Here is an 84,490-nt window from a genome sequence, read left to right as displayed (position 1 = left end):
GGCGGAAAGTGTTTCTGGATGAGGGCGACTTTGGCTTGCAGCGCACTCACCCCCTCCGATGTGGCTTGCGCATCCCTGATGACCCGCTGCATGACGATGATTCCTGAAAAAGTGCAGGCATCCATCGGGATGCGTGCGGGATGAAAAGTTACTCTTCGTAGCCGAGGCTGAATTGCAGCTGATTGACCTTCTTCTGCAATGTTTTCAGCTCTTGCTGCTTGGCCGCCAGTGCTGCGGGTGTTGATTTGGTCACTGGCGCCGCTTGCGAAGCCTTGAGCTGCTTCTCGAGGTCGGCAATCTGCTTCTGCACCTGGGCTTCATTGCCACGCCGGGCCTTGAGCGAGGTCAGCAGTTGTGCCAGCGATTGATTCAGTGCCGCCTGGGATTTCTGCTGGCTGGCCAGATCGGCCTTGGTGCTGAGCTGCTGGGCCTGAATGTTCTCGTACACCTGACGGAACATTGCGTTTTGCTTTCGGGACTCGCTCAGGGCCAGTTCCTTCTGCTTGACCTGGTCGCTGTAACCACCGGAGTAGTCGCAGTTCATCTTGGTCAGCATGCTGCTGTCGCGATTGGTTGCATCGCATTCGCCGGACTGGGTCGCGCAACCGCTCAGGGCCAGGACGGCAGTGATGACCAACAGTTGTCTTGGTGTCATGTGCTTAACCCAGGGTGATTGCGGAGCGTTGGCTGTACAGAGCGTCGACTTCCTTTTGCAGGCTGACGACTTTCTGGTTCATTCTCTGAATGTTCATCTCCACTTGCCTGATCTCGGCGCTGGAGCCTTGTGAGCGCTCGGCATCTGCCACTTTGCGGTACTCGTTGACTTTGGTACGCATGTTGGCAAGGTCTTTACGCAGGCGCGCGATGTCCGAATCGATCCCGGCGATTTGCGCCTGAGCCCTGTTCCTGTCGACTCTCTTGTTGGCGATGTCCTTTTTGATCTGGGCAATTTGTGCATGGTCATCATTGATCACTTGCTGAGCGGTCGCGGTACGGGCGATCACGTTCTGCGTGTCTTGCTGGACGTCGCTGTTCATCTTCGCCAAGCGGGTGCTGGTGTCGGCGTATTCGGCGCGACGTTGATCCAGGTAATAGTTCGCGCCCATGGCCACGCCACACGCGGTAATACCGGCAGCGATGACGCACACGGTTTTGTTGTTGCTGTTGGACAGTGCGCAAGCGAGGATGCCGACACCGGCGCCGACGGCACAGGCCTGGTATCCGGACTTGCTGAAGAACTCTGCGTCATTGCCCTGGGTCAGGCGCGGGTCGGCACCGTCGCCTTCGCCTTCGCCCAGCATGGAGCTGCCGGTGTTGGCGCAACCGGTCATTAGCAGGCTGCTGGCGACTACGAAAGCGATCTGTAGCTTGAAGCGAGTCCAAAGGCTGCGCGACATGGTGAAACTCCTGGGTAACGGTGTTGACGCGTTGTTATTGAGTGACGGTTTTGCAGCTGGTCAGCCAGGCTTCAGTGTCGATTTTCTGCTTTTGCAGGAACGCCTTCTGATTGGCCCAGTGGGTGCGCAAGTAAGGTTTGAGGTCTTGCAGCTGTTTGTTGCGGGTGATGATTTCTTCCATCACCGGGACTTGCGTTTCAAGCAGTGGCTGGCCGTACAAGGTCGCCGATTCCACCAGGCTGCTGGCGTAGTAACGGCTGAGTTTGTGCAGGCGATCCTTTTGCTCCTCGAGCTTGCCTTTACGCATGTCGCAACTGGCATCTTTGTCTGCGCTTTCGCAGTTGAGCTTGTAGTTCTTTTGCAGGAAGTCCACGTACTGGCCGTCGTCGAGCATCTTGGTGCACAGGAACGCACCCAGGTTAAGGCTGGCGCGGATCGCCTGATCGCGGGTTTCTTCCTGCTGCTGGTTGCTGGCGCGCAGCTGGTTCTCCAGGGCCTGGAGCTTTTCCTTGAGCGCTTTGTCTTCGACGCCTGAGGCGAGGTTGTTCAGGGATTGCACGGTGCCTTTGTCGGCGGATTCGGTTTCCTTGCTGCCGGTGCCGAGTTTCTTCCAGCTGCTTTCGATGCTGGCGACCCGTTCGCGAGAGGTGAGGGTCGGGGAGACCAGCACCAGTCGCAGGCCGGTGGTCTTGTTTTTCACCTGGCCTTCGGCGTTGTAATACGGCTCTTCCTTACGCAATGCCGTACGCAGGTCGGCCTGTGCGGTCAGGTAGTTGCCGCCGCGGACGACGTAGCCGCCGGCCTGACCGTGCTGGCGGTCGAGTTTGTTCAGGCGAAACGGCTCGAACATCATTTCGTCGACGTTACCGAGCATGTCATGCAGGCCCAGCGGGTTGGGCTTTTGCAGACCGGTCAATTGCACTTTGCCGTTGGACGATTGCGCCCCGGCGAACCACTCGTAGGCGTTGATGCCTTCTGGCATCGGGTAGTGCGTGTCGCGGAATTCTGCGGCACCAACCTCCAGCCCGCCGCGCGCGGCGAACTCCCATTCGACTTCGGTTGGCAGGCGCAGAAAGCCTTGCGCGCCGTCTTCCTTGGGCAGCTTGCCGGCGGCGTTTTTGCGCAGCCACAGGTTGTACTTGTCGGCGGCTTCGACGGCTTGCACCCAGCTCACCGCGGTTTGCGGCAAGCGCATCCTGGTGGCGGCGGTGGGGCAGGTTGCTTCGGTCAGCGCGGCGTATTGCAGTTGACTCATCTCGTACTTGGCCATCAGGTAGTAGCGGGACTTGTCGTTCTTGGCCCCGGTAAAACTGCCGGCGATAAAGGTCGGACGGGTCTGCTCGACATAGCCGTATTCCGCGCCGTCCTGACCGATGTTGATCGGGTAGTCATCCAAGGGACCTGCGACCGGAATGAACACCTTGCGAAACGCCATCGAGCCTTCGCAGGGCATCGGCAGCACGACGTCGCCAGCCTCGGGCATCGGGTTGTAATACTTCTCTTCCCAGCCCGCCGCCGAGGCGTCGAGCAAGTAGCCGAGGCTCAGGGGCAACAGCAAGCCAAAACGTTTATAGCTCACGCAGACTCTCCGCAGGTTGGATGTTGATGGCTCGCAGGGCGCCGATCATGGCCACCAATGCAGCGACCAAAAAGGTCAGGAGCAGGGCGGCCAGGCCATGCCAAACAGTGATGTGGCAAACGAAGGTGCCGGTGGCCTGGCTGCTGCCGAGCAGGTAGTCGAACAAATGACTGCCTACGGCATAAAACCCCAGCCCGCCAACGTAGCCGGCCAAGCTCAGCGCCAGCGCTTGCAGGACCACGAAACCGCCGACGGACCTGCGTTTGAAACCCAACAGACGCAGGACCGCCAGGCTTTTGCGTTTACGGTCGATGTTGGCCAGGAACGCGCCGACCATGGACGCCACGCAGCCGATCAGCGCCGCCATGGCGATCACACCGAAGATCAACCCCAGCACATGGTTGATGGCTTTGACGTTGTCGATGTCGGCCAGTCGGCTCGACGTTTCGATGTGTTGTTCGTTGAGCCAGTGTTCCAGCGGCGCGACCTGATCGATGTCGCGCGCATAGACGCGGGCGCGGGCATACAGCGGTTGTAGATTATCCTGAGGCTTGCCGGTGACAACGCCGAAGCCACTGACCTGATAACCATCGCGAAAGCGCTCCAGATCCAGCAGCAGCGGTGGGGCGACAAACCCGGCAGCGCGACCGAAGCGGGCACCGTCGAGCACCGCCAGTACCGTCAGCGTCATTTCACCGCGTTCATTGACACCTTCCAGACGACGCAACGCCCGCAACTGCACGCTGTCGCCGGCCTTGGCCTGCAAGCGCTGCGCTGCGCTGGCGCTGAGGATCACTTGATTGCCGACGGGGTTGAGTGGCGCCAGGTTCAGTTGTGGGTCGCCCGACTCGGTGGCGATGATTTCCGCACCTTCGACAAACCGTTGCATGCCGATCAGCAGGTCAGCCTGGGTATTGAGCGAGCGGGTCTGGCCGAGGGCAAAACCGGTCTCGGGGCGCTGGCGCAAACGCTCGATCCAGGCCGTGTCGTAGTTGCCGTTGCTGAGCATCTTCACTTCAAGGTTGCGCGGGTCGCGCAGCAGTTCGTCCTGCAGCTGGCTGACTACCCCGTGCTTGAGCCCGAACAGCAACAACAACGGCGCGATCACCGCCACCAGGGAGGCGGCGATGCACAGCGAGACCTTGCGGTCGTGCCAGAGGTCTTGCAGCGCCAGTGAGCCCAGCAGGCGCAAGCGATCAGTCCATCGGTTCAAACAGAGTCTCTCCCTGATGGCTGATAGCGCCGAGTCGCGGCAAGCCAAAATCTTTCAGCAAGGCCCAGTCATGGGACACAACGAGCGCACTCAGGCCCATGCTCGACACCAGGCTCAGGAGTAACTCGAACAAACGCCGGGCACTGTGAGGGTCGAGCGCGGCGGTCGGCTCGTCGGCCAACAGCAGCAGCGGTTCATGGGCAATTGCCCGAACGCAGGCAACGCGCTGGCGTTCGCCAATCGACAAGGCCTGAGGTTGTTTATCCAGCAACCCTTGTAGGCGCAACACGTCAACGGCGTGGTCGATGTGATCGCTCTTTGCCGGCATCCCGAGCAAACGGCGCGGCAGGCTGATGTTGTCGCGCACGCTCAGGAACGGCAGCAAGCCACCGCTCTGCAAAATGAATCCCAAGTGCCGTGAACGCACCGCTGCAAGAGCTGGCTGGTCGTCAGTGGCCAGCAGTTGGGCGATATCCTGGGCGTGCGCCGGACCCAGCCGAAAGCGCTCGAGTTCCACCGGCGCGAGCAACAGGCCGATGGCTTCGAGTAACGTGCTTTTGCCGCTGCCGCTCTCACCGGTAATGGCGAGGATTTCCCCGGCGCGGACCTGCAAGTGCGGCAGTCGCACATGATGAGCCTGTGCGCCTTCACCACGGCGCACCAGCAGGTTCTTGATATCGAGCATCGGCGTCTCGTTAAGGCATCATTTCCAGCGGTACGGGGTAGACGTTATCCCGCGCATCGCTGTCTTTGGCTAAAGCTACCCAACGGTCGACATCGGCGTTGTAACGCTGGTAATGCCGCAGTTTGGTGTTCAGCGTGCGGATGAATTTTTCCTGTGCCAGGCCATCCCAGCTCTTCCAGGTCTCTTCATCCAGGTTCAACACTTCACTCTGATAGGGCAGGTCTTCGAGGTATTCACCGAGGACGCCCATGTCCGCCAGTTTGGCATTGCTGTTCTGTTTGAGCTGATTGGGATCGGCGCCCATGGTCGCCGCCACCGAGCGCAGGCGATTGAACATGTCCGTCGGCGAAATCAGGCCTTCGTTGGCGGCATCGAGAATCTGCTTCATCACGTCGCTCAAGTCGCTGAGCTGTGACTTGGTCAGCAGCACCCGCACGTCGGTGGTCGGGATGTTCTGCTTGATCAGGTCGCGGTCGGTGATCCATGCCTTGAACACTGGTGGGGCTTTGCTGTTGGTCTTCTCGCCGAGATAGGCCAGTTGCATGGCGTGGCCGATCAGCGCAGCGTCTTCGAGCATTTTTTTATCGGCCGGGTCCTGCTTGGCGTTCGCCGCGCTGCCGATGGCGTCTTCGCCCATGTAGGCGGCTTTGACTTGTGTAGTGATCGCTGCGGCCAGTGCGTCGACCTTGCGCCCGAATTCCTGCACATCGCCAGCGTTCACCGGGTAGTACAGCGAAGTATTGGTGCCCGGGTAGGTCGACAGGTCCTTGTATTGCGCCTCGGCCTTCGCGTGGTCCTTGGCTCCGGCCGGGGTTTTCAGGTGCAGGGTGTAAATCGCCACGCCCGGGTTGGCGGCTTCGATACGCACCTGCGCAGCGCTCAAGCCGGTCTTCGACAGCTTGTCGTCGCCTTCGATGGCGCCTGCATCGGTGATCAGCACCACGTAGCGTGCGCCGAACTGGTTCCAGTCGACCTTGTCGATGCTCTCCATGACGCCGGCAAACGAGTCTTCATCGAAGCTGCTGCTCGACACGGTGGCCTGTTTGAGGTCTGCAATCTTGGCGAAAAAGTCGGCGCTGTCTTTCACCTTGGTAGGGTCGGCGTACATCTTGGTGGTGTATTCCAGCCCTGGCACCGCCTGGGTGTTGGAGCGGAAAGCCACCAGGCCGAACTTGACCTGTTTGCCGAGATTCTGCGCTTCGATCTTCTGGTAAACCTTGCGGATCGCCTCGCGGGTGCGGTCGATGTAGGGGTCCATCGAGATCGTCGAGTCGATGACAAATACCACGGCCGCACTGAATTCCTTCAGCTGGTTGGCCTTTTTCTCTTCGGCTTCCTTGCTGCCGGCAGCGCCACCTGCAGCGCCGCCTTTGGCGTTCTTGTCATCCGGCTTGCTGACGGAAGCGACGTTGAGCAGGCGCGTGCGGAAACCGCTTTCGGTCATGACTTCTTCGCCACTGAGCACCGGCAACAGGTAGAACTGCTTTTGCAGGTCGACGAAGTATTCAGGTTCTTCAGCCAGTACGCCCGGTGCTTGCTGGCCCTTTTTCAGCGTGGCCCGCAGCGGCGCGACTTTGCTGACCGGGTCCGGTGCATCAAGAATGCCTTCGACGGTGGCGCGGTCCTTGAAGAACAGCAACCGGTCGCGGTTAGCCGGGTTGGTGAAGGCCAGCGTCAGCTGCATCTTCCAGTCGGTGGTGCAGCTGGCAGGCAGCCAGCCAATGGTTTTGCCGTAGCTGTCGGGGCCGACTTTCAGCCACTCGGTGTTGTTTGCCTGGGCGCGCTCGTACACATAAAAGCGGCTGAAGACCGGTTGTGCTTCGCCTGCCGCACCGCCCGCCGTCGGGCTGATTTTGCAGCCCGGCGTGGTCAGCACGCGTTGGAACAGGGTCTTTTTACCGGCCTGGATCAGCGGTTTGTCATCGGCCTGGGACAGCGGGCTGATGCACAGCGCCAGTAATGCGGCGCTGCTCAGCAGGAATCGACTCATGGGCGAACGCATCACTTCTGCAACTCCTCGAAACGCTGCTTGGCTTCGGCGTTGTTCGGGTCCTGGGTGAGGATGGTTTCATACCAGTAGGCGGCAGTGGCGTTGTCCGCGGCCGGGAAGCACTCGCTGGCCTTCAGGTATTTAGGGTCGTATTCGCGGGCATAGGCGTTGGCGATCAGCGCGTCACCGGCCTGGGCACGGTTGGCGTACAGGCGCTGGGCGACGCCGCAGTGTTTGCCGGCCTTGGCCTGGTTGATGATCTCCAGCAACCTGGCACTGTCGGGTGCCGCTTTGATGCAGGTCTGGACGAAGGTCAACTCGGGCAGGCTGTTCATGCTGTCGAGGGTGCAGGCTTGAGCGTCGGCGCCGGCGGGTGCGGCGGCAGTGGCTGCAACCGCAGGGGCCGGGGTGCGTTTGTAGAACCAGAATCCGGCGCCCGCCGCCAGCAGCAACACCACAATCAACAGACCGATCAGGCCTTTGTTGCTTTTCTTCACCGGTGCGGGAGGCGGCGTAAAGGCGGGCTCGGTGAGTACCGATTCCAATTCCACTTCTGGCTCGATGGTGGACAGGGTCAATTCAGGCAGCTCCGGGATCTCCAGGATCTCCGGTGCAGGTACGCTTGGCGCCGTCAGTTCGGCACCGCCGTAAGTCGAGCGCGTCTGGCCGCCGGCCGTGGACGGTAGCAAGCCGACGCCTGGCCGAACCACACCTTTGTCGGCGTGGCCTTGGCTCTGTTCGCGCAGTTCGATCTGGAATTGCGAGTTGGCGACGCCTTCCAGCAGCGGGTCGACCACGTCCGGGCCGACCTGCGTTTCCATAGCTTCGCCGTTGGCCGTGAGGTTGAAGCGCGAGACCTTGAACCAGAATGGATTGTTGCTCCAGGCCTTGTGGTCCTGAAGGTAAAAACCGTCCTGGTTGCGCTGAATGGAAAACTCCAGCTGTTGCTCGCCACCCTGCCATTTCTTCACAGTGAGGCGGGCCTGGCCAGGCACATTGGGCTCTAACGCGAGCAGGTCGACACGAATTGGCATTGCTTATCTCGCTGCGAAGGCTGCGAGCACTTGGCCCAGCCGTTCGTTCTGTTCAGGGGTGATTTCACGTCCGGCACCATGGCCGGCATTGTCCTGTGTGATGTAGGCCAGGCCCGAGAGCCAGTCGCCCAGGTACCGTTGCGCCTGATTGGACGGTTGCGCCGGCAGTTCGGGCACTTGTCCCGGGCTAATGTCGGTGTAGAACGAAAACAAAGGCGCCTTGGCACCGGCGCGGCTGTTCGGGCGCTCGCTCACCGGCTTCTGGAGGTAGCCGAACCAGGACACGAAATCGCGCAGCACACGCTGCACTTCCAATACCTGGCGTTCGACCAGTTGATCGCGCCGCGCGCCACTTTGTGCGCGCTTGAGGACGGCGCGGCTCAGTTGCCCCGGCAAGTCCTGGCGATAGCCGGCGGTGATCAGTTCATCGACCACCGCTTCCAGCAAGGCCTTTTCCAGCCCCAGCAGGTTGAGCAGGCTTTGCCGGGTGGTCAGTTCACGCAGGTGTGCGATCCAGGCCTTGAACGCCGCTTTGGCGAAACGGTGTTCGTTGCTTTGCAGCTCAGGTGCCGAGGTGCCGGTATTACTGCTGACCGGCGCGTCTTGGCTCAGGTCGTCACCGAAATCGAAATTGAAACCGGCGTCGTTGCCGTACAGACTCTGGCTCGGTGTCGGGGTGACCGGTTCGTCGTTCACGGCCGGCTCGTGATCGGTTTCGTACACGCCGCTGAGGTACAGGTCGCGCACCTCTTCGCTCGGCATGTCGAGTTGATCGATCAATTCGCCAAGTACCGCCGGGCGACGGCCCAGGCCCGTCAGAATCATTTGCGCCTTGGCTTTCTTGGCGGCTGCGGCGCCGTCGTCGTCAGCGTGGTACCAGGTGCTCAGGCCGTGAGTGGTCAGGCCTTCGAGGCACTCGCTCAATTGCTCGCGGATACGCTGCAATTTGAATTCGATATTGGCCACGCCTTTGAAGCTGCCACTGAAGTGGCTGATGCCACCGTCATCGTTGCGCAGCATTTCTGTCCAGGCGTTGGCCGGGTTCTTGATGTGCTTGCACACCAGAGCGTTACTGGCGAAGCTGGTGCCCAGCGCGCTGACACGTTCCTGATAGATGGCATTGAGGCCGGTTTCCGCACCGGTCGCGTCTTGCCCGATGAACGCCGCGTCCATACGCGGTTTGCGCACCAGGTAGGTGTTCTGAAACGGTGTGCCGGCCCAGTCGTTCATCCAGCTCAGGCTGCCGAAACGCTCCAGCATGGTCAGCTTGACCATGCCGTTCCAGCTCTCATCGTACTGATCAGGTGTCAGGCTCAGGGAATTGGTAATGCGCAGGTCGAGCATGGTCAGCGCCCAGATCAGGCCGGTATCGCGCTTGCTGCGAGCGGCCGAGTCGGCGCCCTGGGTTTTTTCGATCCAGCGGGTCAGCACCGGGCCCACGTCGTTGACGTCGCTCTGCTTGGTCGAACTGGTGCAGACCACCAGTGCGTTCATTTCCTGGTTGTCGGTGTAGCGTTCGAACAGGTAGGCGACCTTGCCGCGCAGGATCAGCTGGGAAACAGAATTGTCCTTGGTGGTGGATTGCGGGTCGTTGGAATCGGCGATCTCGTGCAGTTTCTGGCGCCCGCGATAACCGGGGAAGTCCAGCAGGTCGACCTGATTGACGATGTCATCCACCGGCGCTTCGATCAGGCGGAAGGTCATTTCGGCGGTCAGTGCCGCCAGTTGCGCGACCGCAATTGCCTGACTGTTTTGCAGGCGATCGCCAACCAGCGGTCGAACATCGATCGGCAAGTCCAGCGGGCTGCCGAAGCGTTCGAGGATGTCGACGTTCATGATGCTGTCGCGCTGGCTGTAGGTGTCGTTTTCGAAACTCACCAAGGCCTTCAACGGTGCGAACACGGTCTCGGGCAGGCCCAGCTTGTGCAGCGCGCCGGCCAGTTTCTGGTACACGCGCGTCAACTCGCTTTGCTCGCCCCAGAGGATCGAAAACAGCTCGGCCCGTTCCTGGAAATTCAGGCGTGGCGCCAATTGCAACGCTTTGGGCCAGTACAGGTGCTCAAGCTTCTTCACCGAGTTGCGGAAGTTGTCGCGCAGGTAATCCCACAGCGACACCAGATCGTCAGCATTGACCCCCGTTTGCAGCGGGCCGGTTTCGCGGCCTTCGAACGGTTTGAGCACGCGCTGGATGCGCTCTTCGTCGATCTCGTAGGAAATCCTCTCAAGGTCGAAATCCTTGAACCAGGCGTTGGCGAGAATCTTCGCCAGCTCGATTTCCTTGAACAACGTAAGTTCTACCGGGAAGTCCTTGTCCTGACTTTCCGTCGCCCGACGGCTGAAGCGCGTTACCAGGCCGGTGGCTTCCTTGCCACCCCCCACCGGGTTGATGTGCTTGATGAAGTCCAGGTGCTGGCCGCCGAAATCGGTTTCCAGTTTGCCGTTCTGACCGGCGGCGAGGGCCGAAATCAGGTAGGACTTGCCGGCCTGGGACAAGCCGAAAAAGCCAATGGTCATCGGCGTGCAGGCCACACGACCGAGGCTTTGAGCCAGGTTGCGGGCGCGGTGCAGGCGGATGTTCAGGTTGTCGGCTTCGCTGTCCAGACGCGGCGCATTGCCGCGCGTCTGGCCAATCCAGTCCAGCGCCTGACCGGCGCCTTCATAAACAGCGGCCCAACTGGCAGAGAGCTGAGTTTGATCGGGGGTCAGGTCTTTCATTTGCGTTTCACACTTCCACTGTCGAGCCAGTACTTGGTCTCGCTCAGGCCGGCGTCGAGCATGGTGTTGAGTTCCAGCTCGAGGTCGCTGCGCGGGTTGAAGTTGACGTTGTTGCTGTTGGATTCGATGTCGCGGACCGAGAGGCGGTCGCTGACCAGATCCTGCTTGCGCGTGTATTTGTCCGCCGGTTTGACCTCGAACCGCACCTTGAGCAGCGGCGCGCTGCCATTTTCACCGATTGCCCGGGAAAATTTCTCCCGACCCGTCTTGGTGAACCGCAAGGTGTACAACGGAGAGGCGGCCCAGCGGTCAGCGGCCAACTGGCGGAAACCGAGGCGCAGATCGCCGCGCATTTCCAGCTGCGGCGTGTCGGCGGCGTCGCCGACGCCAATTTCAGGCAGCTTGATTTTGTAGTCTTCGGATTGGATGTCGCGGTACAGCACGTCGGCATCCTTGATCACGTTGTTCAGATCGATGACGCCGATGTGCTTGACCGTCGAATACGGCTTGAGCGCCGATGCCCGGAAGTAGAAATTCGGTACGCTGTGGTTGGCGCACAACAGGCAGAGCATGGCACCGACCGAGGCGGTGCTTTTCGGGTCGTCGATCCGGCCGCTCTTGTGAAACGGATACCAACCGCCGGTACGGTAGTTTTGCAGCGCCAGAATGCGCCCCGGCGGCAGCGGCAACACCTTGCGAATGAACGCCTGGATGCCGGGCAGGCGCGAAGGGCGGCCGGTCAGCAGCAAGACATCGCACGGGTAATGCGCGACCACTTCACACAGCGCACCAAGGATCTTGGTGATGTTGATCTGGTCGTTGAGGAACGCGGCGTGGAGCTTTTGCAGGTCGAAGCTGATCGGCGCGGCATACAGGTCGAAACCGCTCTGACCTCCGACATCGCGGCGTACGGCAGCGTTGACGTAGTCGAGCACGGTCTTGCTGATCGCGTTGTCACCGAGTAATTGGCGGTAACTTTGCGGGGTGACTTCTTGCGGGACCTGCGGATCGTAATGCTCGTACGCCTTGAGCAGCGCCAGGCCCAGTGGGGCGAACACCTGAAGGTTCAATTGCTGACGCAGGATCATGTCCTGGGCACTGACCGACTCATCGCCACACAGCCGTGACATCAGTGAATTCGGGGCTTTCACGCCGGCGTTCTGCAAGGCTTTTTCGAAGCTCGGCAGGACGAAGTCCTGAATCACGTCCAGCAGGATGTCGTCGCCGGCCACTTTGAAGCCATCGCGAAAACGCTGTTCGGGCACGATGTGCACGTTGCTGCCGCTGCCGGTATTACCCGCGCGGTCGAGGCGATAGTCGGTGATCACCAGGTCGGTGGTGCCGCCGCCGATGTCGATGGTCGCGAGGGTGATGCGTTGGCGGTCGGCCTTGTCCGGCCGGGCGATGGTGTCAAAAAACTCTTCCGGGTGACCGGCGAAGTTCTCGTTGACCTCGGTGTACAGGTACACCAACTGGCCGCAGGACGCTTCGTCCCATTCCACGCGGATACTCGGGATCGGCGTGCGCGGGCTGACGGCCTGATCCTGATGTGGATCTTCCTCGCCGGCATGCCAGCCGAGGCTTTTCCACACCAGGCCGATGGCTTGCAGCATGCGTTCGTTGAGGATGCTGCGCTCTGCCTGCGGCATGCCCGGCGGCACGGTCAGGGTGATGCTGTTGAGTTGGCGCGGCACGCGGGTGTGACCCTGGCGAGAACGCTGGGCCGGGCTGTTGATTTGCGACAGCGCCTGGGCCAGTACTTCGGCGAGCATGAACGTCATTAGCGAGCTGCGTGAATAACGCGGCATGAACACTGGCAGACGATCGTCTTCTTCGAGGCTGTATAGCGCCTCGCCGGTTTCGTTGATCAGGTGCGAGAACGGCGCGGCGGTGGCGTACGGCTCGTTATCGGTCTTGATGTACGAGCAGTTGAAGCGCCAGCCGTGGCCATAGGCGTTTTCGTCCCACAGATAGCGTTTCGGGCTGGACAGGCCAGTGGAGCCTTCGGTGCCGCGACGACGACTGGCCAGACGGCTGGCTTCATTGCCGACGCGGGCAATCGTCGCCCATTGGAACGCATCGTGACGGCCGCTCTTGACCGAGCAGTGGTCCTTGCCGAAGTAGGCCTGGGCGAATTCCACGCGGCTTTCGAATGGCAGGTTGTAGGTGTGTTCGGGGGTGATCAGGTCGCGCAGTTCCAGCACGTAGTTCTGCTTCAGCCCGGAGCCGGCCTGACCGTGATTTTCGATCAGGATGCCGCAGGTGCGCGAGTTGCCGACGTCCAGCACCAGGTCCACCGGAATCGGTTTGACCAAGCCATTGCTGTCGTTGGCGACCACTTTCAGCTCGGGGATTTCAACTTTCGCCCGGGCCTTCGACTCCTGGGCGGCTGACGGTTTGCTCAACAGGCTGAGCAGGTTGAGGTAGTGCGCCAGGTGATGGTTGGCGCGGATATCGATGTCCAACTCTGCGCGGGAACGGTGGGCATTGCCCTCATTGAACACTTCCAGCAGCCACTCGTTGACCCACGGCTGCGCCAGAAACCAGCGGGTTTCGCTAGCCTTGGTCGCCAGTTTGAAAGACACGCCGGAGCTGATGTCTTCTTCGTTTGGCGCCAGATAGGCAGTGCCGTCACGCTTGGGCATCACCCGGCTGTCGAACGCCATCGTCAGGCGGTGGGTATTACCGTCGATGTCGGGAGTCGCCAATTTCACCAGGCGCATGCGCGACCAGTTGCTCGGACCTTCGTCGAAGCGATGCGGCGGCATGAAGCGGAAAAACGGGATCGGCAGCCAGATACCGTCGAGCAAATCGAGGCTGCTTTTCATGTCGACGCTGAACGCAGGTTTGGCTTTTTCGACTTTTTCCGGTTCGGGCTCGTAGAAAAAGAAGTCTTTTTCTTCGTTGTACGCCAGGCGGCAGATCAGCCCGCTGATCATTGGTGCGAACTCACCCGCCGGTTCCTTGCGGGGATCCAGGCGCAGGGCGAAATCCATGAACTGGATGCCGGTGTCGCTGACCAGCGTGACGGTGTCTTCGAATTGAGTGACTTCAGGCAACATGTCGGGTTATTCCGTTTTATTCGGCCACTTGCCGCATGGACATGGGGAATTGTTCTTTTCCGTAACCACCGGTGCAGTCCGCGATCGTGGTCGCCCCGTTGCGGCAGTTGACCTTGGGCATGTCGTAAGTGCTGCCATCGGCGCAAACGGCCTGGCCCTGGCTGTCGATGGCCAGGCTGCCACCCTTCATAGTAGCGCTCACCGGCCCGCTGCATTTCGAGCCGTCGGCCTGGTGGACGGTGACTTGGCCCTTACCGTCCTTGAGTTGGTATTCCAGGCGCAGCGGTTTGCCGGTTCGGCGGTCCTGTATCCCGGCGCCTGCACTGTACTGACCATCGAGGAACTTGGCGGCACCGTCGGCGGCGTCTGGCGGGATGCTCAGGGGCGGGCCAGGTTTTGCGGCGGCGGATTTTTCTGCTTCGGGCGATGTGATATCCGGCGGCGCGGTTTTGTTTTCTGGTGGCGCAGTTTTGTTTTCAGCTGCCGGGTCTATGGCCGGGTCTTTGGTCAAGTCGGCGGGCGCCATGTCAGCCTCGTTACCCTCGACGGCCGGCGTTTCCACACCCTGCGTTCCGGTCACGGCGGTGCCGGTTCCAGTGGTTGAGCCTATAACGGTGCCTGTCACCGGGACGCCATTCAGCGTCGTGACATTGCCGGTCAGTGGCGGCTCTTCCAGTTGTTTTTCCACCGGTACAACGCCCTTAGGCAGCAAATCTACCGCCACCAACGGAATCGGGACGCACCCTCGCAGGCCGAGCAACAGCCACAAAAGCAGCAGCAGGAGCGGCAGCAGCAACAGCCACCACCAGCGACGCCACCACGGACGAGCAGCCACCGGCACAACGGGCGCAACAACAGGCGCTTCGGCCACGGGTGGCAGCGTGAACGCGGGCGGGACCTGATAGAGGCAGTGCAGGGGATCGCTATTGCCGGTACCGGCATGCTCGAAACCCCAGAAGGTCAGCACCGGTTTGCCTTGCACCAGGTAAACGAAGTTTTCGTCCGGGAAATGAATCACGCGCTTGAGTAGCTTGCCGAACACGGCTTTGTCGCCTTGCTGCTGTTCGGCGGAGTCAGTACCCAGGAAACGCTGGCTCAATTCTTCGAGCGCGGTCTTCAGGGCTTCAAGCTGGCGGCGGGCAGGGGCACGTTCTTCTTCGGTCGCGCTGCTCCACGGGATCACATCGCCGTCGAGGCCGCTGTACCAATCGATCTGGTTGCCGAGTTCATCGCTTTGAGGGATGGCCAGATGATCGACCAAATCGGGGTTCTTGCGGCGAATGGCTTCGCGCAATTGCAGGGCTGCCCGGTAGACCGGTTGACCTGTTTCGCCGAGGGCAGTGAATGACCCGCTCTTACCGCTGCGTAATAGTGCCCCGCGCATTCAAACTCCATACGATCCGTTGCGCAAAAATGACAGACAAATGTGTCCGTACTTGCTCCTGCATTTAACGGGCGACCTTGATGTCATCATGATATCGCCGTCAATCTGCCGGAGGTTCAAACCTTATGAGACTAACGTAAGCGTGCGGAGGTTGCATAAGGTCAATATTAATTGGCTTGGGAAGGCTCGATCGTAAGCTTTTTTAAGCTTGCTGAATCGTTTCATCAGCGCTATAAAAAATGCACAACTCCAAGAAAGGCTTTCCCCATGACCTCGCTCAAACTCCTCGTTGTCCTTGGCGCGCTGTCCGCCTCCCACGCCATGGCCTGGGATTACGTCCTGCTCGACAGCGACAAAGCTGCGCAAAACTGGCAGATCACCAGCCAGCAACTCGGTGTGAAAACCGACCAACCCTTTTCCGTGACCCTTCGTACCTTGCACGGCGGTCGGCAAGAGGGCGTCAGCATCGTCGACATCGATAACGGCACGATGAAACTCTCGGTGGTGCCGACTCGCGGGATGAACGTGCTGCAGGCGTCGGTCGGTAATGTGCGCATGGGCTGGGATTCGCCGGTCAAGGATGTGGTCAATCCGTCCTTCATCGAGCTCAACGGTCGTGGCGGCCTGGGTTGGCTCGAAGGCTTCAACGAGCTGGTGGCCCGCTGCGGCTACGAATGGGTCGGCCATCCTGGCATGGACCACGGCGAACTGCTGACTCTGCATGGCCGCGCCGCCAACATCCCGGCCAGCAAAGTTACCCTGCATATAGATGAAAAACCGCCTTACGCGATCAGCCTGCGCGGCGAACTCAAAGAGCAGGCGTTCAAGAAAGTCGACTTCTCAGTGATGACTGAACTGGTCACTGAGCCCGGCAGCGTCGCGTTCGCCCTCAATGACACCCTGACCAACAACGGTGATTATCCGAAGGAATACCAGGCGCTTTATCACAGTAACTTCAGTTCGCCGTTCCTTGAACAGGGCGCCCGATTTGTTGCGCCGGTCAAACAGGTGTCGCCGTTCAACGACAAGGCCAAAGGGGATCTGGCGGATTGGCAGACCTATCGCGCGCCGACCAAGGACTATGACGAAACGGTTTACAACATTGTGCCTTATGGCGATGCCAAAGGTGACACGTTGACCGTGCTGCATAACAAGGCAGGCAGCCTTGGGGTGTCGGTTGGGTTTAATACTCAGCAGTTGCCTGTGTTCTCGTTGTGGAAGAACACCGATACGCAAGGGCAGGGGTATGTGACCGGGTTGGAGCCAGGGACGAGCTTTTCTTATAACCGCCGGTATCAGCGGCCGATCGGTTTGGTGCCGACAATTGGAGTTAAAGAGCAGAGGCAGTTTCAGATCAAGTACAGCTTGCTGGCCGATAAGGGGGCTGTGGATAAGGCGTTGCATCGGGTGAGCGAGATTCAGGGCGCTCGGGAAACCGAGGTACGACAAACGCCGTTGGTTGATCTCTCCAAGGAGTAATTCTGGTCAGTTTGTGCTCGGCCGGTACTGCAGCGCCTCAGCCAGATGATCGCGGGTGATGCCATCGACTTGCTCAAGGTCCGCCAGGGTGCGTGAGACTTTAAGCAGTCGATGGGCCGCTCGCAGCGACAGGGTCAATCGCTCACACGCCGTTTCCAGCCAGGCTTCGTCGGTTGTGGATAACTTGCAGTGTTCGCGCAGGCCCGGCAGATCAAGGAAAGCGTTTGCGCAGCCCTGGCGTTTTTGTTGTCGCTCTCGGGCGTCGGCAACCAGCACTGCGGCGGTAGCGGTGTCATCACCGGGTTTCAGCGCAGGGTTCAACGCCGTGGCTTCCCGAGCGACGGTCAGGTGCAGGTCGATTCGGTCCAGCAACGGCCCCGACAGTTTGTTGCGGTAACGCTGGACCATGTCCGGTGTACAACTGCATTTGCCGCTGGGTTCGCCAAGATATCCACAGGGGCACGGGTTCATCGCGGCGACCAATTGGAAACGGGCCGGGAAGCGGACACGATCCTTGGCGCGGGAGATTACGATGTGACCGGACTCAAGCGGCTCCCTTAACACTTCCAACACCTTGCGATCGAATTCCGGAAGCTCGTCGAGAAATAGAACGCCATGATGGGCGAGGGTTATTTCACCGGGTTGCGGTTTCGAGCCGCCGCCGACCAATGCCGGCCCGGAAGCGGAGTGGTGGGGTTGGCGGAATGGTCTTTGCGGCCAGTGGCTCAATGGCACGCAACTGGTAACGGATTGAATGGCTGCGACTTCAAGAGCTTCATTTTCGGCTAGCGGTGGAAGCAAACCCGGTAAACGACTCGCCAACAGCGTTTTCCCCGTCCCCGGTGGCCCGCTGAACAGGAGGTTGTGAGCCCCCGCCGCCGCAATCAGCAAAGCGCGCTTGGCCGAGAGTTGGCCCTGCACTTCATTCAAGTCGGGATAGGGTTTGCTGGCGTAGAGCAAGCCGTTGGAGACATAAGGCTCGATTGGTGTATGCCCATTGAAGTGCGCAACAGCCTCAAGCAGATGATCCACCGCAATCACTTTCAGTCCCGAGGCCAGACACGCTTCCTCGGCGTTCGCTCGCGGCACCATCAACCAGCGCCCGGCCTTGCGCGCCGCCAGCGCCGCCGGCAAAACCCCACGAACCGCCCGCACGGCACCTGATAGCGCCAACTCCCCAAGGCATTCCGCATCATCGAGTGTCAACGTAGGCACCTGCACACTGGCCGAGAGAATCCCCAGGGCAATCGCCAGATCGAACCGTCCGCCATCCTTGGGTAAGTCCGCCGGCGCCAGATTCAACGTGATCCGCCGCGCCGGAAATTGCAGCCCCGAATTGATGATCGCACTGCGCACCCGATCCTTGCTTTCCTTCACCGCCGCCTCCGGCAGGCCGACCATGGTCAGCGACGGCAAACCATTGGCCAGGTGGACTTCAACGGTGACAGCGGGGGCATCCACGCCAATCTGGGCGCGGCTGTGGACGATGGAGAGGGACATGGTCGTTCCTTGAGATGACGGAAAGCCGCTTCCTGCGGGTTTTTGAAGGGTAGTCGGGGGAGGAGAATCTGGTGGGGTCGGTGAGGGGGATAAACTTTCGCAGGATGTTGCCGAGACGGAGTGACCCGGGCAAATGCCACATGTAGGAGCGAGCATGCTCGCGAAAAACCCAAATGCGCTGCTGGTCATCTGGCTTTACGCGCTATCGTTCACGACCTTCGCGAGCAAGCTCGCTCCTACAGTGGGATGGGTTCCACAGTGAGCATTTACGGTGTTATTCGGCTGGTGGGTTCAGTTTCGCTTCCAGCTCGGCGACTTTCGCTTCGAGGCTTTCGAGGCGGGCGCGGGTGCGCGCCAGCACGACCATCTGACTGTCGAATTCTTCGCGACTCACCAAGTCCAGTTTGCTGAAACCGCTTTGCAGCAACATCTTGAACTGGCTTTCGATTTCAGCTTTCGGCAGAGGCGTGTCGCCGCTGAAGAGGCGGGAGGCGGTGCCGGTCAGGGCGTCGAGGAAGTCTTTTGGCGCGAGCATGGTCAATGTCCTGGAAACAATGACGGGCAGTGTATCACGCAGTGTCTATAGTCAAATCCGCGGGCAAGGGATGCACGCTTTTCGCGCATGCGGATAGATGGCGTCGCACCGTTGTTGTGCGTAACACGTCGGGTGTTGTTGCGAAGTCGCTGCCATCCGCGGGCAAAGGCTTGAAAACAGTGAAATTTCCAGAGATGGCAAGCTTTCTGCTTAGTCCCTCATGACCCATGCACTGATGCAGTCGCTGTGACGAATGCAGTGCGCCAAGCGGAACGCGGGGGAGTGTTTCGTGAGGAGTGGTTAGCTGGCGTCGGACGGGCAGGTAAGGCCGACGATGCGTTACAAAGCCAGGCACTGCGCTTAGACTTGAGACGGGTTTGTTTTCCTGGGGCAAGTCCACCAATTCGGGAGAGAGTTTTCATGAAGCTAGTCACTGCCATCATCAAGCCGTTCAAGCTGGACGACGTACGCGAGTCGCTGTCCGAGATCGGCGTGCAGGGCATTACCGTCACTGAAGTCAAAGGCTTTGGTCGGCAGAAGGGTCACACCGAGCTGTATCGCGGCGCGGAATACGTGGTCGATTTCCTGCCCAAGGTGAAGATCGATGTCGCCATCGACGACAAGGATCTGGACCGGGTAATCGAGGCCATCACCAAGGCTGCCAACACCGGCAAGATCGGTGACGGCAAGATCTTCGTGGTCAATCTGGAACAGGCGATTCGCATCCGTACCGGCGAAACCGATACCGACGCAATCTAAGCCGCCACAAACCCAACGCCCCAGGAGAAAACAATATGACTCTGCGTAAAATCGCAGGGCTAGGAGCCCTGTTGTCCATCGTAATGCCCAGCCTTGCTTTGGCGGCAGACGAAGTGGCGGCCCCGGTCCTCAACTCCGGCGACACCGCCTGGATGTTGACCTCTACAGCCCTGGTGCTGTTCATGACCATTCCCGGCCTCGCGCTGTTCTACGGCGGCATGGTTCGCTCGAAAAACATTCTTTCCGTGATGATGCAGTGCTTCGCCATTACCGGTCTGATCAGCGTCCTGTGGGTCATTTATGGCTACAGCATCGCGTTCGACACCACGGGCATGGAGCAGGGCGTCGTCAACTTCAACTCGTTCGTCGGCGGCATGGGCAAGGCGTTCCTCGCCGGCATCACACCAGCCAGCCTGACCGGGCCTGCGGCGCTGTTCCCTGAGGCGGTGTTCGTCACCTTCCAGATGACTTTCGCCATCATTACCCCGGCGTTGATCGTCGGCGCCTTCGCCGAGCGGATGAAGTTCTCCGCGATGCTGGTGTTCATGGGCGTGTGGTTCACCCTGGTTTACGCGCCGATTGCGCACATGGTTTGGTCCGGTAACGGCGGCCTGTTGTGGGACTGGGGCGTTCTGGACTTCGCCGGCGGCACCGTGGTGCACATCAACGCCGGTGTGGCCGGTCTGGTTGCCTGCCTGGTGCTGGGCAAGCGCAAAGGCTTCCCGACCACGCCGATGGCGCCGCACAACCTCGGTTACACCCTGATGGGCGCGGCCATGCTGTGGGTCGGCTGGTTCGGTTTCAACGCCGGTTCCGCCGCTGCGGCCAACGGCACCGCCGGCATGGCGATGCTGGTGACGCAAATCGCTACCGCCGCTGCGGCACTGGGCTGGATGTTTGCCGAGTGGATCACCCACGGCAAACCTAGCGCACTGGGTATCGCTTCGGGCGTGGTTGCCGGTCTGGTGGCAATCACCCCGGCTGCCGGCACCGTTGGCCCGATGGGCGCGCTGGTAATCGGTCTGGCGGCTGGCGTGGTGTGCTTCTTCTGCGCCACCACCCTGAAGCGCAAGCTCGGCTATGACGACTCCCTGGATGCCTTCGGCGTGCACGGTATCGGCGGTATCCTCGGCGCAATCCTGACCGGTGTGTTCGCCGCGCCGTCCCTGGGTGGCTTCGGCACCGTGACCGACATCGCCGCACAAGTGTGGATTCAATGCAAAGGCGTGGGCTTCACGGTGATCTACACCGCGATCGCCACTTTCATCATCCTCAAGGTGCTGGATGCGGTCATGGGCCTGCGTATCAATGAAGAAGAAGAAGCGGTCGGCATCGATCTGGCGCTTCACAACGAACGCGGCTACAACTTGTAAGTACGCGTGTAAAAAACTTGCCCGGCTTGCCGGGCATTTTTTTGTCTGAAATTTGTCATTGAAGAGCGCGCTGAAAGGTTTTTTCCTACAGGTTTTACGATGTTTGCGTCGGGTGTTTTTGTGCAGTCGAAGGCTTACAGGAATGAAGGAATATTAGGGCCTTTGTTTTTTCCCAGAGCGCGCTAGAATGCGCCCCGAACGTGCGGAGAACTGTATGTGGCAACAGACTCTGATTACCTTGCGGGCGAGGCCCCGGGGCTTTCATCTGGTAACGGACGAGTTACTCGCCGGCCTGCCTGAACTCAAGGCGTGTCGGGTCGGTCTGTTGCATTTGTGGCTGCAGCATACCTCGGCGTCGTTGACCATCAACGAGAACGCCGATCCGGCGGTACGTCGCGACTTCGAACGGTTTTTCAATCGTCTGATCCCACAAGGAACAGACGGCTATGAGCATAACGACGAAGGCCTGGACGACCTCCCGGCGCACTTCAAGGCTAGCGTGCTTGGCTGTCAGCTCAGTTTGCCGATCTCGGCAGGCCGGCTGGCGTTGGGGACCTGGCAAGGCGTTTACCTGGGCGAGCACCGTGATCATGGCGGTGCCCGCAAAGTCCTCGCCACCGTGCACGGTGAAGAGGCATAACCGCTGGTCAGCAGCGGCTGTTGATTTTTTTCCGGCAGCCTTCGACAGAGGGCAAAGCTGGGCTATAACTAATCTGCTTTTCGCAAGTCATGAGGTAGAACATGAGCGACGATGATCTGGAAAACGACGACCTCGAAGTAGGCGACGACGACGAAACCGAAGAAGGTCTGGAAGCAGCGGCAGAAGACGTCGCTGAAGACGACGGCGGTGATGCGCCGGTTCCGACCGCCAAAGGCAAGGCCAAGGCAGCGGTATCGGTCGATGAGCTGCCGAGTGTCGAAGCCAAGAACAAGGAACGCGACGCCCTGGCCAAGGCCATGGAAGAGTTCCTGGCCCGTGGTGGCAAGGTGCAGGAAGTGGAGGCCAATGTGGTCGCAGATCCTCCCAAGAAGCCTGACAACAAGTACGGCAGCCGGCCTATCTGAGCCTGCTACCCGCTTGCTGAAAAAGCCCGCCGTCGCTGCGGGCTTTTTCATGCCTGAAACAAATCGTGCGCAACCCCTGTAGGAGCCGGCTTGCCGGCGAAGGGGTCCTTGAATCTTGTGCAATCCTTGAAGCCGCCTTCGCTGGCAAGCCAGCTCCTACAGATTCGGGTCAGGCCGCTCCGACGTTCCACCGCGCCAACAACGCCGGCAGCTCGGTCAGGCTGCGAATTTCGGCATCTGGCAAGCGTTCGGCCTCCCATATTTTTTCCGCCGGGTTGAACCAGATTGCCCGCAATCCTGCCTGCTGCGCCCCGGCAATGTCATCGCCTGGGTGATCGCCGATGTGCACCGCGGTTTCGGCGGTTGCACCACCACGTTGCAAGGCTTCATGGAACAGTCGTGCATCAGGTTTGGCGATGCCAATGTCTTCGGCGCACAACGCAAACTTGAAGTAGTCCGCCAGCCCCAGCCGACGCACATCGGCATTGCCGTTGGTGACCACACCGAGGGTGTAATGGTTGGCCAATACTTCCAGGGTCGGTTGCACTTCCGGGAAGATTTCCAGCTGATGTCGGGCATGCAAAAACACTTCGAAACTCTGATCGGCCAGGTCGGACGCTTCTTTGTGGGGGTAACCGGCCTCTTCCAGCGCCTGGAACAATACGCGGCGACGCAGGGCACTGATGCGGTGCTTGAGGTTTGGTTCGATGCTCAGGATGCGTTCGCGAATGGCCCACAAATGATCCACCGGCACCGCGCCCAGATCAGGTGCGTGCTCAGCCAGCCATTCACGCAATATGGCTTCGGCGCTGACGATGACGGGGGCTGTGTCCCACAGGGTGTCGTCGAGGTCGAAGGTGATCAACTGAATACTCATGAATCGTCGCCTTTCATGCGTTTGGCCCGTGGGTGGGCGCTGTCGTAGACCGCTGCCAGATGCTGGAAGTCCAGGTGGGTGTAGATCTGCGTGGTCTTGATGTCCGAGTGGCCGAGCAACTCCTGCACCGCGCGCAGGTCCTGGGAGGACTCCAGCAAGTGGCTGGCGAAGGAGTGCCGCAGCATGTGCGGGTGCAGGTTCTGCCCCAGTTCGCGCTCGCCGGCCGCCTTGACCCGCACCTGGATCGCCCGTGGGCCCAGTCGCCGGCCTTGCTGGCTGACAAACACCGCATCGTCCGCCGGGTTGGCCATGGCTCGCAGGGGCAACCACTGTTCCAGCGCCTCGCGGGCCTTTTTGCCTACCGGCAGCAGGCGGGTCTTGCTGCCTTTGCCGAGCACCTGGACCATGCCATCTGCCAGGTCGAGCTGATCGAGATTGAGCCCCGTCAGCTCCGAAAGCCGCAGCCCGGAGGAGTAGAACAACTCCAGGATCGCCTGGTCCCGACGTGCCAGAAAGTCATCTTCAACCCCGCCTTCAAGCAGTTGCAGGGCTCGGTCGGTATCGAGGGTTTTCGGCAGGCGGCGTTCGCCTTTGGGCGGTGCCAAACCATTGGCCGGATCGTGGTCGCACAGGCCTTCGCGGTTCAGGTAGTGATAAAGCCCGCGAACGGCCGACAGCAGTCGCGCCAGGCTGCGCGATGATTGACCCTGAGCGTGCAGGCGGGCAATCAGGCTGCGCAGGCGCTGGATGTCCAGTGCCGCCCAACTGCCAATGTTCTGTTTGACGCACCAGCCCAGCACTTTATCGAGGTCGCGGCGATAGGCCGACAGCGTGTGCGGCGACACCTGCCGCTCACTGCGCAGGTGTTCGCAGTAAGCGTCCAGTTGCCGTTCCATGCTCAGCGTACCGAGCGCAGGGAGTTGTTGACCCGTGGCAGCACGCGACCCATGACTTCAGCGATGTAGCTCAGGAACAGGGTGCCTACCGAGCTTTTGTAGTGCTGCGGATCGCGGCTGGCGATGGCCAGGATGCCGTGGATGCCCTGGTGGCTGATGGCAACGACCGCGGTGGAGCCGATCTGCTTGCGCTGTTCTTCGCCGAACAGGAAGTCCAGTTCATGTTCGCGCAGGCTGCCGCTGACGCTTTTTTCTTCCGAGAGCAAGCCGCCGATGGCCACTTGTGCTTCGGCGTGAGTGACCCAGCGGCCGACCGGCATGGCGTTGTCACCAAGCAGGATGAGGCTGACGAAGGGCACCTGGAATTCCTGGCGCAGGCTGTCTTCGACGCACATCACCACGTCTTCCAGGCTGGCAGCATCCATCAATGCCAGGATCAGGCGACGGGTCTTGTCGAAGAGGCGGTCGTTGTCGCGGGCGACGTCCATCAGGTGCGACAGGCGATGACGCAACTCGATGTTGCGCTCGCGCAGGATGGTCATCTGACGCTCCACCAGCGACACGGTATCGCCGCGCCGATGGGGGATGCGCAGGGACGGGAGCAGTTCTTCGTGCTCGACGAAGAAGTCCGGATGAGCCTCCAGGTACGCGGCTACAGCCGCCTCCAGGCTTTCAGACGGTGATTCGTCAGCTTGTCGTGCGGGTACCTGGGGCTTGTCGGTCATGGGTTTCGCTCACTCAAAGACGCACTTGTCCTTCATATACGCGCACTGCCGGGCCGGTCATCATCACCGGTTGGCCAGGGCCCGCCCATTCGATGGACAGGCGCCCGCCAGGCAGGTCGATCAATAGCGGCGAATCCATCCACCCCTGGCTGATCGCAGCCACTGCGGCAGCACAGGCGCCGGTGCCGCAAGCCTGGGTTTCCCCGGCCCCGCGTTCCCAGACGCGCAACTGCGCGCGGCTCCGGTCGATGACCTGGAGAAAGCCGACATTGACCCGTGCCGGGAAGCGCGGGTGATGTTCGATTTTCGGGCCCAGTTCATGCACCGGCGCGTTGTTGATGTCGCTGACCCGTACCACCGCATGGGGATTGCCCATGGACACGGCAGCCAGATCGACCGGGGTGCCGTCGACGTCGACCTGATAACTCTTGGCCTGCTCCGGCGCCTGGAACGGAATATCCGCTGGCACCAGGCGCGGAGCGCCCATGTTGACGCTGATCTGGCCGTCGTTACGCACGTCCAGCTCAATGATGCCGCTTTTGGTCTCGACGCGAATCACACGTTTTGCGGTCAAGCGCTTGTCGAGCACGAAACGGGCGAAGCAGCGCGCACCGTTGCCGCACTGCTCCACTTCGGAACCGTCGGAGTTGAAGATCCGATAGCGGAAGTCCACGTCCGGGTTGCTCGGCGCCTCGACGATCAGCAACTGGTCGAAACCGATGCCGGTGTGCCGGTCGCCCCATTGCTTGGCATGCTTGGGCAGAATGTGCGCGTGCTGGCTGACCAGGTCGAGGACCATGAAGTCGTTGCCCAGGCCGTGCATCTTGGTAAAACGCAGCAGCATGGTTTTACTCCGGCAGCAGGCTTTCGCCAGCAAACAACTCGGCTACCGTCTCGCGGCGACGCACTTCGAATGCCTGATCACCGTCCACCAACACTTCAGCGGTACGACCGCGGGTGTTGTAGTTGGAACTCATGACAAACCCGTAGGCACCGGCCGAATGCACGGCCAGCAGGTCGCCTTCTTCCAGGGCCAGCTGACGATCCTTGGCCAGGAAGTCGCCGGTCTCGCAGATCGGGCCGACGATGTCGTAGGCGCGGGCAGCGGTAGTGCGTGGGCGCACGGCGGTGACGTCCATCCAGGCCTGGTACAGCGCCGGGCGGATCAGGTCGTTCATGGCCGCGTCGACGATGGCGAAGTCTTTGTGTTCGGTGTGCTTGAGGTACTCGACCTGAGTCAGCAGCACGCCGGCGTTGGCCACGATGAAGCGGCCCGGCTCGAACACCAGCGCCAGGTCGCGACCATCGAGGCGTTCACGCACGGCCTTGATGTAGTCGGCGGCCAATGGCGGCTCTTCGTCGCGATAACGCACACCCAGACCGCCACCTAGATCGATGTGGCGCAGGTAGATGCCGCAATCGCCGAGCCGGTCGACCAGGCCCAGCAGGCGGTCGAGGGCGTCGATGAACGGTGGCAGGGTGGTCAGTTGCGAGCCGATGTGGCAATCGACGCCGACCACTTCCAGGTTCGGCAGCTGCGCGGCACGCACGTACACGTCTTCGGCGTCGGCGATGGCGATGCCGAACTTGTTCTCTTTGAGACCGGTGGAAATGTACGGGTGGGTGCCGGCATCGACGTCCGGGTTGACGCGCAGCGAAATCGGCGCGCGAACGCCCAGTTCGGCGGCGACCACTTGCAGGCGTTCCAGCTCGTCGGTGGATTCGACGTTGAAGCAGTGCACGCCGACTTCCAGGGCGCGACGCATGTCGTCACGGGTCTTGCCGACGCCGGAGAACACGATCTTGTCGGCGCTGCCTCCAGCGGCCAGTACGCGCTCCAGCTCGCCACGGGAGACGATGTCGAAACCGGCGCCCAGACGCGCCAGGACATTCAGGACACCCAGGTTGGAGTTGGCCTTGACCGCATAGCACACCAGGTGCGGCGTGCCGACCAGCGCATCGGCATAAGCCAGGTATTGGGCTTCGATGTGTGCACGGGAGTAAACGTAGGTGGGTGTACCAAAGCGCTCGGCGATGGCAGACAGGGCAACACCTTCCGCGAACAGTTCACCGTCACGGTAGTTAAAAGCGTCCATGAGGTTCCCTTATTGGTAGACGTCGTGCTTGTGTGCTTTCGAGGCAGGCTGCTGTTGCGACGACTTGGCCTGTTCGACAGGGTCCTGGTCTTCGTCAGGCAGGTAGAGCGGGCCTTTTTGACCGCAGGCCGACACAAGGCAGGCGACCGCGAGGAGCGCAGCAAGGGAAGAGATCAGGCGCTTCATGGCGAAATCCTTGAAAATGCATTAATTGCGCCGGAGTATACCGGCCACCCGGCGGCTTGCCTATGCAACGGACCGCCCGTCCGGCGGGGCTTGGGCGATGCCGCAGTCCTGTGCAGTCCTTGTGGGAGCGGGCTTGCCCGCGATGAGGCCGGCACATTCAACATCGTTGCAGGCTGAACCAACGCTATCGCGGGCAAGCCCGCTCCCACAGGTACTGCGTTTGATGTACCTATATCGGTGCTTGGTCGTTATCCTTTGCAATCGACGGAGCTCGGTCGTATCTTGCGGCGCTTGAGCCTGATCAGACACTTTTTGAGGTTGCCGTAATGAGTTTGTCCGAAGCGCGTTTCCATGACCTGGTCGATGCCACCCAGCAAACCCTGGAGGACATCTTTGACGAGAGCGACCTGGATATCGACCTCGAAAGCTCGGCCGGTGTGCTGACCGTCAAGTTCGAAAACGGCACTCAGTTGATCTTCAGTCGCCAGGAGCCACTGCGCCAATTGTGGCTGGCGGCGATATCCGGTGGTTTCCACTTCGACTACGACGAAGAGAGCGAGCGCTGGATGTGCGACAAGAGCGAAGAGCAGTTGGGTGAAATGCTCGAGCGTATCGTCAAGCAACAGGCTGACGTCGAGCTCGATTTCGAAGGCTTGTGAGATCGTGACCCAGCCTGCGCCTGTCCGTCCGCCCAAGCCGCTCTACAGCAACGTCAGCCCGGCGGTGCCGTCGCCATGCAGCGGTGTGTGTCGGCTGGACGAGCAGAAAGTCTGCCTGGGCTGCTTCCGCCATGTCGAAGACATCCGCGAATGGCGCTCGGCCGATGACGAGCGTCGGCGGGTCATCTGTGCTCAGGCCCTGAAACGCCGACTTCTGTAGGAGCTGGCTTGCCAGCGATGGTGGTCTGAAGGTCATCGCGCAATTCAAAATCCCATCGCCGGCAAGCCGGCTCCTACAGGGCTTGCACGCTGTCCGGTTCTGGCTTGTATATTTTTTGAGCTGTGATAGTGTCCAGAAACGCCTCAACCCATCGAGGCTTGTGAAAACCCCGCCTTTTTCTGGCGGGGTTTTGCTTTTTTCGTGCAGAAGAAAGGAGTCTGCCCAGATCATGACCGCACCTTCCATCACCCTTACCCGTCTGGACGTCCAGCGTCTGGAGCGTCTGATCGACAGCCTGGACGAAACGCTGCCGGGCGTTATTGCGCTGCAAACCGAACTGGACCGCGCCGATACCCTGGTCGGTCACGATGAAGTGCCGGCGGATGTCGTGACCATGAATTCCCGTGTGCATTGCCGAGAAGAAGGCAGTGGCAAGGACTACCACCTGACCCTGGTGTACCCCAAGGATGCGAATGCCGACGAAGGCAAGATCTCGATCCTGGCGCCGGTGGGCAGCGCGCTGCTCGGCCTGAAGGTTGGCCAGCATATCGATTGGCCGGCTCCGGGTGGCAAGACCCTGAAACTGACCTTGCTGGAAGTCGAATCGCAGCCAGCCAACGGTGGCGACTACAACGTTTGACCCCACCCTCAGACCTGCCCGAGCGCCTCGTTCAATGCACGCTCCAGGTCGGCCTTGTAGCGCAGGTACAGATGGGTGGAACTTTGCCCTTCGCCGAGCAGGCCTGACAGGTCCAGGTCGGTGATGTAGCAGCGGTAGCGTTCGGTTTCCCGGCGCTGCCCGACGATTTCCCGGGCGACCACGCTGAACAGCTGGTCGCCATACTCCAGTTCGGAAAACTCCCGTTGATTGCAATACAACGTCACCTGCACCTGACCCGGTGCGGCTTTGCCGACGATCGCCTGCACGTCGTAGAACGGTTTGTTCACTGGCGTCTGTGGTACCGGCCGGGCTTCGATGCGGCGCGCCCGGCCAGGGCCTGACGGCAGCAACTGGCAATACAGGGTGTCGAGGTTCAGCGGGTGGGCTGCGTCCATCGGCAACAAGGCATCGCGACGGTACTGGATCGATTGCAGGAAGCGCTGCAGCGGCACCAGCAGGCTTTGCTCGTCGTGCCAGGGCAGGCGCTGCTGCCACAGGGCATTGAACTCATCGAGCACGTACAGATCGGCCTGATCTTCGTTGACCCGGTAGAACACTTGAATGCAGCCCGGCTGGCCCGTGGGCAGGAACAGCGCAAGGTCGTGGTCTTCCAGTGCCTTTGGGTCCAGGTGAAGCGGGCTGTAGCTCGCCATTTCCTCACCCAGGTAACCGATCAGCGCCGGCAGCGTGGCCAGTGCGATGTGCTGGACCTGGCCCGGCACGAGCTCCAGCACGTGGTAGTGCTGCTGGACCTGGATCACGTAGCGATGATTGAGTCGGCTCAGCAGCAGGTTCTGCGCGGTATCGAGGATTTCTTCTACCCGTTGGGCGATGAACTGCGCACGGTTATGGCAGAAGCAACGCACCCGCAACTTCGGTTGTTGCGGCCCGGCCGGCAGGTTGTTGAGGTAGTCGCGAATGCAGTCGAGCAGGGCGTGTGGGCCGTCGTAGCGACCGACCAGCACTTCGTTCCAGCTATTGAGCGTGATTTGGTCCAGGGTCAGCACCAGATTTTCCCGGACACCGGCATAGCTCAATGAGTCGGTGCGCTCGGTGGTCATCAGGATATTCAGGTCGCGATGGTGTTTGAGCGGATCGATGCCGACGTTGACCAGAATCAGCACTTCACTCGGCACGCTGGCGCGCAACAGAGGTTCTTCGGCGACGGTGGGCAAGGGCAGGGCGATGGTCTGTTGCAGGCTGCCGAGCAGGTTGAACAGTTCGAATTCGCTCAAGTCGCTGGTGCCGGGATGCAGGGCCAGGCGGGTACTGCTGTCGATCACGCCATTGCGGTGGCACCAGGTCAGCAGTTCCAGCAAGTGACGGCTGCGTTTGATCGGTGCGAAGTGTTCCCACTCCAGCGCCGTCAGGCTGCCGTTGTACAAGCCCCACTGGCCTTGTCCCGGTTCTTTTTTGTTCGGCGCGTGCACCAGCGTCAGGGTGTCTTCGGCCAGGTCCGGGGCGATGCCGGGGTTGATGAACTCGACTTTGCCGGCCTTGCGCTCGAAAGCGGCGTACAAGCGCCGGCCGAGGACACTCAGGTCGCGCTTGTTGATGCGACTGACCGTTTGTTCGTGACGGGCAAACTGGGTGAGGAAGCGATAGCTGTAGTTCAGCTCGTTGACCAGCGCCCGTCTCTCGGAGCTGACCTGGCGGACTTTCCACTGGCTGCGGCTGTCGAGCAGGGCCAGTTGCCGCTGGTCCCAGTGCCATTCATGGGCCAGGCGCTCAAGCAATGAACGTTGCCAGCTCTGGGTGCGGCGGCTGCCGGTCAGTTTGCGATTGACCTTCAGGTACAGCGCGCGACGTACCAGTTCCAGGCGCTCGGGTTCGTTGCGGGCGAGCAAGTATTCTTCGATACGCCGGTACACCACGACGTACGGATCCAGTTCGTCGAGGTCGAGGCGATTGGCGAACACCGCTTGCTTGAAGCGCAGGCTCAGGCAATGGACCCTGGGGTGTTCGCTGGCATAAACCTCGGTCAGCAACAGCTTGAGTACCGACTTGTAGGGCGACTCGATGCCCTTGAACAACTGCCAGAGCCCGGCACCGATGAATTCGCCGGGCGGGATGAAGGCCAGGTTGCCGAGGTCGAGGGTTTCATCGGCGCGGATAAAGCGTTTGGAGATCAAGGTATGGGTGTAGCGGTCGTAGCTCGACTCTTCATAGACCGGCACCAGCCACCAGATCGGCGTACGCCCGGCCAGCCAGATCGCAGTGCGGTAAAACTCGTCCAGCAACAGGTAGTGCTGGGTGGTGCCGCAATCCTCGGAACTCAGCTGGGTATCGCGCTCGCCACGGACGAAGCGGGTCGGGTCGATCAGGAAAAAGTGCGCTTCGGCGCCCTGGCTGGCGGCCCAGGCTTCCAGCAGCTGGCATTTTTTGCGCAGTTCGGCGAGCTCGCTCTCGGTCAGGTCCGGCCCATGGCAGACCCACACATCCATGTCGCTCTGGTCGGCTTGCGCCAGGGTGCCGAGGCTGCCCATCAGGAACAGTCCGTGAATCGGCCGGGGCGGGTTGCTGCCGTGGCGCGGCTTGTAGGAAAACGAGCGGGTCAGGCGCTGGGCTTCAGCGAGGACATTGGCATCCGGCTCGAAATTCGACAGCCCGGCCGGTGTACTGCCGGAAACGTAGCCGGGCAGCAGCGGATGATTAACGTGGAAAAACAGCGGCAGCAAGGTCAGGACCCCTTGCTGGCGGGTCGATAACCCTTCCATGGCGCGAGCCATGCGTCCTGCATTGAGTTTCAGAAAGCGTGCGCGCAACTGGCTGAGAACCTTGCGGTCGATTCCCTCGTCCAGATCAGGGCGGATTTCATGGGTGCGCGTCATGTCAGCTCAAACCGGCTCGCAGGGCTCGGACGTGGGAGTCTCAGGTGTGGGGCAGTTTAGCGCCTCGGCTGCGGGACTTTTAAGCTGATTTTGTATTTCTGGCGTCAGATTTCTATCGCGTGGCGAAAACGGGCAACAAAGTGCGCCCGCGGAAATCCTTCAGCAGGGGTTTCCGTGGGCGATATGGGGGAATTCAGGCTGTTTCTTCGGATTTCAGAATGGTGAGCACGGTTTGCACATTTTGCGCGGCGTCACGGCCCAGGCTGGTCAGATAACCACCATCGGGCTGGTCGATCAGATCTTTTTCAAATAGACGTTTGGCAGCGGCAATGGCTTTCGGGGCAGCGGACTGATGAATTTTCAAACCTTCCTGGGAACTGTCCAGGTTGAAGAGTGCGAGGATTTCCAGTTCGGCAACCAACTCAGGGGTAAGCGACATAAGGACTCCAGACTTTCTAGGAATTGGACGACAGCGCCCCTAAGGTGAACCCGCTTGTCTGGCATGTCCAGTGCTCGCGACAGGGTTTTTTTGGTTGGGGTGGAAATTGACTTGTAGGAGCGAGCTTGCTCGCGATGGTCGTGAACGATAACGCGTAAAACCAGATGCCCAGCGGCGCTCTCGGGTTTTTCGCGAGCGAGCTCGCTCCTACAGGGGGGGCTTACTGCTTTTCCGGTGGCAACTCGGGCAGTGCACGCAGTGCAGCTTCGTACCATTCGGTATTGAACGCGCGGTCTTCTTCGAGGATCGCGTCGATTTCTACCGCCAGAACGTGGGCCATCAAGTTGAGGATCTCTTCCCGCTCGTAACCCACCAGCGTCAACTTGTTGAAGGTCGCCTTGGCCGCTGGCGGGTTGTCGCTTTCGATTTGATTCTCGATGGCTTCGATCAGCGTGTTCTCGGCGAACTCTTCTTCGTCGATGTCGTCTTGGTTGGTATCGGGGGTCGGCTCGCTCATGGCAGGCTCCTCAGGGAAAGGTGGCCAGTTTACCCGCATTCAGCCGCGTGATGCTGCTGGCAAGAATCCCGGCAGCGTTCTATAAACAGGCACTGCCCACCCCGCATGGCCTGGAGGCTTTGTGATGATCAAGCTTTATGGATTCTCCGTCAGTAACTACTACAACATGGTCAAACTGGCGTTGCTGGAAAAAGGACTGCCCTTCGAAGAAGTACCGTTTTACGGTGGCACCAGCCCCGAAGCACTGGCCATCAGCCCGCGTGGAAAGGTCCCGGTGCTGTGCGTGGAACAGGGCTTCGTCAATGAAACCAGCGTGATCCTCGAATACATCGAGCAAAGTCAGAAAGGCAAACCGCTGTTGCCGAGCGATCCGTTCGAGCGCGCGCAGGTGTTGGCACTGGCCAGGGAAATCGAGCTGTACATCGAATTGCCGGCGCGAGCCTGCTTCGCCGAAGCGTTTTTTGGCATGACCGTGCCGGAAGCGATCAAGGAAAAAACCAAGGCCGAACTGTTGCTGGGGATGGCAGCGCTAGGCCGCCATGGCAAATTCAGCCCTTACGTGGCTGGCGACAGCTTGAGCGTGGCGGATCTGTATTTCCTGTTCAGCGTGCCGCTGGCGTGTGGGGTCGCCAAGAAGTTGTTTGACATCGATCTATTGGCCGAGATGCCAAAGGCCAAGGCGCTGCTGGAGTTTTTGGGAGGTAATCCGAATGTGCAGCGTGTGGCGGCTGATCGGGAAGCGGCGATGCCGGCGTTCATGGCGATGATTGCTACCAAAAAGTAGTTCTGTGGCGCTCTGAAGTCAGTCATCGCGGGCAAGCCCGCTCCCACACTGGATTGTGTTTGCACACCAAACCTGTGGGGGCGGGCTTGCTCCGGGCGGCGATCCGACGAAGCTTTTAGCGGCTGGCGAGGAGTGCCTGACCGCGCGCCACAGCAGCCTTCACCTGCGCCGGCGCAGTGCCGCCGATGTGGTTACGGGCATTGACCGAGCCTTCGAGGGTCAGTACGGCGAATACGTCCTGATCGATCTGGTCGCTGAACTTGCGCAGTTCTTCCAGGCTCATTTCCGCCAGGTCCTTGCCGCTGTCCACGCCGTACTTCACGGCATGACCGACGATTTCGTGGCAATCACGGAATGGCAGGCCGCGACGCACCAGGTAGTCGGCCAGGTCGGTGGCGGTGGAGAAGCCGCGCAGGGCCGCTTCGCGCATCATCGCGTGCTTGGGCTTGATCGCCGGAACCATGTCGGCAAAGGCCCGCAGCGAGTCGCGCAGGGTGTCGGCGGCGTCGAACAGTGGTTCCTTGTCTTCCTGGTTGTCCTTGTTGTAGGCCAGAGGCTGGCCTTTCATCAGGGTCAGCAGGCCCATCAGCGCGCCGAATACACGGCCGGTCTTGCCGCGCACGAGCTCCGGCACGTCCGGGTTTTTCTTTTGCGGCATGATCGAGCTGCCGGTGCAGAAACGGTCGGGCAGATCGATGAACTGGAATTGCGCGCTGGTCCACAGCACCAGCTCTTCGGAGAAGCGCGACAGGTGCATCATCGCGATACTGGCGGCGGAACAGAATTCGATGGCGAAATCGCGATCGGAGACATTATCCAGCGAATTGCCGCCAACCGCGTCGAAACCCAGCAATTGTGCGGTGTATTCACGATCGATCGGGTAGGTGGTGCCGGCCAGCGCCGCGCTACCCAGCGGCATGCGGTTGGTGCGCTTGCGGCAGTCGACCAGACGTTCGTAGTCGCGGCTGAGCATTTCGAACCAGGCCAGCATGTGGTGCCCGAACGTCACCGGCTGTGCAGTCTGCAAGTGGGTGAATCCCGGCATGATGCTGGCGGCTTCGCGCTCGGCCTGTTCCAGCAGGCCTTTTTGCAAGCGGGTGATTTCTGCCAGGATCAGGTCGATTTCGTCACGCAGCCACAGACGGATGTCGGTGGCGACCTGATCGTTACGGCTGCGGCCGGTGTGCAGCTTTTTACCGGTCACGCCGATGCGGTCGGTCAGGCGCGCCTCGATGTTCATGTGGACGTCTTCGAGGTCGATGCGCCAGTCGAACTGGCCGGCCTCGATTTCACCCTGGATGGTCTTCAGGCCATCGATGATGCTGTCGCGCTCGGCATCGGTCAGCACGCCGACCTTGGCCAGCATGGTGGCGTGGGCGATCGAGCCCATGATGTCGTGGCGATACAGGCGCTGGTCGAAGGTGACGGAGGCGGTGAAGCGGGCGACGAAGGCGTCGACGGGTTCACTGAAGCGGCCGCCCCAGGACTGATTGGTCTTGTCAGTGCTCATGAATTCGCTCGTATCGGCTTGATGAAAGAAGGCGTGGAACGCTGGCACGGATAATAACAGGGTTGCCAATCCTGTCGCTGACACTGGACGACACGTTTTTTGTGTAGGAGCGAGCTCGCTCGCGATGGGCGTCAACGATTACGCGTGCTTCCTGGATAAACGCGTCGACGCCAGGTTCATCGCGAGCAAGCTCGCTCCTACATTAGCGATCAGCGCAACGATATTTTTCAATTGGGCAATAACGTCCCGGCAACCGTCTACAGTTGGACAATAGGATCAGCGCATTTCTCGGTGCAGTCGCTGGCTATAAAAAGAGTGGGGTGTTCATATTGCGTATCAGCAAACCCTGTGGCGATGTGTCGCCAATGCTGGCCTGGGCCGCCAGTCGCCTGGCAGATGAAAATTTAGCTGCCCGACCAGCGGCACTTTTTGACGCTCGGGCTAGTCTTAGCGTGGATCGCGGTGACAGACGTCACTTCACCTGTCTACGCTATCCTTGTGCGAGACTCACGCAGGAATCCAGCGCAATATGAATGTCCTGATCGTTGATGACGAACCCTTGGCCCGCGAGCGCCTGAGCCGAATGGTTGGCGAACTCGAGGGATACAGTGTCCTGGAGCCTAGTGCCACGAATGGCGAAGAGGCGTTGGCACTGATCGACAGCCATAAGCCGGATATCGTATTGCTTGATATCCGCATGCCCGGCCTCGATGGCCTGCAAGTGGCTGCGCGGTTGTGCGAACGCGAAACTCCGCCCGCCGTGGTGTTCTGCGCCGGGCCCGATGAATTTGCCGTGGAAGCCTTACAGGCCAGCGCCGTAGGCTATCTGGTGAAACCTGTGAGAACTGAACAACTACATGACGCATTAAAGAGAGCCGAGCGCCCCAGTCGTGCCCAGCTCGCCGCCCTGACCCGCCCTGCTGCCGAAAGCGGCAACGGCCCGCGCAGCCATATCAGTGCCAGAACCCGTAAAGGGATCGAGTTGATTCCGCTGGATCAGGTGGTGTACTTCATTGCCGACCACAAATACGTGACCTTGCGCCACGAAGGCGGTGAGGTGCTGCTCGATGAGCCGCTCAAGGCCCTCGAGGACGAATTCGGTGACCGCTTCGTGCGTATCCATCGCAATGCACTGGTCGCCCGCGAGCGCATCGAACGATTGCAACGCACACCCCTGGGGCATTTTCAGCTGTTCCTCAAAGGCCTCAACGGTGATGCGCTGATCGTCAGCCGGCGCCATGTGGCTGGCGTGCGCAAGATGATGCAACAGCTTTAAACAGCTGTCCGCAGGTGAGTTTCACACCCGATTGCCGGACATCCGGGGCCAGGGAGGCCGAGTAGTATCTGATACAAGTCAAAGTGGATTTGGCTGAGCTGTTATTATCTGCCGTATCTATTCAGTACGGATTGATCCATGTCCTCTCGCCAGATCCGCATCGCCACCCGCAAAAGCGCACTCGCCCTGTGGCAGGCCGAATACGTCAAAGCCCGCCTTGAAGCGGCTCATCCGGGCCTGCTGGTGACCCTCGTCCCCATGGTCAGTCGTGGCGACAAGCTGCTCGACTCACCGTTGTCGAAAATCGGCGGCAAGGGCCTGTTCGTCAAGGAACTCGAAACCGCGCTGTTGGACAATGAAGCCGACATCGCCGTGCACTCCATGAAGGACGTGCCGATGGACTTCCCCGAAGGCCTCGGCCTGTTCTGCATCTGCGAACGTGAAGACCCGCGCGACGCCTTCGTTTCCAACACCTACACCAGCCTGGACGAGTTGCCCCGGGGCAGCATCGTCGGCACCTCCAGCCTGCGCCGCCAAGCTCAATTGCTGACCCGTCGCCCGGACCTGGAAATCCGCTTCCTGCGCGGCAACGTCAACACCCGCCTGGCCAAGCTCGATGCCGGCGAATACGACGCCATCATCCTCGCCGCTGCCGGCCTGATCCGTCTGGGCTTTGAGGATCGCATCACATCGGCCATCAGTGTCGACGACAGCCTTCCAGCCGGTGGCCAGGGTGCGGTGGGGATCGAATGCCGCAGCGCCGACAGTGAAATTCACGCGTTGCTGGCGCCCCTGCATCACCAGGACACCGCCACCCGTGTGACCGCCGAACGTGCCCTGAACAAGCATCTCAATGGCGGTTGCCAGGTGCCGATTGCCTGCTACGCCGTGCTGGAAGGTGAGCAGATCTGGTTGCGCGGGCTGGTCGGTGATCCGAGTGGTGGCCGGCTGCTCAGTGCCCAGGCTCGTGCGCCGCGTGGCGATGCCGAGGCGCTTGGTGTGCAAGTGGCCGAAGACCTTTTGAGCCAGGGCGCCGACGAGATTCTGAAAGCGGTCTATGGCGAGGCTGGTCACGAGTGACTGGCTGGCGCTTGCTGCTGACGCGTCCCGCCGATGAGTCGGCGGCGCTGAGCAGTTTTTTGGCCGAGCAGGGGATATTCAGTAACAGTCTGCCGCTTTTGGACATCGTGCCCCTTGCGACCACTGACACAATGCGCCAAGTGATTCAGGCGCTGGATCAGTTCTGCGCCGTCATCGTGGTCAGCAAGCCGGCCGCCCGGATCGGCGTCGAGCTGCTTGAGCGGTTTTCGCCAACGCCGGCTGGTGTGAAGTGGTTCAGTGTCGGCGCCGCGACTGCGCAGATCCTCGAGGATCACGGATTGGACGTGAGTTTTCCGGCAGAAGGCGATGACAGTGAAGCCTTGCTCGAACTTTCCCGACTGCGCGAGGCTATCGCACAACCCGATGCGCGAGTGCTGATCCTGCGCGGGGAGGGCGGGCGCGAGTTGCTGGCTGAGCGTTTGCGCGAGCTTGGTGCTAGTGTCGAGTATCTGGAATTGTACCGCCGGGCATTGCCGATTTACCCGCCGACAGCGCTGCCGGAACGGATCCAGGCGGAACGCCTGAACGGGCTGGTGGTCAGCAGTGGACAAGGTTTTGAGCACCTGCATCAGTTGGCTGGCGACGCCTGGCCGCAATTGGCGCGGTTGCCGTTGTTTGTACCAAGCCCCAGGGTTGCCGAGCTGGCGCGTGCCGCCGGGGCCAAAACAGTTGTGGATTGTCGCGGTGCCAGTGCCGCGGCCTTGCTGACGGCGTTACGGGAGCATCCCGTGCCCGTTTTCTAATGCAAAGGATGGATACGTGAGCGAAACAGCCTTGCCGAAAAATGACTCGCGACCGGTGCTTGATACACCTGTTGATGCTCCTGTTGATGAAATGCCGCCGCCACCTGTTGCCGTGCAGCGTCGAGGCAATGGTCTGGCTATCGTCGCGCTGCTGCTGGGCGCGGCCGGTGTTGCGGTGGGCGGTTGGGGCGTCTGGCAGGTGCGTCACCTGCAGGCCAATAATCAGCAGCAACTGAGCCAGGTTCAGGCGTTGAATGACCAGGCGCAGAGCCTCAAGCTCAATGAGGAGCGCTTGAGCGCACGCCTGGCGCAATTGCCTCCTGCTGATGAACTGGAAGCACGCAGTCGCCTGGTGATCCAGCTGCAAGGTGATCAGCAGCGTTTGAACCAGCGACTGGAAACCATACTCGGTGCCAGTCGCAAGGACTGGCGTCTGGCCGAGGCCGAGCATCTGTTGCGTCTTGCCAGCCTGCGACTGTCTGCCTTGCAGGACATCAGCAGCGCCCAGGCACTGGTTCAGGGTGCCGACGAGATACTGCGCGAGCAGAACGATCCAGGTGCCTTTGCCGCTCGCGAGCAAGTGGCCAAGACCCTGATTGCCTTGCGCAGTACCGAGCAACCGGATCGCACCGGGCTGTTTCTGCGTCTGGGCGCGTTGCGCGATCAAGTGGCCAGCCTCACCGAGCTGGCGCCGGAGTACAAGGACCGTGGCGATTCGTTGCTGGGCCTGACTGCCGATGGCGACGGTGCCAGTCGCTGGGCGCAATGGTGGGATCAGATTTCGCGCTACATCCGTATCGATTTCAATGCCGATAAAAACGTTCGCCCATTGCTGGCCGGCCAGAGCCTGATTCAGGTGCGCCTGGCCCTGAGCCTGGCGCTGGAGCAAGCACAGTGGGCTGCACTCAATGGTCAGGCTGCGGTTTATTCCCAAGTGCTGGACGAAGCGCGGGACATCCTCAAGGGCAACTTCAACCCGGACAACGCGCAAAGCAAAGTCATGCTTGAGCAGGTGGCTGAGTTGAGCAAGCAACCCGTTACCGTCGTCACGCCGGATATGACCAGCACCCTGAGCGCGGTGCAGGGGTATCTGGAGCGGCGCAACGTCAACGCCGAAGATTCGGTCAAGCCACTGGCCAGGCCTGCCGCGCACACTGCGCCGGAGGCCACGCCATGAGACGCCTCTATGTGATCGTGTTCCTCGTGATCGCCGCTGCCGCTGCGCTGGGGCTGGCGATTGCAGAACATTCCGGTTACGTGCTGATCGCCTACAAGACCTTCCGCTATGAGTCGAGCCTGTGGGCTACTTTGGCGCTGGTGGCTGTGCTCTGGCTGGTGATCTGGGGCATCAAGTCGCTGGTCGAACTGGTGATGGCCTCCAGTGGCGTGGTCAATCCGTGGTCGCGACGTAACCGCAGCCGTCGGGTGCAGGTGGCGATCGAACACGGTCAACTCGACCTGGCCGAAGGTCGCTGGGCCAGCGCGCAGCGTCACTTGCATCGGGCTGCCGAAGCCGAGCGCCAACCGCTGCTTTACTACCTCGGTGCGGCCCGTGCCGCAAACGAACAAGGTAATTACGAAGAAAGCGACAACTTGCTGGAGCGTGCCCTGGAGCGCCAGCCTCGGGCCGAGTTGGCGATCGCTTTGAGCCACGCCCAGTTGCAGACCGACCGCGGTGATACCGACGGCGCCCTCGCCACCCTGCAAGCCATGCGTGATCGCCACCCTCATAACGCACAGACCCTGCGTCAGTTGCAGCGCCTGCTTCAGCAGCGTGGTGACTGGTCGGCAGTGATTCGCCTGCTGCCGGAGCTGCGCAAGGACAAAATCCTGCCGGCGGCCGAACTCGCCGAACTGGAGCGTCGGGCCTGGGGGGCGAACCTGTCTCTGGCGGCGCAACGGGAAGAAGACGGGACGGTGGGGCAGCAATCGCTCGAACGTGCCTGGCAACAACTGACCTCAGCACAGCGTCAGGAGCCGCAACTGGTGCTCGCGTATGCCGAACAACTGCGTCAGCTGGGGGCTCAGGTCGAAGCCGAAGAAGTGCTGCGCAGCGCTCTCAAGCGCAGCTACGACAGTCACCTGGCACGGCTCTACGGACTGGTTCGCGGCAATGATCCGGCCCGCCAGCTGCAGGCTGCCGAAGGCTGGCTCAAGGAGCATCCGGCCGATCCGGGCCTACTGCTGACACTGGGTCGTCTATGCCTGCAAAACAGTTTGTGGGGCAAGGCCCGGGACTACCTGGAAAGCAGCCTGCGTGTACAACGCAATCCGGAAGCCTGTGCGGAACTGGCGAGGTTGTTGGCGCAAATGGGTGATACCGAGCGCAGCAACCAGTTGTTTCAGGAGGGCCTGGGTTTGTTGGATGAGCGCTTGCTCGCGGCCCCTCTGCCAGTGCCGGTTCGCGCTTGAGCCATTCGCTGGCGCCAGGTTCAAGCACCTGAGCAATGACCTGCGGCGAGGCAGAAATCTTCCTCGCCGCAGTACGATGATTGACTGAAATTCCGTAGTCAAATTTCGTCGCAGATAAAGTCCTACAGAGGGCTACGTATTATCCTCTCGCCTGCGTCGGGGTTTCCCTACACCTTTGCTGAAGTCTCTGTGGGCGCTTGCCTTGAAAGGCCGTCGCGCTTTCCTCTACCGTAACGGTCTGTCACTACTTTTACGGAAAAGCCATGTCATTGGCCTACTCACGCTCCTTGTTTTTCATGGCTTTCGTTGCGGGTGCCCTGGCGATGGGCGTTTCCTATTATCTGGAATATGCAGTCGGCCTGCGGCCTTGCGGCTTGTGTCTTGTGCAACGGTTTTGTCTGGCGCTCTTTACCGGTGTCTGCCTGATGGCTTCGGTCCATGGCCCCGGTCGCATCGGAAACGTTCTGTATTGGCTGCTCGGTCTTGGTTGCAGCCTGGCCGGCACTGTCACGGCGTGGCGACAGGTCCTGCTGCAAAGCCTTCCGGCGGAACAGGCAGCGGCGTGCTCGACCCATCTGGCGGAACTGTTGGCCAGTTCGCCATGGCTATCCGTAGTACGGCAAATGTTCAAGGGCGCAGCCGATTGTGTGGAAATTTCCTGGACGCTGTTCGATCTGAGTCTCACAGAGTGGAGCCTGCTGTTCTTCGTCGCGATGTTGATTCTGGCCGCTTACCAGTCGTTGCGACTGGTCTGGATCAGCTTTCGGCGACCACTCGGCGGCGAGTCGTCGCACCGGGCCTTTGCGGGCGATTAAACACTTGTATGAACATTATCGTCTGCGTACCTTGAAGCCAGTGTCGTGCGGGCATAATCTGGCCCGCACGTGTCATTGGAATTATGTTGCTCGATGACGCTCTGCCTGACCGCCCACTGACGTAACAAGAGGCGAACGGGCATAGAGCAGCTGACCCACAAGGGAAGAGAGATCACCATGCTCGAAAGTTGTCAGAATGCTCAGGAACGCTGGGGTGGAGTGCACCTGCTTATTGACCGCTGGTTGCAGGAGCGCAAAGAGCTGATCGATGCCTACGACAAGCTTGGCGCAAAGCCTGAGGCGCTAGGCGAGGATCGTAAACCCTTGCAGGAGTTCTGCGGTGTGCTGGTGGATTATGTGTCTGCCGGGCATTTCGAGATCTACGAACAGCTAACGGGGGAGGCGAAGGCCTTCAACGACAAGCGTGGCCTGGAGCTCGCCGAGACGATCTACCCGCGGATCGACGTCATCACCGAAAAGCTACTCGCGTTCAATGACCTGTGTGATGCAGGAAAGTGTGTCGCCGAAGAGTTCAAGACACTCGGCGGACTACTGCATGAACGCTTTGAGCTGGAAGACTGCCTGATCGAAGTACTGCACACTGCCCACAAGGAAGCCGATTCGGTTCAGGCCTGAAGCGCTTCCTGCAAGATCCCGAAACGGCGTGCCAAGGCACGCCGTTTTCGTTTGTGTCTTCAGCCGGTAGCACCGCGCAATTCGACTTCGAACACCAGTGGAGTGAAGGGGGCGATCACGTCGCCGGCACCGTCGGCACCATAGGCCTGGGCCGATGGAATCACCAGTCGCCATTTCGCCCCGACCGGCATGTTTTGCAATGCACTGCGCCATCCGGCGATCACGCTGTCGAGACTGAACCATTGTGGCTGACTGTTCTGATCGAACACCGTGCCGTCGGGCAGGCGTCCGATGTACAGCACCTGCACCTTGCCGTTCGGTCCGGCCTTGGCGCCAGTGCCCGGCGTCAACTCGGTCAGCAGCACACCGTCAGCCAATTCGCGCACGCCGGGTCTGGCTTTCTCGGCGGCGAGAAAGCGCTGTTCTTTTTCCAGTGCCATTTCGCTTTGCGGCTCGGCTGACTGCATGGCAATCCGGGCTTCATGCTCGGTCAATATCTGCTGGATCTGTTCGTCCTTCAGCGCCAGCGGCTTGCCCTGATAGGCCTGCTGCAATCCTTCGACCAGTGCCTGGAGTTGCAGGTCGGGAGCCTCCTGGCGCAAGCGTTCGCCAAGGCTCGCACCCAGGCTGTAAGCGAGATCGTGGGCTTCATTTTCCTGTGTTGTCGCGGCGGCCTGGGCCACCGAAAAAAACGCGCACAGCGATAAAAAAAGGTAGCGCGACATGGGCACTCTCCGACCTGAATTGCGGGCGATTATGCCAGCGAGAATATGCGCAACGGTGAACTGCTTTTGCTGCGACGCAGAAGTTTTTCAGTCCTTTGCAACACAACGCTTTCGATAGTGTCAACATGCCCTAGCGGCGGTTGCAGCAGAGGTCTAGTATGAGCCGCACTCACTTCAGCCAGGAGGTAAACCATGTCGGCCACCAAGAAGCCAGTAAACACTCCATTGCACCTGCTCCAACAACTCTCGAGCAGCCTGCTCGAGCACCTGGAAACCGCTTGTTCCGAAGCCTTGGCTGATGCTGAAAAACTGCTCGCCAAACTGGAAAAGCAGCGCGGAAAAGCGCAAGAAAAACTGCACAAGTCCCGCACCAAATTGCAGGACGCTGCGGCGGCCGGAAAAGCCAAGGCACAAGCCAAGGCCAAGGACGCAGTGGCCGATCTTGAAGAGCTGCTCGATGCCCTCAAGAATCGTCAATCGGAAACCCGCGGCTACATTCTGCAACTCAAGCGCGATGCTCAGGAAAGCCTGAAACTGGCTCAGGGCGTCGGTCGTGTACAAGAGGCTGTCGGCAAGGCGTTGTCCCTGCGCGCGGCCAAACCTGCTGCGGCACCTGCGAAGAAAACCGCTGCCAAACCGGCTGCTGCAAAAGCACCGGCCAAGCCTGCTGCTGCAAAACCGGCAACTGCCAAGCCAGTAGCCAAAACTGCCGCCGCCAAACCGGCTGCAAAACCGGCAGCGAGAAAACCGGCTGCTGCCAGCGCTGCAAAACCTGCGGCTAAAACCACGGCTGCCAAACCAGCCGCTGCACGACCAGCCGCTGTAAAAACCGCCGCTGCCAAACCGGCCGTGGCTAAAACCACCGCCGCTAAACCGGCAGCTAAACCAGCGGCAAAACCGGCCGCTAAACCAGCCACCCGGACCGCTGCGGCGAAACCTGCTGCCAAGCCGGCTGCAAAACCTGTCGCTGCAAAACCGGCAGCCAAACCAGCAGCTAAGCCAGCGGCAAAACCTGCCGTAAAAGCGGCTGCCAAACCTGCCGCTAAACCAGCTGCAGCGAAACCAGCCGTTGCCGCCAAGCCAACCGCTGCCAAGCCAATTGCCGCCAAACCGGCTGCTACAAAACCTGCTGCAAAACCAGCAGCCAAACCTGCAGTGAAAAAGCCGGTTGCCGCCAAGCCAGCCACCGCACCAGTTGCCAAACCAGCCAACCCGGCTCCGGCAGCAACGTCTGCTTTAGCAGCAGCCACCTCGACAGCCACGCCAGCGCCAACGCCGGCCGCCGCATCGATCGCAGCAACCACCCCAACCAGCGCTTCCTAAGTGCCGGTTACCGCGACGCGCAGCTGATGCAGCGCGTCGCGGTGCAGGTGGGCGGCCTCAGCCGCCGCACCTTCCAGCCAGGCCGCCAGATCGGTCTCGGCACCTTGCGGCCAACTCTGCGCCGCTCTCTCCAGCCGCAACAACAGATGCCGTTCGGCTTCCAGTTCGAGTGCCTTCACTTGTTCACGCAGGCTATGCAAATCGGCGTCTTCCGTAGCCTCGGCCTTCCATTGTGTGCGCAAGGCGCGTAACGGTCCCACGACATCGGCGTCCCAGGCGACGGCCACACTGCGCAGTTGCTGCAAACGTTGCTCATCGCAGGCCACGCCCCGTTGTCCCAACCACGCACCACACAGCAACAGACACACATTGACTCCCGCCGACTGCAATTGCAGGCACGCCTGCTCAACGCCTGGATGGGCATAAGTGGTCAGGGAAAAGCTCCACAGGTCAGAGGACATAGTGCTACTCGCGCCAGTTGCGAGCGAAGCTGGTAGACTCCGCCGCCATTATGATTCGACTTCAGAACCTGACTTTACAGCGTGGCCCGCAACGTCTGCTAGAAGACGCCGAGCTGACCCTGCACGCCGGCCAGAAAGCCGGCCTCATCGGTGCCAACGGCGCCGGCAAATCGAGCCTGTTCGCCTTGCTTCGGGGCGAGCTGCACCCGGACTCGGGTGATTGCTTGCTGCCGGCCGACTGGCGTATCGCCCACATGCGCCAGGAGGTCGACACTCTCGAGCGCCTGGCGGTCGACTACGTGCTCGATGGCGACCTGCGCCTGCGCCAGGTGCAACGTGACCTGGCGGCAGCCGAAGCGGCCCATGACGGTGCCGCACAGGCCCGCCTGCACTCGGAACTCGACAGCGCCGACGGTTACACCGCCGACGCCCGGGCGCGCAAGTTGCTGGCCGGTCTTGGGTTCACCAACGAGCAGATGGATCGTCAGGTCGGGGATTTCTCCGGTGGCTGGCGGATGCGTCTGAACCTGGCGCAGGCGTTGATGTGCCCATCGGACCTGCTGCTGCTCGACGAACCGACCAACCACCTGGACCTCGACGCCATCATCTGGCTCGAAGAGTGGCTCAAGAGCTATCCCGGCACCCTGATGCTGATTTCCCACGACCGGGACTTCCTCGATGCCGTGGTCGATCACGTGGCCCACGTCGATCAGCGCAAGATCACCCTGTACCGCGGTGGCTACAGCGCTTTCGAGCGCGCCCGTGCCGAACGCCTGGCTCAGCAACAGCAGGCCTACGAGAAGCAGCAGGCGCAACGTGCGCACATGGAAAGCTACATCGCCCGCTTCAAGGCCCAAGCCACCAAGGCCCGTCAGGCCCAGAGCCGGATCAAGGCACTGGAGCGGATGGAAGAGCTGACCGCCGCCCACGTCGACTCACCGTTCGACTTTGTCTTCCGTGAGTCGCAGAAAATTTCCAGTCCGCTGATCGACTTGTCAGATGCCCGCCTGGGTTACGGCGAGAAGGCCGTGCTGGAGAAGGTCAAGCTGCAACTGACCCCGGGGGCGCGAATCGGTCTGCTCGGACCTAACGGCGCCGGTAAATCGACCCTGATCAAGAACCTTGCCGGTGAGCTCTCGCCATTGGCTGGCCGCTTGACCCGTGGCGAGAACACCGTGGTCGGTTACTTCGCCCAGCATCAACTCGATTCTCTGGACTCCAAGGCCAGCCCGTTGCTGCACTTGCAGCGCCTGGCGCCGACCGAGCGCGAACAGACCCTGCGCGACTTCCTCGGTGGTTTTGACTTCCGTGGTGCGCGAATCGACGAGCCGGTACTGAATTTCTCCGGTGGCGAGAAAGCACGCCTGGCATTGGCCTTGATCGCCTGGGATCGGCCGAACCTGTTGCTGCTCGACGAACCGACCAACCACCTGGACCTGGAAATGCGCCTGGCACTGACCATGGCCCTGCAGGAATTCAGTGGGGCGGTACTGGTGGTCTCCCACGACCGTCACTTGCTCAAAAGCACCACCGATAACTTCTACCTGGTGGCGGACGGCAAGGTCGAGGAGTTCGACGGCGACCTGGAGGACTACACCCGCTGGCTGGTGGAGTATCGCCAGCGCAATGCCCCGGTCAGCAACACACCGGTCAACCCGGACAAGACCGACAAGAAAGCCCAGCGTCAGGCCGCCGCTGCGTTGCGCCAGCAACTGGCGCCGCACAAGCGCGAAGCTGACAAGCTTGAAGCCGAGTTGGGCAAGCTGCACGAAAAGCTGGCGAAAATCGATGCCAGCCTCGGCGACAGCGATATCTACGAGCCGGCGCGCAAGAACGAATTGCGTGATCTGCTGGCCGAACAGGCCAAGCTGAAGGTGCGTGAGGCACAGCTGGAAGAAGCGTGGATGGAAGCCCTGGAATTGCTGGAAAGCATGCAGGCGGAGCTGGAGGCACTGTCCTGATGGACGCCTTCAAACTGCCGTTGCCGGCGGTGTGGGCCGAGCCGATCTGGCTCGGCGTGCAAATCCTGCTGATCCTGTTAGCCGGCTACTTCGCCCAGCGCTTCGTCGCCAAATGCCTGACCCGTCTTGGTGAGCGCTATCCGTTCCCGCCGCAACTGCTGATGCCGCTGCGGGGCGGTTTGCGCTGGCTGATCATGGGCAGTGCGTTGATTTTCGTCCTGGAGCGACTCGGCGTATCGGCCACGGTGCTCTGGACCGCATTGTCCGGTTTCGTCGCGGTCGCGGCAGTGGCTTTTTTCGCCATGTGGAGCGTGCTGTCGAACCTGCTGTGCGCGATCCTGATTTTCACCGTCGGCCCGTTTCGCCTGGGCGACGTGGTCGAGTTGGTGGACACCACTGACAAGCCCGGCGTCAAAGGCCGGGTGGTGGCGATCAATCTGCTGTACACCACGCTGGTCGAGGCCGAAGAGCTCGGGACCGGCAGCGCCATGGTGCAAGTGCCCAACAGTTTGTTCTTCCAGCGCTCGGTGCGGCGCTGGCGCGGGACGGATGTTTTCCCTTCCAGCGGGTTTGAAAAGTAAGGCTTCTGTTGACTGCTACACCGTCTTCGCGCCAGAGAGCCCCTTGTAGGAGCGAGCTTGCTCGCGATGGGGCCCTCAAGCCCTAAGCGCTGGTCGGCATCCGCAACATCCCGCAAAAAATCGGTAGTCATCCACCCAAAGCCGCATTAGCTTAGACGTCTGTCACGAGTCTGAGTCGAGGTGTGCAATGGAGCTTCAAACATGGCTGGCGTTTTTTGCCGCCTGCTGGGTGATCAGCCTGTCTCCCGGTGCCGGCGCCATTGCGTCGATGTCCAGCGGTCTGCAGTACGGTTTCTGGCGCGGTTACTGGAACGCCCTGGGCCTGCAACTGGGCCTGGCTTTGCAGATCGCCATCGTCGGTGCCGGTGTCGGCGCCATTCTCACGGCTTCGGCCACGGCCTTCTACGCCATCAAATGGTTTGGCGTGGCGTATCTGGTTTACCTCGCGATCAAGCAATGGCGTGCACTGCCCAGTGATATGAGCGATGACGCAGCGGTGCGCCAGATCGGCAAGCCGATGGCCCTGGTGTTCCGGGGTTTTCTGGTGAACATCAGTAACCCCAAGGCCCTGGTGTTCATGCTGGCGGTGTTGCCGCAGTTCATCGACCCCCATGCTCCACTGTTGATTCAGTATCTGGTGATCGGTGTAACGATGATCTGCGTCGATCTGATCGTCATGGCCGGCTACACCGGTTTGGCGTCCAAGGTGCTGCGTCTGCTGCGCACGCCGAAACAGCAAAAGCGCATGAACCGGACCTTTGCCGGGCTGTTCATCGGTGCGGCAGCGTTCATGGCGACGCTGCGCAGAGCTGCGGTCTGAATCGACAGAACACCGAAAAGGCGACCCATGCGGTCGCCTTTTTTATTGGCATATCAGTATCTTGGAGAACCCTCGATTTCGCAGGAAGTCCCAACAAAGCTTGAGCGAAACCCATCGGGCGTTAACAATATGTAACTTCGTTTTTCAAATTGAGATTCATTCATGATTGCCCCCTCCCGTTTCCTGGCCTGGCTGTTGCTGCCGCTGTTCGCGGCGTGCAGCGTTCAGTTGCTGGCCGCCCCCGTCGAAGGTGCGCCGCAGGCGCTGCACTTGCTCGATTACATCGGCGCGGATTACCCGGACACGGTGCAGGCGGGCAGCATCATGGATCAGGCCGGATTTCGCGCGCAGCAAGAGTCGGTCAAGACGCTGGGAAGTTTGATCACGGCCATGCCGGCCAAACCGGAAAAAGTTGCGCTGGAGCAAAGCCTGACCGCGCTGGGAAGTTCCATCAGCGCCCGTCAGGACGGTGCTGACGTCGCACGCCAGGCCCGGCAACTGGGGGCGAAGCTGGCCGTGGCCTATGAAGTCAGCCAGGCCCCGGTCATCACGCCGGATCCGGCGCGTGGCGCGCCGCTGTACGCTCAGCATTGCTCGGTCTGCCATGGCGATACAGGCGCCGGCGACGGCCCGGCAGGTGTCGGCATGACGCCACCGCCATCCAATCTGCGCGATAGCACACGACTGGATCGACTGAGCCTCTACGCGATCTACAGCACCTTGGGTCTGGGCGTTGAAGGGACCGACATGTCGGCCTTTGCCGATCAACTGGATGATCGCCAGCGTTGGGACCTGGCTACCTATATCGCCAGCTTCAGTGCCGACCTTGCGACAGCCAATGCTGACAAAACCTACAACATCGCCGACCTGGCCCGTCAGACCCCGGCCGAAGTGCAGGCCGCCGAAGGCCCGCAAGCCGCCGCGACGTTCCGTGCTCAGCGGGCTCAACCGCCGCAGGTCAAGCGTGGCCCGGCACAATTGCTCGACTACACCGCTGCCACTCTGGACAAGAGCGTCGCGGCGTATCGTGCCGGTGAGCATGACCAGGCCTACGACTTATCGGTAGCGGCATACCTGGAAGGCTTCGAGCTGGTTGAAAGCTCGCTGGACAACATTGACGCCAACGTGCGTAAAGACACTGAAAAATCCCTGATGGCTTATCGTCAGTCGTTGCAGGACGGCTTGCCGGTGAGCGAGGTCGAGCAGCGCCTGGAAGTGGCCAAGGACAAGTTGAAGGCCTCGGCCGGCCTGCTGGGCAACAATGGTTTGAGCTGGTCGCTGAGTTACATTTCCGGCTTGCTGATTCTGCTGCGCGAAGGTCTGGAAGCGATTCTGGTGCTGGCGGCGATCCTGGCTTTCCTGCGTAACACGGGGCAGCAGGCAGCGGTGCGCAGCGTCAACGCCGGTTGGGGCCTGGCGTTTGTGGCGGGGCTGGGCACCTGGGCGCTGGCAGCCTATGTGATTGATGTCAGCGGTTCGCAGCGCGAATTGCTGGAGGGCGCGACGGCGTTGTTTGCCAGCGTCATGGTGCTGTGGCTGGGGGTGTGGATGCATGATCGTCGCCACGCGGCGGCCTGGCAGGATTACATCAAGACCAGCCTGGTCGGTGGCGGTGGGCGTTTCGGTTTTGCGACCCTGGCGTTTTTCTCGGTGTATCGCGAATTGTTCGAAGTGATTCTGTTCTACGAAACCCTGTGGTTGCAGGCCGGTCCCGCGGGGCACAACGCGGTGTTGGCCGGTGGAGCCACGGCGCTGGTGCTGCTGATCGGCCTGGCCTGGGTGATTTTGCGCGGTTCGGCGAAGTTGCCACTGGCGCTGTTCTTCAGCATCAACGCTGGTCTTTTGTGCGCCTTGTCGGTGGTGTTTGCAGGGCATGGCGTGAAAGCGCTGCAGGAGGCCGGGATCTTCGGTACGCGCCCAGTGCCGTTCTTTGAGTTCGACTGGCTGGGGATTCATGCCGATGCGTATTCGTTGAGTGCGCAAGCGGTGGCGATCATTGCGATTGTCGTGTTGTATGGCCGTAGCCGGGTGGTTGAGAAACAGCGGGTGCAGGTTTCTTAAACAGCATTCGCTGCGCTCAAATTCGTCGGTGCGCCGCCCGGGGCAAGCCCGCTCCCACATGGACGATGTGTATTCTGTGGGAGCGGGCTTGCCCGCGATGCTTTTCAATAGAGGAAAAACCCAATGCGTGTCTGGATCGATGCCGACGCCTGCCCTCGGGCAGCGAAGGATCTGGTGGTGAAGTTCGCCCTCAAGCGCCAGTTCGAAGTGGTGCTGGTGGCCGGGCAGCCGCAGATCAAGCCAGGTCTGGCGCTGGTCAAGCTGATCGTGGTGCCGAGCGGCCCGGATGCGGCCGATGATTACCTGGTGGAGCACGCAGTTCCCGGTGAATTGGTGATTTGCAGCGATGTGCCGTTGGCCGACCGTCTGGTGAAGAAGGGCGTGGCCGCGCTGGACCCGCGCGGGAAGGAGTTCGATGCGCAGAACATGGGTGATCGGCTGGCTGTGCGCAACCTGTTCACCGATTTGCGCGAACAGGGGCAAATGGGCGGAGGGCCTGCGCCGTTCGGCGACCGTGAGAAGCAGGCGTTTGCCAATGCGCTGGATCGGATACTCACACGGCTGACACGCAAAACCTGACCCTTGCAATGAACCCCGTAGGAGCTGGCAAGCCAGCTCCTACAATAAATCGTGTCAGGCGTCGTTTTCGTGGGTCAGTTCGAGCACGCGGTCTACCAGTTTGTTGATCCCCGATGCCGCTTCACTGATCGATTGCGCCAGCATGTAAGCCGGGGTACTCACCAGTTTGCGCGCCTTGTCCTCGACGATGTCGCTGACCGCGCAATCGGTATGGGTTGCGCCCATCTTGTTCATCGCGGCGGCGGTGTCGGTATCGTTGCCGATGGTGCAGGTGACGCCGGGGCCGTAGATCTTGGCCGCCAGGGCCGGGGAAATGCACATCAGCCCCACCGGTTTACCGGCCTCGGCAAAGGCTTCGGTCAGTGCCAGGACATCCGGCTGAACGGAGCAGCCGGCGCCTTCAATGGCGAAGCTGGAGAGGTTCTTGGCCGAACCGAAGCCGCCGGGCACGATCAGCGCATCGAAGTCATCGACGTTCGCGTCACGGATATCCTTGACGTTACCCCGGGCAATTCGCGCCGACTCCACCAGCACGTTGCGCGATTCGGGCATTTCTTCGCCGGTCAGGTGATTGATGACATGCAACTGCGCGATGTTCGGTGCGAAACACTGCACCTGGGCACCGCGTTGGTCCAGACGCAGCAGGGTGATGACGCTCTCGTGGAGTTCGGCGCCGTCGTACACGCCACAACCGGAAAGGATCACTGCAACTTTTTTGCTCATGGGCTTTTCTCCAGATTCATGACGTTAAATGTCCACTAATTTGTCACGCGTTGCCATAGGGTTAATTCACGGTTACACATAGCATCGGTCCTCAAGATTCCGGTCAGGGCGCGTCATGGACTTCATTCTGTATGCGGTACCGTTTTTCTTTGTCCTGATCGCCGTCGAGCTGCTGGCCGACCGTTGGCGCGGGGTGAGCAATTATCGGGTGGCGGACGCGATCAACAGTCTCAGCACCGGCGTGCTGTCGACCACCACGGGGCTGCTGACCAAAGGCGTGGGGCTGCTGACCTACGGCTTTGCCCTCAAGCATCTGGCGCTGTTCGAGTTATCGGCCGACAGCGTCTGGACCTGGGTGTTCGCCTTTGTCTTCTATGACTTGTGCTACTACTGGCTGCATCGCATGGGCCACGAGCGCAACATCCTCTGGGCCGCCCATTCGGTGCATCACCAGAGCGAGGACTACAACCTGTCCACGGCGTTGCGCCAGACCAGTACCGGTTTCCTGCTGAGCTGGATCTTCTATCTGCCGCTGGCGGTGTTCGGCGTGCCGCTGCTGGTGTTCGTCAGCGTCGCCGCGCTGAACCTGCTGTACCAGTTCTGGGTGCACACCCGGCACATTCCCAAGCTCGGCTGGTTCGAATGGTTTTTTGTCACGCCATCCAATCATCGGGCTCACCATGCACAGAACGCTCTGTACATGGATCGCAATTACGGTGGCGTGTTCATTATTTGGGACCGACTGTTCGGCTCGTTCCAGGAAGAAGACGACAACGAGCCGGTGATCTTCGGCGTGACCACGCCGCTGGCGAGCTGGAACCCCGTATGGGCGAACGTGCAGTTCTACGCGCAGTTGTGGGCCGATGCACGGCGTGCCGAAAGCACCTGGGACAAGCTGCGGATCTGGTTCATGCGCACCGGCTGGTGCCCGGCGGACGTGGCGGCAAAATACCCGATAGGCAAGCCGGACCTGGCCCGGTTCCGCAAATTCGAAGTGCCGCTGGACGGGCGCCAGCAGCTCTACATCCTGTTGCAGTTCTGCGTGTACATCGCGCTGGGCAGCTATTTGATGAGTCTTGAAACGACGGTGCCAGTCGCCGCCCTGGTGTTGGGCTGGGGAGCGGTGGCGTTCGGTCTGTTTGTGCTGGGCGTGGCCCTGGAGAATCGCCCTTGGGCGTTTAAGCTGGAGCTGGTGCGGCTGGCGTCGAATCTGCTTTTGGTATGGCTGGCCCCGATGGTGGGGCTGTGGCCGGCCAGCGTGGCAGGCTGGTGCGGCCTGCTCAGTTACAGTCTGTTGAGCGGCATCGGTCTCTACTGTTGCAGAAACCGCATCACTCGACTGGCGTCGTAGGGCCTTCGGTCTTGGTTCTTTCGGCTTTCAGGGCTTGTTCGTCGGCGTAGACCTGCTTGGCCAGGCGGGCATTCTTGAAGCGCCGACGTAGCCATAGCACGAAGCCCAGGACCAGCAGGGCGCCGAGCACCCAGAGTTCGTACTTCTTCACACTGCCGAGCATGCCTTCGAGCACTGCGCCGAAATGGTACGCGGCCGCCGCCAGGGCTGCGGCCCAGATCGCCGCGCCAATGCCGTTGAGCAACAGGTAGCGGCCCGGCGGATAGCCTGACAGCCCGATGGCCACCGGCATGACCGTACGCAAACCGTAAACGAAGCGGAAGCTCAGTACCCAGATGTCCGGATGCTTGCGAATGTGTTCCAGCGCCCGGTCACCCATCATCTGCCAGCGCGGTTTGCGCGCCAGCAGCTTGCGGCCGTGCTTGCGGCCCAGGAAATACCACAGTTGGTCGCCGGCATAGCTGCCGAAGAAGGCCACGACCACCACCAGGTTGATGTCCATGTATCCACGGAACGCGAGGAAGCCCGCGAGTACCAGAATGGTTTCGCCTTCGAAGAACGTGCCTAGAAAAAGGGCAAAGTAGCCAAAGTCATGCAGAAATTGTTGGAGCATTGTCTGGGTGCTGGCGAAATGAACGCGCAGCCTAACCCTTCGGACACATTCAGGAAAGTGTCCAAATGTGTCTCGACGTGAACATTTCCTACAACGACAATGGAATGCGGCTACCTGTCACAGGGGTGCACACAACTGTAATACGTTCGTCATAATGGCCGCTTATAACTGTCACGCTCGCCCGTAAGCGCGGGCTCAGGAGTCTGCCGTGAGCTTTACCCCCGCCAACCGTTTGTTCCCCGCAACCCGCCTGCGCCGCAACCGTCGTGACGACTTCTCGCGTCGTCTGGTCCGTGAAAACGTCCTGACCGTCGATGACCTGATCCTGCCGGTGTTCGTACTGGACGGTGAAAACCGTCGCGAAGCAGTGGCCTCGATGCCGGGTGTCGAACGCCTGACCATCGACCTGTTGCTGGAAGAGGCGGCCAAGTGGGTCGAGCTGGGGATTCCAGCGCTGGCGCTGTTCCCGGTGACGCCAGCGGAGCTCAAGTCCCTGGACGCCGCCGAAGCGTGGAACCCTGAAGGCATTGCCCAGCGCGCGACCCGTGCGCTGCGTGCGCAATTCCCTGAGTTGGGCGTGATCACCGACGTCGCCCTGGACCCGTTCACCACCCACGGTCAGGACGGCATCCTCGACGAAGAAGGCTACGTGCAGAACGACATCACCGTCGACGCACTGGTCAGGCAAGCCCTGTCCCACGCCGAAGCCGGCGCTCAGGTCGTGGCACCATCGGACATGATGGACGGTCGCATCCAGGCGATCCGCGAAGCCCTGGAAGTGGCCGGTCACGTCAATGTACGGATCATGGCCTACTCGGCCAAGTACGCCAGTGCCTATTACGGCCCGTTCCGCGATGCGGTCGGTTCGGCGCTGAACCTGGGCAAGGCCAACAAGGCCTCCTATCAGATGGACCCGGCCAACAGCAACGAAGCCCTGCACGAAGTGGCGGCGGACTTGTCAGAAGGTGCAGACATGGTCATGGTCAAGCCAGGCATGCCGTACCTGGACATCCTGTGCCGGGTAAAAGAAGAATTCAAAGTGCCGACGTTTGTGTATCAAGTCAGCGGCGAATACGCCATGCACATGGCGGCGATCCAGAATGGCTGGCTGAGCGAAGGGGTTATCCTCGAGTCCCTGACCGCTTTCAAACGTGCAGGGGCTGATGGCATCCTGACGTACTTTGCCGTTCGTGCCGCTCAATTGTTACGAGAGCAAAAATAGCCCTCCCAGGAACATTCGATGAATACCGAAGTACTCACTGAAGTTGCCGTAAAAGACGCTCAACCTGTGATGGAGCAAGTCGACGAGACCCCGCCGGAGCTGGAGCCAGCTCCGCCCGCGGCGGTCGTCGAAACCACGGCGACCGTGCCAGCGGTGGCCATTCCCGGCCTGGATGACAGCAGCCTGTACATCCACCGCGAGCTCTCGCAACTGCAGTTCAACATCCGCGTGCTGGAACAGGCGCTGGACGAGTCCTACCCATTGCTGGAGCGGCTGAAGTTTCTGTTGATCTTCTCCAGCAACCTGGATGAGTTCTTCGAAATTCGTGTCGCCGGCCTGAAGAAGCAGATCACCTTCGCCCGTGAACAGGCGGGCGCCGATGGTCTGCAACCGCACCAGGCACTGGCCCGCATCAGCGAACTGGTGCACGGTCACGTCGACCGCCAGTACGCGATCCTCAACGACATTCTGTTGCCGGAGCTGGAAAAGCATCAGGTCCGTTTCATCCGTCGCCGTCACTGGACCACCAAGCTCAAAACCTGGGTCCGCCGCTATTTCCGCGACGAGATCGCCCCGATCATCACTCCGATCGGCCTCGACCCGACGCACCCGTTCCCGTTGCTGGTGAACAAGAGCCTGAACTTCATCGTCGAACTGGAAGGTATCGACGCCTTCGGTCGCGATTCCGGTCTGGCGATCATCCCGGCACCGCGTTTGCTGCCGCGCATCATCAAGGTGCCGGAAGAGGTGGGCGGCGCTGGCGACAACTATGTGTTCCTGTCGTCGATGATCCACGCGCACGCCGATGACCTGTTCCAGGGCATGAAGGTAAAAGGCTGCTACCAGTTCCGCCTGACCCGAAATGCCGACCTGGCGCTGGATTCCGAAGACGTCGAAGACTTGGCCCGTGCTCTGCGCGGCGAGTTGTTCTCCCGTCGCTATGGCGATGCGGTGCGACTGGAAGTGGCCGACACGTGCCCGAAACACCTGTCCGACTACCTGCTCAAGCAGTTCAACCTGGGCGAGACCGAGTTGTATCAGGTCAACGGTCCGGTGAACCTGACACGGCTGTTCAGCATCACCGGCCTGGACAGCCAGCGTGAGCTGCAATACCTGCCGTTCACCCCGCAGATCCCGAAACTGCTGCAGAACAGCGAAAACATTTTCAGCGTGATCAGCAAGCAGGACATCCTGCTGCTGCACCCGTTCGAGTCGTTCACCCCGGTGGTCGACCTGCTGCGCCAGGCCGCCAAGGACCCACACGTGCTGGCGGTGCGCCAGACTCTGTACCGGTCCGGCGCCAACTCGGAAATCGTCGATGCGCTGGTGGATGCTGCGCGTAACGGCAAGGAAGTCACCGCGGTGATCGAACTGCGTGCGCGGTTCGACGAAGAGTCCAACCTGCAACTGGCCAGCCGACTGCAAGCGGCCGGTGCGGTGGTGATTTACGGTGTGGTCGGCTTCAAGACCCACGCCAAGATGATGCTGATCTTGCGCCGCGAGGCCGGTGAGATCGTGCGTTACGCGCACCTCGGTACGGGTAACTACCATGCCGGCAACGCCCGCCTGTACACCGACTACAGCTTGCTGACCTCCGACGATGCCTTGTGCGAAGACGTCGGCAAACTGTTCAGCCAGTTGATCGGCATGGGTAAGACGCTGCGCATGAAGAAATTGCTGCACGCGCCGTTCACCCTGAAAAAGGGCATGCTCGACATGATTGCCCGCGAAACCCAGTTCGCCCTCGACGGCAAACCGGCGCACATCATCGCCAAGTTCAACTCGCTGACCGATCCGAAGATCATCCGTGCGTTGTACAAGGCCAGCCAATCAGGTGTGCGTATCGATCTGGTGGTGCGTGGCATGTGCTGCCTGCGGCCGGGCATCGCCGGGGTTTCCCACAACATCCACGTGCGCTCGATCATCGGTCGTTTCCTGGAACACACCCGGGTCTTCTACTTCCTCAATGGCGGCGAAGAACAGATGTTCCTCTCCAGTGCCGACTGGATGGAGCGCAACCTCGACAAGCGCGTCGAGACCTGCTTCCCGGTGGAAGGCAAGAAGCTGATCATGCGGGTCAAGAAAGAGCTGGAGCTGTATCTCACCGATAACACCCACAGCTGGAGCCTGCAGTCGGACGGTCGTTACATCCGCAACACGCCGACCGGCAACCAGAACCCGCGCAGCGCCCAGGCGACATTGCTGGAGCGTTTGGGCAGCCCGATTCTGGCTGTTCGGTAACACGGGCGAGGTATAAAAAATGGCGATCCCTGCGGATCGCCATTTTTGTTTACATCGCCGCCCCCTGTAGGCGCGAGCTCGCTCCGGGCGGCGATCCGACGATGGGCGTGAACGATAACGCGTGCTGCCTGGAAAAAAGCGTCGCCTGCAGGTTTTTCGCGAGCAGGCTCGCTCCTACAGGGGCGGGGGTCAGCGAGCGTTCAGCACGATATCTACGCGAGTCAGCCATTCCGCTTCGATGGCGAAGTCGGCCTGGGTCAGCTGGTTTTCATCCAGCCAGTTTTCCGGGAAAACCACTTCCAGGTGGTTGTCATAGGCGTTCAGTTCCACCTGGGGCATTTGCTGGGTGCCACGGATGTGGTGGAACAGAATCGCAAAGCGCAGCAACACGCACAGGCGAATCAGCTTGGTGCCGTCGTCGCCGAACTCGGCGAACTTGTCCTTGGGAATGTTGCGTCGGTGGCCGCGTACCAGCAGCGCGAGCATCAACTGGTCTTCGCGGGAGAACCCGGCGAGGTCCGAGTGCTCGATCAGGTAGGCGCCGTGCTTGTGGTACTGGTAGTGAGCGATGTCCAGGCCCACTTCATGGACCTTGGCCGCCCAGCCGAGCAGTTCGCGCCAGACGCCGTCTTCCAGATCCCAGTCCGCGGCCACCTGGTCGAACGCATGCAGTGCCTTGCGCTCGACCCGTACTGCCTGTTCCTGATCGACGTGGTAGCGCTCCATCAGCGAAGTGAGGGTGCGTTCGCGTACGTCTTCGTGATGATGGCGGCCCAGCAGGTCATAGAGCACGCCTTCGCGCAGGGCGCCTTCGCAGTGATCCATGCGTTGCAGTTCGAGGGAGTCGAAGATCGCTTCGAGGATCGCCAGGCCCGCCGGGAAAATCGCCCGGCGATCCGGTTTGATGCCCTCGAAATCGATTTTCTCGACGTCGCCCAGCTTGATCAGTTTGCGCTTGAGCCAGGCCAGGCCTTCGGCGTTGACCTCGCCGGTGCTGTGGCCGCCAGCCTTCAGCGCCAGGCCGATGGCGCGGATGGTGCCCGAGGAGCCGATGGCTTCATCCCAGGTCAGGCGGTGCAGGGCGTGCTCGATGCTCATAATCTCCAGCCGCGCCGCGGTGTACGCCTGGGCGTAACGGGCCGGGGTGATCTTGCCGTCCTTGAAATAGCGTTGGGTGTAGCTGACGCAACCCATCTGCAGGCTCTCGCGCAGCAGTGGTTCGAAGCGCTGGCCAATGATGAATTCGGTACTGCCGCCGCCGATGTCGGCCACCAGGCGTTTGCCCGGGGTGTCGGCGAGGGTGTGGGACACGCCGAGATAGATCAGGCGCGCTTCTTCACGGCCGGAAATGACTTCCACCGGGTGGCCGAGGATTTCTTCGGCGCGGTGAATGAATTCGGCGCGGTTACGGGCTTCCCGCAGGGCGTTGGTGCCAACGATGCGCACGGCACCGGTGGGCATACCGCTGATCAGTTGGGCGAAGCGCTTGAGGCAGTCGAGCCCGCGCTGCATCGATTCTTCGCTTAGATGACGCTCTTCGTCGATGCCGGCGGCCAGCTGAACCTTCTCCCCGAGACGCTCGAGAATGCGGATTTCACCGTTCTGGGCCTTGGCCACGACCATGTGAAAACTGTTGGAGCCCAGGTCGATTGCGGCGATCAGGGACAGATTCTTGGCTTGGGATTGCGGCATGGTCTGGGGTCTCGGTCGATAACCTCGACATCGTGCCACGATCAAAGGCTGCCGCCAACGCGCAGTGTTCAAAGCCTTGATCCAGTGCATGCAAACGGGTGACCGCTGCACGGTCAATCGCGGGCAAGCCCGCTCCCACAGGTTTTTGCGTCGAACACACAATCCTGTTCCAACATAGAACCCTGTGGGAGCGGGCTTGCCCGCGATGAGGCCATCACAGGCCCTCAAGAGCTTTCAGACTGTCGCTTCCACAGTACCAATGAAATTCGCGAGCTCAGCCGTCTGCGGATTGGCGAACAACACCTTCGGGTCACCTGTTTCATGCACCTTGCCCAAGTGCATGAACACCAGTTTGTCCCCAACCTCCCGGGCAAAACGCATTTCGTGGGTGACCATGATCAGCGTCATGCCTTCCCTGGCCAGTTGCCGGACCACGCTCAGTACTTCGTTGACCAGTTCCGGGTCCAGGGCCGAGGTGATTTCATCGCACAGCAACACTTTCGGCGACATCGCCAGGGCGCGGGCAATCGCCACCCGTTGTTGCTGGCCGCCGGACAGTCGATCCGGAAAGGCATCGAACTTTTCGCCGAGCCCGACCCGTTCCAGCATCTGCCGCGCCAGTTCGGCGGCCTTGGCCTTGGGCACTTTTTGCACCACTTGCGGCGCGAGCATCACGTTTTCGCCAACCGTCAGGTGCGGGAACAGGTTGAACTGCTGGAACACCATGCCGACTTTCTGCCGCAGGCTGCGCAGGTCGGCGCGGGCGGCGTCGAGGTACTCGCCGTCGACTTCGATTACGCCATCGTTGATCGACTCCAGGCCGTTGAGGGTGCGCAGCAGGGTGGACTTACCCGAGCCGCTGCGCCCGATGATCGCCACCACCTGGCCTTCCTCGACGCTCAGGTCGATGCCTTTGAGCACATGGTGATCGCCGTAGTATTTATGCAGGGCGGAAATTCTAAGCAGAGGCATGCAGTCTCCTTTCCAGATAGCGCGCACTGAGGGACAGGGGGTAGCAGAGCAGGAAATAGCCGAGGGCGACGAGGCCGTAGACCATGAAGGGTTCGAAGGTGGCGTTGGCGAGCATGCCGCCGGTCTTGGTCAGTTCGGTGAGGCCGATGATCGACGTGACGGCGGTGCCTTTGACCACTTGCACCGAGAAGCCCACGGTCGGCGCCACGGCAATGCGCAGGGCCTGCGGCAGGATCACGTAGCGCAGTTGCTCCAGCGGATTGAGCGCCAGGCTTGATGAGGCTTCCCACTGGCCGTTGGGGATCGATTCGACGCAACCGCGCCAGATCTCCGCCAGATAAGCGCTGGTGAACAGCGTCAACGCGATCGCCGCCGCCATCCACGGCGAAATCTCCAACCCGGCGAGCGCCACACCAAAAAACACCAGGAACAGCTGCATCAACAGTGGTGTGCCCTGGAACAGTTCGATGTAAGTGCGCGCAAAGCTGCGTGGCAGGGATTTATCCGAGATGCGCATGACCATGATCAGCAAACCGATCAGCCCGCCGCCAATGAACGCCACCAATGACAGCGCCAGCGTCCATTGCAGGCCGGTGAGCAGGTTGCGCACGATGTCCCAGAAGGTGAAATCACTCATCGGCCACTCCTTGCGATGAACCGCTGGCCGATCCAGTTCAGGAATTGGCGGATCAGTAGCGCCATGCACAGGTACAGCAACGTGGTCAGGGCGTAGGTTTCAAAAGCGCGGAAGTTGCGCGATTGAATGAAGTTGGCAGCGAAACTCAGCTCTTCGGTGGCGATCTGTGAACACACCGCCGAGCCGAGCATGACGATGATGATCTGGCTACTCAGGGCTGGCCAGACTTTGCCCAGCGCCGGCAGCAACACAACATGGCGGAATGCTTCGAGGCGCGTCATCGCCAGTGCCGCCGCGGCTTCCAGCTGACCCTGGGGAATCGCCTGGATACCGGCACGGATGATCTCGGTCGAATAGGCGCCGAGGTTGATCACCATCGCCAGCACCGCTGCCTGCCATTCGGAGATCTGCACGCCCAGTGACGGCAAGCCGAAGAAGATGAAAAACAGCTGCACCAGAAATGGCGTGTTGCGGATCAACTCGACATAGACCGCGAAAATCCCCGCGAAAGGCCGGATGTTCCACGCCCGCACCAGCGCCCCGACGATGCCAAGGCCCACGCCGAGCACAGCGCCGATAGCTGTCAGCTCAAGGGTGAACAACGCACCGCGCAGCAACAGATCGGTGTTGTGCACCACCGGCAAGAAATCGAACTGATAAGCCATAAAACGTCTCCAGTGCGCCGAATCAGAGATCGGCCGGCAGCGGTTCTTTCAGCCAGGTCAGGGCGTTCTTTTCCAGCGCGCCGTCGCTCCTGGCGGTCACGAGGATCTGGTTGACCTTATCCAGCAGCTGCGGCTCGTTCTTGTTCACGCCCACGTAGACAGGCGAATCCTTGAGCTTCACTTTCAGGGCCGGCACGCGTTTCGGGTTCTTCTCGCTGATCGCGACCATCACTACGTTGCCGCTGGCGATCAGGTCGACTTGCCCGGCCAGGTACGCGGCGATGGTCGAGTTGTTGTCTTCGAAGCGCTTGATGGTCACGCCTTCGGGAGCGACCTTGGTCAGCTCGATGTCTTCGATGGCGCCACGGGTGACGCTGATGGTCTTGCCCTTGAGATCGTCCAGACCCTTGATGTCGGCGTCTGGCGGACCGAACACCGCGAGGTAGAAGGGCGCATAGGCACGGGAGAAGTCGATGACCTTCTCGCGCTCCGGGTTTTTGCCGAGGCTGGAAATCACCAGGTCGACCTTGCCGGTGGTGAGGAACGGGATGCGGTTGGTGCTGTTGACCGGCGTCAGTTCGAGTTTGACCTTGAGCTGGTCGGCCAGCAGTTTCGCGGTGTCGATATCCAGGCCGCGGGGCTTCATGTCCGGGCCGACCGAGCCGAAGGGCGGGAAGTCCTGGGGCACGGCAACCTTGAGGACGCCGCGCTTGACCACGTCTTCCAGGCCGTCGGCGTGGGCGGGTGCCTGGCTCAGCATCAGGCTGGCAAACAGGGCTGCGAGGAGGACGCTGTAACGCTGGGTCATGGCAAATCTCCGAATCGGCAAGAAGTGATTTCTGCGGATCGACAGAGCACGGGGCATGCCAACTTGGGGGGTGGGGGCGCCAGAGTGCGGTTTTGCTGGTGTCGAATGGTCTTACTGGTCTGAACAGTCGCGTTGCGTTTCGCACCCCGATAGCGCAGCCGGGAATATTGCCGAACCCCCATGGGGCACGACTTGCCGGGAGCCGTGAATAGCTTTACAACTGAGCGCACTTTGGCCTGGTTCGTCTGGAAAACCATGAATTCGATCTCCCGCGCCGTACCCGAAGTGGCGCTGCAAGCCATCCGCAAACTGATTACCGAGCAGGGCTTCGGGCCGGGGGATGCCTTGCCCTCGCAACGGGACCTGGCGCTGCAACTGGGCGTAAGCCGGGCTTCTTTGCGCGAGGCGTTGTCGTCCCTGAGTGCGCTGGGCGTCGTCAGCATCCAGCCGGGCAAAGGTGTGTTCGTGCAGGCGCCGGTGGAACTGCCGCGCAGCGAAGCGGCGCCGGGCTGGCCGTTCGCGGCACAGGCTTCGCCGCTGGATATCTTCCAGTTGCGTTATGCGCTGGAGGGGTTTGCCGCGGGGCTGGCGGCCGTGACCTTGAGCACCGACGAACTCGATGCGCTGGAGGACAATGTCGCCGCCATGCGCAACGAACTGAAAGCTGCTGATTTCGAAGCGGCGGCGCGCCTGGACTTCGAATTCCACCGGCGCATCCTGCTGGCCAGCGGCAATCAGGCAATGCTGAGTATCCTCACCGCCAGCGCCGATATCTTCCTGGAAAGCCAGAAACTACCGTTCATCCGGGCCGAACGGGCCATGGAAACCTGGCAGGAACACCGCAAGATCCTTCGCGCGCTGGCTCGCCGAGCCTCTGGCGCTGCGCAAAAGGCCATGCAAGAGCATGTGCGCAACGCGGCGTTGCGCACCGGAATCGCCTTCGTCGCTCCCGCCTCGGCGTAACCCGGGCTATACCCAAACTCATGGAACACCATAGCGAGACTCAATCAACTGCACCTTCCTGAACGAGGGAAGGGCGGCTATGATGGGCCACGTTTTTTTGCTTACAACCCTGGAGAATTCCATGAGCAGCGATCTTATCAAACACGTTAGCGACGCTAGCTTCGAGGCCGACGTACTCAAGGCTGAAGGCGCTGTACTGGTCGATTACTGGGCTGAGTGGTGCGGCCCTTGCAAAATGATCGCTCCTGTCCTGGACGAGATTGCCGAGACCTACAAAGGCAAGCTGACCGTTGCCAAGCTGAACATCGACGAAAACCAGGAAACCCCGGCCAAGCATGGCGTGCGCGGTATCCCGACCCTGATGCTGTTCAAGAACGGCAACGTTGAAGCGACCAAGGTCGGCGCACTGTCGAAGTCGCAACTGGCTGCTTTCCTCGACGCCAACATCTAAGCGTCGCTGTAGAGTGTCCTGAAAAAAGCCCCGCAAATAGCGGGGCTTTTTGCGTATTCAGGGCTAGACGCTCCTGATACTCAGGTGGTACATTCGGCCCCGCACTGGTTTCTCCATTGCCCCCTGCTAGCCGTCGCCGACGCACTCCTTTTCGAATAAGTACGCGATCCTGTCGCCTTCTCAGCGGCGCGGCCTCATTAAGCCAAAAGCTTAATTTCCCCCCTCCATAAATGATTACGTCATTCCTATATGAATCTGACTGAACTCAAGCAAAAGCCGATTACCGAACTGCTCGAATTGGCCGAACAGATGGGCATAGAAAATATGGCCCGTTCGCGCAAGCAGGACGTGATTTTCTCCCTGCTCAAGAAGCACGCGAAAAGCGGTGAGGAAATCTCCGGTGATGGCGTGCTGGAGATTCTCCAGGACGGCTTCGGCTTCCTGCGCTCCGCTGACGCTTCCTATCTCGCAGGTCCAGACGATATCTACGTCTCGCCGAGCCAGATCCGTCGTTTCAACTTGCGCACCGGTGACACCATCGTTGGCAAGATCCGCCCTCCAAAGGAAGGCGAGCGTTATTTCGCGCTGCTCAAGGTCGACACGATCAACTTTGACCGTCCGGAAAACGCGAAAAACAAGATTCTCTTCGAGAACCTGACCCCGCTGTTCCCGACCGTGCGCATGAAGATGGAAGCGGGTAACGGTTCCACCGAAGACCTGACCGGTCGTGTCATCGACCTGTGCGCCCCGATCGGTAAAGGCCAGCGCGGTCTGATCGTTGCTCCGCCGAAAGCCGGCAAGACGATCATGCTGCAGAACATTGCCGCGAACATCGCACGTAACAATCCTGAAGTTCACCTGATCGTGCTGCTGATCGACGAACGTCCGGAAGAAGTAACCGAAATGCAGCGCACCGTGCGCGGCGAAGTGGTTGCCTCGACGTTCGACGAGCCGCCAACCCGCCACGTGCAGGTTGCCGAAATGGTGATCGAGAAGGCCAAGCGCCTGGTCGAACACAAGAAAGACGTGGTGATCCTGCTCGACTCCATCACCCGTCTGGCGCGTGCCTACAACACCGTGATCCCGAGCTCCGGCAAGGTACTGACCGGTGGTGTCGATGCCCACGCCCTGGAGAAACCGAAGCGTTTCTTCGGCGCCGCGCGGAACATCGAAGAAGGCGGCTCGCTGACCATCATTGCCACCGCGCTGGTTGAAACCGGCTCGAAGATGGACGAAGTGATCTACGAGGAGTTCAAAGGTACCGGCAACATGGAACTGCCGCTGGATCGCCGTATCGCTGAAAAGCGCGTCTTCCCGGCCATCAATATCAACCGTTCCGGCACCCGCCGCGAAGAGTTGCTGACCGCCGACGACGAGCTGCAGCGCATGTGGATCCTGCGCAAGCTGCTGCACCCGATGGATGAAGTTGCTGCCATCGAGTTCCTGGTCGACAAGCTGAAAACGACCAAGACCAACGATGAGTTCTTCCTGTCGATGAAACGCAAGTAAGTCGAACAGGCACAAGAAGCCGGGGAAACCCGGCTTTTTGCTATCTGATTTTTGATCAAATGCCAGTTCGTGGTTCTGAATAGAGGGCTTCGGCGCTAAACTGCCTGCCCCCGAACGCCACGGCCAACACGAGGCTCACGCATGCAGTATCGCGACTTGCGCGACTTTATCAGCGGCCTGGAAAAGCGCGGCGAACTCAAGCGCATCCAGGTTCCGGTGTCCCCAGTGCTCGAAATGACCGAGGTCTGCGACCGCACCTTGCGCGCCAAGGGCCCGGCCCTGCTTTTCGAAAACCCTACCGGTTATGACATTCCCGTGCTCGGCAACCTGTTCGGCACCCCCGAGCGCGTCGCGCTGGGCATGGGCGCCGAAGCGGTCAGCGAGCTGCGCGAGATCGGCAAGCTGCTGGCGTTCCTCAAGGAACCCGAGCCGCCGAAAGGCCTGAAGGATGCCTGGTCCAAGCTGCCGATCTTCCGCAAGATCATTTCGATGGCGCCGAAAGTCGTCAAGGACGCTGTGTGCCAGGAAGTGGTCATCGAAGGCGACGACGTCGACCTGGCCATGTTGCCGGTGCAAACCTGCTGGCCGGGCGATGTCGGTCCGCTGATCACCTGGGGCCTGACCGTCACCAAAGGTCCGAACAAGGATCGCCAGAACCTCGGTATCTATCGTCAGCAAGTGATCGGCCGCAACAAGGTCATCATGCGCTGGCTGAGCCACCGTGGCGGCGCGCTGGATTTTCGCGAGTGGTGCGAGAAGCATCCCGGTCAACCGTTCCCGGTATCGGTCGCCCTGGGCGCCGACCCGGCGACCATCCTCGGTGCCGTGACCCCGGTGCCCGACAGCCTCTCCGAATACGCCTTCGCCGGCCTGTTGCGCGGTAACCGCACTGAGCTGGTGAAGTGCCGCGGCAACGACCTGCAAGTACCGGCCACCGCCGAAATCATCCTCGAAGGCGTGATCCATCCGGGCGAGATGGCCGATGAAGGCCCGTACGGCGACCACACCGGTTACTACAACGAAGTCGACAGCTTCCCGGTATTCACTGTCGAGCGCATCACCCACCGGATCAAACCGATCTATCACAGCACCTACACCGGTCGTCCACCGGATGAGCCGGCGATCCTTGGCGTGGCATTGAACGAAGTGTTCGTGCCGATCCTGCAGAAGCAGTTCCCGGAGATCACCGATTTCTATCTGCCGCCCGAAGGTTGCTCGTACCGCATGGCCGTCGTGACCATGAAAAAGTCGTATCCCGGTCATGCCAAGCGGGTAATGCTCGGTGTCTGGTCGTTTTTGCGACAGTTCATGTACACCAAGTTCGTTATCGTCACCGACGACGATATCAACGCCCGGGACTGGAACGACGTGATCTGGGCCATCACCACGCGCATGGACCCCAAGCGCGACACGGTGATGATCGACAACACGCCGATCGACTACCTGGACTTCGCTTCGCCGGTGTCCGGCCTGGGTTCGAAAATGGGCCTCGATGCGACACATAAATGGCCGGGCGAAACCACCCGCGAGTGGGGCCGGGTCATCGTCAAGGACGATGCCGTGACCCAGCGGATCGATGCCATCTGGAATCAGTTAGGAATAGATTGATGCGTGTAACCTTGCAGCCCTCCGGAGCAGTGCTTGAGATATTGCCCGGCGAGCGGATTCTCGATGGCGCGCGACGATTGGGCTACGAATGCCCGCAAAGTTGCCGCAACGGCAATTGCCACGTATGCGCGGCGCTGCTGGTGGAAGGGCGAGTCGAGCAGGCCGGCGATGTGCGCGACCATGGCGAGTTCTACACTTGCATAGCGGAGCCGCTGGAAGACTGCATCGTGCTGTGGGATGGCGTGCTCGCGCTGGGAGAACTACCGGTGCGCAGCTTGTCGTGTCAGGTCATTGAGTGCAGGGACGTGGGCGGCGACACCTGGCGCGTGCGTCTGCGGGCTCCGGCCGGCAAACCGCCGCGCTACCACGCCGGTCAGTACCTGATGATCGAACGCGAGAATGGCGAAAAGTCCGCGTTCTCCCTCGCCTCGGCACCGCATGCGGGGCGTGACCTGGAAATCCATGTACTGGCGCGTGAATCCAGTGCGCTGAGCCTGATCGAACAGCTTCAGCGCAACGGCATGGTGCGGGTCGAGTTGCCGTTCGGCGATACCCACCTGGCTGAGTTGCCGGACGGTCCGCTGGTGCTGATCGCCGCCGGCACCGGCATGGGCCAGATCCACGGCCTGATCGAACATTGCCGGGCCTCGGGTTTCAAGCATCCGGTGCACCTGTATTGGGGCGTGCGTCGTCCTGAAGACTTTTATCAAGTCGAACATTGGGATGAGTGGCTGAAATTGTCCAACCTGTTCCTGCACAAGGTCGTCAGCGATCAATGCGGCTGGAAGGGGCGTTGCGGCATGTTGCATGAAGCGGTGTGTGAAGACTTCCCTGATCTCAAACCGCTGCACGTGTACGCCAGTGGTTCTCCGGCCATGGTCTACGGCACGCTGGATGCGCTGGTGGAAGCGGGAATGGACGCGCATCAGATGCGTGCCGACGTATTTGCGTATGCGCCGCGCTCGTAGGTCTGCGTGGGATCAGAAGTGCACGCCAGTGGTCACCATGGCGGCGTTGAAGCCGAGCAACACCAGCTCGGCTGCCACCGGACCGTATTGTGTGCCCAGTGAGGGGATGATCACCGGTGCGACCCCGAAGCGATTCAGGGGAATCTTGTCCTTATGTTTGCCGCGGTAGCCTTCCAGCAGGCCGCCCGTAAATTTGATATACACGGGATAGAAGGCGCTTTCGTAGCGTTTACCCGCGTAGACATAATGTGAGCGCTGGCTGTACGAATTGCGAAAAGTGGCGGCGCCAAGCAGCCAGTCCGACTCGTTGATACGTTCAAGACCAATAAGATCCTGATTGTTGTTGTGCCTGGGGTCGGGTGAATAATGCGTCGTATAAACACTGGTCTGCAAATACCAGGAGCCAGCGTCCTTTGAGCTTGCATGCTGTGCCAACGCCAATGGCGACAAGGCCATCAACAGCGCTGCGTAAAACCATGGTTTTTTCATCGGCGGCCCCCTGTGAGGCAGTCTGGCTTGCGCCTGTGTGACCGTTATACGCGACGCCCGATGGAGGCCGGAAGGCGGCAAATCTGGAGGGGGAGTAGGACGTTTCTGATAGGTGGCTTTATTCCCGGAAGGGCTCAATGCTTATGCATATTTCATTCTGGTATTTAAGATATTTACAGAATGACCTTAGGGTATATAAACAGTCAGGCAAACGTCCTTTATCACTTTTCGTTTTACCTTTACTGCTATATGTTCTATTACATTAATAGTGCTTACATTTTGTAATGCTTGCGGGGCCGAACAACTGTTGCCATGAGCGCCATCGAATCTGCTTTTTTGAATCTGGCTTACCCTCCGCGGCTCGATCTGGGGCCGCAGCTCACTCACGAACAATTGCTCAGCTCGATGCAATCGACCATGGCCCGCCATAAGGGGGGGGCGGTTTGGCTGTTTGCCTACGGGTCGCTGATCTGGCGGCCAGAATGCACGGCGGTTGAACGGGTTCGTGGCCGGGTGCATGGCTACCACCGCGGTTTGTACCTGTGGTCCCACGAACATCGCGGCACGCCGGAAATGCCAGGCCTGGTGTTTGGCCTGGATCGCGGCGGTTCTTGCAGCGGTTTCGCCTATCGCTTGCCCGAAGAGCAACTCGAAGCGTCGCTGTACGCACTTTGGCAGCGCGAGATGCCATTTCCGTCCTACCGCCCGCACTGGCTTAACTGCCGTCTCGAAAATGGCAGCCAGGTACAGGCCTTGGGTTTTGTGCTGGAGCGACACCTGCCCAGCTATGCCGGTAACTTGCCGGATCATGTGCTGAGCCATGTGTTCGAAAACGCTTGCGGGCGCTACGGCACCACTCGCGATTATGTCGAGCAAACCGCCCATGCCCTGCGCAGCCACGCCATGCCAGACCGGAATCTGGAGGCGCGGCTCAAGCGCTGTAAATCAAAGGCCGATCAAGCGAGCGCTTCGCGGCCCTGACTGGCGATTTGTTTGTGCCCTAGCGTCGGGGCCAGGAAGGCCATTGCCAGCAGGCAGGCGCCGACCAGCAGCACGAAGCCGCCGTCCCAACCGAAATGGTCAACGGTGTAGCCCATCGCTGCACTGGCCGCGACCGAGCCGCCCAGGTAACCGAACAGACCGGTAAAGCCCGCCGCCGTACCCGCAGCTTTCTTCGGTGCCAGTTCCAGCGCCTGCAGGCCGATCAGCATGACCGGGCCGTAGATCAGGAAGCCAATGGAAAGCAATGCAATCATGTCGACCATCGGATTGCCGGCCGGGTTGAGCCAGTAAACCAGCGTCGCCACAGTCACCAGCGCCATGAACACCATGCCGGTCAGGCCGCGGTTGCCACGGAAGATCTTGTCCGACATCCAGCCGCACAGCAGCGTGCCCGGGATACCTGCCCACTCGTAGAAGAAATACGCCCACGAAGTTTTGTCTACGGTGAAACCCTTGGCTTCCTTGAGGTAGGTCGGCGCCCAGTCCAGCACGCCGTAGCGCAACAGATAGACAAATACGTTGGCCAAGGCGATGTACCAGAGCATTTTGTTGCGTAGCACATATTTGACGAAGATTTCCTTGGCGCTGAATTCCTCTTCGTGGCTGGCGTCGTAGCCTTCCGGGTAGTCGTTCTTGTACTGCTCGATCGGCGGCAGGCCAACCGATTGCGGGGTGTCGCGCATGGTCACAAAGGCAAACACCGCTACCGCCAGCGCCACTGCTGCCGGCACGTAGAACGCAGCGTGCCAGTCATTGAACAGGCCCATGCCGATCAGGAACAACGGGCCGATCAGGCCGCCGCCGACGTTGTGCGCCACGTTCCACACGGACACCACGCCGCCACGTTCCTTCTGCGACCACCAGTGCACCATGGTCCGGCCACTCGGAGGCCAACCCATGCCCTGCGCCCAACCGTTGATGAACAGCAGAATGAACATCATGGTCACGCTGGACGTCGCCCAAGGCGCGAAACCGAAAATGAACATCACCCCGGCCGAAACCAGCAGGCCGAACGGCAGGAAGAAGCGCGGGTTGGAGCGGTCGGACACCAGGCCCATCAGAAACTTCGACAGGCCGTAGGCAATCGCAATGGCGGACATCGCCAGACCCAGCTGACCACGGGAGTAGCCCTCATCGATCAGGTACGGCATGGCCAGGGAGAAGTTCTTGCGCAGCAGGTAGTAACCCGCATAGCCAAAGAAGATACCGGCGAAGATCTGCCAGCGCAGACGTCGGTAGGTGCTGTCTATTTTTTCTTCAGGCAATGGAGCCTGATGTGCGGCAGGACGAAAGAAAGCAAACATTCAAGAGCTCCAGATTTCTTGTTTTGACTGCGGATGCGAATATTACAGTTTCGTTACCGAAAATAGCACCCGTTCTCATTGGCAAACAGCGGAAATGTTGGAGATTGCATGTTCCTTTATGAACATGTCGCTCAGTTATAAATGAGGGTTGGTATGGGGATGACGGAGCCAGGTCGCAGGGCTGCGACCTGACTAGAAAAAAATCAGCGAACCTGCACAACAACCTTGCCGACGGCCTTGCGCTGGCCAAGATCGTTGATCGCTTGCGCCGCATTGCCCAGCGGATAGACCTGCGACACCAGCGGCTTCAATTTGCCTTCGGCAAACCAGCCGAACAATTGCTGGAAGTTCGCCGCATTATCCTGCGGCTGGCGCTGGGCGAAGGAGCCCCAGAACACCCCGAGCACTGCTGCACCCTTGAGCAGCGCGAGGTTCACCGGCAGTTCGGGAATGCGTCCGCTGGCGAAGCCGACCACCAGCAGGCGGCCGTTCCAGGCGATGGCGCGGATGGCCTGGTCGAACAGGTCGCCGCCCACCGGGTCGTAGATCACGTCGGCACCCTGGCCATCGGTCAGGCGCTTGATTTCGTCCTTGAGGCTGGTTTCGCTGTAGTTGATCAGTTCATCGGCGCCGGCGGCCTTGGCCACGGCGAGTTTTTCCGCACTGCTGGCCGCGGCAATCACCCGGGCGCCCATGGCCTTGCCGATCTCCACCGCGGCCAGGCCGACACCGCCGGAGGCACCCAGCACCAGCAGGGTTTCGCCCGGTTGCAGGTTGCCGCGCTGCTTGAGGGCGTGCATCGAGGTGCCGTAAGTCATGCTGAAGGCGGCGGCAGTGTTGAAGTCCATGGACGGCGGGATCGGCAACACGTTGTAGCCCGGCACGGCGACCTGTTCGGCAAAGCTGCCCCAGCCGGTCAGCGCCATGACCCGGTCACCGACTTTCAAGTGGCTGACTTTTTCACCCACGGCGCTGACCACGCCTGACGCTTCGCCACCCGGAGAGAACGGGAAGGGCGGCTTGAACTGGTATTTGCCCTCAATGATCAACGTGTCGGGGAAATTGACCCCGGCGGCGTGCACTTCCAGCAGGACTTCATTCTTCTTCGCGACAGGACTGGCGACGTCTTCCAGCACCAGCGATTCGGCAGGGCCGAAGGCTTTGCACAGCACGGCTTTCATCAGGGCTATTCCTTTGGGAGTGATGGCCGATAAGTGTAGGTGTGTGGGTCGATGGGTCAACGAGCATGCCCGGCCCTGATAGTCAGCCATAAGCTTGTGCTTGTGCGACGGGTCGTTATGCTAGGCCGCAAACCGGATTAGGAGCGAATTGTGAAAGCGTGGATCATGTTGTTGCTGGCCCTGTCTCTGCCTGTGGCAGCGGTGGCCGAAGAAGCCAAAGAAGATGCAGCTCCGAAGGTCAGTTACATCACCCTGAGCCCGCCGTTCGTGGGTAACTACGGGCTGGACGGTACGCCGAAACTGAAGGTCTACAAGGCCGACGTGGCGTTGCGGGTGACCGGTGACGATGCTGCCAAAGCAGTGAAGGCCAATGAACCTTTGATCCGCAATCAATTGGTCGCGCTGTTCGCCCAGCAGACCACCGAGACGATGAACAACGTCGAGGCCAAGGAAAAGCTGCGTCAGGAGGCCCTGAAACAGACCCAGCAGATCATGAATGATGAAACCGGGAAACCGGTGGTTGAGGATCTGTTGTTCAACAACCTGATCATCCAGTAATGCTGGATCTTGTAGGAGCTGGCTTGCCAGCGATAGCGCCCTCAAGACCGCCATCGCCGGCAAGCCGGCTCTTACAGAAGCATCTCAACGCAGTGCAATCACCGCCGCCCACTGCTGCGCCGTTACCGGCATCACCGAAAGCCGCGAACCTTTCTGCACCAGCGGCAACTCGGCCAGCGCCGTCTGTTGCTTCAGATAGTCCAGCTTCAGCACTCGGGCAAACGTCTCGACATGCACGACATCGATCGCACTCCAGGCGTTTTTCTCCGGGGTGGCCTTCGGGTCGAAATAATGGCTCTCCGGCTCCAGTGCCGTCGGGTCCGGATAGGCGGCTTCGACAATCCTGCCGATTCCGGCGATGCCCGGTTCAGGGCAGCTGGAATGATAGAAAAAGAACTCGTCTCCTACCGCCATGGCCCGCAGGAAATTGCGTGCCTGATAGTTGCGAACCCCGTCCCAGCGCGCTTTGCCGAGCTTTTCCAGCCCTTTGATCGAGAGTTCGTCGGGCTCGGATTTCATCAGCCAATAGGCCATGTCTTTTGCTCCTTGCGTGGTGATTGAGCAGCTTGTCGGCGATTTTATGACAAACCGACAGTCGGTTGACGTCAGCATTTGCGCAGCGGTTCACGTTGTCGCAAAATGCCGGCCTTTCAAGCTTGACGCTGCTGCACGGCCTGCAAACGGAAACCGCTGCTGTCATCGTGTTGATATGCCTTTGGGGGGCAATCGATGAAACGCAAACCGGATTTACTATGGATTTTGGTCATTTTGTTTGGCCTTGGCGTCGTGACCACTGGCTATGCCCAAAGCCTGTGGGCCAACAAGACCGATGCACCGGTCGAGCTCGCCCAATTGCAGCAACAGTCGACAGCCTTCAAGCGCTGATCCAGTTGCCGTGGCACCACTGATCGTAGTGGTGCCTAGCCTGCGTAATACCAGGCCTTGTCCGTCACCGTTCCTTGCAACGGCACATCCCAGCTCGCCTGAGCCAATCGTTCGACCTTCTGACATTCATGGGCAAGCCCCAACAGCGTAGGCTTGCGCCAGTCTTGTCGGCGCGCCAGGTAGGCCAGGCTCCGGTCGTAGAAACCGCCGCCCATTCCCAGGCGTCCGCCGACATCGTCAAAACCCACCAATGGCAACAACACCAGGTCCAGCGCCCAGATCCTGCGCTGCCGGGCGAGGTTGGCCCGTGGTTCGAGAATGCGAAAGCGGTTGGGTTTGAGTTTCTCCCCGGGCCGGATGCGCTGGAACACCATTTTGGTTCGCGGCCAGGCACTCAGCACCGGCAGGTAGGTGGCCTTGCCCCGGCGCTGTGCGGCACGCAGCAACAGGCGCGGATCAATTTCACCGTCGGTCGGAAGATAGAGCGAGATGTGTCTGGCGCGGCGAAACAGCGGTTGCTGGGCCAATTGCTTGTACAACCCGCGAGCGGCCTGGCGCTGCTGGCTCGGTGTCAGTGCGCGGCGGGCGTTACGCAGCATGCGTCGAAGTTGCGGACGGGGAAGCAGCGCAGGTTCGGTCATGGATTCGGGCTTCGGCAGGACGGATACGCAAAGCGTACCCGTAAAAACGCCGATGCCGGTATTTAAACCGGCATCGGACTGGAATCAGGCTCCCCGAATGTGTCGCTGTCGACTTAGCCCTTGAACCCGAAAGTTCAAGGTGGAAGATGCAGTAGGCTTTAAGGCTTTCCGTCTAGCGGACATGCACACCAGCCCAACGTGCAACCTCCAGGGTATAGCAAATCGGCTCAGGGACATCGCCAACTGGCAAGCACCCCAGGGAGTGATTCGAGTATACCTCAAGCCGTCGCGCGAATCAGCCTTTGGTGACGTCCGGATCGGTGGCGAGCGCCAGATCGACGCGATCGAGCAGGTCGCGCACCTGTTCACGGGTCGATCCGCTGACCTGTACATCCGGGCGATCTTCCTTGTGCAGCAGATCGTGGGTGATGTTCAGCGCGGCCATCACGGCGATACGGTCGGCGCCGATGACTTTGCCGCTGCTGCGGATTTCGCGCATCTTGCCGTCCAGATAGCGGGCGGCGCTGATCAGGTTGCTGCGCTCTTCCTGAGGGCAGATGATCGAATACTCTTTGTCGAGGATCTGCACGGTGACGCTATTGCTTGAACTCATGAGTCTTGCTCCAGGGCCTTGAGGCGCGAAATCATCGATTCGACCTTACGCCGAGCGATTTCGTTTTTTTCAATGAGGTGTGCGCGTTCCTCGCGCCAGGTCTTTTCCTGAGCTAGTAAGAGTCCGTTTTGACTCTTAAGTTGCTCGACTCGGGTAATCAGCAGTTCGAGTCTGGCCATCAGCGCTTGCAGGTCGGTGTCTTCCATTGTCTTCACTGTCTGATGGGTGCCGGACTGTAGGAGTGAGCATGCTCGCGATGAACCCGAGAGCGCCGCTGGGTGTCAGGGGGCCAGCGTTATCGTTGGCGACCAACGCGAGCAAGCTCGCTCCTACAGGGGTAGTCGATGTAGGATACAAGGCCTTCATTCTAGACATAGCGCCGTCTGGCGCCTAGCTGCCCATGACCATTCAGAATTCCCCGTACCAAGCCTTCGCCACCCTGCTGACTTCCAGCGGTCATAATGTCTCGCCTGCCGAATTGCATGGCCTGCTGCTCGGCCGCAGTTGCGCCGGTGCCGGTTTCGATGCCGAAGGCTGGCTGATCGACGCCGCCGAACTGCTCGAAAACGAGCCGCAGGACAACGTTCGCAGCGCCCTGATCGGCCTGCAGGAAATGGTCAAGGGCGAGCTCACCGGCGATGATGTGACCGTCGTGCTGCTGCTGCCGACCGACGAAGCTCCGCTCACCGAGCGTGCCGCCGCACTGGGCCAGTGGTGCCAGGGTTTCCTCAGCGGTTTCGGCCTGAACTGTCGTGACAGCAGCACCCTGAGCACCGAGGCCACCGAAGTGCTGCAGGATCTGGCGGCCATTTCCCAGGTGCAAGACGCCCTGGAAGAGTCCGAAGACGGCGAAACCGACTATATGGAAGTCATGGAGTACCTGCGCGTCGCGCCTTTGCTGCTGTTCTCCGAGACCAAAAAAGACGTGCCAGCCGCCAAACCGTCGCTGCACTAATCAAAGCCAGGGAACGCCATCTGCCCATGATCCACATCCCGAAATCGGAATACAGCCGTCGCCGCAAGGCCCTGATGGCGCAGATGGAACCCAACAGCATCGCCATCCTGCCCGCCGCCGCGGTGGCCATTCGTAACCGCGACGTCGAGCACGTTTACCGCCAGGACAGCGACTTCCAGTACCTCAGCGGTTTTCCCGAGCCCCAGGCCGTACTGGTGTTGATGCCGGGGCGTGTGCATGGCGAATACATCCTGTTCTGCCGTGAGCGCAACGCCGAGCGCGAGCTGTGGGATGGCCTGCGCGCCGGGCAGGAAGGCGCGATTCGCGATTTCGGCGCCGACGACGCCTTCCCGATCACGGATATCGACGACATCCTGCCGGGCCTGATCGAAGGCCGTGACCGGGTGTACTCGGCCATGGGCAGCAATCCCGAATTCGACCGCCACCTGATGGAGTGGATCAACGTGATCCGTTCCAAGGCCAACCTCGGTGCCCAGCCGCCGAATGAATTCGTTGCCCTGGATCACCTGCTGCACGACATGCGCCTGTATAAATCGGCAGCGGAAGTGAAAGTGATGCGTGAGGCGGCGCGGATTTCCGCCCAGGCGCACGTGCGGGCAATGCAGGCCTGTCGCGCCGGGTTGCACGAATTCAGCCTGGAAGCCGAGCTCGATTACGAATTCCGCAAGGGCGGGGCGAAGATGCCGGCCTACGGGTCGATCGTCGCGGCGGGGCGCAACAGCTGCATCCTGCATTACCAGCAGAATGACGCGCTGCTCAAGGACGGTGATCTGGTGCTGATCGATGCCGGTTGCGAGATCGACTGTTACGCCAGCGACATCACCCGGACCTTTCCGGTCAGTGGCAAGTATTCAGCGGAACAGAAAGCGATTTACGAATTGGTGCTGGCCTCCCAGGAGGCCGCCTTTGCCGAAATCGCCCCGAACAAACACTGGAACCAGGCGCACGAGGCCACGGTCCGGGTCATCACGGCCGGGCTGGTCAAGCTGGGGTTGCTGCAGGGCGACGTCGACGAACTGATCGCCAGTGAAGCCTACAAGGCGTTCTACATGCACCGCGCCGGCCATTGGCTGGGCATGGATGTGCATGATGTCGGCGAATACAAGGTCGGCGGCGAGTGGCGTGTGCTGGAGGTCGGCATGGCGCTGACCGTGGAGCCGGGGATCTATATCGCCCCGGACAACCAGAGCGTGGCGAAGAAATGGCGCGGCATCGGCGTGCGTATAGAGGACGACGTAGTGGTCACCAAAACCGGCTGTGAAATATTGACGGGCGGCGTGCCGAAAACCGTCACCGAGATCGAGGCCCTGATGGCCGCCGCACGGACACAAGCGGCATGAGTCGAGTCAACCTGGCAATTATCGGTGGCGGGCTGGTCGGTGCAAGCCTGGCACTTGCACTGCAGGCCGGCGCCAAGGCCCGGGGCTGGAAGATCGTGCTGATCGAGCCGTTCGCTCCTGGCGACACGTATCAACCGAGTTACGACGCCCGTTCTTCGGCGTTGTCCTTTGGCTCGCGGCAAATCTATCAACGGTTGGGCATCTGGCAGGAAGTCACCCGCCGCGCCGAACCGATCAAGCAGATTCATGTGTCCGACCGTGGGCGTTTCTCCACCGCCCGGTTGTCGGCGATGGAAGAGGGCGTTCCGGCGCTGGGGTATGTCGTTGAAAACGCCTGGCTCGGCCAATGCCTGTGGCAAGGCTTGGACAAGGATGTGATCAGTTGGCGTTGTCCGGCGGAGGTCACCCGCATGGAGCCGCTGACCGACGGCTACCGCCTGACCCTCAACGATGAAACCACCCTGGAATGCGACCTCGCGGTGCTCGCCGATGGTGGCCGCTCCGGCCTGCGTGAACAATTGGGGATCGGCATCCGCAAGCGTCCGTACAACCAGAGCGCGCTGATCGCCAACATCACCCCGAGTGAAGCTCACAACGGCATGGCCTTCGAGCGTTTCACCGACGAAGGCCCGATGGCATTGCTGCCGCTGCCGGAAAACCGCTGTGCACTGGTCTGGACCCGCCTGGGCATGGACGCGCAACGCCTGGCAGCCCTTGATGAGCGCAGCTTCCTCAGCGAGTTGCAGGGTGTGTTCGGTTATCGCCTTGGCACATTGAAGCAGGTCGGTGCGCGGCATCTGTATCCGCTGACACTGGTCGAGGCCGAAGAACAGGTGCGTCCGCATCTGGCGGTGCTCGGCAACGCGGCGCACAGCCTGCATCCGATTGCCGGCCAGGGGTTCAACCTGTCCCTGCGCGATGCCCAGGCCCTGGCCGATGCCTTGCTCGCCGGCGAAAAACCATTGGGCGACTTCGCCACGTTGCAAGCCTATCGCGAACGCCAGCGACTCGATCAGGACCTCACCGTGGGCTTCTCTGATCAGGTCACACGCCTGTTCGGCAGCACCCAGCCGCTGGTGTCCCTGGGGCGCAACATCGGCTTGCTCGGCCTCGATCTGCTGCCACCGGCCAAACGCTGGTTTGCCCGACAGGCGATGGGGCTGGGTACCCGTCCAGATGCATGACTGGTTGATCCGCCGTTTTGACAAGGCACGACTGATAAAAATACCTGGCGCAATTGCAGGTCGAGATTCATGACGGCGCCGGCCACCTGGTGGCGCGGGTCGGGAAAACCCTTTACATGCGGCTCAAGCCGCTAGAGAGACAGGCTTAAAGCATGGAAATGCGTGCAGATCTGCTGATTGTCGGGGCCGGAATGGTCGGCAGCGCACTGGCGCTGGCGTTGCAGAACAGCGGGCTGGAAGTCCTGCTGCTGGACGGCAGCCCCATGAGTGTCAAACCCTTCAACACTCAGGCCGCGTTTGAACCGCGGGTGAGCGCCTTGTCGACCGCCAGCCAGCGGATTCTCGAACGCCTTGGCGTCTGGGATGGCATTACCGGGCGGCGCAGCAGCCCCTACACCGACATGCAGGTCTGGGATGGCAGCGGCACCGGGCAAATCCACTTCTCGGCGGCCAGCGTACATGCCGAGGTGTTGGGGCATATCGTCGAGAACCGCGTGGTCCAGGATGCCTTGCTTGACCGCCTGCACGACTGCGACCTGGGGTTGCTGGCCAATGCACGGCTGGAACAGATGCGCCGCTCCGGCGATGACTGGCTGCTGACCCTGGCCGGTGGCCGCACCTTGCGTGCACCGCTGGTGATCGCCGCGGATGGTGCCAACTCGGCTGTGCGGCGCCTGACCGGGGTTGCGACCCGCGAATGGGATTATCTGCACCATGCCATCGTCACCAGCGTGCGTTGCGCCAAACCGCATCAAATGACGGCCTGGCAGCGCTTCACCGACACCGGCCCGTTGGCGTTTCTACCCCTTGAGCGGGACGGCCAACAGGATTGGTGTTCGATCGTCTGGTCGACCACGCCCGGCGAAGCCGAACGTCTGATGGCGATGGATGAACAAGGCTTCTGCAAGGCGCTGGAGCGAGCCTTTGAAGGCCGGCTCGGCGATGTACTGAGCGCCGACCCGCGCCTGTGCGTGCCCCTGCGCCAGCGGCATGCCAAGCGTTACGTGGCTGAAGGCCTGGCGTTGATCGGCGACGCGGCCCACACCATTCACCCGTTGGCCGGGCAGGGGGTGAATCTCGGATTCCTCGATGCCGCCGTGCTGGCCGAAGTGTTGCTGCAGGCGGCAACCCGTGGCGAACGCCTGGCGGATGTGAAAGTCCTCAGCCGTTACGAACGTCGGCGCATGCCGCACAACCTGGCGCTGATGGCGGCGATGGAAGGCTTCGAGCGCCTGTTCCAGGCCGATCCGTTGCCGGTGCGCTGGTTGCGTAATACCGGGTTGAAAATGGTTGAGAAAATGCCGGAAGCCAAGGCCTTGTTCGTGCGTGAAGCGCTGGGGTTGACCGGGGATTTGCCGGCGTTGGCCAAGCCCTGAGGTTTGCGCTGAGTCTACTGGCCTCTTCGCGGGCAAGCCCGCTCCCACAGTAGCTTCGGTGTTAATGCATTTTGGGTGAACACTGAAGATCCCTGTGGGAGCGGGCTTGCCCGCGAAGACGTCAGCACAGGCACCACAAATTCCAAGCGGCGCAACATCTGGTAACTCCTCCGCAAGCGGGTTCGATTGAGAAGCTAAATGTGAGTCCTTATCATTTGGTCTCATTTCTCAATCGAGGGACCGCTCCCATGTTGGCATCGAAGCGTCTACTGACTGCACTGGCCTTGACCCTGATCGGTAGCACCGCCGCCCAGGCCGCTGACGAGGTGGTGGTCTACTCCTCGCGAATCGACGAGCTGATCAAGCCGGTATTCGATGCCTACACCGCCAAGACCGGTGTGAAGGTGAAGTTCATCACCGACAAGGAGGCGCCCTTGATGCAGCGGCTCAAGGCCGAGGGCGCGAATACGCCAGCCGACCTGCTGCTCACCGTCGATGCCGGCAACCTCTGGCAAGCCGAGCAGATGGGCATCCTCCAGCCGTTCACCTCGAAGACCATCGACGCCAACATTCCGCTGCAATACCGGGCAGCCTCCCATGCCTGGACCGGCCTGAGCCTGCGAGCGCGGACCATCGCCTACTCCACTGATCGGGTGAAGCCGGGTGAATTGACCACCTACGAAGCGCTGGCCGACAAGCAATGGGAAGGCCGCCTGTGCCTGCGCACGGCGAAGAAGGTCTACAACCAGTCCCTGACCGCGACCATGATCGAAGTGCACGGTGCCGGGAAGACCGAGGAAATCCTTAAGGGCTGGGTCAAGAACCTGTCCACTGACGTGTTCTCCGACGACACCGCCGTGCTGGAAGCGATCAATGCCGGCCAGTGCGACGTCGGTATCGTCAACACCTACTACTACGGCCGCCTGCACAAGCAGAAGCCAGACCTGCCGGTGAAGCTGTTCTGGCCGAACCAGGCTGATCGTGGCGTACACGTGAACCTGTCGGGTATCGGCCTGACACAACACGCGCCGCACCCGGAAGCGGCCAAGGCCCTGGTGGAGTGGATGACTACGCCTGAAGCGCAGAAAATCTTTGCCGACGTGAACCAGGAGTTCCCGGCGAACCCTGCCGTTCATCCATCCGAAGAAGTGGCGGCCTGGGGCAAGTTCATTGCCGATACCTTGCCGGTGGAAGTGGCGGGCAAGCGTCAGGCCGAAGCGATTCGCATGATGGACAAGGCTGGCTGGAACTGAGTCAGCCGTTATGCTGCGCCCCGCCTATGCGGGGCGTTTTGTTTGTTCGCCCCCATGTTGATCCTGTAGGAGCCGGCTTGCCGGCGAAGGCGTTATCGAGCATTGCATCGACCTTTCGGCCGTCTTCGCTGGCAAGCCAGCTCTTACAAAACATGCGCACCCTCGGTACTTTTCAGGCGCCACGTCTACTTCATCCGTAAGAGAGTCTTTCCTTGGCCCACCCCGCCCAACGCCGCTGGTATCCAGTCGTCTTCGCCATTGCTGCGCTGGTCCTGTTGCCCCTGAGCGTCCTGCTGCTTTCCTGGCAAACCATTGACGTTCAAATCTGGTCCCACCTGTGGGACACGCAGATGCCGCGCCTGCTGGGCAACACGCTGACGCTGGTGCTCGGTGTCGGTGCGGGTGTCACCTTGCTGGGCGTCAGCCTCGCCTGGCTGACCAGCCTCTGTGAATTCCCCGGCAGACGCTGGCTGGACTGGGCATTGATGCTGCCCTTTGCGATTCCAGCCTATGTGCTTGCGTTTGTGTTTGTCGGCCTGCTGGATTTCGCCGGGCCCGTGCAAACCCTGCTGCGCGAGTGGTTCGGTAGTGGTCTGCGGCTGCCGCGCGTGCGCTCCACGGGCGGTGTGATTGTGGTGCTGGTGCTGGTTTTCTATCCCTATGTATATCTGCTGGCCCGCACGGCTTTCCTCGCCCAGGGCAAAGGCCTGATGGAAGCCGCGCGGGTCCTTGGCCAATCGCCCTGGCACGCGTTCTGGCGGGTGGCATTGCCCATGGCGCGGCCGGCCATCGGTGCGGGCGTGGCATTGGCGCTGATGGAAACCCTGGCGGATTTCGGCGCAGTGTCGGTGTTCAACTTCGATACCTTCACCACGGCCATCTACAAGACCTGGTACGGTTTTTTCAGCCTGTCTTCTGCCGCGCAACTGGCCAGCCTGTTGCTGCTGGTGGTGATGCTGGTGCTGTACGGCGAACGGCGTGCTCGCGGGGCCAACCGGGCGAGCAACGAGCGACCACGGGTCAAGGCGCTGTATCACCTGCGAGGCTTCAAGGCGCTGGCAGCCATGACCTGGTGCGGGCTGGTATTTGCCTGCGCCTTTGTCATTCCAATGCTGCAACTGATGGTGTGGTTCTGGCAGCGTGGGCGCTTGGATCTCGACGAACGCTACGCCGGGCTGATCGTCCATACCTTGTACCTGGGGGCGATGGCGGCGTTGATCACCGTCAGCGTCGCCCTGTTACTGGCGTTTGCCAGACGGCTGGCGCCCACCCGGGTCATTCGTTCCGGAGTCAGTCTGGCCAATCTGGGTTACGCATTGCCAGGTTCGGTGCTGGCGGTGTCGATCATGCTGGCGTTCAGTTACCTCGATCGCGAGCTGGTGATCCCGCTCTCGAGCTGGCTCGGTGGCGCGGGCAAGCCACTGCTGCTAGGCAGTCTGTCAGCGTTGTTGCTGGCCTACCTGGTGCGCTTCATTGCGGTGGCCTACGGGCCACTGGAAAGCAGCCTGGCGCGTATACGGCCATCTTTGCCCGAAGCGGCACGTAGCCTTGGCGTCAGTGGACCGCGACTGTTTTTCAAAGTGTATCTACCGTTGTTGTTGCCCGGCACCTTGAGCGCTGGGCTGCTGGTGTTCGTCGACGTGCTCAAGGAAATGCCCGCGACCCTGCTGATGCGCCCGTTTGGCTGGGACACGCTGGCGGTGCGGATCTTTGAAATGACCAGCGAAGGAGAATGGGCGAGGGCATCTTTGCCAGCGTTGACGTTGGTGCTGGTCGGGCTGTTACCGGTCATCGGATTGATCCGGCGCTCAGCACATCGAAACAGCTAGGTGCCAGTCCTACACCTTGCGGCTACAATGCGCGGCATTCGGTGCGGTCCGTCTGACAGACCAGGTAGCTGAAGTCGGCTGAAGGCCCTTTATTTCAAGGCATTCAGTCCGTGCAGCACTTGCCCGCGCCTTCGCCACGCCCGGAAGGAGAAACCCATGGGACAGCGTACGCCTCTGTATGACCTTCATCTCGCATTCGGCGCGAAGATGGTCGATTTTGGCGGTTGGGACATGCCACTGCATTATGGATCGCAGGTCGAGGAACACCATCAGGTGCGCCGCGATTGCGGTGTTTTCGATGTATCCCACATGACCGTAATCGATGTCGGCGGCACCCAGGCCAAAGCCTGGCTTCAGCATTTGCTGGCCAATGATGTCGAACGCCTGCACAGCCCCGGCCGTGCGTTGTACAGCACCATGCTCAACGAGCAGGGCGGTATCGTCGACGACATGATCGTCTATCGTCTCGATGAGGGGTATCGCCTGGTGGTCAACGCCTCCACCCGCGATCAGGACATGGCCTGGATGCAAGCGCATCTCGACGGTTTCGACGTGCAACTTCGCGAACGTTCCGAGTTGGCGATGCTGGCCATTCAGGGCCCCCACGCCCGGCAAAAAATTGCCGAGCTGGTCAGCCAGTCCCGCGGCAACCTGATCCAGCTCCTCAAGCCCTTCGAAGGCCTGTCCGATGGTGACTGGTTCATCGCGCGCACCGGTTATACCGGCGAAGACGGCCTGGAAATCATTCTGCCCGCCGATCAGACGCCTGGATTTTTCAACGATCTGGTTGGCGCCGGGATTTCTCCCATCGGCCTTGGCGCACGGGATACCTTGCGGGTCGAAGCCGGCATGAACCTTTACGGTCAGGACATCCAGCAGGACATTTCACCTTTGGCCTCCAATATGGCCTGGACCATCGCCTGGGAACCTGCCACCCGGCAGTTCATCGGGCGCAAGGCGCTGGAAGCCGAGAAGGCTGCCGGCGTACAGCAAAAACTGGTCGGTCTGGTCCTTGAGGAGCGCGGTGTTTTGCGCGCTCATCAGGTGGTCCGCATCGCCGATGTTGGCGAAGGGGAGATCACCAGTGGTAGTTTCTCTCCTACGCTTAGCAAGTCGATTGCACTGGCGCGCGTGCCGATGGCAACTGCCGACCGCGCTGAAGTGGAAATTCGTGGCAAGTGGTACCCGGTCCGGGTGGTCAAACCGACCTTTGTACGCCACGGCAAAACCTTGATCTAACCTTTTCTGGCGGGCATGACCGCCGACCATTTCCTGAGGACACAGAACATGAGCGATATCCCTGCCGACCTGCGTTTTGCCGAAAGTCACGAATGGGCACGTCTGGAAGCCGATGGCACCGTCACCGTGGGCATCAGCGATCACGCGCAGGAAGCGCTGGGTGATGTGGTGTTCGTCGAGCTGACTGAAGTCGGTAATGTCTTTGCCGCCGGTGACCAGTCCGGTGTGGTTGAGTCGGTTAAAGCCGCTTCCGATATCTACTCCCCGATTGCCGGTGAAGTGATCGCGGTCAACGAAGAACTGAGCGCTTCGCCGGAACTGCTCAACAGCGACCCGTACGGCGCGTGGATCTTCAAGATCAAGCCAAGCAACGCTGCAGACCTGGAAAAACTGCTGGATGCCGCCGGCTACAAGGCTGCCATCGGCGAGTAATGCTCGCACCTGCAGGAGCCAGCTTGCTGGCGATGGCGTCTTCGAAATCGCCATCGCCGGCAAGCCGGCTCCTACAGGGGGGGTCAAGGTTTCAGTACCGCTTTCACGGCTGCCACCGAACGCTCGACATCCGCTTTGCTCATCGCCGTGAACATCGGCAACGAGACAATCAGCCGACCGACCCGCTCGGCGACCGGGAACATGCCTTCCTTGAATCCGCGCTCGCGGTAAAGGCTCAACAGGTGAATCGGTGGGTAGTGATAGCCGATCCCGACACCCAACGCCTGCATCTGCTCCATGAAAGTCGCCCGCGCCGGTTTGCCATCCGTACGCTCCGGTAGTACCAGCTGGAACAAATGCCAATTGCTCTGGGTGAAGTCCGCCGGTGGCAGTTGCGCCCCGTACTGCGCTTCGAAATCCTCACCAAAGCAGGCGAAATAGTGCCGGGCCAGGTCACGGCGATGAGCAGTGATTGCGTCGATATGGGCGAACTGGCCCAGACCAATGGCCGCCGCAACATCGGTCATGTTGAACTTGCCACCCAGCACATCGACGTCCAGGCCATCGAAGCCGTTGCGGGTAACACCCTGCAGCCGGTATTTCTCTGCCAGGCGTACTTCTTCGGCTGTATTCAACACCAGGCAACCGCCCTCGGAGGAGGTGACGTTTTTGTTCGCCTGGAAACTGAAGGACACGAAATCACCGGTCGAGCCAATGCGCTGGCCGTTCCAGCTGGAGCCCAATGCCTGGGCCGCATCTTCGACGATCCGCAGGCCGTGCTTTTTCGCCAGGGCGTACAACCGCGACATGTCCACGGGCAACCCGGCGAGATACACCGGGATGATGGCTTTGGTGCGGGGGGTAATCGCCGCTTCCAGTTGATCCAGATCGATATTGCGGGTCACCGGGTCGATGTCGGCAAACACCGGGGTGGCGCCGACTTCCAGGATGACGTTGGCAGTGGCGACCCAGGAAATCGGCGTGGTGATCACTTCATCGCCCGGCCCGACCCCGGCAATACGCAAAGCGATTTCCATGGTGCAGGTGCCGGAATTGAAGGTGCGCACCGGGCGCCCGCCAAAATACTCCGAAAGTTGCGCTTCGAAGGCCTGGACCTTGGGGCCGCTGGTGATCCAGCCCGAGCGCAATACGTCGCCGACGGCGGCAATCGTGGTTTCATCGATGGTGGGTTTGGAAAACGGCAGGAACGGCAGTTGGCTCATGAATACAGTCACCCGATCAGCGGACATTAGGTAGGCGCCGCACATGATGATCCGGATTGGATCGCCGCGCTACGTCATCGACGCGGATATCGACTGCTATGCTGGTTTGACCGTGTTGCATCGACGCTGAGCGCCAGTCAAGAGAGAGCCCGTCATGTCCCAGTTGCCGTCCCTGAGCCAATTACACGACCCCAATGCCTTTCTGCGCCGCCACCTCGGACCCGATGCTGTCGAGCAACAGGCGATGCTCGACAGCCTCGGCCTGGGCAGCCGGGTCGAGTTGATCGAGCAAACCGTGCCGCCGGGCATCCGCCTCAACCGGGCGCTGGACCTGCCCCCGGCACTCGATGAGGAAGCCGCGCTGGCCAAACTTCGCGGTTATGCCGAGCAGAACCAGGTCTGGACCAGCCTGATTGGCATGGGCTATCACGGCACCCTCACACCGGCCGTCATTCTGCGTAACGTGCTGGAAAATCCCGGCTGGTACACCGCGTACACACCCTATCAGCCGGAAATCGCCCAAGGGCGGCTCGAAGCACTGCTGAACTTCCAGCAACTGACCATCGACCTGACCGGTCTTGAGCTGGCCAATGCCTCGTTGCTTGATGAGGCCACTGCCGCGGCGGAAGCCATGGCCCTGGCCAAGCGGGTCGCCAAGTCCAAAAGCAACCTGTTCTTTGTCGACGAGCACTGCCACCCGCAAACCATTTCCGTGGTGCAGACCCGCGCTGAAGGTTTCGGCTTCGAGCTGGTCATCGACACTGTGGATAACTTGAAGCAGCACCAGGTGTTCGGCGCCCTGCTGCAATACCCTGACACCCACGGCGAGATCCACGACCTGCGGCCGCTGATTGATCACCTGCACGCGCAACAGGCC

At 60.7% G+C, this 84,490-nt stretch carries 81 protein-coding genes, 1 other RNA gene and 1 pseudogene (1 of these 83 only partly in view); 43 read left to right on the top strand and 40 right to left on the bottom strand.

Features of this window, described 5'->3' with window-relative positions:
* Positions 1-148 precede the first annotated feature (148 nt).
* The 10 genes from PMI31_RS00650 to PMI31_RS00605 are packed head-to-tail and all read right to left on the bottom strand — an operon-like array spanning position 149 to position 15,059.
* The gene (locus PMI31_RS00650; protein WP_008015538.1) at positions 149-655 is read right to left on the bottom strand and encodes a hypothetical protein; all 507 of its coding nucleotides are present in this window, start codon (positions 653-655) and stop codon (positions 149-151) included.
* 4 nt (positions 656-659) lie between these two features.
* The gene (locus PMI31_RS00645) at positions 660-1,397 is read right to left on the bottom strand and encodes a hypothetical protein (protein ID WP_008015537.1); all 738 of its coding nucleotides are present in this window, start codon (positions 1,395-1,397) and stop codon (positions 660-662) included.
* A 34-nt stretch (positions 1,398-1,431) separates the two neighbouring features.
* Positions 1,432-2,976, bottom strand: a complete 1,545-nt coding sequence (locus PMI31_RS00640) for an SUMF1/EgtB/PvdO family nonheme iron enzyme (protein WP_008015536.1) — start codon at positions 2,974-2,976, stop codon at positions 1,432-1,434.
* A complete protein-coding gene (locus PMI31_RS00635; protein ID WP_008015535.1) occupies positions 2,966-4,189 on the bottom strand; it encodes an ABC transporter permease in 1,224 nt (407 codons plus the stop codon). Before PMI31_RS00635 ends, PMI31_RS00640 begins: the two co-directional genes overlap by 11 nt.
* The gene (locus PMI31_RS00630) at positions 4,173-4,874 is read right to left on the bottom strand and encodes an ABC transporter ATP-binding protein (protein ID WP_008015534.1); all 702 of its coding nucleotides are present in this window, start codon (positions 4,872-4,874) and stop codon (positions 4,173-4,175) included. Before PMI31_RS00630 ends, PMI31_RS00635 begins: the two co-directional genes overlap by 17 nt.
* 10 nt (positions 4,875-4,884) lie before the next feature.
* Entirely contained in the window at positions 4,885-6,864 is a 1,980-nt protein-coding gene (locus PMI31_RS00625; RefSeq protein WP_043302078.1) for a vWA domain-containing protein, read from the bottom strand.
* A gap of 11 nt (positions 6,865-6,875) precedes the next feature.
* Positions 6,876-7,898, bottom strand: coding sequence for a hypothetical protein (locus tag PMI31_RS00620; protein ID WP_008015532.1), 1,023 nt, complete (start codon positions 7,896-7,898; stop codon positions 6,876-6,878).
* A 3-nt stretch (positions 7,899-7,901) separates the two neighbouring features.
* Positions 7,902-10,613: a putative virulence factor gene (locus PMI31_RS00615; protein WP_008015530.1), complete on the bottom strand. Its 2,712-nt coding sequence runs from the start codon at positions 10,611-10,613 to the stop codon at positions 7,902-7,904.
* Positions 10,610-13,675: a virulence factor SrfB gene (locus PMI31_RS00610; protein WP_008015528.1), complete on the bottom strand. Its 3,066-nt coding sequence runs from the start codon at positions 13,673-13,675 to the stop codon at positions 10,610-10,612. Before PMI31_RS00610 ends, PMI31_RS00615 begins: the two co-directional genes overlap by 4 nt.
* 16 nt (positions 13,676-13,691) lie before the next feature.
* On the bottom strand, positions 13,692-15,059 hold the full coding sequence (locus PMI31_RS00605; RefSeq protein ID WP_008015526.1) for an SrfA family protein: 1,368 nt from the start codon (positions 15,057-15,059) through the stop codon (positions 13,692-13,694).
* A 267-nt stretch (positions 15,060-15,326) separates the two neighbouring features.
* On the opposite strand from PMI31_RS00605, the gene PMI31_RS00600 reads away from it, so the two are divergent.
* Positions 15,327-16,538, top strand: a complete 1,212-nt coding sequence (locus tag PMI31_RS00600; RefSeq protein WP_008015525.1) for an aldose 1-epimerase family protein — start codon at positions 15,327-15,329, stop codon at positions 16,536-16,538.
* Positions 16,539-16,544: 6 nt separating this feature from the next.
* Here the strand turns inward: PMI31_RS00600 and PMI31_RS00595 are convergent, their stop codons facing one another.
* Both PMI31_RS00595 and PMI31_RS00590 read right to left on the bottom strand, forming a co-directional pair.
* Positions 16,545-18,038, bottom strand: coding sequence for a YifB family Mg chelatase-like AAA ATPase (locus PMI31_RS00595; protein WP_008015523.1), 1,494 nt, complete (start codon positions 18,036-18,038; stop codon positions 16,545-16,547).
* A 274-nt stretch (positions 18,039-18,312) separates the two neighbouring features.
* On the bottom strand, positions 18,313-18,573 hold the full coding sequence (locus tag PMI31_RS00590) for an accessory factor UbiK family protein (protein ID WP_008015521.1): 261 nt from the start codon (positions 18,571-18,573) through the stop codon (positions 18,313-18,315).
* A gap of 420 nt (positions 18,574-18,993) precedes the next feature.
* On the opposite strand from PMI31_RS00590, the gene glnK reads away from it, so the two are divergent.
* The 4 genes from glnK (at position 18,994) to sutA (ending at position 21,770) form a co-directional block, all read left to right on the top strand.
* Complete coding sequence (gene glnK, locus PMI31_RS00585; RefSeq protein WP_002555808.1) at positions 18,994-19,332, top strand: P-II family nitrogen regulator; 339 nt, start codon at positions 18,994-18,996, stop codon at positions 19,330-19,332.
* A 35-nt stretch (positions 19,333-19,367) separates the two neighbouring features.
* Positions 19,368-20,705, top strand: a complete 1,338-nt coding sequence (locus tag PMI31_RS00580; RefSeq protein ID WP_008015518.1) for an ammonium transporter — start codon at positions 19,368-19,370, stop codon at positions 20,703-20,705.
* A gap of 214 nt (positions 20,706-20,919) precedes the next feature.
* Positions 20,920-21,345, top strand: coding sequence for a secondary thiamine-phosphate synthase enzyme YjbQ (locus tag PMI31_RS00575; protein ID WP_008015517.1), 426 nt, complete (start codon positions 20,920-20,922; stop codon positions 21,343-21,345).
* Between the two features lie 101 nt (positions 21,346-21,446).
* Positions 21,447-21,770 carry a transcriptional regulator SutA gene (gene sutA, locus PMI31_RS00570; RefSeq protein ID WP_007980816.1) on the top strand — a complete coding sequence of 108 codons (324 nt, stop codon included), beginning with the start codon at positions 21,447-21,449 and terminating at the stop codon, positions 21,768-21,770.
* Between the two features lie 169 nt (positions 21,771-21,939).
* Here the strand turns inward: sutA and PMI31_RS00565 are convergent, their stop codons facing one another.
* The 6 genes from PMI31_RS00565 to lptM are packed head-to-tail and all read right to left on the bottom strand — an operon-like array spanning position 21,940 to position 26,550.
* Positions 21,940-22,647 (bottom strand): HAD family hydrolase, encoded by a 708-nt coding sequence (locus PMI31_RS00565; protein WP_008015516.1) that lies wholly within the window; start codon positions 22,645-22,647, stop codon positions 21,940-21,942.
* Complete coding sequence (xerC, locus tag PMI31_RS00560) at positions 22,644-23,543, bottom strand: tyrosine recombinase XerC (protein WP_008015515.1); 900 nt, start codon at positions 23,541-23,543, stop codon at positions 22,644-22,646. Before xerC ends, PMI31_RS00565 begins: the two co-directional genes overlap by 4 nt.
* A gap of 2 nt (positions 23,544-23,545) precedes the next feature.
* Positions 23,546-24,268, bottom strand: a complete 723-nt coding sequence (locus PMI31_RS00555) for a DUF484 family protein (RefSeq protein WP_008015514.1) — start codon at positions 24,266-24,268, stop codon at positions 23,546-23,548.
* 13 nt (positions 24,269-24,281) lie between these two features.
* Positions 24,282-25,112: a diaminopimelate epimerase gene (gene dapF, locus PMI31_RS00550; RefSeq protein WP_008015513.1), complete on the bottom strand. Its 831-nt coding sequence runs from the start codon at positions 25,110-25,112 to the stop codon at positions 24,282-24,284.
* 4 nt (positions 25,113-25,116) lie between these two features.
* On the bottom strand, positions 25,117-26,364 hold the full coding sequence (lysA, locus tag PMI31_RS00545) for a diaminopimelate decarboxylase (protein ID WP_008015512.1): 1,248 nt from the start codon (positions 26,362-26,364) through the stop codon (positions 25,117-25,119).
* Between the two features lie 9 nt (positions 26,365-26,373).
* Entirely contained in the window at positions 26,374-26,550 is a 177-nt protein-coding gene (gene lptM, locus PMI31_RS29540) for an LPS translocon maturation chaperone LptM (RefSeq protein WP_007980804.1), read from the bottom strand.
* Between the two features lie 326 nt (positions 26,551-26,876).
* Between lptM and cyaY the strand changes: the two genes are divergently transcribed.
* From cyaY to rnk, 3 genes are all read left to right on the top strand, one after another.
* Complete coding sequence (cyaY, locus tag PMI31_RS00535; RefSeq protein WP_008015510.1) at positions 26,877-27,209, top strand: iron donor protein CyaY; 333 nt, start codon at positions 26,877-26,879, stop codon at positions 27,207-27,209.
* 4 nt (positions 27,210-27,213) lie between these two features.
* Positions 27,214-27,429, top strand: a complete 216-nt coding sequence (locus tag PMI31_RS00530; protein WP_043302075.1) for a DUF1289 domain-containing protein — start codon at positions 27,214-27,216, stop codon at positions 27,427-27,429.
* Positions 27,430-27,658: 229 nt separating this feature from the next.
* Positions 27,659-28,069, top strand: a complete 411-nt coding sequence (gene rnk, locus PMI31_RS00525; RefSeq protein WP_008015509.1) for a nucleoside diphosphate kinase regulator — start codon at positions 27,659-27,661, stop codon at positions 28,067-28,069.
* An 8-nt stretch (positions 28,070-28,077) separates the two neighbouring features.
* On the opposite strand, the gene PMI31_RS00520 is transcribed toward rnk, so the two are convergent.
* The 3 genes from PMI31_RS00520 to PMI31_RS00510 form a co-directional block, all read right to left on the bottom strand.
* The gene (locus tag PMI31_RS00520; RefSeq protein WP_008015507.1) at positions 28,078-30,921 is read right to left on the bottom strand and encodes a class I adenylate cyclase; all 2,844 of its coding nucleotides are present in this window, start codon (positions 30,919-30,921) and stop codon (positions 28,078-28,080) included.
* A gap of 193 nt (positions 30,922-31,114) precedes the next feature.
* Positions 31,115-31,360: a TIGR02647 family protein gene (locus PMI31_RS00515; RefSeq protein WP_008015504.1), complete on the bottom strand. Its 246-nt coding sequence runs from the start codon at positions 31,358-31,360 to the stop codon at positions 31,115-31,117.
* A gap of 220 nt (positions 31,361-31,580) precedes the next feature.
* On the bottom strand, positions 31,581-31,877 hold the full coding sequence (locus tag PMI31_RS00510; protein WP_008015502.1) for a hypothetical protein: 297 nt from the start codon (positions 31,875-31,877) through the stop codon (positions 31,581-31,583).
* 124 nt (positions 31,878-32,001) lie between these two features.
* Here PMI31_RS00510 and PMI31_RS00505 point away from each other — a divergent pair, with 124 nt between their 5' ends.
* Positions 32,002-32,661 (top strand): glutathione S-transferase family protein, encoded by a 660-nt coding sequence (locus PMI31_RS00505; protein WP_008015501.1) that lies wholly within the window; start codon positions 32,002-32,004, stop codon positions 32,659-32,661.
* A gap of 115 nt (positions 32,662-32,776) precedes the next feature.
* Here the strand turns inward: PMI31_RS00505 and argH are convergent, their stop codons facing one another.
* On the bottom strand, positions 32,777-34,171 hold the full coding sequence (argH, locus tag PMI31_RS00500) for an argininosuccinate lyase (RefSeq protein ID WP_007978825.1): 1,395 nt from the start codon (positions 34,169-34,171) through the stop codon (positions 32,777-32,779).
* Between the two features lie 529 nt (positions 34,172-34,700).
* Here argH and PMI31_RS00495 point away from each other — a divergent pair.
* The 7 genes from PMI31_RS00495 (at position 34,701) to PMI31_RS00465 (ending at position 41,154) form a co-directional block, all read left to right on the top strand.
* Positions 34,701-35,447 carry a LytR/AlgR family response regulator transcription factor gene (locus PMI31_RS00495; protein WP_008015500.1) on the top strand — a complete coding sequence of 249 codons (747 nt, stop codon included), beginning with the start codon at positions 34,701-34,703 and terminating at the stop codon, positions 35,445-35,447.
* 138 nt (positions 35,448-35,585) lie between these two features.
* Positions 35,586-36,527, top strand: a complete 942-nt coding sequence (gene hemC / locus PMI31_RS00490) for a hydroxymethylbilane synthase (RefSeq protein ID WP_008015499.1) — start codon at positions 35,586-35,588, stop codon at positions 36,525-36,527.
* Positions 36,524-37,291: a uroporphyrinogen-III synthase gene (locus PMI31_RS00485; protein WP_008015498.1), complete on the top strand. Its 768-nt coding sequence runs from the start codon at positions 36,524-36,526 to the stop codon at positions 37,289-37,291. The genes hemC and PMI31_RS00485 overlap by 4 nt, the downstream gene beginning before the upstream one ends.
* A gap of 16 nt (positions 37,292-37,307) precedes the next feature.
* Positions 37,308-38,468: a uroporphyrinogen-III C-methyltransferase gene (locus PMI31_RS00480; protein WP_008015497.1), complete on the top strand. Its 1,161-nt coding sequence runs from the start codon at positions 37,308-37,310 to the stop codon at positions 38,466-38,468.
* Positions 38,465-39,703: a heme biosynthesis protein HemY gene (locus PMI31_RS00475; protein WP_008015496.1), complete on the top strand. Its 1,239-nt coding sequence runs from the start codon at positions 38,465-38,467 to the stop codon at positions 39,701-39,703. The genes PMI31_RS00480 and PMI31_RS00475 overlap by 4 nt, the downstream gene beginning before the upstream one ends.
* A gap of 263 nt (positions 39,704-39,966) precedes the next feature.
* Complete coding sequence (locus PMI31_RS00470; RefSeq protein WP_008015495.1) at positions 39,967-40,518, top strand: disulfide bond formation protein B; 552 nt, start codon at positions 39,967-39,969, stop codon at positions 40,516-40,518.
* A 177-nt stretch (positions 40,519-40,695) separates the two neighbouring features.
* Positions 40,696-41,154 (top strand): Rsd/AlgQ family anti-sigma factor, encoded by a 459-nt coding sequence (locus tag PMI31_RS00465; RefSeq protein ID WP_008015492.1) that lies wholly within the window; start codon positions 40,696-40,698, stop codon positions 41,152-41,154.
* A 59-nt stretch (positions 41,155-41,213) separates the two neighbouring features.
* On the opposite strand, the gene PMI31_RS00460 is transcribed toward PMI31_RS00465, so the two are convergent.
* Positions 41,214-41,879: an FKBP-type peptidyl-prolyl cis-trans isomerase gene (locus tag PMI31_RS00460; RefSeq protein WP_008015490.1), complete on the bottom strand. Its 666-nt coding sequence runs from the start codon at positions 41,877-41,879 to the stop codon at positions 41,214-41,216.
* Between the two features lie 192 nt (positions 41,880-42,071).
* On the opposite strand from PMI31_RS00460, the gene PMI31_RS31140 reads away from it, so the two are divergent.
* Positions 42,072-43,202 (top strand): AlgP family protein, encoded by a 1,131-nt coding sequence (locus PMI31_RS31140; protein ID WP_008015487.1) that lies wholly within the window; start codon positions 42,072-42,074, stop codon positions 43,200-43,202.
* Here the strand turns inward: PMI31_RS31140 and PMI31_RS00450 are convergent.
* Positions 43,199-43,663: a TIGR02444 family protein gene (locus PMI31_RS00450; RefSeq protein ID WP_008015485.1), complete on the bottom strand. Its 465-nt coding sequence runs from the start codon at positions 43,661-43,663 to the stop codon at positions 43,199-43,201. The genes PMI31_RS31140 and PMI31_RS00450 overlap by 4 nt on opposite strands.
* A gap of 50 nt (positions 43,664-43,713) precedes the next feature.
* On the opposite strand from PMI31_RS00450, the gene PMI31_RS00445 reads away from it, so the two are divergent.
* From PMI31_RS00445 to PMI31_RS00425, 5 genes are all read left to right on the top strand, one after another.
* Positions 43,714-45,624 (top strand): ATP-binding cassette domain-containing protein, encoded by a 1,911-nt coding sequence (locus PMI31_RS00445; RefSeq protein WP_008015484.1) that lies wholly within the window; start codon positions 43,714-43,716, stop codon positions 45,622-45,624.
* On the top strand, positions 45,624-46,205 hold the full coding sequence (locus PMI31_RS00440) for a mechanosensitive ion channel family protein (protein WP_008015482.1): 582 nt from the start codon (positions 45,624-45,626) through the stop codon (positions 46,203-46,205). Before PMI31_RS00445 ends, PMI31_RS00440 begins: the two co-directional genes overlap by 1 nt.
* A 187-nt stretch (positions 46,206-46,392) precedes the next feature.
* The gene (gene rhtB, locus PMI31_RS00435; RefSeq protein ID WP_008015480.1) at positions 46,393-47,025 is read left to right on the top strand and encodes a homoserine/homoserine lactone efflux protein; all 633 of its coding nucleotides are present in this window, start codon (positions 46,393-46,395) and stop codon (positions 47,023-47,025) included.
* A 162-nt stretch (positions 47,026-47,187) separates the two neighbouring features.
* Positions 47,188-49,086: a cytochrome c/FTR1 family iron permease gene (locus PMI31_RS00430; RefSeq protein ID WP_008015478.1), complete on the top strand. Its 1,899-nt coding sequence runs from the start codon at positions 47,188-47,190 to the stop codon at positions 49,084-49,086.
* A 123-nt stretch (positions 49,087-49,209) separates the two neighbouring features.
* On the top strand, positions 49,210-49,665 hold the full coding sequence (locus PMI31_RS00425; RefSeq protein ID WP_008015476.1) for a YaiI/YqxD family protein: 456 nt from the start codon (positions 49,210-49,212) through the stop codon (positions 49,663-49,665).
* Positions 49,666-49,719: 54 nt separating this feature from the next.
* Here PMI31_RS00425 and elbB read toward each other — a convergent pair whose 3' ends face one another.
* On the bottom strand, positions 49,720-50,388 hold the full coding sequence (elbB, locus tag PMI31_RS00420) for an isoprenoid biosynthesis glyoxalase ElbB (protein WP_008015474.1): 669 nt from the start codon (positions 50,386-50,388) through the stop codon (positions 49,720-49,722).
* 115 nt (positions 50,389-50,503) lie between these two features.
* On the opposite strand from elbB, the gene PMI31_RS00415 reads away from it, so the two are divergent.
* Entirely contained in the window at positions 50,504-51,739 is a 1,236-nt protein-coding gene (locus PMI31_RS00415; protein WP_008015470.1) for a sterol desaturase family protein, read from the top strand.
* On the opposite strand, the gene PMI31_RS00410 is transcribed toward PMI31_RS00415, so the two are convergent.
* Complete coding sequence (locus tag PMI31_RS00410; protein ID WP_008015468.1) at positions 51,720-52,352, bottom strand: DedA family protein; 633 nt, start codon at positions 52,350-52,352, stop codon at positions 51,720-51,722. The two genes, PMI31_RS00415 and PMI31_RS00410, sit on opposite strands and share 20 nt — an antisense overlap.
* A 208-nt stretch (positions 52,353-52,560) precedes the next feature.
* On the opposite strand from PMI31_RS00410, the gene hemB reads away from it, so the two are divergent.
* Together hemB and ppk1 are read left to right on the top strand one after the other, a co-directional pair.
* Entirely contained in the window at positions 52,561-53,574 is a 1,014-nt protein-coding gene (gene hemB, locus PMI31_RS00405) for a porphobilinogen synthase (RefSeq protein WP_008015467.1), read from the top strand.
* A gap of 18 nt (positions 53,575-53,592) precedes the next feature.
* Complete coding sequence (gene ppk1 / locus PMI31_RS00400) at positions 53,593-55,815, top strand: polyphosphate kinase 1 (RefSeq protein WP_008015465.1); 2,223 nt, start codon at positions 53,593-53,595, stop codon at positions 55,813-55,815.
* Positions 55,816-56,004: 189 nt separating this feature from the next.
* Here ppk1 and ppx read toward each other — a convergent pair whose 3' ends face one another.
* From ppx to PMI31_RS00375, 5 genes are all read right to left on the bottom strand, one after another.
* A complete protein-coding gene (ppx, locus tag PMI31_RS00395) occupies positions 56,005-57,507 on the bottom strand; it encodes an exopolyphosphatase (protein ID WP_008015463.1) in 1,503 nt (500 codons plus the stop codon).
* Positions 57,508-57,741: 234 nt separating this feature from the next.
* Positions 57,742-58,479 carry an amino acid ABC transporter ATP-binding protein gene (locus tag PMI31_RS00390; protein ID WP_008015462.1) on the bottom strand — a complete coding sequence of 246 codons (738 nt, stop codon included), beginning with the start codon at positions 58,477-58,479 and terminating at the stop codon, positions 57,742-57,744.
* Positions 58,466-59,116 (bottom strand): amino acid ABC transporter permease, encoded by a 651-nt coding sequence (locus PMI31_RS00385; protein ID WP_008015460.1) that lies wholly within the window; start codon positions 59,114-59,116, stop codon positions 58,466-58,468. The genes PMI31_RS00390 and PMI31_RS00385 overlap by 14 nt, the downstream gene beginning before the upstream one ends.
* Entirely contained in the window at positions 59,113-59,781 is a 669-nt protein-coding gene (locus PMI31_RS00380) for an amino acid ABC transporter permease (protein WP_008015458.1), read from the bottom strand. The genes PMI31_RS00385 and PMI31_RS00380 overlap by 4 nt, the downstream gene beginning before the upstream one ends.
* 22 nt (positions 59,782-59,803) lie before the next feature.
* On the bottom strand, positions 59,804-60,589 hold the full coding sequence (locus PMI31_RS00375; RefSeq protein WP_008015455.1) for a transporter substrate-binding domain-containing protein: 786 nt from the start codon (positions 60,587-60,589) through the stop codon (positions 59,804-59,806).
* Between the two features lie 255 nt (positions 60,590-60,844).
* On the opposite strand from PMI31_RS00375, the gene PMI31_RS00370 reads away from it, so the two are divergent.
* From PMI31_RS00370 to PMI31_RS00350, 5 genes are all read left to right on the top strand, one after another.
* Positions 60,845-61,552, top strand: a complete 708-nt coding sequence (locus PMI31_RS00370) for a FadR/GntR family transcriptional regulator (RefSeq protein WP_008015453.1) — start codon at positions 60,845-60,847, stop codon at positions 61,550-61,552.
* A 121-nt stretch (positions 61,553-61,673) separates the two neighbouring features.
* Positions 61,674-62,003, top strand: a complete 330-nt coding sequence (gene trxA, locus PMI31_RS00365) for a thioredoxin TrxA (protein ID WP_003206727.1) — start codon at positions 61,674-61,676, stop codon at positions 62,001-62,003.
* Positions 62,004-62,252: 249 nt separating this feature from the next.
* Entirely contained in the window at positions 62,253-63,512 is a 1,260-nt protein-coding gene (gene rho / locus PMI31_RS00360) for a transcription termination factor Rho (RefSeq protein WP_003206716.1), read from the top strand.
* Between the two features lie 141 nt (positions 63,513-63,653).
* Positions 63,654-65,120 (top strand): 4-hydroxy-3-polyprenylbenzoate decarboxylase, encoded by a 1,467-nt coding sequence (gene ubiD, locus PMI31_RS00355; RefSeq protein ID WP_008015451.1) that lies wholly within the window; start codon positions 63,654-63,656, stop codon positions 65,118-65,120.
* Positions 65,120-66,088, top strand: coding sequence for a CDP-6-deoxy-delta-3,4-glucoseen reductase (locus tag PMI31_RS00350; protein WP_008015450.1), 969 nt, complete (start codon positions 65,120-65,122; stop codon positions 66,086-66,088). The genes ubiD and PMI31_RS00350 overlap by 1 nt, the downstream gene beginning before the upstream one ends.
* A gap of 12 nt (positions 66,089-66,100) precedes the next feature.
* Here PMI31_RS00350 and PMI31_RS00345 read toward each other — a convergent pair whose 3' ends face one another.
* Positions 66,101-66,577 carry a hypothetical protein gene (locus PMI31_RS00345; protein WP_008015447.1) on the bottom strand — a complete coding sequence of 159 codons (477 nt, stop codon included), beginning with the start codon at positions 66,575-66,577 and terminating at the stop codon, positions 66,101-66,103.
* A 312-nt stretch (positions 66,578-66,889) separates the two neighbouring features.
* Between PMI31_RS00345 and PMI31_RS00340 the strand changes: the two genes are divergently transcribed.
* Positions 66,890-67,558 carry a gamma-glutamylcyclotransferase gene (locus PMI31_RS00340; RefSeq protein ID WP_008015444.1) on the top strand — a complete coding sequence of 223 codons (669 nt, stop codon included), beginning with the start codon at positions 66,890-66,892 and terminating at the stop codon, positions 67,556-67,558.
* On the opposite strand, the gene glpT is transcribed toward PMI31_RS00340, so the two are convergent.
* Positions 67,534-68,883, bottom strand: a complete 1,350-nt coding sequence (gene glpT, locus PMI31_RS00335; protein ID WP_008015443.1) for a glycerol-3-phosphate transporter — start codon at positions 68,881-68,883, stop codon at positions 67,534-67,536. The two genes, PMI31_RS00340 and glpT, sit on opposite strands and share 25 nt — an antisense overlap.
* Positions 68,884-69,086: 203 nt before the next feature.
* The gene (locus PMI31_RS00330; protein WP_008015440.1) at positions 69,087-70,064 is read right to left on the bottom strand and encodes an NADPH:quinone oxidoreductase family protein; all 978 of its coding nucleotides are present in this window, start codon (positions 70,062-70,064) and stop codon (positions 69,087-69,089) included.
* A 150-nt stretch (positions 70,065-70,214) separates the two neighbouring features.
* Between PMI31_RS00330 and PMI31_RS00325 the strand changes: the two genes are divergently transcribed.
* Complete coding sequence (locus tag PMI31_RS00325; RefSeq protein ID WP_008015438.1) at positions 70,215-70,622, top strand: flagellar basal body-associated protein FliL; 408 nt, start codon at positions 70,215-70,217, stop codon at positions 70,620-70,622.
* Between the two features lie 84 nt (positions 70,623-70,706).
* On the opposite strand, the gene PMI31_RS00320 is transcribed toward PMI31_RS00325, so the two are convergent.
* Positions 70,707-71,156: an EVE domain-containing protein gene (locus PMI31_RS00320; protein ID WP_008015436.1), complete on the bottom strand. Its 450-nt coding sequence runs from the start codon at positions 71,154-71,156 to the stop codon at positions 70,707-70,709.
* 195 nt (positions 71,157-71,351) lie between these two features.
* Between PMI31_RS00320 and PMI31_RS31005 the strand changes: the two genes are divergently transcribed.
* On the top strand, positions 71,352-71,507 hold the full coding sequence (locus PMI31_RS31005) for a hypothetical protein (RefSeq protein WP_007982896.1): 156 nt from the start codon (positions 71,352-71,354) through the stop codon (positions 71,505-71,507).
* A gap of 35 nt (positions 71,508-71,542) precedes the next feature.
* On the opposite strand, the gene PMI31_RS00315 is transcribed toward PMI31_RS31005, so the two are convergent.
* From PMI31_RS00315 to PMI31_RS00305, 4 genes are all read right to left on the bottom strand, one after another.
* The gene (locus PMI31_RS00315) at positions 71,543-72,148 is read right to left on the bottom strand and encodes a 5-formyltetrahydrofolate cyclo-ligase (RefSeq protein WP_008015434.1); all 606 of its coding nucleotides are present in this window, start codon (positions 72,146-72,148) and stop codon (positions 71,543-71,545) included.
* An 86-nt stretch (positions 72,149-72,234) separates the two neighbouring features.
* Positions 72,235-72,413: non-coding RNA, 6S RNA (gene ssrS / locus PMI31_RS29530), on the bottom strand.
* A 30-nt stretch (positions 72,414-72,443) separates the two neighbouring features.
* On the bottom strand, positions 72,444-72,761 hold the full coding sequence (locus tag PMI31_RS00310) for a cell division protein ZapA (RefSeq protein ID WP_008015432.1): 318 nt from the start codon (positions 72,759-72,761) through the stop codon (positions 72,444-72,446).
* On the bottom strand, positions 72,758-72,967 hold the full coding sequence (locus tag PMI31_RS00305) for a TIGR02449 family protein (RefSeq protein WP_007982902.1): 210 nt from the start codon (positions 72,965-72,967) through the stop codon (positions 72,758-72,760). Before PMI31_RS00305 ends, PMI31_RS00310 begins: the two co-directional genes overlap by 4 nt.
* A 194-nt stretch (positions 72,968-73,161) precedes the next feature.
* Between PMI31_RS00305 and PMI31_RS00300 the strand changes: the two genes are divergently transcribed.
* The 9 genes and pseudogenes from PMI31_RS00300 (at position 73,162) to gcvH (ending at position 82,390) form a co-directional block, all read left to right on the top strand.
* Positions 73,162-73,716, top strand: a complete 555-nt coding sequence (locus tag PMI31_RS00300; RefSeq protein WP_008015430.1) for a YecA/YgfB family protein — start codon at positions 73,162-73,164, stop codon at positions 73,714-73,716.
* Positions 73,717-73,742: 26 nt separating this feature from the next.
* Positions 73,743-75,077, top strand: a complete 1,335-nt coding sequence (pepP, locus tag PMI31_RS00295) for a Xaa-Pro aminopeptidase (RefSeq protein WP_008015429.1) — start codon at positions 73,743-73,745, stop codon at positions 75,075-75,077.
* A complete protein-coding gene (gene ubiH, locus PMI31_RS00290; protein ID WP_008015428.1) occupies positions 75,074-76,261 on the top strand; it encodes a 2-octaprenyl-6-methoxyphenyl hydroxylase in 1,188 nt (395 codons plus the stop codon). The genes pepP and ubiH overlap by 4 nt, the downstream gene beginning before the upstream one ends.
* 38 nt (positions 76,262-76,299) lie before the next feature.
* Positions 76,300-76,410 (top strand): annotated as a pseudogene (locus PMI31_RS31170) (tetrameric acyl-CoA thioesterase); the annotation flags it as partial.
* Positions 76,411-76,419: 9 nt separating this feature from the next.
* The gene (locus PMI31_RS00285; RefSeq protein ID WP_177323541.1) at positions 76,420-77,637 is read left to right on the top strand and encodes a 2-octaprenyl-3-methyl-6-methoxy-1,4-benzoquinol hydroxylase; all 1,218 of its coding nucleotides are present in this window, start codon (positions 76,420-76,422) and stop codon (positions 77,635-77,637) included.
* 248 nt (positions 77,638-77,885) lie between these two features.
* Entirely contained in the window at positions 77,886-78,890 is a 1,005-nt protein-coding gene (locus PMI31_RS00280; protein ID WP_008015426.1) for an extracellular solute-binding protein, read from the top strand.
* Positions 78,891-79,102: 212 nt separating this feature from the next.
* Complete coding sequence (locus tag PMI31_RS00275; protein ID WP_008015425.1) at positions 79,103-80,719, top strand: ABC transporter permease; 1,617 nt, start codon at positions 79,103-79,105, stop codon at positions 80,717-80,719.
* 156 nt (positions 80,720-80,875) lie between these two features.
* The gene (gene gcvT, locus PMI31_RS00270; RefSeq protein ID WP_008015424.1) at positions 80,876-81,958 is read left to right on the top strand and encodes a glycine cleavage system aminomethyltransferase GcvT; all 1,083 of its coding nucleotides are present in this window, start codon (positions 80,876-80,878) and stop codon (positions 81,956-81,958) included.
* Positions 81,959-82,006: 48 nt separating this feature from the next.
* On the top strand, positions 82,007-82,390 hold the full coding sequence (gene gcvH, locus PMI31_RS00265; protein WP_008015423.1) for a glycine cleavage system protein GcvH: 384 nt from the start codon (positions 82,007-82,009) through the stop codon (positions 82,388-82,390).
* An 83-nt stretch (positions 82,391-82,473) separates the two neighbouring features.
* Here the strand turns inward: gcvH and PMI31_RS00260 are convergent, their stop codons facing one another.
* A complete protein-coding gene (locus PMI31_RS00260; RefSeq protein ID WP_043302076.1) occupies positions 82,474-83,613 on the bottom strand; it encodes a DegT/DnrJ/EryC1/StrS family aminotransferase in 1,140 nt (379 codons plus the stop codon).
* Positions 83,614-83,767: 154 nt separating this feature from the next.
* On the opposite strand from PMI31_RS00260, the gene gcvP reads away from it, so the two are divergent.
* Positions 83,768-84,490, top strand: partial view of an aminomethyl-transferring glycine dehydrogenase gene (gene gcvP / locus PMI31_RS00255; protein ID WP_008015421.1) — the 5' end (the start) only. Its footprint extends 2,151 nt past the window's final position; 723 of the gene's 2,874 nt are visible here — the first part of the coding sequence; the start codon lies at positions 83,768-83,770; the stop codon falls past the right edge of the window.

Source organism: Pseudomonas sp. GM55, from assembly GCF_000282395.1.
In the GTDB taxonomy this organism is placed as follows: Bacteria; Pseudomonadota; Gammaproteobacteria; order Pseudomonadales; family Pseudomonadaceae; genus Aquipseudomonas; species Aquipseudomonas fluorescens_CC.
This window is presented reverse-complemented; position numbering and strand designations above follow the sequence as displayed.

Coding starts and splice junctions, on each gene's coding strand:
- PMI31_RS00390 (WP_008015462.1), bottom strand. CDS start 58,479: ATGCCTCTGCTTAGAATTTCCGCCCTGCATAAATACTACGGCGATCAC.
- PMI31_RS00515 (WP_008015504.1), bottom strand. CDS start 31,360: ATGTCGCTTACCCCTGAGTTGGTTGCCGAACTGGAAATCCTCGCACTC.
- PMI31_RS00555 (WP_008015514.1), bottom strand. CDS start 24,268: ATGACCGACAAGCCCCAGGTACCCGCACGACAAGCTGACGAATCACCG.
- PMI31_RS00385 (WP_008015460.1), bottom strand. CDS start 59,116: ATGAGTGATTTCACCTTCTGGGACATCGTGCGCAACCTGCTCACCGGC.
- PMI31_RS00350 (WP_008015450.1), top strand. CDS start 65,120: ATGCGTGTAACCTTGCAGCCCTCCGGAGCAGTGCTTGAGATATTGCCC.
- lysA (WP_008015512.1), bottom strand. CDS start 26,364: ATGGACGCTTTTAACTACCGTGACGGTGAACTGTTCGCGGAAGGTGTT.
- PMI31_RS00340 (WP_008015444.1), top strand. CDS start 66,890: ATGAGCGCCATCGAATCTGCTTTTTTGAATCTGGCTTACCCTCCGCGG.
- PMI31_RS00440 (WP_008015482.1), top strand. CDS start 45,624: ATGGACGCCTTCAAACTGCCGTTGCCGGCGGTGTGGGCCGAGCCGATC.
- elbB (WP_008015474.1), bottom strand. CDS start 50,388: ATGAGCAAAAAAGTTGCAGTGATCCTTTCCGGTTGTGGCGTGTACGAC.
- dapF (WP_008015513.1), bottom strand. CDS start 25,112: ATGCTGCTGCGTTTTACCAAGATGCACGGCCTGGGCAACGACTTCATG.
- PMI31_RS00615 (WP_008015530.1), bottom strand. CDS start 10,613: ATGAAAGACCTGACCCCCGATCAAACTCAGCTCTCTGCCAGTTGGGCC.
- glpT (WP_008015443.1), bottom strand. CDS start 68,883: ATGTTTGCTTTCTTTCGTCCTGCCGCACATCAGGCTCCATTGCCTGAA.
- PMI31_RS00380 (WP_008015458.1), bottom strand. CDS start 59,781: ATGGCTTATCAGTTCGATTTCTTGCCGGTGGTGCACAACACCGATCTG.
- PMI31_RS00590 (WP_008015521.1), bottom strand. CDS start 18,573: ATGCTCGCGCCAAAAGACTTCCTCGACGCCCTGACCGGCACCGCCTCC.
- PMI31_RS00595 (WP_008015523.1), bottom strand. CDS start 18,038: ATGTCCCTCTCCATCGTCCACAGCCGCGCCCAGATTGGCGTGGATGCC.
- PMI31_RS00285 (WP_177323541.1), top strand. CDS start 76,420: ATGCGTGCAGATCTGCTGATTGTCGGGGCCGGAATGGTCGGCAGCGCA.
- PMI31_RS00475 (WP_008015496.1), top strand. CDS start 38,465: ATGAGACGCCTCTATGTGATCGTGTTCCTCGTGATCGCCGCTGCCGCT.
- PMI31_RS00495 (WP_008015500.1), top strand. CDS start 34,701: ATGAATGTCCTGATCGTTGATGACGAACCCTTGGCCCGCGAGCGCCTG.
- ppx (WP_008015463.1), bottom strand. CDS start 57,507: ATGCCGCAATCCCAAGCCAAGAATCTGTCCCTGATCGCCGCAATCGAC.
- PMI31_RS00280 (WP_008015426.1), top strand. CDS start 77,886: ATGTTGGCATCGAAGCGTCTACTGACTGCACTGGCCTTGACCCTGATC.
- PMI31_RS00450 (WP_008015485.1), bottom strand. CDS start 43,663: ATGTCCTCTGACCTGTGGAGCTTTTCCCTGACCACTTATGCCCATCCA.
- PMI31_RS00465 (WP_008015492.1), top strand. CDS start 40,696: ATGCTCGAAAGTTGTCAGAATGCTCAGGAACGCTGGGGTGGAGTGCAC.
- gcvH (WP_008015423.1), top strand. CDS start 82,007: ATGAGCGATATCCCTGCCGACCTGCGTTTTGCCGAAAGTCACGAATGG.
- PMI31_RS00445 (WP_008015484.1), top strand. CDS start 43,714: ATGATTCGACTTCAGAACCTGACTTTACAGCGTGGCCCGCAACGTCTG.
- ubiD (WP_008015451.1), top strand. CDS start 63,654: ATGCAGTATCGCGACTTGCGCGACTTTATCAGCGGCCTGGAAAAGCGC.
- PMI31_RS00330 (WP_008015440.1), bottom strand. CDS start 70,064: ATGAAAGCCGTGCTGTGCAAAGCCTTCGGCCCTGCCGAATCGCTGGTG.
- PMI31_RS00630 (WP_008015534.1), bottom strand. CDS start 4,874: ATGCTCGATATCAAGAACCTGCTGGTGCGCCGTGGTGAAGGCGCACAG.
- glnK (WP_002555808.1), top strand. CDS start 18,994: ATGAAGCTAGTCACTGCCATCATCAAGCCGTTCAAGCTGGACGACGTA.
- PMI31_RS00370 (WP_008015453.1), top strand. CDS start 60,845: ATGAATTCGATCTCCCGCGCCGTACCCGAAGTGGCGCTGCAAGCCATC.
- PMI31_RS00510 (WP_008015502.1), bottom strand. CDS start 31,877: ATGAGCGAGCCGACCCCCGATACCAACCAAGACGACATCGACGAAGAA.
- xerC (WP_008015515.1), bottom strand. CDS start 23,543: ATGGAACGGCAACTGGACGCTTACTGCGAACACCTGCGCAGTGAGCGG.
- PMI31_RS00300 (WP_008015430.1), top strand. CDS start 73,162: ATGACCATTCAGAATTCCCCGTACCAAGCCTTCGCCACCCTGCTGACT.
- rhtB (WP_008015480.1), top strand. CDS start 46,393: ATGGAGCTTCAAACATGGCTGGCGTTTTTTGCCGCCTGCTGGGTGATC.
- PMI31_RS00430 (WP_008015478.1), top strand. CDS start 47,188: ATGATTGCCCCCTCCCGTTTCCTGGCCTGGCTGTTGCTGCCGCTGTTC.
- PMI31_RS00605 (WP_008015526.1), bottom strand. CDS start 15,059: ATGCGCGGGGCACTATTACGCAGCGGTAAGAGCGGGTCATTCACTGCC.
- PMI31_RS00310 (WP_008015432.1), bottom strand. CDS start 72,761: ATGAGTTCAAGCAATAGCGTCACCGTGCAGATCCTCGACAAAGAGTAT.
- hemC (WP_008015499.1), top strand. CDS start 35,586: ATGTCCTCTCGCCAGATCCGCATCGCCACCCGCAAAAGCGCACTCGCC.
- PMI31_RS00305 (WP_007982902.1), bottom strand. CDS start 72,967: ATGGAAGACACCGACCTGCAAGCGCTGATGGCCAGACTCGAACTGCTG.
- PMI31_RS00625 (WP_043302078.1), bottom strand. CDS start 6,864: ATGAGTCGATTCCTGCTGAGCAGCGCCGCATTACTGGCGCTGTGCATC.
- PMI31_RS00410 (WP_008015468.1), bottom strand. CDS start 52,352: ATGCTCCAACAATTTCTGCATGACTTTGGCTACTTTGCCCTTTTTCTA.
- trxA (WP_003206727.1), top strand. CDS start 61,674: ATGAGCAGCGATCTTATCAAACACGTTAGCGACGCTAGCTTCGAGGCC.
- lptM (WP_007980804.1), bottom strand. CDS start 26,550: ATGAAGCGCCTGATCTCTTCCCTTGCTGCGCTCCTCGCGGTCGCCTGC.
- rnk (WP_008015509.1), top strand. CDS start 27,659: ATGACCGCACCTTCCATCACCCTTACCCGTCTGGACGTCCAGCGTCTG.
- cyaY (WP_008015510.1), top strand. CDS start 26,877: ATGAGTTTGTCCGAAGCGCGTTTCCATGACCTGGTCGATGCCACCCAG.
- ubiH (WP_008015428.1), top strand. CDS start 75,074: ATGAGTCGAGTCAACCTGGCAATTATCGGTGGCGGGCTGGTCGGTGCA.
- PMI31_RS00650 (WP_008015538.1), bottom strand. CDS start 655: ATGACACCAAGACAACTGTTGGTCATCACTGCCGTCCTGGCCCTGAGC.
- PMI31_RS00645 (WP_008015537.1), bottom strand. CDS start 1,397: ATGTCGCGCAGCCTTTGGACTCGCTTCAAGCTACAGATCGCTTTCGTA.
- PMI31_RS00610 (WP_008015528.1), bottom strand. CDS start 13,675: ATGTTGCCTGAAGTCACTCAATTCGAAGACACCGTCACGCTGGTCAGC.
- PMI31_RS00315 (WP_008015434.1), bottom strand. CDS start 72,148: ATGACCGAACCTGCGCTGCTTCCCCGTCCGCAACTTCGACGCATGCTG.
- PMI31_RS00620 (WP_008015532.1), bottom strand. CDS start 7,898: ATGCCAATTCGTGTCGACCTGCTCGCGTTAGAGCCCAATGTGCCTGGC.
- PMI31_RS00600 (WP_008015525.1), top strand. CDS start 15,327: ATGACCTCGCTCAAACTCCTCGTTGTCCTTGGCGCGCTGTCCGCCTCC.
- PMI31_RS00460 (WP_008015490.1), bottom strand. CDS start 41,879: ATGTCGCGCTACCTTTTTTTATCGCTGTGCGCGTTTTTTTCGGTGGCC.
- PMI31_RS00565 (WP_008015516.1), bottom strand. CDS start 22,647: ATGAGTATTCAGTTGATCACCTTCGACCTCGACGACACCCTGTGGGAC.
- rho (WP_003206716.1), top strand. CDS start 62,253: ATGAATCTGACTGAACTCAAGCAAAAGCCGATTACCGAACTGCTCGAA.
- PMI31_RS00470 (WP_008015495.1), top strand. CDS start 39,967: ATGTCATTGGCCTACTCACGCTCCTTGTTTTTCATGGCTTTCGTTGCG.
- PMI31_RS31140 (WP_008015487.1), top strand. CDS start 42,072: ATGTCGGCCACCAAGAAGCCAGTAAACACTCCATTGCACCTGCTCCAA.
- PMI31_RS00375 (WP_008015455.1), bottom strand. CDS start 60,589: ATGACCCAGCGTTACAGCGTCCTCCTCGCAGCCCTGTTTGCCAGCCTG.
- pepP (WP_008015429.1), top strand. CDS start 73,743: ATGATCCACATCCCGAAATCGGAATACAGCCGTCGCCGCAAGGCCCTG.
- PMI31_RS00575 (WP_008015517.1), top strand. CDS start 20,920: ATGTGGCAACAGACTCTGATTACCTTGCGGGCGAGGCCCCGGGGCTTT.
- PMI31_RS00345 (WP_008015447.1), bottom strand. CDS start 66,577: ATGAAAAAACCATGGTTTTACGCAGCGCTGTTGATGGCCTTGTCGCCA.
- PMI31_RS00260 (WP_043302076.1), bottom strand. CDS start 83,613: ATGAGCCAACTGCCGTTCCTGCCGTTTTCCAAACCCACCATCGATGAA.
- PMI31_RS00580 (WP_008015518.1), top strand. CDS start 19,368: ATGACTCTGCGTAAAATCGCAGGGCTAGGAGCCCTGTTGTCCATCGTA.
- PMI31_RS00320 (WP_008015436.1), bottom strand. CDS start 71,156: ATGGCCTATTGGCTGATGAAATCCGAGCCCGACGAACTCTCGATCAAA.
- PMI31_RS00520 (WP_008015507.1), bottom strand. CDS start 30,921: ATGACGCGCACCCATGAAATCCGCCCTGATCTGGACGAGGGAATCGAC.
- PMI31_RS00505 (WP_008015501.1), top strand. CDS start 32,002: ATGATCAAGCTTTATGGATTCTCCGTCAGTAACTACTACAACATGGTC.
- ppk1 (WP_008015465.1), top strand. CDS start 53,593: ATGAATACCGAAGTACTCACTGAAGTTGCCGTAAAAGACGCTCAACCT.
- gcvT (WP_008015424.1), top strand. CDS start 80,876: ATGGGACAGCGTACGCCTCTGTATGACCTTCATCTCGCATTCGGCGCG.
- argH (WP_007978825.1), bottom strand. CDS start 34,171: ATGAGCACTGACAAGACCAATCAGTCCTGGGGCGGCCGCTTCAGTGAA.
- PMI31_RS00415 (WP_008015470.1), top strand. CDS start 50,504: ATGGACTTCATTCTGTATGCGGTACCGTTTTTCTTTGTCCTGATCGCC.
- PMI31_RS00425 (WP_008015476.1), top strand. CDS start 49,210: ATGCGTGTCTGGATCGATGCCGACGCCTGCCCTCGGGCAGCGAAGGAT.
- sutA (WP_007980816.1), top strand. CDS start 21,447: ATGAGCGACGATGATCTGGAAAACGACGACCTCGAAGTAGGCGACGAC.
- PMI31_RS31005 (WP_007982896.1), top strand. CDS start 71,352: ATGAAACGCAAACCGGATTTACTATGGATTTTGGTCATTTTGTTTGGC.